Here is a 113,508-nt window from a genome sequence, read left to right on the forward strand (position 1 = left end):
TGACGAAGTAGGGCGAGAGATAGCCGCGGTCGAACTGCATGCCTTCGACGACTTCGAGTTCGGTCTCGGCGGTCTTGGCTTCTTCAACCGTGATGACGCCTTCGTTGCCGACCTTCTGCATCGCTTCCGCGATCATCTTGCCGACCGACTCGTCGCCATTGGCCGAGATCGTGCCGACCTGGGCAACTTCCTCGGAGGTCTTGATCTTCTTGGCAGCCTTGCCGAGCGCCGAGACGACTTCGGTCACGGCCAGATCGATGCCGCGCTTCAGGTCCATCGGGTTCATGCCGGCGGCAACGGCCTTGTGGCCTTCCTGGACGATCGACTGTGCCAGAACGGTTGCGGTCGTGGTGCCGTCGCCGGCGATGTCGTTGGTCTTCGAAGCAACTTCGCGGACCATCTGCGCGCCCATGTTCTCGAACTTGTCTTCAAGCTCGATTTCCTTGGCGACGGTGACGCCGTCCTTGGTGATGCGCGGGGCGCCGAACGACTTGTCGATGACGACGTTGCGGCCCTTGGGGCCGAGCGTGACCTTCACCGCGTCGGCGAGGATGTTGACGCCGCGCAGCATGCGCTCGCGGGCATCACGGGAGAATTTTACGTCTTTGGCAGCCATTTTTAGCTCCTGGCAGGGGCTTTGATCGAGCCCGGGAATTCAGTTGACGGAAAGGCCTGATATCAGCCGATGATGCCCATGATGTCGGATTCCTTCATGATCAGAAGGTCTTCGCCATTGAGCTTGACTTCGGTGCCCGACCACTTGCCGAACAGGATGCGGTCGCCGGCCTTGACGTCCAGCGGGACCAGCTTGCCAGCTTCGTCACGAGCGCCGGAGCCGACGGCGATGATCTCGCCTTCCTGCGGCTTTTCCTTTGCCGTGTCGGGGATGATGATCCCGCCAGCGGTCTTGGATTCGGATTCGACCCGGCGAACGACCACGCGGTCATGAAGCGGGCGGAACTTCGACTTTGCCATTTTTTCTTCCTCGATGAGAACGGTGAGATACAGTTCCTCCGTCCGGCGGCGCCGGACATGTGGTTAGCACTCACCAAAGGCGAGTGCTAACGTGGCGCTGAAATAGGCTGGCGGCGCGCCGGAGTCAAGGCGCTCGGAGCGCCTCTTGGCGCATGATGATGAACTTACCGGTGCCTCGCCGAACCGAGCACCAGAAGCGGGCACCGTTCCGCCAGCGGATAGCTTCCGCTCGGCACGACGCGCACGTCGCCGAACCAGTTGGCTGCCTCGTTGGTCAGCGTGGCCAGCGTCGCGAAGCTGTAGCTTATGTCCGAGCCTGCATAGACGTCGATCGTGTTGATCGAGCTCATACTCCATCCTGTTCGCGCGGCAAGAGCTTCGCGGTCCGGAAACAGTCTGCCGAATGCATCGCGGATCGTTGCCACCTTGATGGTAAAATCGCGGTCGTCGGTCGTACACGCCATCGCAATCCGCCATTTGAGCGCGTGGAAATTCTCGATCCCGCCGGCCAGAACCAGAGCTTCGATGCCGCACAGATCGTCCGCCGTTTCCGGTCGTGCGAAGACGCGGATCGCTGCGCGCCTGCCAGGCTTCAGCACCCTGGCGACCTCGCCAAACAACGAACTGCGCGCCGCCTGGGAAGCGACCGCCGACAGGCATCCGTCGCCGATGACGGCGTCGATGCTTGCGCGGTCCACGGGCAGGTTAAGCCAGTTGCCGGCAATTGCCCGTCGCGAGCCGTCGTCGCCAGCCCATACGCCGGAAATCATGGCCGCCGACTGGTCGACCGCCAACATCGACTTGCCCAGAACTGCCAATTCCGGGGTAACCCCCAAGAGAAGGACATCGGCATTTCCGAGATCAAGTTCGCGATCGAATATAGCGACGGTTTCCGCTGTCGGCCGGAGCGGCGCTTCCAGAAGTTTCCAATGGCGGTGGTAATCGTCCCAATGATTTGTCATGCAATTCCATTGGCCCCCTGCACGCCTGGATTTTGGATATCACCGGGGCTTAATAGAGGTCGTTGGACAAGCCAAGACATTTCAAGGCATCTACAGACAGTCCAGGAGGTGGATAGTGGCGCGTATCGCCGTGATAACGCATGAGCATGACAGGTTCCTGGGCAGGCGCGATATTCTGCTGCGCAGGAGCAGCCCATACATGCTGTTCGACATTCTTGCGGAATTGAAAAGGCGCGGCCATTCGGTTCGGGTTCAGCAAGGCCTGTCGAAGCCGGTCAGCGCCGATATGGCGGTATTGCATGTCGATGCCACGGTGACGCCCACGGACTATGTCGACTATGCCCGGAGTTTTGCATTCTGCCTCAACATCGGCGCCGCCGACATATCCAAACGGCGGATCAGCGGTGCATTGATCGACAAAACCGACAGCTGGCAAGGTCAGGTGATCGTCAAAAGCAATCTCAACAATCGGGGAATCCCGGAGACGCTCCTCAACCGGCGATCCGAGCGCGCGGGCAAACAGCCGCCGTTTCCGCATTTGCCAATCTTGCACACCTATGAGATCCATGGATCTCTCGGCGACGTTCCAGACGGCGTCTTTGATTGCGACGATCTCGTCGTGGAAAAGTTCATTCCGGAGAAAGAACCCGACGGTTTTGCTGTTCGTTTCTGGGTGTTTTGCGGAGAGCGCGAGCGCTGCACCCGCTACGTCTCGCCGAACGGCCTGGTCAAGGCATGGGAGACGATCCGGCGCGAGCCCGTCCCGGTGCCCGACGAATTGCGTGAGCGTCGGCGTGAACTCGGCTTCGACTATGGAAAATTCGATTTCGTCATGCACGAGGGCAGGGCCGTCCTCCTCGATGCGAACAAGACTCCCGGCCGTCCGCAAAATCTCGTCAAGATGTTCGCGGCCGGCGCTTCCGATCTGACACACGGCTTCGAAGGCCTCATCCATCGGGCGAAATAGGCCGCGGCTGAGATCGCCGCGGACGCCCTATAAAAACAGCCGCAGCTGCGTGTGAATGATGGACCGGTAATCCTCGATGGTCTGGCGGCGTTCCGCTTCGCCCTCGGCGAGCGCCAGGCGCACCACGCCGCCGGCGAGCTGGAAGATCAGCAGAACCATGCGTTCGAACTGCTCGCGCCTCTCGGGCTCCAGCAAGGCGATGACATGGTCGCAGAACATTTTGGCTTGGTGCCGCGTTTCGGCGAGGTCGAGGTTCTTGAGCGCCTTGTCGGCCTGGATGGCGTTCTGCAGATCCTGGATGGCCGGATCGCCGGCGACACGGCTGAGATAATCATCGAGCAGCCGGTCAGCGGCCACGATGACATCTTTCGCCTCGTGGATTTCGGCGATGATCGTCGTCAGCCGTGCCCGGCTGACCTCTGAAAACCGCTCATAGAGCATCGCCAGGATCGCCGATTTGTTGGGAAAGTAGTGGTAGACGGTGGCGATTGGCCCGCCCGCCAGCATGCCGACCTCCTTCATAGTGACGGCGTCGATACCCTTTTCCCCGATCAGCCGCATGGTCGTCGACAGGATCGCGTCGATGCGCTCGCGGCTGCGTTCCTGCTTGGGCTTGCGCCTCGGCTCGGTCGCCATTCTCTTCAATTCCGTCATGCACCGATCTTTCGCACGGTTTTTAGATTCCGGTTGACAAGAAATATGATCAAGTATCAGTTTCTGAAATACTGACAGGTTGTCAGCTTTTTTGCCGCGCGGCAAGGACGTTGGGAGGCGCCTTTGGCTTCGACAGATACCGGCCATGCAGGCAGTGGCGACTGGCTGGTCGGCAATCCGACCGGCTGGCAGCTCGCCTCGGCCCTGTGGATCGGTTCGGTCGGCCTGCTCATCCTCGGCCTGCAGCCGGTGCTGCTCGGAGCTCTCTACACCGAAGGCCATGTCAGCGGCGACGAACTGGCGCTGGTCGCCACCGCCGAGATGATCGCCATTGCCATCGGTTCGGCCGTCGTGGCGATGCTGCTTTCGGCCCACAATATGCGCTGGAAAAGTGCCGTCCTTCTGCTGCTGCTGGCGCTGGCCAATGTGTGGACGGCCTATGCCGCGAGCGCCAACATGCTGATTGCGGCCCGCGCCCTTGCCGGGCTCGCCGAGGGCGGTCTGGTCGCCATCGCCACCGAACTGATCGCCCGCTCGCGGCGCGCCGAGCGCATTGGCGGCTATTTCGTCACCATGCAGACGCTGGCGCAATGCGCGCTCGCCCTGTTGCTGGCGCTCTATGTCATCCCGGCCGCAGGGTCGGCGGGTGGCTTCATCGTTCTTGCCGTCGTCTGCGTCGTGTCGCTGGCGGTCGCTTTCACCGTGCCCAGTGACTATGCCGACCTGCCCAAGGAAGAGAATCTGGCCAATGTGCTGACGGTTCCCTCGATGACCGCGCTGCTGTCGGTCTTCTGCTACTTCATGTTCTTCGGCGCGGTCTGGGCCTTCCTGGAGCCGCTAGGCGCGCAATACGGCATCGATGGCCGCACCGTCGGCCTGATCGTCTCGGCCAGCCTCGCGGTGCAGGTCCTGGGGGCGATGACGGCGACCGCGTTCGAGGCGCGCATCGATTATCGCCTTGCCATCGCGGCGATCGGCGTCGTGGCGCTTGTCAGTTCCCTGGTTCTTGCCAGCAGCCCCGGCCTGACGACGTTCTGGGTCGCTGCCCTGGCCATGGGCTTTATCCTGCTGTTCATCGTGCCCTACCAGATCCGTCTGGCGATCACCGCCGACGAGACGCGCACCGCCGTGCTGCTGGTGCCGGCAGCCCAACTGTTCGGCCTGGCGATCGGGCCGATTGCGGCGTCGCTGCTCATCGACGGCAAGGATTTCCGGCCGGTGCCGGAATTCGCCGCCGCCAGCGCGGTGGCAAGCGTGGCGCTGCTCGGTCTCTTCGTTCTTGTGTCACGTCGCCGTCGTGCGGTTGCCTGAGCGGGGAGCGCATGTCGAACACCTGGAGCAACTGGTCGGGCTTCGTAAGTGCCGAGCCCAAGCTGATCGCCAGCCCCGGCGATGTCGGTGAACTCGGTGATCTCGTCCGGACCGCGCCTGGCCCGGTGCGCGTGGCCGGCGCCGGTCATTCCTTCACACCGCTGGTGAAATCGCAGGGCACGATCCTGTCCCTGGAGAGACTGGAAGGGCTGGTCTCGCACGACGCGCAAAAACATCAGGCGCGGGTGCGGGCAGGGACCCGGCTCGGCCCGCTCATGCACATCCTGCAAGGCATTGGCCAGGGCCTGCCCAACATGGGCGATATCGACCGCCAGGCGATCGGCGGCGCGCTGGGCACAGCCACGCACGGCTCGGGACCGACGCTCGGCGCCTATCACACGCAGCTGGAGACGGTGCAGATCGTCGACGGGCTTGGCAAGGTCCGCGACTTCAAGCGGGCAGGGGATCGGGACATGATCCACGCCATCGGTGTTGCGCTCGGCGCTTTCGGCGTGCTCACCGAAGTGACGCTGAACAACATCGCGACCTACCGGTTGCGCCGCCGCAAATATGTGCTGCCGATCACCGAGATGCTGCGTGATTTCGAGGCGATGATGGCCGCGCATCGCTCGGCCGAATTCTACTACATTCCGTTTTCCGGCTATGCGCAGTTCATCGCCAGCGATTTCAGCGATGCCGCACCCACCACGCGGCCGCCGGAAGAGGACGAGGCGGGTTTGAGGACACTGCGCAGGCTGCGCACTTCACTTGCCTGGCTGCCATCGCTGCGTGGCCGCCTGATCCGATCGGCGGCCGCCAAATTTCCCGCCGAGGACTACGTGCAGGACTGGCTCAACGTCTATGCCAGCGACCGGCAGACCAAGTTCAACGAGATGGAATATCATTTGCCGTTCGAGGAAGGGCCGAAGGCGCTGGCCGAGATCATCGAGCTGACCGAGAAGCGCTTTCCCGAGGTCTATTTCCCGATGGAGGTGCGCTCGGTCGCGCCGGACCAGTTCTGGCTTTCGCCATTCTACAACAGGCTGACCTGCTCCATCGCCATCCACCATGACGCCGCGAACGATCCTTTGCCGTTCATGCGGGCGGCAGAGCCGATCTTTCGCAGATATGGCGGCCGGCCGCATTGGGGCAAGATGCATAGCCTCAAGGCGGCGGAGCTGAAAAAGCTCTACCCGCGCTGGGACGATGCCATGGCGGCGCGCCGCGACATCGATCCGGAAAACCGCTTCGTGTCGCCCTACATGGCCGGCCTGTTCGGCATCGAATGATGAGCACCTATTTTTCCACCCTCTCGGATGCGCTGAAGACCGCCGGCATCTTCCGACCCTGCCTGCTGCTCGACCGCGATCGGCTGGACGGAAACATTGCCCTGGTAAAAAGGAGGCTGGATCCCGGCCTGGCCGTGCGGCTGGTCGACAAATCGCTCGCCTGCCTGCCGCTGCTTGCGCATATAGGCAAGGCGCTTCGCCATGAGCGCTTCATGACCTTCCACCCGCCGATCAGCGAGGCGGTGCTGAAGGCGTTTCCGGATGCCGATCTGCTCTACGGCAAGCCGATGCCGATCGGTGCGGCAAGGGCTGCGCTGGTGAAGGGTGATGCCGACTGGTCGCGTGTCTGCTGGCTGATCGACAGCGAGGAGAGACTGGCGGAATACGGTGCTCTCGCTGACGAACTCGGCATCGGCCTGCGCATCGCTTTCGAGATCGATGTCGGGCTGCATCGCGGCGGCTTTGCTGATCCCGCGGCCTTGTCGAAGGCGTTGAGCGCGTTGCCGGCCCGGCTGCATTGCGAAGGCGTCATGGCCTACGAGGCGCATGCACCGCTCATTCCCGGCCTTTTCGGCGGACCGGCAAAGGCATTGGCGGAGGCGTCGGCGCAGGCTGCGGCGTTCGTCGCCTGTCTCGGCGCCGACCAGCGCCGTATCCTCAACATCGGCGGCAGCAAGACCGCGCTGCTTCATCGTGGCGGCGCGGCCAATGAAGTGTCGATGGGCTCGGCCTTCGTGCTGCCCAGCGACTTCGATACGCCAGGCCTCGACGGCTTCCAGCCGGCGGCTTTCATCGCCACGCCGATCCTGAAAGTGGTCGAGCCGATGCTGCCTGGCCCGCCGGCCGTCACCCGCCTGCTGCAGGCGCTCGGCCGGTTTCCGCGCAAGGGCTGCTATCTCTATGGCGGCAAGTGGATGGCCGAGCCGGTCTTCCCCCAAGGCATGAAGACGAACGGCCTGCTCGGCCTGTCCTCCAACCAGCAATTCATGGGCTTGCCCGCCGATGCGACCGCAAGGCCAGGCGACTACGCGTTTCTAAGGCCGACGCAGAGCGAGGCCGTGCTGCAGCAATTCGGGTCGATCGCCGTGTTTTCCGGCGGAAAGGTCATCGATCGCTGGCCGGCGCTGCCGATGGCGTGATCGAGCTACGCCTTCACCGGTACCCAGATCTCCAGGCCGCCATTGCCGCTGTGGGCATCGAACTCCGGTCCATAGCGCTCGAATTCCGGTGCATCCGCGATTTCGTGACCGGAGGCGGGCAGCCAGCTGTTCCAGATCGTGTTGATCGTCCGGCGGATGGATGAGATGTGCTCGCGGTGCGAGAACACCGCATATTTCTGCGCCGGCACCCGCACCCGATAGAAGTCCTTCGGCAGATCCGCAAAGCCGGACACTTCGACGCCGACGACATAGTCGAAATTGCCCGCGTCGTCGCCATTAAGGCACACGCCGTAGAAAACGCCTGAGATCTCGCCGGGGATGTTGCCGATAAAGGGTGCAAAACGCTGCCACTGCATCGGAATCCCGGCGCTGGTTTCACAGCTGTAGCGTTCGCCGAGGCCGGCGATCAGGAACGGCCGGCTGGTCTCGAAGCGCGGTGGTTCGAGATTGGTGAGGAGGGACTGGTCCATCAGGATCGGCTCCACGAGGTCGAGGTTGTTGGTCGAGCCTTGCGCGCGCACCAGTTCCGGCGTGGTGCCGAACTGATCGCGGAAGGCACGGGTGAACGCCTCATGCGAGTTGTAGCCGGCGTCGAGCGCGACGACGAGGATGTCGGGCGCTCCGCCGGCCAGCTTGCGCGCCGCCTCGGTCAGCCGGCGTGAGCGCATGTAACCCATCACCGAGCGGCCGGTTGCGGCGCCGAAGGCGCGCGTCACATGAAAACGCGACACGCCGCTGCTTTGCGCGACATCGTCAAGCGAGATCGCCTCCGGCAGATGGCTCTCGACGAACCACAGCGCTTTCTCGGTCGGGTTCATGGGGCTCCTTTTCGCATTGGCCGGATCATCTTGGCGTTTCCTGGCGCGGCCAGTTTGATCGAAATTGCGCATTCCGTGCAATCTGCGCCGATCCCATGGGCTTTCGCTTGACAGCGGGCCGCGTCATCTCCTAAGAATGTTATGTTATTACATAAAATGAGCGTGCAATGCCTGTTTCCCTTAGCTGGCCCACCACTTCGTCCGAGAAATCCATTGCGAAGCGTTTGGTGGAAATCTACGCTGAAGTGGTGATGGTCCCCGAGCCGAAAGGCGAGGGGTGAAAAGGGAACACGGTGAGGCCTGTTCAGGTCGAGGCCGTGGCTGCCCCCGCAACTGTAAGCGGCGAGCAAAATCCGTGAATGCCACTGGCCGGCAAGGCTGGGAAGGCAGGATGGCGCAACGACCCGCGAGCCAGGAGACCTGCCATCACTGAGTTGACCGGACGGGGTGTGCCGGGAGGAAACGCGAATCCCGGCCTTGTCGGCCGGTTCGCCAGCTTCCTTCCGTCGCCAGTTTTGGAAAGTGACGGAAAGTTGGACGGCTCCATCGATCATCGCATCACCATGCGCACGCTTTGCCGTCCCCGCAATCCGGCGGGCTGCAGCCGATGAGCGCAGCGCTTCTCGAAGCCCATGACCTCTGTGCCATGGCGAATGGGCGGAATCTGGTCCAGGCGGTCAGCTTCTCGGTGGCCGCTGGCGATCGCCTTGCCATCATCGGTCCCAACGGCGCCGGCAAGACGACGCTGCTGCGCATGCTGTCGGGCATGCTGCGGCCAAGTTCCGGCGAGGTGAAGCTTGGCGGACGCGGGCTGGACAGGATTTCGGCCGCCGAGCGGGCGTTGCATATCGCCGTTGTCGGCCAGACCGACCAGCCCGATCCGCGGCTGGCGGTGATCGATTATGTCGAGCTTGGCCGGGTCCCGCACGCCGGACTGAGGCGCAGGAGCGAGGAACGCGACATTGTCGTCAATGCGCTGCGCCGGACCGGCCTGCTGCCGCTGCTTGGCCGCACCGTCGGCTCGCTGTCGGGCGGCGAGCGCCAGCGCGCCCAACTGGCGCGCGCCATCGCCCAGCAGCCCAAAATCCTGTTCCTCGACGAACCGACCAACCATCTGGACCCGCGCGCCCGCGGCGAACTGCTCGACCTCGTGGCAGGCTTCGAGATGACGGTGATCGCGGTGCTGCACGATCTGGCGCTGGTAGCACCCTTCGCCACCAGGGTTGCGGTGATGAATCATGCCCGCCTGCAAGCGCTCGCCGCACCGCGCGAAGCGCTGGCCCAACAGCTGATCCGCGAGATTTTCGGCATCGATGTGCTGCGCCTGCGCCATCCGACCGAGGATCGAGAGTTGACGGTGTTCGAGGTTCCGAACCGTGCCGCGCCGCCGTCGTGATTGAAGCCGTTCCATAGTCGACCCGATCCCACCCACAAGGAGCATACCCGTGAAACGCCTCGCTTTTTCGCTTGCCGTCTCGCTGCTGACCTCGACCGCCTTCGCCTTCCCGGTAACCGTCGACAGCTGCGGCAAGCCGCTGACCTTCGACGCGCCGCCGAAGCGCGCTGTCATCCATGATCTGAACATGGCCGAGATGGCTTTCGCGCTGAAATTGCAGCCGTCAATCGTCGGCCTGACCGGCATCACCGGATGGTACAAGGTCGGTCCCGAATTCAAGGCAGAGCAGGGTTCGATCCCGGAGCTGGCGCCGAAATATCCGACGCTCGAAAACCTCGTGGCCGTGGAGCCGGATTTCTTCTTCGCCGGCTGGTACTACGGCATGAAGCCGGGTGGCGAGGTGACGCCCGACACGCTTGCCCCGCACGGCATCAAGACGCTGGTTCTGGCGGAAAGCTGCGTCCATCTCGACAAGAGGCGCCCCGCCGCCTCGATGGACCTGCTCTACGGCGACGTCGAAAAGCTGGGCAAGATCTTCGGCAAGGAGACAGAGGCGGAAAAGCTTGTCTCTGGCTGGAAGGCGCAGCTCGCCGACATCACCGCCAAGGTCGGCAGCGCCAAGGGCACGCGGGTGTTCCTCTACGATTCCGGCGAGGACAAGCCGTTCACCGCAGGCAAGTTCGCCATCCCCAGCGCCATGATCACTGCCGCCGGCGGCGACAACATCATGGCTGACATGGACACCAGCTGGGGCAACACGGATTGGGAAACGGTGGCGTCGCGCAATCCGCAATTCCTCATCCTGCTCGATTACCAGGACGGTGGCGGCTACAGGAAGCTGCTCGACTTCCTGAAGGCGCATCCGGCCATGAAGGAGACCGACGCGGTCAAGAACGAGCGCTTCGTTGCCCTCCGCTACGCCGAGCTGACGCCTGGACCCGCCAACATCGAAGCGATCGACAAGATCGCCAAGGCCATGCACCCGGAAGCATTTTGAGCTTGCGCCATCCGGCATTTGCGTTGGCCATGCTGGCGGGAGCGGCGGCGATCGCCGCTCTCGCTCTGCTGTCGATCGCCTATGGCTCGACGCTGATCCCGCTGGCCGACGTTGTAGCAGCGCTTGGCCGCGCAATCGGCTTAGGCGGGCACGACGTGTCCGGGCCGGTCGGCAAGATCGTCGTCGATCTGCGGCTGCCGCGCACGATCCTGGCCATCTGCGTCGGCGCGGGCCTCGGCGTCGTCGGCGCGCTGCTGCAGACAGTGACCCGCAACGATCTCGCCGATCCGTTCCTGTTCGGCCTGTCGTCGGGCGCCGCCGCCGGTGCTGTTTCCGTCATCACCGTCTTCGGCGACAGCTTTGGCATCTGGACGTTGCCGGTCGCGGCCTTCACCGGCGGCATATTGGCCGCCGGCGTCGTCCTGCTGCTGGTCGCGCGGGTGAGGGGCCAAGGGCCGGAGCGGCTGATCCTCGCCGGCCTTGCCGTGTCCTTCATGTTCACCGCCTTGACCAACTACCTGGTCTTTGCCGGCGACCAGCGCGCCGCCCACTCCGTGTTGTTCTGGACGATGGGCGGCCTTGGCCTGGCGCGCTGGGACAATATCTGGTTGGGCGCGCTGGGTGCGGGCACCATTCTGGCTTACGCGCTGTGGAACCACCGCCGGCTCGATGCCTTCCTGGCCGGCGAAAACGCCGCCGAAAGCCTTGGCGTGCCAGTGGCGCGCATGCGCCGAATGACGTTTCTCGTCGCCGCCTTCTCGACGGCGATCCTGGTCTCTGTCGCCGGGGTCATCGGCTTCGTCGGGCTGATGATCCCGCATCTGTCGCGGCCGCTGGCAGGCCCCTTGCATCTGCGCCTGGTTGCCAGCTGCGCCGTCTTCGGCGCGGTGCTTTTGCTGGCCAGCGATCTTCTGGCCCGAACGCTGCTGCCGCCGCAGGAACTGCCGATCGGCATCATCACCAGCTCGGTCGGTGCGTTCTTCGTCGTCACCATGCTGATCCGCAACCGGCTTTGAGCGCGTTTGGCAACCGGTCGCCGGATCACACGGTCCAGAAATAGCGCACGATGTGGAAGAACACCGGGGCGGCGAAGACCAGGCTGTCGGTGCGGTCCATCATGCCGCCATGGCCTTCGATGAGATGGCCCCAGTCCTTGACGCCCTGGTCGCGCTTGATGGCCGAGGCGACCAGCCCGCCTAGGAATCCCATCGAGCAGGCGACGAAAGCCACGGCTGCCGCCTGCAGCGGCGAGAAGGGCGTCACGAACGACAACAGCGCGCCGAGCAGGCTCGCCGACACCAATCCGCCGATCAGCCCTTCCCAGGTTTTCGACGGCGAGACGTTCGGCGAAAACCGGTGTTTACCAAACAGCTTGCCGAAGATGTACTGCAGCACGTCGCTGCCTTGCACGACGATGATCAGGAAGGCGATCAGCAGCAAGGTGCGGCCTTCGAAGCCTGGCACGTCGAGTGTCAGCAGGGCGGGGACGTGGCTGACGCAATAGACCGAGATCATCACCGCCCATTGCTGCGCGGCGATCCGCTCGAGGAAGCGTTCGGTGTCGCCATGCAGCGCCGTGATGGCCGGCATCAAGAGGAAGCAGTAGACCGGAATGAAGATGACGAAGAGCCCATACCAGGCGGTCCACACCAGCCAGTACTGAAACGGGATGATGATGCCGAACATGCCGAGCAGCACCCAATGGTCGCTGCGGCGCGTATGCGTCAGCGTCACGAATTCGCGCAGCGCGGCGAAGGAAATCAGCGCAAACAGGATGGTCATCCCGTAACGGCCGAAGAAGAAGGCGACCGTCATCAGCGCCACCATCACCCACCAGGCGTTGATGCGCTGCGTGAGATTGACAAGCGTCGAGCTCAGCGGCTTCGGCGCTCGCGCCGAAAGGATGGTGGCGACGATGCTGGCGGTGGTCAAAACCGCCAGCAGGCCGATGATCAGGATGGAGATCTCGTGGCGCATCAATCGTCTCGCTCGGGACGCGGGTTGAGCGCCAGAAGCGCGGCGTGGGCGCGCTCGAGAAAGGCGCGGCGTTCTTCGCCCGGGCCAACCGCGACAGGCGCGCCGAAAACGACGCGGCACAGCAGCGGCACCGGCAGGAACTGGCCCTTGGGCAGCACGCGCGACATGTTCTCGATCCAGCACGGGATCAGCTCGACCTCAGGCCGCGCCGTCGACAGATTGTAGAGCCCGGAGCGGAACGCCAGCAGCGGCTCGTCTGTCATGTTGCGGGTGCCCTCGGGAAACAGGATAAGCGAGTGCCCTTGGTCGAGAACCGACAGCATGATCTCGATGGGGTTTTCCTCAGGTCTCGTCCATTGCCGGTTGATGAGCACGGACGACAACATGTCCTGCGCGATGAAGCGGCGCAGCCGCGACTTCCCCCAATATTCGCCTGCGGCAACAGCATGGGTGATCGCGCGCTCCCTTTCGCTGAGACAGGCCGACAAAAGGATGAAGTCGCCATGGCTGGTGTGATTGGCGAAATAGATGCGCTGCCGCTCGGAGGGCAGGCTGCCGTTCCAGATCGGCCGCACCCCGGTCACCATCCGGGCCAGAGCCGACAGGCCGACGGAGGTTACCGTCTGCAGCAAGGTGAAGGTCTTGAGCGAAAGCTTGTTCATCGCGGCGCCCAAAACCCTGCCGCCAGAAGCGCTGCGGCGAACAGAGCCAGGGCAGCGCGCTGCTTGAACAGCAAGCGGCTTGTGCCGGCCATGCGGTCATCGAGCAAGCGTGTCGCGAACGGAGCCGGTTTCAGGCGCATGCGCGCCAACATGTCATCTACCGCGGCACCGCCGGAAGCTTCGTCGTCATGGCTCGCCATCAGTCGGAACAGCAGCGCGTCGAATGCCAGCAATGCCGACAGCGCCAGCACCGCAACCGCGCTCGCGGCGGCGATCGACAAAGCGATGGCCGCGGGCAAGGTCTCGAAGGCACCGCGCGCCGACGCGGCTAGAGGCGCAAGGACATTTGCGGCCAGCACGATTGCGGCCGGCCACGCGGCCTGTCGCATCAGCATGCCGGCGAAGCGGTCGGTGCGGTCCTGATAGGTATTGCCTGTCATGACGCCGCCCGCCCAGTGGCCTCTGCAAGGTGGACCGGCCGGCCGGCGGCCGCGAGCATCTCGCGGGCGAGCGTCGGCGTCCCGGCCCTGCCGGTCGCCACCAGCCATTCGGCGACGACGCCGGCGCTGCGCTGGAAGCCGAGCGCGCAGCACACCAGGACGGTGCCGTCGCGGCGTGCATTCTCCAGCGCGCCGGCTGCCTGTTGCCGTATCGCCAGTGGCGGCGGCAACAGGTCGATCATCGGAAAGCTGATCCAGCGGCAATCGGTTGTCGCCGGCTTTTCGAGTTCGGCGGCGAGGTCGATGACCGTGCCGAAGCTGTTGGCCTCGCTTGCCGTGGGAAAGCGCCCGAGAAAGACACCTTCGGCAATCGCCACCTGGGGGGCAAGATTGCGCGTCCAGGCCCATATGTTTGCCCTGGCGCCGAGGCGATAAGGCAAGAGCAGGACACGGCTTGCAAGCGTGATGCTGCCATCGGCGGATTTCTGGAACACCTTTTCGCCTGCGCCAGCATAGGCGAAGGCGACGATGGCCAGCGCCAGCGCCGGCCAAAGCAGGAAGAGCGCGACAGCGCAAAGGAAGGCACCGAGCGCGGCACCGGCCAGCGCGAGGACGGCGCCCAGCGCGTAGAACCGCGCCAGCCGCCGCGCTTTCGCATCGTTGGTCAGCCGGAAGCCCGCAAACGGCAATGCGCCGCTACGCGGAAACAGCCACAGCGCAAAGAACCCGAGCAGCGCGCCGGTCGGGATGTCGATGAAGTGATGCTGCCAGGTCGTCAGCACCGAGGCGCCGATGAGGAAGCTCCAGCCATGCCAGAGCGGCAGGAGCAACCCGCCGAGCCGGTGGCGCCAATGATCCCAGATGATCGCCAAAAGGGCGATGTGCAGCGAGGGTGCCTGGTTGAACGGCTTGTCGAAACCGCCGAGCACGGCAAACAGGAAGCCCGGCAGGCCGGTCGTCGCCGGTCGCACGAATGTAGCGGTCAGCGGGAACAGAATGAAGCTGATAACGGCGACGATTTGCGCGGTGAGATAGCGTCCGGCCAGACGGTCGACCCCTTGCCTGTCGTTGTTGAGCAGCAGCGACAGGCCGTAGAACAGGTTGATCGACCAATAGGGCACGATGGTCCAGGCGACGAACGGGATGCCGTGCTCCCACGAGAACACGATACTGCCGACATCGTCGCGCCGCGACGCCAGCCAGTTGGCGAAGCCGTAGCTGAGATAGAAGAACGGCGCCAGGAAGGCCAGCCACAGGGCTGCCCTGACGACCACCCGGCTATAGGGTTCGGCACGCGCCACGGATGCAGGCGATGACACCATGCTGCTCAGCGGCGCCGCGCGAGCGAGACGGTGAAGATGCCCCATTGGTCGATGCGCTGGTCGAGCTTTTCGAAACCGGCGGCTTCGACGAGCTGGTCCATTTCGCCTTGCGTGCGCCGGCGCATCACCCAGGCCTCGCCGCCGCGATGCGAGGTCAGGCTGCGGGCGATCATCTCGAGCTGCGGGTGCCAAGGCTGGTTGGTGTAGAGCAACAGGCTGCCCGGCTGCATGGCGCTGGCCAATCCACCGAGCGAGCGGGCGATCATCGCATTGTCCGAGAATAGCTCGTAGAGGCCGGAAACGATGGCGAGGTCCGGCGCCGGATCGGCGTTGGCGAGCATGTCGGCATCGAAAGCGTCGGCGCGCTGGAACGTGACGTCAGCCGGCAATTGCCGCTCCGTGATCAGCTTGCGGCCAAGCTGCACGTTGAGGTCGGAATAATCCTGCAGACGCACGCTCGCCGGCTGGTCGGGGCTCTTCACGATGGCATCGAGAACATAGCGGCCGTGGCCGGCGGCGATGTCGAGAATATGCACTGGCCGGCCAGTGGCCTTGAGCGTTGCCAGGCAAGAGCCGATCAGTTCTTCGAGATGCAGCTTGCGCTGGCGGATGCCGCGCCAGCCGATGGCTTCCAGGAAGACACGGTCGACGACGCGGCCAAGGGGCGTAAGGCCGCGTGCGTCGTTTTCGTAGACATAATCCAGCGTCGAGCCGGAATCGAAGCCGGTGGCAATGCCGGTCTTCATGCCTTGGGAAACCCAGGCGCCCATGCGGATGGAGGCGCGGCTGAATGCCCAATAGAGACCCTTTGGCGACATCAAAGCGAGCGGTGAAGCAAGCCGGTCGGCCTCGTCGCGTGTGTAGCCGGCAATGTCCGCTTGCTTCAGGTCGACCGGCGCATCCGGTGCCGCGAACTGCCTGGCCAGGAACGGCCGGATCAGGTCGAGGGCCTTTGCCCGGTCGCGTTCGCCCAGCGTGTCGTGGAAGAAGCCCGGCAGCACATGACGTTCCTTGATGCGGCTGCCGAGATTGACGAAGAACTCGTGCTGCGGGCCGTGGCGCACGACCCAATCGCTGCCCGAAAGCAGAAGCTGCGTCGGCGCGGTGATGGCGCGGGCGTCCGCAACGATGCGGGCTGCATGCTGGTAGAGTTCGACCAGGATGTTGGAAGCGATCGGCCGCGTGATCAGTGGATCGCTCTCGAAAGAGGCGATTCGCACGGGATCATGGGTCAGGAATTTCGCCTTGACGTAGGAATTGACGAAGAAGCGGCCCTTGATCTTCTGCCAGAGCGCTATGCCCTCCTTGGCGAAGGGCACGTAGAGTTTTACCGAGAAGGCCGGTGAGGCCAGCACCATGGCGCGCAGCTTCGGCGCATAGTCATGCACCCAGGCGGCGGCCAGAACGGCGCCGAAGGACTGCGCGATCAGCGCGATATCGCGCGTGGCGAAGCCATCCCTTTCAGCGATCTCGCGCATGAAGCAGTCGATGTCGCGCACCAGCGCCGAGAAGGACGGGGCATAGCCGCGCTCGCCGGACGAACGGCCATTGCCGCGGGCATCCCAGGCATAGAAGGCGTGGCCCGGCATCCGCAATTCATCGACGAGATGGGCCATGCGGCCGCCATGCTCGTGGCCGCGATGGAAGAGCACCACCGCGCCTTTGGCATCGGCCGAAGCCGCCGGCCAGAATCGGTAGAAGATCTCCGTCCCGTCATGGCTGCGGAAGACCCGCTCCTGCGCTTGCCGCGCAAGGCTTTCCGTGGCCGCGGCGGCGACCGGTTCGTGCATCATGGTCTTTCCCTCTGGCGGCCCCACTGGCGGCATGGCGAGCCTCGATGCTCAGCTGGCGCTGCCAATAAGCCCGGCGCGTATCCGGTTTATGGCGGTCAGCAGCGAAAGCGTTGCCATGGCCGGAAACACAAATGGCGCGATCGATACCGGCCACAGCCCTGGGGCGCACAGCACGGCGACGACGCCGAGCGCCAGCGCCCTGTCGCTCTTGCCGAACGGCCCGGCATAGTTGCGGCCGATCTTGGCGGCGATGCCGAGCACGCCGGCAAACTCGGTCAGCACCGCCGATATTGCGAAGGCGACGACGCCCCATGCGCCAAATTCCGGAAAGACGGCAAAAGGCAAGATCAGCGCGAGGTCCGAAACGACGTCGCACAACTCGTTCAGATACATGCCGAGCGTCGAGGCTTGGCCATGCTCGCGCGCCAGCATGCCGTCCACGGCATTCAGCGCCATGCGCACGAACATCACCACGGGGATAAGCAACAGCAGCCAGCGCCATTCATGCCGGATCGCAATGGCCGCGCCGGCGACTATCGACATCGCGGCCGCCAGGATGGTTATGCTGTTTGCGGTGACCCCGATGGCCGCCAGCCGATTGACCAGCGGCCGCAGTCGACCCTGGAAGGCCGGCTTGAGAGCGTAAAGCGTCGGCATTGCGTTGATCCCCCGATCCTGTTCAGCGGCTGTACATCAATATGCCAGACGCGACCAGCGGAGAGGCGGCGCGGCCATCATGCGTTCGCAAATCGATAACCATGATTGGCCCGGCAAAGCTGTCATGCACATTTGTCGGCTTTGTGTGCACTGCGGCACCTTGAATAGTGAGCACGCTTATTATATATCCTGCTCATGGTTTCCGATGGCATCGACAGATTGGGCTTCTTGATCCACGACGTGCAGCGCCTGATGCGCAAGCGCTTCGAGGCGAGGGCCAGTGGCTTGGGGCTTTCTTCGGCGCAATGGCGGCTTCTGGTCCGCGTTGCCAAGGAAGACGGTGTCGCGCAGGCGCGGCTGGCCGAACTTCTCGAAATCGAGCCGATCAGCGTTTCGCGCCTGGTCGATCGCATGGAGGAGGGAGGCTGGATCGAGCGTCGTTCCGACGCTGCCGATCGCCGCGTCCGCATGATCTTCCTGACGCCCAAGGCAAGCGATGCCTACGCCGTGATCAAGAGCATTGCCGGAGAAGTCTATGAGGAATCGCTGGTCGGCGTGAAACCGGAAGCCCGTCGCGTCCTCGTCGAGGGACTTGAGGCGATGGTCCGCAACCTGACCGACGACGAGACGCCGTCCATTGAAAAAGTGAAGAACACAGAGGGCGCAGCAGCATGAACGCGGTAGCCAAGATAGACGAGAAAGTGACCGAACTGGAAATGGAAGCGCCGGCGCAGCCGGCCGCGGCCCCGGCAACCGTTGCTCCCCCGGTGCAGCCGGCTCCGGCGCCGGTGAAGAAAAAGCGCCGGCTGGGCCGCTTCCTGCTCATGGTCGCGCTGCCTGCGGCATTGGCTGTTGGCGGCGGCTATGTCTGGGTTACCGGCGGCCGTTATCAGGAGACCGAGAACGCCAATCTGCAGCAGGCCAAGGTGTCGATCGCTTCCGACACGGCCGGCCGCATCGTCAAGGTCGACATCTTCGATAACCAGCTGGTCAAGCAGGGTGACGAGCTGTTTGCCATCGACCCCGAGCCCTACCGGATCGCGTTGGCGCAGGCCGACGCGGCGGTGGCGGGCGCGCGTCTCAATGTCGAGCAGTTGCGCGCCGCCTATGGCCAGTCGATGGCTCAGCAGAAGTCCGATGCCAGCCAGGTCGCCTTCGCCCAGTCGCAGTTCGACCGCGCCGCCGATCTTGCCCAGAAGGGCATCAACGCCAAATCGTCGCTGGACGAAGCCAAGAACGATCTCGACAAGGCCAAGCAGCAGCTCGCCGTTGCCGAGCAAGGCATCATCAGCGCCAAGGCAGCCCTTGGCGGCAATCCCGACATCGAAACCGACAAGCATCCGACCGTGATGGCCGCGCTCGCCGCGCGCGACAAGGCCGCCTACGACCTGGCGCAGACCACGGTCAAGGCGCCGGCTGACGGCATCGTCAGCCAGGCCTCGTCGTTCAAGGTCGGCCAGTATGTCGGTTCCGGCACGCCGCTGTTTTCGCTGGTCGAGACCGGCGACACCTGGATCGATGCCAATTTCAAGGAAACGCAGCTCACCCACATGAAGCCCGGCGAGAAGGCCGAGATCGTGGTCGACACCTATCCGGGGCGCACCTTCGAGGCGACGGTCAAGGCGATCGGCGCCGGCACGGGAGCCGAGTTCTCGCTGCTGCCGGCCCAGAATGCCACCGGCAACTGGGTCAAGGTCACACAGCGCATCCCGGTTCGTCTCGAACTGACCGATGCGGACGCCAAGATGGCGTTGCGCACCGGCATGAGCGCCACCGTTACCGTCGACACCGGCGTGGCGCGTGGCCTGCCTTCGATCTTCGGTCACGCCACGGCCGGCGAGGCCGCGCAGTAACGTCAACAGAATGCCGCAGGACCAGCGGCGGAGGTGAATAGCAGGATTGGTCTGATGGGAGGAGCTGGAAGGATCAGCGTTTGGGCACGCCGCACAGCGGCCTGGCCGAAGTCTGAAATCTCCGACGCGGACCCGTCGGTCCTCATGTTTCCGGGCGGCAGGCATCCGCTGATCAGAGACTTTCAGTCGATGTAACCCCCACATCGACAATCGCGTCCCACCGCGACGAGGGTCTCTCAACGGAAGGCGTTGCCGCCCGGAAACCCCTTGTACACGTTTTTGTTACCTGCTGGAAGTTCCACGCCATGAGCACGCCCGAACCCTTCAAAGAAGTGCCGCATCGCGGCCTGATCACGGTCGCGCTCATGTTGGCGACGATCATGCAGGCGCTCGACACGACGATCGCCAACGTCGCGCTGCCGACCATGACCGGCGATCTCGGCGCCTCGCCTGACAACATCAACTGGGTGCTGACCTCCTACATCGTTGCCGCCGCCATCATGACGCCGGTCACCGGCTGGCTGGCCGATCGCTTCGGCCGCAAGGAACTGTTCCTGACGGCGGTGGTCGGCTTCACCGTGTTTTCGATGCTGTGCGGCATCGCCTGGAGCCTGGAGACCATGGTGTTCTTCCGGCTGATGCAAGGCGTGTTCGGCGCCGCGATCGTGCCTCTGTCGCAGACCTTCCTGCTCGACATCAATCCCAGGGAACGCCATGGCCAGGCGATGGCCATCTGGGGCGCCGGCATCATGCTGGGTCCGATTCTGGGCCCGACACTCGGTGGCTGGCTGACCGAGAATTTCAACTGGCGTTGGGTGTTCTTCATCAATCTGCCGGTCGGCATCGTCGCCTTTCTCGGTATGGCCGCTTATTTGCCGGCTATCGCGCGGCGCGTGCGCGGCTTCGATTTCTTCGGCTTCGCCATGATATCGCTCGGCGTCGGCGCGCTTCAGCTGCTGCTCGACCGCGGCGGCGAGGTCGACTGGTTTTCCTCGGTCGAGATCTGGATCGAACTTGGTCTTTCGCTCACCGGCTTCTGGGTGTTCATCATTCACACCATGACGGCCGAGCACCCCTTCATCGATCCCAAGATCTTCCTCGACCGCAATTTCGTGACCGGGCTGGCATTCATCTTCGTCATGGGTGTGCTCATCCTGGCGAGCATGTCGCTGCTGCCGCCGATGCTGTCGACCATCTTCGGCTATCCGACCGTCACCATCGGCATCGTCATGGGGCCACGCGGCGTCGGCACCATGATTTCGATGCTCGTCGTCGGGCGGCTCATGAGCAGGATTGACGCCAGGATCCTCGTCGTCATCGGCTTCCTGCTGACCGCGCAGTCGCTCTACACCATGTCCAGCTTCACCCCGCAGATGGACAATTGGCTGATCATCAGCTCCGGCGTCATCCAGGGCCTGGGCATGGGGATGGTGTTCGTGCCGCTGTCGACCGTCGCCTTCGCCACGCTCGACGTGCGCTTCCGCACCGATGCCACGGCTCTGTTCAGCCTGGTGCGCAATCTTGGCTCGTCGATCGGCGTGTCGGTCGTGACGGTGTTGATGGTGCGCAACACGCAGATCAACCATGCCGAGCTTTCGGCCTTCATCAATCCGTTCAACCCCAATCTGTGGGCTGTCTCGCCGGCTGCCGCAGGCGGCGACCCAACGGCGCTCTCGCAGGTCGATCGCATGGTCAATCTCCAGGCCATGATGATCTCCTACGTCAACGACTTCAAAATACTCATGGTGATGACGCTGCTTGCCATCCCGTTTGTTTTCCTGCTGCGCAAGCCGAAGCAGGCGCCAGCCGGCGGCGCGCCGGCGGCGCATATGGACTAGCTTTCCATCAAATCGTCTTGGGGGTGGCGCACCGAACCGGCACGTTTTCCTATTTTCCGAGCACGAGGCTCCAGTAACGGAGCTTGCTGTCGCTGCCGTCGCGCACATAGGCAAGGCCGAAGCGTGTGAAGCGCGGGTCGAGCATGTTGCGGCGATGGCCTGGTGAATGCACCCAGATGTCGAACAGCTTCTCGAGGTCGAAACGACCCTCGGCGATGTTCTCCGCCGCGGCACCGGAAATTCGATTGTCCCTGACGCGCGAGGCGAAATCCTTGCCCCAGCCGGTGGTGTGGCTCACGCGGCGGCGCTGCGCCATATAGCCTGCCTGCTGCAGGGCGGCCTGTTCGAGCTGCCGGTCGGGGACCAGCGGCGCGAGCCCGGCCGAGGCGCGGATGCTGGCCAGCGTGCTGGTGGCGGAGGAGGAGACCCCGGCGCCTTCGCCGGTTGGCAGTGAAACGGTGCTGCAGGCGGCGAGCCCCGCCAGGGCTGCGAGGCCGGTCAGCACCATGCGCCTGTTCAGCTTCGGGATCGGGTGGGTTTCGATTTTCGCTATGGTCATGCCTCTGAGATAATGGCGATCATGGCTTTTGCCGGGCAGGGCGGCGAAAATCGGAGAGGGGGCGACAGACTGACGCTGGCCGGTACAACGCTGATCGGCGTGGCATGCTGGGCGGAATTTCACCAGGCGATCGACGGCGCTGCCTATCCCAGGCTGGCCGGATTGCGCCTCGCATCGAAACCGATCCGGCCGTGCGTTACCGCCATTTTTCTCAACGCTACCGCTGGCGCCGCCGGACGTCAGGTTGTCTCTCATTTCACCAGAGTGATCATCCGATCGGCATACATTGTGCGATTTCCAAGCGCCGCCGCGCAGTCGGACTTGACGGACGAGTTCCCGGTCATCTGTATCGTATTGCCGACAAGCCTGAGACAGTCGCCCTGGGCGCTCATATCAGAATTGCCGGCGTAGGAAATGGGCGCGTCCGGCGCGTAGATGAAACCGCTGAGCACGGAATTTGCGCCACCATTCAATGTCAGGGCAGACGTGTTGCCGTGATCCTGGAAAATGGTGATGCCAGCATAAGGGCCGCTGGTGGGCGGGGAAAGGTTCACCTTCTCATTGGCATTTATGTAGATCTGAGCGCTTTCCATGAGGAAAATGGTCACGCCCTGGCCAGTCAGGCTGCCGTTTCCCCCTGGCTTTATGGTGGTGCCGCGCATGATGTAGACGCCCGGATTAAGCGTGATGTTCCCCGATAATGTCTTGTCGCAATAAGTGCCGGGCGACAGCGTGTAGGTTTTGCCGTTCGGGACAGGCAAACACAATGTGTAAGGGGGAGGAACGACGTCGGCCAATGGATCAAAGGATGCGTACCTATGTTCGTGCGGCGTTCCGCAGGCGAGACTGGCGCTGGGTGGCAACAGCCCGCTGGTGCCACCGACGGTTGAGACACAGCCGGCCGAAACCAGTGCGGAACCACCCCTGTTGACGGAATCCGACGCGTCCGAGTTCGCCGCGATCACGCAATTGTCCATCGAGACGTTGGTCGAGCCCTGCAGGTTCACGGCGGCGGACGCATGCGGATCGAGCGCCAGCACGCAGGCCTGCGCGCCAGGTTTTATCTTGACCGAGGCCGAGCGGTAGGCCTGCCAGGGGGCCGAGGCGCTGATGAAGCTTGGGCGGCTTATGCTGGACGACAGCGAGATAAAGTAGGCGCTTGGACTGCCGCTTGCCGTTGCCGCGAAAGCGGAGACGCTGCCCAAATATTCCTGCTGGTCGGCCGCGCTCATATTGGCGGCGAAGAACTGCAGCCCAAGCTGCTGGACATCGCCAGCCGCCATATCGGGAGAGAACTTCGTGCCGATGGCGAGCCCAGCCGCGTCCAGCGAGTTCTGGAGTTGCGAGGCGTCATGGCTCGTGCCGATCAGATCGACGGCGCCGGCCAAACCAATCATTATTGGCAGCATAGCGACGGCGGTCGTTATGGCAAAGTTGCCGCGCTCCGAAGACCAGAAGGCTTTCAATGCGAACATAATCCCTCACCGAAACTCGTAAAGCTCAGGTGATACGCCAGGGATCCCTACGAGTAATTTAAGTAAATGCTAAAATGCGTAAATGCTAAAATGCAGCACAATGATTGGCCAAAACGAAGGTCTGCCAAGGTACGCCATATGAGAGGCCATACGGAGAGTTGAACACAACGAGGAGTTGCTCCCCAGGCCATTGACCCGGCGACAATCGCCTCCAACTCTGCTATCATGCTTCTCGATCTTGAAATGGCAGCTCTGGCGGCCATCCAGGCGGTGACCGCCCCGACACACGGGAGGAAGGTTATGGCCGGCTTTCATGTCATGGCGGACGCACGTGGAATGCATGTGCAGCCGGCGGTGCGCCGCATCACCACGTCGGACCTTTGGGATGCGTTGCGTCTCGGGTTCGAGGATTTCTGGGCAAAACCATCGCACTACGTGTTCCTGTGCCTGATCTATCCCATCGTCGGCCTGATCCTGACGCAGTGGACGTCCGGCGCCAATGCCATCCAGCTCATCTATCCCCTGATGTCGGGTTTCGCGCTGGTCGGGCCGTTTGCGGCGCTCGGCCTTTACGAGATCAGCCGCCGGCGCGAGCTCGGCATGAACACCTCCTGGCGGCACGCGTTTGATGTCCGGCGCTCGTCCGCGATCCCGTCGATCGCCGTCATTGGCGTCATGCTGGTGGCGCTGTTCCTGTTGTGGCTCTACACCGCGCAATCGATCTACATTGGCCTGTTCGGAGACCAGCCGCCGGCCTCGATCGGCGGCTTCATCCGCGACGTGCTGACCACCAGTAAGGGCTGGACGCTGATCCTTGCCGGTAATGCCGCGGGCTTTGTCTTTGCCGTAATCGTGCTGGCCACCACTGTGGTTGCCTTCCCGCTGCTGCTCGACCGCGACGTCGGCGCCGTCTCAGCCATCGAGACCTCGGCCCGGGCGGTGATGGCCAACCCGCTGCAAATGGCGCTGTGGGGCTTGCTGGTCGCCGTGCTTCTGGTGATCGGTTCGATCCCGCTGTTTGCCGGGCTCGCCGTCGTCATGCCGGTGCTCGGCCATGCCACCTGGCATCTCTACCGCAAGGTGGTCGAGCCGGAGCGGGCACAGCAGATAAGACGGCCGATGTAACGAATCAGGCACCCATGGCCTTCACCCTGCCGAGACTGCCCAACAAGGTCGTCTGTCTGACCTGCCTTTGTATCGGTAGCTATCTGCATGCCGCGCCAGCGCGCGCTGACCAGCCGGTGCAGTTTGAAAGCGCGGCTTCGGAGCCAACGCCATTTCAGAAGCGCATTGCGCAAGCGGGCGGCAACGTCCCGAGGGCCGTTCCCGGCACGCCGCTGCAGGGGTATTTAACGCGTCCGCCGGGTGAGGGGCCGTTCCCGGCTGTCGTGGTTCTGCACGGATGTTCAGGTTTGCCCCGAAGTGTAAGGAAAACCTGGTCCGAGCGACTGTCTTCCTGGGGTTACGTCGTCCTCGTCGTCGACAGCTTCAGCACCCGCGGCATTAAGGAGACCTGTGATGGCCTCCACCCTGTTGATCGCGTATATGACGCCTACGGCGCTCTGAAATACCTATCAAAATACAGTTTTGTCGACCCGCGGCGCATTGCGTTGATGGGGTTCTCCGCTGGCGGGAACGCAACGCTCGAGGCCTTGCAGTCTGGTGGAGACGAGCGGCTTATGGAGCGCAAATTCAAGGCTGCGATCGCCTACTATCCGGATTGTTCGGCAACGAATGGCGACATGGCGGTCCCGACCTTGATCCTGATCGGCGAGCTGGACGATCGGACCCCCGCCAAAAATTGCCAGGAGATGATGACGCAGCGCAGCGGCAAGGGAAGCTCTGTGCAGCTTGACGTCTACCCGGGTGCTCGTCACGGATTTGACTCCGCAGGATTGAAGACCGGCATCGAGGCCTATGGTCAGTACAATGCTGCCGAGCAATCCATCCTTGCCTCTCATGCATTCCTGAAAGAAGTCTTCGGCGGCTGACAGCGGCGACCGCCGGTTTGCACTCTCAGCGCTGCGCGTCTGTCGCCATCTTCAGCGCAAGAGCCGCCAGCACGGTTCCCATCATCCAGCGCTGGATGACCAGCCACAAGGGCCGTCCGGCGAGAAAGGTGGCGATTGAACCGGCCGTCACCGCGATGACGGCATTGACGCTGAGGCTGATCGAGATCTGTGTCGCGCCGAGCACCAGGAGCTGCGACAGGACGTGACCCTTGCCGGGGCTGATGAACTGCGGCAACAGCGACAGATAGAGCACGGCCACCTTCGGATTGAGCAGATTGGTCATCAGGCCCATGGCGAAAAGCTTGCGCGGCCGGTCCCTCGGCAATTCGCGCACTTCGAATGGCGAGCGTCCGCCCGGCTTCACCGCCTGCCAGGCCAGCCACAGGAGATAGAGCACGCCGGCAAAGCGCAGCGCATCATAGGCGTAGGGCACGGCGAGCAGCAGCGCGGTGATGCCGAATGCCGCCGCCAGTACATAGAAGACAAAGCCGAGCGCCACGCCGCCAAGCGAGATGAGCCCCGCCTTCGGCCCCTGCGACAGGGAACGCGAGATCAAATAGATCATGTTGGGGCCAGGCGTCAGCACCATGCCGAGGCAGACCAGCGCGAAGGCGAGATGATTGGCTGTTTCCGGCATCTGTTCTTCCCCAGCGCGCCGCGAATGGACGCGCGATCCGGCAGGCGGCCAAGATGTGCCTGTCCCGGGAGGCGCGCGCAAGTGCATGGCGGCGCCAGCCGTTGTTCCAGCCAGCCCCCGAAGCCTGAGGATCAGCCGACGATGCGCAGGTTCGACAATTCGTTGCCGATTTCCTTGAAATCGTTCGACAAGCTGGCGCCGGTGGCATTCCAGAACAGTTTTGCCGGCTTGCTCGCGTCCGTTGGATCCTTGCGGAAGCGCGAGTTCGACGAGCAGGATTTCAGCGCCTCGATCGCCTGCTGATCGGCGGTTTTGGTCGTCGACAGGTCGAGCGCCACCGTCATCACCATGATATTGGCTGCCTTGGCGTTGTTGCAAAGCGTCGCCATCTGCTCGTTGAGCGCATTGGTGTAGTTGCCGTTCGAATAGTCGAACTGGCCAATGGCGCTCGATGTGCCCATGAACAGGCGGCCCACCGAAGTGCCGTTGTAGCCTGGGTTGAGATAGCCGAAGGACGCATAGGTCGATTTCGAATCGGCGGGGTCGGAATGGCTGAGCGAGGACGGCGTGTAGTAGGTATTGGCGCCGTCGGTCAGCACGATGACGACCTTGTCGTTGCCTCTCTCGGTTTCCGGGCGGCCTTGCGTGAACGGCTCGCCGCTCGAAACCACCCGCCAACCCCAGGCCATGCCTTCGGGAACATTGGTGCCGCCATCGGGCTTCATCAGGTCGATCGCGGCCTTGATCGCGGTAAGCCCGGTGGTAACGCTGACATCGGTCAGCGGCGTGATCGGGTTGGTGGAGCAGCTGTAGTTCGGCCCGTTGCCGGCGGCCAGCGCCGGCGCATTGATCGGCCTCGGTTGGAAATATTTGGACATGTTGCGCAGCCGGGATTGGCCGGTGCTGCTCGTCGGGTCGTCATTCCACCAGCTGTTGATGGCGCCATAGGTCGTCGGCGCGGCCTCGTCGGGATCCTGGGTGAGCCTCCAATGGTTGCCGGGCTCGTCCGGGGCGAACATCGGCACAAACATCGTCGCCGGATCGCCGACCCCTATGCCGGTGTTCGCCGTGCCGCCGGAAGGCGCCGCGTCGTTGACATTGTAGGGATAAGGCCTGGCCTCGACGCAGCCCTGCCAACTGGCGAACGGGCCATAGGTGTCGATGTAGTCGTATTCGTCGTGGTCGCGTTTGCAGGTGTTGTTCGGGTTGTATTCGTCGCACACCACGCGCTTGCTGTTGACGACACGCTCATGGTTGGTGACGACCTTCATGTCGCGATAGAGCGAAAACCGGGTCAGCATCTGGCCTTCGTCGGTTCCCCATCCGGTGCCGCGCTTGTACCAGATGCCGTTGGTCTGCTGGGCGTATTTGTCGGCTGCGTTCAGCGTCGACCAGTCGAAATTCTCGTTCGATACCGGCGACAGGCCTTCGGTATCCATCCAGGGCGCATTGCCGTTGCCGGGCCCGACATTGACCGAGGCGGCAAACGGCACGAGGCCGAACTGCACCGGCCTGTCGACCTGCTTGATCATCGCCGCCTGCTGGGCCAGCGTGTCGACCAGCTGTTTTGCCGCGGTCTTGAGAAGGTCGATGCGCGTTTGCCCCGAGCCCGTTCCGGTCTTGGTCATCGACCCGGAATTGTCGAGTACCAGGGCGACTTCAAGAGTGTTCTTCAGCCGCACTTCCGAGGTGATGTTGAAGCTGATCCTCTGGTTGGCGTCGGTTTCGGATTTGCCGACGAGCTGGCCGAAGACCGGATAGAAATAGGGCTTATAGTCAAGCCGCGCGGTCATCTTGAGCAAGCCGCCGCCGGTGGTGTTGCTTGGCAAGGTGACGGTGAGCGTCGTATTGGCGGGATTGATCTTGTTGAGGTTGGCATTGAAGAAGTCGAGCGCATAGGCCCGCAACTGGTCGTCGGTGGCACCCTCCGTCAGCCGGCGCGCCGTGGCGAAGTTTGCGGCATCGAGCGCGTTCGAAACCGCCTGTTTTTCGCGGCTCATCTCGGTGAAGTCGACGGCCATTGCCAGGGCGCCCATCAGCGGAACCATAGCGACGACCGTCATAAGAGCATAGTTGCCGCGTTGGTCGCGGCAGAACTGACGCCAAAGTCCATGCATGTCTTGGAGCGGCCCCCGCCGGCGGATTCTCGATCGACGCCAGCTTTCCACAAAACGCTGAAGGCCGGGTTTGGCAAATCGCTCTATTGCCGGGTCAGCACTTCACCAACCGCTAACCAATCGTGCCTGGCGAAAGCTGGTGACAGGCCGGAATGGTTCGGCTAATCCGAACCGGCTGCGGCGAACCGTCTGTCGCGGCGGTCGCAACGATCATGACTGAAGGAAACGGCATGGCGGATTCGCCTGAAATCATCGGCTCGCTCGAAGACGTGTCGAAGGCCTATTCGGCAATCCTGTGCGACGTCTGGGGCGTGGTCCATAATGGCGAAACGCATTTCCCTGTGGCAGCCTCCGCATTGGCAAGGGCTCGAGAGGCGAAAATCCCCGTCGTCCTGATCACCAATTCGCCGCGCAGAAGTGCCGATGTCGTAGCGCAGATGAACGCGATCGGTGTTCCACCGTCAGCCTACGACCGGGTGGTTACCTCAGGCGACGTGACCCGGGATCTGATCGCCGAAGGGCCGCGCAAGATTTTCCATATCGGCGCCGACCGCGACTTCACCCTCTATGAAGGTCTCGACGTCGAGCTTGTCGAGGAGTTCGAGGCGTCCGGCGTCGTCTGTACCGGCCTGTTCGACGACGAGGTCGAGAAGCCCGAGGATTACACGGAGCTCCTGCGGCGGCTGCGCGCCAAGAACCTGCCTTTCATCTGCGCAAATCCCGACATCGTGGTCGAACGTGGCGAACGCATCATCTGGTGTGCCGGCGCGCTGGCGCGTGACTATGCCCAGCTCGGCGGCCGCACATTGATCGCCGGAAAACCTTACGCGCCGATCTACAATCTCGCGATGAAGGAGGTTGCCGAGATTCTGGGCCAGCCGGTCGAGCGCGGCCAGGTGCTGGCCATCGGCGACGGCATGATGACCGATGTGAAGGGCGCCGCCGACAATGGCTTCGATGTTCTTTATGTCTCCGGCGGTATCCATGCCCGCGACTATGGCGATGCCCTGCAACCGGATCCGGCAAGATTGGCGGCCTTCCTGGAAAAGCATGGCTATGGTCCGGTGGCCGTCATTCCCAGACTTCGGTAGGTGACGATGGCAGCCTTCCAGCGCATCCTGGCAACCGCGCCGCTTCCCGCCGACCTGCGCGGCGGCGTCGTGGCGATCGGCAATTTCGATGGCGTCCATCGCGGCCATCAGGCGGTGCTCGAGCGAGCCTCGGCCGAGGCAGGACGGCGCGGCGTGCCGGCCCTGGTGCTGACATTCGAACCGCATCCGCGCAAGATCTTCAGGCCTGATATCCCGTTGTTCGTGCTGACGCCGCCGCCGATGAAGGCGCGGCTGCTGTCGCTGCTGGGCTTTGCCGCGCTCGTCGAGCAGCCGTTCACGCGCGACTTCGCCTCGCTGTCGGCGGAAGCGTTCGTGACGGATGTGCTGGAAACGAACCTCGGCATTACTCACGCCGTAACCGGGTTCGACTTCCATTTCGGCAAGGATCGTCAGGGCGGCCCGGCCTACCTGATGGCGGCCGGCGAGCGTCACGGCTTCGGCGTCACGCTCGTCGACGCCTTCCGGGACGAGGGCGCCGAGGTGGTGTCGTCCAGCCGCATCCGCGGATTGCTGGGCGAGGGTGAGGTGGCTGAAGCCGCCGGTCTGCTCGGCTACCGGTTCACCGTCGAAAGCGAGGTGGTCGGCGGACAGCAGCTTGGCCGCACCCTTGGCTTTCCAACCGCGAATATGAGGCTGTCGGCTGAAGCCGCACTCAAGGAGGGCATCTATGTCGCCCGCTTCCGCCGCGCCGACGGCACGCTTCACGACGGCGTCGCCAGCTTTGGCCGACGCCCGACAGTCGACGACAACGGCGCGCCGCTGCTGGAAACCTTTGTCTTCGATTTCTCCGGCGACCTCTATGGCGAGGTTTGTCAGGTTTCCTTCTTCGGTTTCCTGCGTCCGGAGGTGAAGTTCGAGGGGCTCGACGCGCTGGTCGCGCAGATGAAGCGCGATGAAGCCGAGGCACGCGCGCTGCTTGCCGGCGTCAGGCCGCTCTCCGACCTCGACGCTGCGATGGCATTTTAAGCTACTTCTTCAGTGCCAGGCCAACGGCGATGAAGGTCCAGCCCTGGAAGATCAGATCGATCGCCAGGAACAGACCGAGCACCCACAGGCTGTTGACCGGCCAGCCCATGGCGATGATCAGGCCTGCAAGCGCGGTGATGACACCGGCGGCGACGATCCAGCCCCAGCCGCGTTCCGGCCGATGGCTGTAGCCGACCCAGGCCCTGAGCACCCCTGACGCGACGAGCGCAATCGCCAGCAGGAACGTCAGCACCGCCGAGGCAAGCAACGGATTGCCGAAAGCGAAGAAGCCGGCAACGGCGTACAGCAGTCCGCTGAGCAGCCAGTAGAAGAAGCGGCTCCAGGTCTTGACGCCGAACGCGTGCACGATCTCGATGATGCCCGCCATCAGCATCAGCCATCCCACGACGTAGACGGAAGCCACCGTGGCGACGAACAGGTTGGCGAAGGCAATGCCGCCGAAGATGAGCAGCAGCACACCGAGCGCGACAAACCATCCCCATTTTGTTCGTGTCTGTTCGATCGCGATTTTCAGGGCGTCGCCATGCAGGGTCATTGTCGCGGTCTCCATCGAGGGCTGCGGAATACTGCGGATGGAAGGTAATCCGGGCGCGGGCCAACGTCCAGTCGATGACCGGCAGCGGCATCGCGGCAAAGCGCGAGCGTATGTCTCGGGTTTAAATCAAATTTTACCAAACGGCCGTCAAAGCTGTCATCGGTAATCGTGTGTGTCGTGTTAGTGGAGTGGCCATGAGTCCGGTCGGAAGAATCTCTCTGGTGTTGGCCGCTGCGGTGCTGGGCGGGGCGGGCGCCGCCAATGCGGGCGAGGGCAGCTGGCTGTCCGGCGACTGGTATCTGACCGTTGGCGCCACCGGCCTGGTCGCGCCCAATTTCGAGGGCGGCAGGAAATACATGCTGAGCGCCCAACCCATCATCTCATTGGGCAAGGCCGGACCGGCGGCACGCTTTGTCTCGCGCAACGACAACATCTCGTTGGCGCTGGTCGACGATGGCGGTGTCCGCGCCGGCCTGACCGGCAAGTTCCTGTTTTCCCGCGACGACGACAACGCCGATGAACTGAAGGGCCTCGATCCGGTGCGCTGGGGCGGCGAAGTCGGCGGCTTCTTCGAATTCTATCCGACGGACTGGCTGCGCGCCCGCGCCGAGCTGCGCCAAGGCATTCGCGCCCACAACGGCTTTGTCGCCGACATCGCCGCCGATGCCTTCTACGACGTGACGCCGACCGTCAGGATTTCGGGAGGACCGCGTGTTTCCTTCGCCTCGGGCAACTATTTCGACGCCTATTATGGCGTCAACGCGCAGGAAGCGGTGGCCTCCGGCCTGAGCGAATACCATCCCGGTGGCGGGCTGAAATCGACCGGCCTTGGCGGCGCCATAACCTGGAAGGTGACCGAGCCGATGACCGCCAGCCTGTTTGGCGAATATTCGCGCCTGATGGGACCGGCGGCCGATTCCAGCCTGGTCAAGGAGCGTGGCGACCGCAACCAGTTCACGGTCGGCGTGTCGACCACCTACCGCTTCGATTTCACGATGTAGGTGAATCGAACGAGAGACGCTTTATTCCTGCCGTGGCTTCGGCTAAAAGCCCAGCCATGACCAGCTTTTCGCGCCTTTTCGCGATCGCGATACGAATTACAGGCCCGGTGTTCCGGGTGGCCTGAGCGCCGCCGGAGCCGCCGGGAGTTTCTGCGCGCCCCTCGCGCTTTTTTCATAACATGATAGTTCACGCCCGAGCTTGTACGCCCGCCGGGCAATGCACATGGCAGACCAATGACCGACACAACTGAAACGATCGACTATTCCAAGACGCTTTATTTGCCGCAGACGGACTTCCCGATGCGCGCCGGCTTGCCGGAGAAGGAGCCGCTGCTGGTCAAGCGCTGGCAGGACATGGATCTCTACCGCAAGCTGCGCGAGAGCGCTGCCGGCCGCACGAAATACGTGCTGCATGACGGCCCGCCCTACGCCAATGGCAACATCCATATCGGCCATGCGCTGAACAAGATCCTCAAGGACGTCATCACCCGCTCGTTCCAGATGCGCGGTTACGACTCGAACTATGTGCCCGGCTGGGACTGTCACGGCCTGCCGATCGAATGGAAGATCGAGGAGCAGTACCGCGCCAAGGGCAAGAACAAGGACGAGGTGCCGGTCAACGAGTTCCGCAAGGAATGCCGCGAATTCGCCGCGGGTTGGATCACGGTGCAGGGGGCCGAGTTCCAGCGCCTCGGCGTCATCGGCGACTTCAAGAACCCCTATACGACGATGGCTTTCCATGCCGAGTCGCGCATCGCCGGCGAGCTGTTGAAGTTCGCCATGTCGGGCCAGCTCTATCGCGGCTCCAAGCCGGTGATGTGGAGCGTGGTCGAGCGCACGGCGCTGGCCGAGGCCGAGATCGAGTACCACGACTATGAGAGCGACACGATCTGGGTGAAGTTTCCGGTCGCCAGCCTTGTCCGCCCCATCGACGATGGCCAGACCAAGCTGACGGAGGGCGCCCTCGATCTGCTGCAGGCCCACGTCGTCATCTGGACGACGACGCCGTGGACGATCCCAGGCAACCGCGCCGTCAACTATTCGCCGCGTATAAATTATGGCCTCTACGAGGTTACGGCGGCCGAGAACGCATTCGGCCCGCAGCCGGGCGAAAAGCTGATCTTTGCCGACGCACTGGCCGAAGACTCCTCGGCCAAGGCCAAGGTTACCTTGAATCGTCTCCGCAGCGTTTCGGCGCAAGAGCTTGGAAGCCTTACGCTTTCACATCCGCTCAAGGGTTTTTGCGGCGGCTACGAATTTGCCGTTCCGATGCTCGCCGGCGACCATGTCACCGACGATGCCGGCACCGGCTTCGTCCACACCGCGCCCGGACACGGCCGCGAGGACTTTGACGCCTGGATGGACGCGGCGGTGGATCTGCGCGCACGCGGCATCGATCCCGCCATCCCGTTCACCGTTGACGATGGCGGCTTCTTCACCAAGGACGCGCCGGGTTTCGGACCGGACCGCGAGGGTGGGCCGGCGCGCGTCATCGACGACAACGGCAAGAAGGGCAACGCCAACCAGGCCGTCATCGACGAGCTGATCAAACGCAACGCGCTGTTCGCGCGTGGCCGGCTGAAGCACAGCTATCCGCATTCATGGCGGTCCAAAAAACCGATCATCTTCCGCAACACGCCGCAATGGTTCGTCTATATGGACAAGGACCTCGGCGACGGCTCGACGTTGCGCAGCCGGGCGCTCAAGGCCATCGACGAAACCCGTTTCGTGCCCGCCGCCGGCCAGAACCGCATCCGCGCCATGATCGAGGAGCGCCCGGACTGGGTGCTGTCGCGCCAGCGCGCCTGGGGCGTGCCGATCGCCGTCTTCGCCGATGTCGACGGCAATGTGCTGAAGGACGAAGCGGTCAACCAGCGCATCATGGACGCCTTCGAGAAGGAGGGCGCCGACGCCTGGTTCGCCGCTGGCGCCAAGGAGCGTTTCCTTGGCAATCACGATGCCTCCAAATGGAAGCAGGTGATGGACATCCTCGACGTCTGGTTCGATTCGGGCTCGACGCATGTCTTCACGCTGGAGGATCGCCCTGACCTGAAATGGCCGGCCGACGTCTATCTCGAAGGCTCCGACCAGCATCGCGGCTGGTTCCATTCCTCGCTGCTGGAAAGCTGCGGCACCAGTGGCAGGGCGCCTTACGATACTGTCGTCACCCATGGTTTCACCATGGACGAGGATGGCCGCAAGATGTCGAAGTCGCTCGGCAACACCGTGGTGCCGCAGGACGTCATCAAGCAGTCGGGCGCCGATATCCTGCGTCTGTGGGTGGTGACGACCGACTACTGGGAGGACCAGCGGCTCGGCAAGAACGTGCTGCAGACCAACATCGATACCTACCGCAAGCTGCGCAACACCATCCGCTGGATGCTCGGCACGCTCGCCCATGACGATGGCGAAGAGGTGCCGCTGGAGAAGATGCCGGAGCTGGAGCGGCTGATGCTGCACCGGCTGGCCGAGCTCGATGAGGTCGTGCGCTCGGGCTACGACGCCTTCGAATTCAAGCGCATCACCCGCATGCTGCTCGATTTCATGGTGGTCGAGCTGTCCGCGTTCTATTTCGACATCCGCAAGGACGCGCTCTACTGCGACGCGCCGTCGAGCCTGAAGCGCAAGGCTTCCGTGCAGGTGGTGCGCCATCTCTTCGATTGCCTGGTGAAATGGCTGGCGCCGATGCTGCCCTTCACCATGGAGGAGGCCTGGCTCGATCGTCATCCCGACTCGGTCTCGGTGCATCTCGACCAGTTTCCGCAAATCCCGGCGGACTGGAAGAACGAGGCGCTGGCGGAAAAGTGGCGCCAGGTGCGGCAGGTGCGGCGCGTCGTTACCGGCGCGCTGGAGATCGCGCGCGCCCAGAAGGTAATCGGATCGTCGCTGGAAGCGGTGCCGGTCGTCACCATCAACGATGCAGCGCTCGAAGCGGCGATTTCAGATGTCGACATGGCCGAGATGGCGATCACCAGCGATCTGGTCATCGCGCATGGCGAGGCACCGGCTGGTGCCTTCGCGATCGACGACGTCAGGGGTGTCGCCGTGGTGGTCGAGAAGGCCGAGGATCGCGGCCTGTTAAAATGCGCACGCTCATGGCGCTACACCGCCGATATCGGCCAGGATCCGGAATTCCCGGATGTTTCGGCCAGGGATGCGGCGGTGCTGCATGAATTGAAGGCGCTTGGCCGGCTTTGACAGGCCGGCCGGCCAGCTTGATCGGTGCACAAATGCCACGCCGGGCGGGTGAAAACCGCCCGCGCGTTGCCCTTAACGAGTGGTTGAGGTAAACACGCGAAACTCCGGAAGACAAATTGTCGCCGGATTTCCGTCGCAAGTGCTTGGACGATGGGGACCGGCCAGAAGGCTGGTGGCAATCGAGAGGCTGTCTAGAGTGGGACTTTTTGGCATGACCGAGAGATATAATGCGCGCCTGGCGCTGCTGGCGCCGCTTGTCGCGTCGGGCCTCGCTTTGTCCGGCTGCATGGGCTCTCCGACCTACGGCACCGACAAGACCGCCGGCGAACAGCTGGCCGGCGATATTTCAGGCGCCTTTTCATTTGCGCCGAAGCGCAAGGAACAGATCGACTACAAGCCGCGTCCGACGCTTGTAAAGCCGGCGCCCGGCCAGAAGGAAGCGCTGCCGGCCCCGCAGGACAGCATCGAGACGGCGAGCGCCGAATGGCCCGAATCGCCCGAGCAGCGCCGCGCCCGCTTGCGGGCCGATGCCACCGCCCATCAGAACGACCCGGCCTATCAGTCGGAGATCGTCGACGACGTGCAAACTGATCCGGCCTCGGTGAAAAGGGCGATGGCGGAGTCAGGCTCGAGCCACCCGCCGGCATGGACACCGGCCGATTCCGACAAGGGCCGTGCCGCCGAGATCCAGCGTCGCCTCGCCGACAGCAAGCAGGGCGATCCGAACACCCGCAAATATCTGAGCGAGCCTCCAGTGCAGTATCGTGTCGCGGCCGGCACCGCGCCGCAGAACGAGCTTGGCGAGGACGAGTACAAGAAGGAACGCCGTCTCAAGAAAGAGGCGGAAGGCAAGAAGGGCAGCGGCTGGTTCGATTGGCTGTAAAAACACCGAATTGTGTCGCCGGGCGTAGCGCCCGGTTCAGCCGCGCCGCTCCCGAAAAAATTCTTTGAGCAGCAGGGCTGCTTCGGTCTCGCCCATGCCCGGATAGATGTCGGGCGCGTGGTGGCAGGTCGGCGAGGCGAAGAAGCGCACGCCGTTGACCACCGCACCGCCCTTGTCGTCGGCGGCGCCGAAATAGAGCCGGCGCAGCCGGGCGAAGGAAATGGCGCCGGCGCACATGGCGCAAGGCTCCAGCGTCACATAGAGATCGTGCCCGGTCAGTCGCTCGGCCGACAGTTTGCGGCAGGCTTCGCGGATGACCAGCATCTCGGCATGCGCGGTCGGGTCGGCAAGTTCGCGTGTGCGGTTGCCGGCGCTGGCGACAACACCAGCGCCATTGGCGATGACGGCGCCGACCGGCACTTCGCCTCGCAAGGCGGCAGCTTCGGCCTCCTTCAGCGCCAGCGCCATGAAATCGGGCCGCTTCACGCGATTTCCACTCCGATTATCTCCTCGCCACCTGACGGTGATCCTGTTATGGAGCGCATGACCTCGAAAATCGGGACTCGGTTTTCGAAAATGATCATGCGCCACATCAAAAGTGCTACAGCGTTCGTTGCGCGCCCCAAAGGATGCGCCACGCTGTAGCAGCGCAAACGGATAAAGGCCACATGGACGACAACGACAAGAAATTCCGACCCAGGAAGGGTCCGGCCAAGAGTGGGCCGAAAGCCGCGGGACCGCGCAGCCGCGATGGCGCCGCGGGCAAGGGCGGCAAACCGTCCTTTGGCGCCAAGAAACCTTACGCACCGCGTGGCGACCGGCCGATGGCTGCCGATGGCGAGCGGCCGAAGCGCGATTTCAAGGGCGGCGACAAGCCTTTCAGCAAAGGCCCGCGTCCCGAAGGCAAGCCTTTTGAGAAACGCGAGGGGCCGCGCAAGCCCTATGCACCGCGCGGCGATCGCCCGGTGGCCGCCGAAGGCGAGCGCAAGCCCTATGAAAAGCGCGAGGGGCCACGCAAGCCCTACGCACCGCGCGGCGACCGCCCGGTGGCCGCCGAAGGCGAGCGCAAGCCCTACGAGAAGCGCGAAGGGCCGCGCAAACCCTACGCACCGCGGGGCGACCGGCCGGCTGGGGCGGCAGCGGGCGGCGAAAAGCGCTTCGACCGTCCCAAGCGCGATTTCGGTGACCGCGCCCCCCGTGACGCCGGCGATCGCCCAAGGCGTGACTTCGCCGACCGCCCCAAGCGTGACTTCGGCGATCGCCCGAAGCGGGATTTCAACGATCGGCCGCAAGGCGCGTCAGGCGGCAGCTTCAAGCCACGCCCGCGTCCCGCCGAGGCTGCGGAAGAGGCAGGCGAGCGCATCGCCAAGCGGCTGGCCCGCGCCGGCCTCGCCTCGCGCCGCGATGCCGAGGAACTGATCGCCGCCGGCCGCGTCAAGGTCAATGGCCGCGCCCTGACTTCACCGGCCTTCAACGTGATGCCTGATGACATCATCCATCTCGACGGTATGGAAATCCCGCCGATCGAGCGCACAAGGCTGTTCCTGTTCCACAAGCCGGCCGGCGTCGTCACCACCAACCGCGATCCCGAGGGCCGCAAGACCGTCTTCGACGTGCTGCCGGCTGAATTGCCGCGGCTGATGACCATCGGCCGGCTCGACATCAACACCGAAGGCCTGCTGCTGCTCACCAATGATGGCGGCCTGTCGCGCGTGCTCGAACTGCCGGCCACCGGCTGGCTGCGCCGCTACCGCGTGCGCGTCCACGGTAAGGTCGAGGAAAGCGCGCTTGCCGGCCTGCGCGAAGGCATCGCCGTCGACGGCGTCTTTTACGGCGCCATCGAAGCGACGCTCGATCGCGAGCAAGGCACCAATGCCTGGCTGACGATCGGCCTGCGCGAGGGCAAGAACCGCGAAGTCAGGAACATCCTGGGTTCGCTCGGCCTCGACGTGACGCGGCTGATCCGTATCTCCTACGGGCCGTTCCAACTCGATGACCTCGCCGAGGGCCATGTGCTGGAAATCAAGGGCAGGGTGTTGCGCGACCAGCTTGGCGAGCGCCTGGTCGAGGAATCCGGCGCCAATTTCGACGCCGATGTCACCAAGCCGTTTTCCAACAAGCCGGTGCGGCGCACCGAAGTTCGCGAGCCGGAGCCGGAACGGCCGAAATTCACCCGCGATGGCGAGCGCCGCCCGATCGGCGAGGGCGGGTTGATCAAGAATCGCAAGCGCCGCGAAGGCAGCCGCGATGAGGCTCTGGGCAAACTGTCGACAAGCCCCGACAGAAACGCTGAGAAGAGTTTTGGCGAACGCGCCCCGCGTCCCGAACGCAGCTTTGGCGACAAGCCGCGCGGCAATTTCGGCGACAAACCGCGCGGTGGCTTCGGCGACAAGCCGCGTGGTGCTTTTGGTGGCAAGCCGGGCGGTGGCAAAAAGTCCGAGCGCGAGCAGCGGCCGATCGAGCCGCCCGGCCAGCGCAAGGCCAATGTTTGGATGGCGCCAGGCGCGCGACCGATCGGCAAGGGCAGGGCCGAAGCCGACGCCGCCAAGGCGGCTGACGCCAAGGCGCGCAAGGCCTCGTTCAAACCGACCTATGGCAAACCGGCCGGTGCAAAGCCGTTCGGCAAGCCGCGCGGCGAACGTCCGGGCGGGGCTGGCGGCGGTGAGCGTCCGCGCAACGGTCCCCGGGGCCCCAAAGCGAGATGAGAATCGTCGGCGGTGAGTTTCGCGGGCGTCCGTTGGCGACGCCGCGCTCGAGCGCCATCCGTCCGACGACCGATCGTACCCGCGAGGCGGTCTTCAACGTGCTGGCGCATCGCTTTGCCGAGCAATTGGACGGCGCACGCGTGCTCGACCTGTTCGCCGGCACCGGCGCGCTGGGGCTCGAAGCGCTGTCGCGCGGTGCCTCCTACGGTGTCTTCATCGAGGAATCGGCGGAAGGCCGTGGCCTGATCCGCGACAATGTCGAGGCCTTCGGGCTGACCGGCCGCACCAAGATCTTCCGCCGCGATGCCACCGGCCTCGGCGAGGCCGGCACGCTGGCGCCGTTCGGCCTTGTCTTCGCCGACCCGCCCTATGGCAAGGGCCTTGGCGAGCGCGCCTTGCAGTCGGCCAAAGCCGGCGGCTGGCTTCGCCCCGGCGCGCTGTGCGTGGTCGAAGAGGCCGCGGCGGCGTCCTTCGAGCCAGGCCCCGGCTTTTCGGTGCTGGACGAACGCAACTATGGCGAGACCGTCATCCGCTTCATCGAGGCGGCCTGATACGCCTCGTATCCTTGGCCGGGCATCCATGGGCCGGCCTCTTTGCCGCCGCCTTTGCCGGCAACATGATCAACAAATCACTTTGCTTGTCGCCAGCACCTTGCCTATCGTCTGTCGACAGAACCGGAGCCGTTGATGACATCCAGGATTGAATGGCTGCGGGGAACGCTGTTGGCGACCTCCTTGGCTTTTGTCACGACCAGCCCAGTGCTGGCCGAGAGCCCCGTCTTGCCCAACACGGTTCCGGCCGAGTTCAAGGTCACGGATTTCCTGCTCGACAACGGCATGGAGGTGGTCGTCATTCCCGACCACCGTGCGCCGATCGTCACCCACATGGTCTGGTACAAGATCGGCAGCGCCGACGAGCCGCCCGGCAAATCCGGCATCGCGCATTTCTTCGAACATCTGATGTTCAAGGCAACGACCAACCATGCGGCCGGCGAGTTCGACCGCGCCGTCTCCGATATCGGCGGCTCCAACAACGCCTTCACCTCCTACGACTATACCGCTTTCCACGAGACGGTGGCGCCGTCGGCGCTCGAGCTGATGATGAGCTTCGAGGCTGACCGCATGCGCAACCTCATCCTCACCGACGATGTCATCAAGACCGAGCGCGACGTCATCCTCGAGGAGCGCCGCTCGCGTATCGACAACAGCCCCGAGGCTGTGCTGGACGAGGAGGTCGATGCGACGCTGTGGCAGAACCAGCCCTATCGCATTCCGGTCATCGGCTGGATGCAGGAGATGCAGCAGCTGAACCGCGTCGACGCCACCGCCTTCTACGACAAATACTACCGGCCCAACAACGCCGTGCTGATCGTCGCCGGCGATGTCGAACCGGACACGGTGCGGGCGCTGGCCGAAAAGACCTATGGCAAGGTGGCGCGCGGCCCCGATCTGCCGCCCCGCATCCGCCCGGTCGAGCCGGAGCAGAACACCAAGCGCACGGTCACGCTCTCCGACGCGCGCGTCAGCGTGCCGAGCTTTTCCACGCAATGGGTGGTGCCGTCCTATCATTCGGGAAAGCCGGGCGAGGCGGAAGCGCTCGACCTCTTGGCGGAGATCCTCGGCGGGGGCAATCGCAGCCGGCTGTACCAGGCGCTCGTCGTCCAGCAAGGTATCGCATCCAGCGCCGGCGCCTTTTTCCAGGGCACCATGCTCGACGACACCAACTTCACCGTCTACGGCGCGCCGCGCGGCGATGCCAGGATTTCCGACGTCGAAGCGGCAGTCGATGCGGAGGTGGTGCGCATCGTCAAGGATGGCGTGACGCCATCGGAACTGGAAAAGGCCAAGGACCGCTATGTCAGGTCGATGATCTTTGCCCGCGACAAGCAGGATTCCATGGCCAACATCTACGGTTCGACGCTGGCCACCGGCGGCAATGTGCAGGACGTCCAGCAATGGACGGACCGCATCCGCAAGGTCACCGCAGACGAGGTCAAGGCGGTCGCCGCGCGCTATCTGGTGCTCGCCCGGTCGACGACCGGCTATCTCTTGCCGCAGCAACAAGCGGGGAATTGATGATGAATTCGATCCCCATGAGCGAGGCAGCCCCCTCATCCGGCCGCTTCGCGGCCACCTTCTTCCCGCTGGGGAGAAGAGGCTGGCGCCAGCGCTGGCAAGCTCCTCTCCCCGTCGGGGAGAGGTCAGCCGAGCAAAGCGGAGGCTGGGTGAGGGGGAGCGCCGGCTTCCGCGATTGGTCGCTGCCGACGATTGCCGCATGGCGTGCCCTCACCACCCTCTTTCTCTCCATCCTCTTCCTCATCCTGCCGGCGCTCACCGCGCGGGCCATGGAGATCCAGTCCGTCACCTCCCCAAAGGGCATCACCGCCTGGCTGGTCGAGGATTATTCCGTGCCGGTCGTCGCCATCCGCTTCGTCTTTGGCGGCGGCTCGACGCAGGATCCTGTCGGCAAGGAAGGACTGGCCAATCTAATGACCGGCCTGTTCGACGAAGGCGCCGGCCCGCTCGATAGTGAAGACTTCCAGATCAAGCTCGACGATGCCGGCGCCGAGATGAGCTTCGACGAGAGCCGCGACGGCATCTACGGCTCGATGCGCATGCTGGCCGAGCAGCGCGACCAGGCCTTCGACCTGCTGCGGCTGGCGGTCAACGAGCCGCGCTTCGACCAGTTGCCGATCGACCGCATCCGTTCCCAGATCCTGTCCGGCATCATCGCCGGCGAAAACGACCCGGACACGGTGGCGCAGAACAAATGGGCGCGCGCCCTCTATGGCGACCATCCCTATTCCCGCTCCGATCAGGGCACCAAGGAAAGCATCGCCGCCATCACGTCCGATGATCTGAAAGGCCTGCACAAAGCGGTGTTCGCGCGCGGCGGCCTGCATGTCGCCGTGGTCGGCGCCATCGACGCGGAGACGCTGAAGAAGAAGCTCGACATGGTGTTCGGCGACCTGCCGCAGAACCAGGCGCTGAGGCCTGTGGCCGATATCGACCCGAAGCTGGCGCAGCATATCGAGGTCGACTACGACCTGCCGCAGACCTCCCTGCAGCTCGCTTTTCCCGGCGTGAAGCGCAAGGCGGCGGATTTCTTCCCCGCCGTGCTGATGAACGAGATCCTCGGCGGCGGCACCTTCACCTCGCGCCTGTTCCAGGAAGTGCGCGAAAAGCGCGGACTGGCCTACAGCGTCAACTCCTCGCTGATCAACCAGGACCACGCCAGCGCGTTGATCGTCAGCACCGGCACCCGCTCCGACCGCGCGGCCGAGACGCTGGGCATCGTCCGCGATGTGGTCAAGCAATTGGCCGAGCAAGGCCCGACCGAAGCGGAACTGGCGGCGACCAAGAAATACATGATCGGCGCCTACGCCATCAACAATCTGGACTCGTCCAGCGCCATCGCCTCGACATTGGTCGAGTTGCAGCTCGACGATCTCGGCATCGACTACATGCAGCGCCGCGCCGGCTACATCAACGCGGTGACGCTCGAACAGGTCAAGGCGGCGGCGAAAAAGCTGCTGACCACCGAGCCGACCATCATGGTCATCGGCCCGAAACTGGCCGGAGCCGGCAAGGGATGAGCCCCACCTTCGGCATCGCCTTCGGCGGCGGCGGCGCGCGCGGGCTGGCGCATATCCATGTCATCGAGGCGCTGGACGAGCTGGGCATCAGGCCGGTGGCCATAGCCGGCTCGTCGATCGGCGCCATCATGGGTGCCGGCATGGCATCGGGCATGACCGGCAAGGACATCCACGACTACGCCCGCTCGATCCTCGGCCGCCGCGCTGAGGTGGCCAGCCGCATGTGGCGGGCGCGGCCGGGCACGATAGCCGAAGCCATGCAGAACGGCATCCGCGTCAGCCAGTTCAATGTCGAGCGCATCCTGAAAGCCTTTCTGCCCGAGGCCATCCCCGAAACCTTTGCCGAGCTGAAAATCCCGCTGAAGGTGACGGCGACCGACTATTTCGGTCACAAGCTGGCCGTCTTCGAAGACGGCGACCTGCACTCCGCGCTGGCGGCGTCAGCGGCCATCCCTGCCGTGTTCCGTCCGGTGATACGAGACGGCAGGCTGCTGATCGACGGCGGCATCTACAACCCCGTGCCGTTCGACCTGATCGAGAACGACGCCGACATCATCATCGGCGTCGACGTCGTCGGCGCACCGGAAGAGGCCGACCGCAAACAGCCGACCTCCGTCGACCTGATGTTCGGCGCCACGCAATTGATGATGCAGTCGATCATCGCCAACAAGCTGAAGCAATGCCGCCCCGACATCCTGGTCCGCCCGGCAGTGTCGAGATACCGCGTCCTCGATTTCCTGAAGATCGACGCGCTGATGAACGAGACGGTGGATATCAAGGACGAACTGAAGCGGCAGGTGGAGAAGGCGGTGGAGGCGAGGAATAGCGCCGCCATCAAGGGGAGACGGGGCAAGCAGGTCGGGTGAGGATGCATCTTCCCCATTCGATCTGAAAGGCTCCAACCGATTTACGACTTCGCCGCCACCGGCGCATACTCCAGCGCCACAACGCCGTTGCTGAATGGCGTGGCCGAAATCAGTTCGAGCGACACCGGTTCGCCGCCTGGGAACAGCGGCTTGCCTTGGCCGACGGTGCCGGGATAACTGAGCAGCCTGACGCGGTCGACCAGGCCATGGCGCAGCAATTCCTGCGCGACGCTGAGGCTGCCATGCACATAGATGTTGCCGCCGCTGCCTTGCTTCAGCGTCCTGACCGCTTCCGGCAGCGGTCCCTTCAGCAATTCGGCAGGCTTCCAGTCGAGCGCCTTCAGGCTGTTCGACGCGACATATTTCGGCAGCGCGTTGAACCGTTCGGCAAAATCTCCGGTTTCCGTCGGCCAGGAGCCGGCAAAGATCTCATAGGTCGTGCGCCCCAAAAGCATGGCGCCGCTATCGGCAAGCTCGTCCTCCTTGAACCTGTTCATCTCGTCGTTCCAGGTCACGCTTGGCAGCTTCTCGACCTCGGCAATGCCATCGACGCTGATGAATTCGGTGACGATAAGTTTTCGCATGGCGTTCTCCTTCTTCGCTCAAAGGACGGACCGCGCAGGGTCATTGCGACACGCTTCATAAAATATATCGCTGCGCTTCGTTGCAGGGTGGCGCTTTCAGCGCGAGCCTGCGAAAGACCGATACCACGGGGAAGTGCGACCGGCCTGGACTAAACCGCAAAGTTCGGATTTTGATGCCACATCAGAAGTAGTTATTATTCCCAAGAGCGCATTGCAGGAAGATCATGGAATTCGGGGTTTTCATTCATCGCTCGGATTCGCGGTACAATGATCGCCCCGCAGAGCAATACCAGTTTCCTCGTCCGTATCTGCGCCGCGTTGAGGCGTGTGTCGGCAAGTGGATCATCTACTACGAGCCCAGCAAGGTAAACGATACACGGGGCTATTACGCTGTAGCGAAAATCCAGCAGATCATCCCTGATCCTGTGATATCAGACATGTACCTCGCGCTGATTGAGCCCGGAACCTACCTCGATTTCGTCAATCCTGTTCAATTTAATGGATCTGATGGTCTCGTCGAGCGAGGCCTGCTCAACGATGAAGGACGGATTTCGGGCCGTGCCCAATCTGCAGTCCGTGCACTTAGCGCAAATGACTTCAACCGCATCATCGATCTGGGCCTGGATACGAATGAGTTGTTGCTGCCGCGCGTTGATGAGGTCGGCATATCTGCCGGCTTTCAGGATGAGCAGGCGCCATTCGAATTCGAGCAGAGTCGTGATCGCGTAAGCTACATCGGATCGCGAATCGTGCGGGACCGCATTTTCCGTCGCGTCGTCTTACGCGCTTATGACGAGCGCTGCGCAATCACGGGTCTCAAGCTGATAAATGGCGGCGGCCGGGCAGAAGTTTCTGCTGCACATATTCGACCGGTCGAGGCGAACGGGCCTGATGTCGTCAACAATGGGATCGCACTGTCCGGCACTGCGCATTGGATGTTCGACCGTGGATTGATCAGCCTGTCGGACGATTTGGAAATCCTGATCTCCAGACAGGTCAATGACTTAGACAGTGTGCAGGGCTTTATAAACAAGACGCGCCGCGCGCTTCCGCCTCGCCGACAGCTCGAACGCCCGCATCCTCATTTCTTGCAATGGCACCGCGAGCACTGCTTCAAGCAATAAGCGGTCAAAGCTGCCCCGTCCATGGGAAGGCTTTGCTTGGAGGCGTTTGGTCGTTTGGGCGGGAAGAACCCCCTCAGTCCTTCGCCCGCTCCACATAAGCCCCATCCGCCGTCATCACCACCACGCGGGTGCCCGGCGCGATGTGGGGGGGCACCAGGGTGCGTACGCCGTTGGACAGCACGGCCGGCTTGTAGGACGACGAGGCCGTCTGTCCCTTGGTCGTCGGCTCGGTTTCCACCACTTCGAAGGTGGCGCGCTGCGGCAGCACCAGGGAAATGGCAATGCCGTTGAACTGCGACACCTGCACGGCCATGCCTTCCAGCAGGTAAGGCGCCATGTCGCCGACCACGGCTTCCGACACCGCCACCTGGTCGTAGGTTTCCGGGTTCATGAAGTGAAAGCCTTCGCCGTCGCGGTAGAGGAAGGTGTGCTCGCGCTCTTCGACATAGGCGCGCTCGACCTGCTCGGTGGTGCGGTAGCGTTCCGAAACCTTCACCCCGTCGCCGATGCGGCGCATGTCGAGCTGCGTTACCGGCGTGCCCTTGCCTGGGTGGATGTTTTCGGCAAAGAGGATCACATAAAGCTTGCCGTCCTTGTCGACGACATTGCCTTTGCGGAGCGAACTGGCGATGACTTTCACCACGGTTTTAAATCCTGCAAGAAGAGTTGACTGGCGTTTGCCGGCTAGTGCGGCGCTGGATGGGGGCCTACCGCATCTTGGCCGCCGCCGCCAGCCCCCTTCCACCATGTTCCGAGCCGCATGACCGAAGCTTCGCCCTGGTGGACGCCTGACGTTCACGCCGACCGCCGCCCGCGGCTGATGCTGCGCAATGGCATCGCCGCCGGCCTGCGCGACTGGTTCGCCGCCCATGATTTCGTCGAGGTGCAAACGGCGGCGCTGCAGGTCTCGCCCGGCAATGAGGCGCATCTGGCGGCTTTCGCCACGGAAGCGGTCGGGCCGGACGGTGCAAGGGCGCCACTCTATCTCCACACCTCGCCGGAATTCGCCTGCAAGAAGTTGATCGCCGCCGGTGAAACCAGGATTTTCAGCTTCGGTCCGGTCTATCGCAACCGCGAGCGCGGCCCCTTGCATCATCCCGAATTCACCATGCTCGAATGGTACAGGGTGGGCGAGGCCTATGAGAGCCTGATGCTGGATTGTGCGGCCTTTCTGGCGCTGGCCGCGACAAGGACAGGGGCGACTATTTTCTCTTTCCGGGGCCGCGACTGCGATCCGTTTGCCGAGCCGGAACGACTGACGGTGGCGGACGCTTTCGCCCACCATGCCGGCATCGACCTGCTGGCCACGGTCGCCGCCGACGGCAGCACCGACCGCGACGCGCTGCACGCCGCCTTGACCCATGTCGGCCTGCGCACCGCGCCCGACGACAGCTGGGCCGATCTGTTCAGCCGGGTGATGGTGGAAAAGGTCGAGCCATTTCTCGGGCAGGGCCGCGCGACCATCCTGTGCGAATATCCCGTCGCCGAGGCGGCACTGGCGCGGCCGAGCCAGCGCGACCCGCGCGTCGCCGAGCGTTTCGAGCTCTATTGCTGCGGCGTCGAACTCGCCAACGGCTTTGGCGAACTGACCGACGCCGACGAGCAGCGCCGGCGCTTTGTTACCGAGATGGACGAGAAGCAGCGCATCTATGGCGAGCGCTATCCGCTGGACGAGGATTTTCTCTCAGCCCTTGCCATCATGCCGCCGGCCAGCGGCATCGCACTCGGCTTCGACCGGCTGGCGATGCTGGCGACCGGCGCGCAAAAAATCGAGGACGTGATCTGGACGCCTGTGGCCTGAGGGCGGAGAGATCTGGCCTATTCGATTCCAGGGATCAAGACTGGACCGTGACCCCGAACCAAGAGACCACATGATCGGTACTGGATTTCAAGGTCAATCGGGAAGATCTACAGTGGCTGCTTCTGAAACGGTCGAAATCGCCATTGTCGGCGCCGGAGTTGTCGGGCTGGCGACGGCACTTCGCCTTGTCGCGGACGGCCGCGAAGTCCTGCTCATCGATCCGAACGAGCCGGGCTCCGGCGCGTCGTTCGGCAATGCCGGAACGATCGCCGAATATGCCTGCATGCCGGTCGGCACTCCTGCGGTGCTGCGGGCATTGCCAAAGCTGCTGCTTGATCCCGACAGCCCGTTTTCGCTGCGCTGGCCGGCGCTGCTGCAGCTGGCGCCATGGCTCGTTCGGTTCATGCGGCAATCGCTGCCGGCGGCCACCCGGGCCAATGCGCTGGCGCTCGCCGGACTGCTGGCCGACGCCCTTCCGGCCTGGGACGACATGGTCGGGGAGGCCGGGCTGGAGGACCAGCTGCGCCGCAATGGCTGTCTTTACCTCTATCGCCGCTTGAGCGATTTTGCCGCTGGCGCCGGCGGCCGGGCAATGCGCGCTGGGTTTGGCATCCACCAAGAGGTGCTGACTCCCGAAGAGGTGGCGGCGCTTGAGCCGGGCCTGCCGGCGACAGCAGCGCATGGCGTGTATTTTCCCGACTCGATCAATGTCACCGATCCGGCAATGGTGATGCGGCGGTTGCTGGGCGCGGTGAGTGCCCGTGGTGCATCGGTGAAGCAGGCAGAGATCACCGGGCTGCAGGTCGAGGCTGACGGTGTCCAGCTCAGCGGACCCGGCGTTCGCATCAAGGCTGGCACGGTGGTGATCGCCGCCGGTGCACGGTCGCGCGCACTGGCCGCGCAGGCCGGCGACAGGATTCCGCTCGAGACCGAGCGCGGCTATCATCTGGAATTCCAGACCGACGCGCCGCTGCTCAACCGACCTGTCTGTCCCGTCGATCTTGGTTTCTACCTGACGCCGATGGCTGGCCGCTTGCGGGTCGCCGGCACCGTCGAACTCGGCGGCCTGGTCGCGCCGCCAAATCCGCGCCGGCTGGCGCTGCTTGACCGTGGCGCCAGGCAAATTTTTCCCAGGCTCGGCTCGCCTGCCTCGCAATGGCTCGGCTTCCGGCCGTCCCTGCCGGATTCCAGGCCGGTCATCGGCGCTTCGCGCGGCAGCTCCCGCGTAATTCATGCTTTCGGGCACGGTCATCTCGGCCTGACGCTGGCTCCGATCACCGCGCGGCTGGTCGCCGACTTGATCGGCGGACGCGGCGATCCGGCTCGGCTCGCACCTTTCGCGGCGGGCCGTTTCGGCCGTTGATCGATGGATGCCCTCGATCTGAGCTAGTGCGCGAAAACCTGCTCCAGCGAGCGAAAGCCCTTGAATTCCAAGGCATTGCCCGAGGGGTCGCGGATGAACAGCGTTGCCTGTTCGCCGGGCTCGCCCTTGAAGCGGACCATCGGCCGTTCCAGCCAGTCGATGTCGTCGCGCGCCTCCAGCCGTGTCGCCAGGCGCTGCCAGTCGTCCATCAAGAGCACCGCGCCGAAATGCGGGATCGGCACGACAATGCCGTCGACCTTGCCGTCGCTGGAGGCCTGTGCGGCCTGCGGCCGCAGATGCGCCGACATCTGGTGACCGTAGAGGTCGAAGTCGACCCAGGTCGCTGACGAGCGGCCGATCGCGCAGCCCAGCACCTCGCCATAGAAAACGCGGGTTTCATCGAGATCACGGACCGGGAAGGCGAGATGGAAAGGCGTCATCGAAATGCTCCGTGCAGGCTGCGAACCGATTTTGCGTCACAGGGTTCGCGGTTTGAACCGTCCGCCCTGCATTTTGATTGAAGCCTATGCCATTGCACAAGCCGGACCGGAACAATAGATGGGTGGGCAACGGCCGCACACCGGCCGCACCAGCAGGATTTCAGGCATGACCGACATATCAGACGCAGCAAAATTGACCGACCGCGTCGCGGCCCTGGTCGAGGCTGCCAAAAAGGCCGGCGCCGATGCCGCCGACGCGGTGGCCGTGCGCGGCCGCTCGACCGGTGTGTCGGTGCGTCTCGGCAAGGTCGAGGCTACCGAAGCTTCCGAAAGCGAGGATGTGGCGCTGCGCGTTTTCGTCGGCGGCCGCGTGGCGAGTGTCTCGGCGACAGCGGCGTCCGACCCGAAAACGCTGGCCGAGCGCGCCGTGGCGATGGCGAAAGTGTCGCCGCAGGATCCCTATCAAGGGCTGGCCGATCCGGCATTGCTCGCCAAACAGACGCGCGATCTCGACCTGTTCGACGCCACCGAAGTGTCGGCAGACCAGTTGAAGGAAGCCGCATTGGCGGCGGAAGCGGCAGCGCTTGCCGTCAAGGGCGTGACCAATTCGGCCGGCGCCAGCGCCGGTGCCGGGCTGGGCGGCCTGGTGCTGGCCACCTCGCACGGCTTCCTCGGCCACTATGTCGGCTCGCGTTTTTCGCGCTCGGCCAGCGTTATCGCCGGCGAGGGCACCGGCATGGAGCGCGACTATGAATTCTCCTCGCGCCAGCATTTTGCAGATCTCGATGCGCCCGAGGACATCGGCCGCAAGGCCGGCGAGCGCGCCGTGCGCCGCATCGGCGCGCGCAAGGCGGCGACCGGGCCGGTCGACGTGGTGTTCGACCCACGCGTCGCGCGCGGCATCGCCGGCCATCTCGCCGGCGCCATCAACGGCGCCTCGGTCGCGCGCAAGACCTCGTTCCTGCGCGACATGATGGGCAAGCAGGTGGCCGCCTCCGCCATCACCGTCACCGACGAGCCGCTCCGGCGGCGTGGCCAGGCCTCGCGTCCGTTCGACGGCGAAGGCGTCGAGGGCGAAAAGCTGTTGATGGTCGAGAAGGGCGTGCTCAACCACTGGTTCCTGTCGACCTCGGCTGCAAGGGAGCTGGGCCTCGTCACCAACGGCCGCGGCGCACGCAGCGGCTCCTCCGTTACGCCATCCTCCACCAATCTCGCCATCGAACCCGGCGAGCGGTCGCCGGAAGAGCTGATCAAATCGCTCAAGACCGGCTTCTACGTCACCGAGGTGTTCGGCCAGGGCGTCGACATGGTCACCGGCGAATACAGCCGCGGCGCTTCCGGTTTCTGGATCGAGAATGGCGAACTGGCCTATCCCGTCGCCGAGGTCACCATCGCCTCGAACCTGAAGACGATGTTCCTCAACATGGTGCCGGCCGATGACCTCGACCGCAATTTCGGCACCGCGGCGCCGACGCTCCTGATCGAAGGCATGACCCTTGCCGGAGCATGACCTGACCACTGCCGGAGCCACCGAAGACTTGCCGCTGCTGCGCGATGCCGCCCGCGAGGCGGGGGTGATCGCCATGCGCTACTTCGGCAACAGCCCGCAAGTCTGGATGAAGGGCGGCACATCACCGGTCAGCGAGGCCGACCACGCGGCCGACGCCTATCTGCGCGAAACATTGCTGGCGGCGCGGCCGGATTATGGCTGGCTGTCGGAAGAGACAGTTGACGATCCGGTCCGGCTTTCGGCACGCCGCACCTTCGTCGTCGACCCGATCGACGGCACGCGCGGTTTCCTGGAAGGCCAGCGCACCTGGTGCGTCAGCGTCGCCGTCGTCGAGCATGGCCGCACGCAGGCCGGCGTGCTGGAATGCCCGGCGATGGAGGAGACCTACTGGGCGCTGCCCGGCCAGGGTGCTTTCCGCAACGGCAAGCGCATTGCGGTTCGCAAGCTGGCGGAAACGGCCGAGATTTCCGGGCTGAAGCAGTTGACCGACCTGATGCCTGCCGAATGGCAGGCGCGGCTGAAGCGGGCGCCTTACAGCCCTTCGCTCGCCTATCGGCTGGCCATGATCGCCAATGGCGCGCTGGACGCCACTTTCGTCAAGCCGAACGCGCATGACTGGGACATTGCAGCGGCCGACCTCATCCTGCGCGAGGCCGGCGGCCAGCTGCTCGACCAGCATGGCCGCGCTCCACTTTATGCCGGCGAGGTGACTCGTCACGGCGCCCTTGCTGCCGGCAGCGGTGAATTGCTGGCCGTGCTCGCCGGCGTCATCGCCGGTCTGGACACGTGAAAGCGTTTTCCCCGGCGAGATGAATTCATCTCGCCCTAAAGGTTCCAAAGTCGGCGGCTTTGGTCTAGACCTGTGACAAACTCACGATATGTGAAGGACCGACATGGCCGCGGAAGACGGAAAGAAACAGCTTTTGCATCTGGTGTTCGGTGGCGAACTGAAGAAGCTTGGCGGCACCGAATTCCGCGATCTCGACGGGCTCGACATCGTCGGCATCTATCCCGACTATCAATCCGCGCACACGGCGTGGAAAGCCAAGGCGCAAGCCAGCGTGGACAACGCTCACATGCGTTACTTCGTCGTTCATCTGCACCGGCTGCTGGACCCCGACAACAAGGCTGCCGGTTGACTTCGATGGAGCATGACCTGGCGAAAGGGCCAGCAAGCGATGCCGCGCCCACGGGCAGGGGACGCAGCCGCACGACCAAGGCCTTCTGGCGCAAGATTCGCCAACCGCTTGCGCAGTCGCGATTCGTCAAGAACGCCATCGCCAGCCTGTTCGCCCAGTTCGTCCGCTTCGTGCGCCTCACCAATCGCGTCGTCGAGGGATCGGCACGGTTTTCGGGCGGTGCCTATACCGAGTTCGAGCCTGGCATCATCGCCTTGTGGCACGGCCAGCATCTGCTGACGCCTGCCTATTATCCCAAGCGCAAGCCGCTGGTCGCCATGGTTTCGCGCAGCGCCGATGCCGAGCTCAACGCCTTGATGCTGGAAAAATTCGGCATCGAGGCGGTGCGCGGCTCGGGCGGGCGGGAAAATGCCAGGCACCTCGACAAGGGTGGGGCAAAAGCGCTTATCGCCCTGAAAAAGTCGCTCGCCGTCGGCAAGAACGTCGCCATGATCGCAGATATTCCGCACGGCACGCCGCGAGACGCAGGACTTGGCATCGTTCTCCTGGCTCGCCTCTCGGGCCGGCCGCTTGTGCCCGTCGCCATCACCACCAGCCGCCGCAAGGTGCTGGAGAGGAGCTGGGACAAGACCACCATTAACCTGCCGTTCGGCCGTTCGTCGATCGTCATTGGCCAGCCGATCTTCGTGGCGGCCGGCGCCGATGACGCCGAAATGGAGCGCAAGCGCCAGGAAGTGACGACAGCGCTCAATGCCGCGACCGCCGAGGCTTACCGTCTCGTGGATGCTCCGCGATGAGCGGCCGCTGGGCACGGGCCATGCTGTCGGCTTACCGATTCGCGGGTGCGGCAGCCTATCCGCTGGTCGGGCCCTACGTTGCCTGGCGCACCTCGCGCGGCAAGGAAGACCGCTACCGCCGCCGCGAGCGCTATGGCGTCGCCGGCCGCGCGCGCCCCGACGGGCCGGTGATCTGGATCCATGCCGCGAGCGTCGGCGAGACCATAGCCGTCGTGCCGCTGGTCGAAAGCATTCTCGACTATGGCGTCAACATCGTGCTGACGACCGGCACGGTGACCTCTGCGCAGGTCGCCGACGAGCGGCTCGGTGACCGGATCATCCATCAATATGTACCGCTCGATCTCAAGCCGGCGGTCAGCCGGTTCCTCGATCACTGGCAGCCGGATCTGGCAATCATCGCCGAATCCGAGATCTGGCCGATGACCATCCTCGAGCTTGGCGCGCGCCGTGTGCCGCAGGTGCTGGTCAATGGCAGGCTGTCCGACCGCTCGTTCAAATCGTGGAAGAAACGGGCCAACATCGCCGAGGCGCTGTTCGAGAACCTGGCTCACGTCGTGGCGCAGTCGGATGTCGATGGCGAGCGGTTTCTCGCGCTCGGCGCGCGGCCGGTGACGGTGTCGGGCAACCTCAAGGTGGACACGTCGCCGCCGCCGGTCGACGAACGGGCGCTGGCGACACTGCGGCGGCAGATAGGCACGCGCCCGACCTGGGCGGCGATCTCGACCCATGACGGCGAGGAAGTGGTCGCGGCTGAAGTCCACGCGACGCTGCACAAGCGCCACCATGGTCTTCTGACGATCGTCGTTCCGCGTCATCCCGATCGCGCCGAGGCGCTTGCGGCGCAGATTTCCGGCATGGGCCTGAAGGTCGCGCGGCGCAGCAAGGGCGACAGGATCACGGCCGACACCGACATATTGCTTGGCGACACGATCGGCGAGATGGGGCTCTATCTCCGGCTGACGGAAATCGCCTTCGTCGGCCGCTCGCTGACCTCCGAGGGTGGCCAGAACCCGCTGGAGCCGGCCATGCTCGACACGGCGGTTCTCGCCGGGCGCAATGTGCAGAATTTTCGCGAGGCCTACCAGCGTCTCCTCGACAGCGGCGGCGCCAAGCTGGTGCGCGATCGCGACATGCTGGCCGGCGCCGTCAATTTCCTCCTGACCAACGAAGTGGCGCGCCACGAGATGATGGCGGCAGGCATTGCGACCGTCGACGAGATGCGCGGTGCGCTGGCGCGTACGCTGAAATCGCTTGAGCCCTACATCCAGCCGCTGGTCGTCAAGTCGCGCCTGAAGGGCGCGAACGGGCGCTAGCGTGGCCTCGGAAGCACCACCATTCTGGTGGGAGGAGCCGGACTGGCGGGTCCTGGCACTGTCGCCGCTGTCGGCCATCTATGCGGCTGCCGCCGGCCGCGGCATGCGGCGGGCCAAGCGTGAGAAGATCGAAGCACCTGTTCTGTGCATCGGCAATTTCACGGTTGGCGGCACCGGCAAGACACCGGTGGCCATCGCGCTCGCCAAGCAGGCCAAGCGCATGCATCTGAAACCAGGCTTCCTGTCGCGCGGCCATGGCGGCTCCTTCGCCGAGCCGCACGTGGTCGATATCGACCACGACAGCGCCCGGCATGTCGGCGACGAACCGCTGCTGCTCGCCGAACACGCGCCGGTGGCGGTGACGCCGAACCGCGCCGCCGGCGCCCGGCTGCTGCTGGAACGAAATGGCTGCGATTTCCTGATCATGGACGATGGCTTCCAGAGCGCCCGCATCCACATCGACTATGCGCTGGTCGTGGTCGATGCGCGCTACGGGATCGGCAACGGCCGCGTCATTCCGGGGGGGCCGCTCAGGGCCAAAATCGTCGACCAGCTGGTTTTCACCAGCGGGTTGTTGAAAATGGGCGAGGGCACTGCCGCCGACAGCGTGGTCCGCCAGGCGGCACGCGCCGGCCGGGCGATCTTCGAGGCCCATACAGAGCCAAGCGGCAAGGCAGGGCTTGCCGGCAAGCGGTTCCTCGCCTTCGCCGGTATCGGCCATCCCGAGAAATTCTTCGACACGGTGCGCGAGGCCGGCGGCGAACTGGCATTGACGCGGCCGTTTCCGGACCATCATTTCTATGCGGAGGACGAACTTGCCGAGCTGGCGGCGACCGCACGCACTGAGGGGCTGGTGCTCATCACCACCGCCAAGGACGCCGCCCGGCTGCGCCACGGCGCCTCACAGGACTTTCTCGACCGGCTCGAGGTGCTGGAGATCGACACGGTCTTCGAACTCGATCACGTTCCCGAGCGCATCATCGACGAGACGCTCGATGCCTGGCGCCAGCGCAAGCTGAAGGGTTAACTGCGCTTACGCAGCTCCGGATGCATCTCGATTTCACGGCGCAGCGAGGCGGTGGCGCTGATATAGGGCTCTTGCCTTGCGACGCTCCAGTATTTCAACTCGTCGAGCGGAATGCTTTCGCCTGTCACCGCGCAGCGCACGAACGCGCCGGGGCTGGTAACCTGGAAGTCGCCATCCAGATAGCGGATGCGGGCTTCCTTGCCGCCGGGGCCTTCGAAACGGTTCATCATGCGGGGACGCCAGGGTTCATGAGGATTTCATCGCCATAAATTCCCGGCGAGGTCAAGCATGAGACAAGCCTGAGACAATGCTGAACGCTTATTGTGAAGCGGAAAAATGTTGTTGGTGGGCCGCAATGGACGTTTCCTCCACTCGTCTTCCCGCCCTGCTTAGGGAAGTGATGACGCCGCAAGCCGTGCCCTCGGGGCAGGCTGATCCAGTGATGACGGCACTGGTCAAGGCGCTGGTCCAACCGCCGGCGCCGTCTCTGCTCGCGCAGCAGACAGCGCCGGCGCTGTTGATTTTGCCGGCGGCGCCGATGGCCGTCAAATCGCAGCAGATCGCATCCGCTGGCATCGTCGATGCCTATCTTGCCCAGCTTGAGACGGGCGAAGAGGCGGCGTTGGCAACAGTCGTGGCGAGAAAGGCAAAACCCGAAGCCGAAACGCTGCGAGCCTTCTTGCCGCCTTCGACAACCGCCAATGACAATGCCTCCGCCAGGGTTGCGGGGCTGTCATTGCTTTCGCTTATCCCGCCGCAGGCTCCAATCCCGCGCAACGCTGCCGCCCTGAGTACGCCGGCGGGCAGGCACAGGCCGGCCAATCAATCCCATGGTGCGGTGCCGCACCCTGAGCAGTTGCTGGTGAAAATTGGCTTTGTTTCGATAATGGCCGGTTTGCTGGGAGCGGTGATCCTTGGGTTCGTTTTGTTGTTGCTTCGTTGAGCTTCGAATCGGCCGGTTTTCCATATAGGTCCGGAAGGCCTATCGCTCGGCTTCGATAAACGCCTCGATCTTTTCCTGGGCCAGCCCGGCCTCTGCTGCGATGCGGCGGGCGAGGTCGGCGGCGGCGGCACGCGGCCGCCCCATCGGCCGGTCGAGCCAGTAGGATACCGGGTTGAGGGCTGTGCGCTCATCGACGGGAGTGATGCGGCCCGATTGTAATTGATGTCCGGTCAGCGGCGGGCGGGCCAGCGCGATGCCCAGCCCATAGGCGGCGGCGTCGAGCACCAGATTGTAGTCCTCGAAGCGGCGGTCCTGCGGGCGCGGGCGGTAATCCATGCCTTGCGCGGCAAACCAGGCGCGCCAGGCCGACGCGTCGGAATCATTGATCAGCGGATATTTGAGCAGCCGGGCAGGGTCGCCGCGGCCGATCTCGCGGGCAAGCTCAGGTGACGCGACGGGAAAGACATGTTCCTCGAAAAGTTGCACCGAGATGCGGCCCGGAATGCCGCCGCGTCCACAACGGATCGAGAGGTCGATGCCTTCATCGGCAAGGTCGGCCTGGCGGATGTCGACATCGAGCACGATGCGCAGCTTGGAGGGATTGTTCTCCAGAGCCGCCATGCGCGGCATTAGCCACAGCCCGCTGACGGAGGGGATCGAGGTCAGCCGCACCACCGCCGTGCCACGCGGCTCGACCCAGCGGTCGGAATGGGTCGATATCAGCGCAAAGGCTTCCGCCGTGCGCAGATGCAGCCTGTTGCCTTCGATCGTCAGCGAGACGCCGCGCGCACCACGGTCGAAGACTTTCAATCCCAGCCAGTCCTCGAGCTTGGCGATCTGCCGGCTGACGGCGCCATGGGTGATATTGAGCTTTTCGGCGGCCGCTGAAAAGCTGCCTGTCCGCGCCGCCGCATCGAAGGCGCGCAGCGTTTCGAGCGGCACCATTGTGTCCGAGCTGTGATCCATAGTCACAAGTGATCCTCGATTTCGTCGTTTGTCAACCGGGGTGAAAAGGCGTTTTCTGCCTTTCAGGACCGAAGAAATACGAGGGCGGTGAGATGAGCGAGATAACGGGCACGTTGAATTCGACACAGCGAATGGACACCACGGCAGCCATCGCGGTGGCGCTGACGGTGGTTGGTTGGGCCTCCGCCTTTCCCGCTATCCGAGCCGGTCTCGCCGCCTTCGGCCCACTGGAACTGGGTGCGTTGCGCTTTGCCATCGCCGCTGTGCCGGCGGCGATCTTCCTGGCCGTCAAGCGCCCGGCGCTGCCAAGGCTCGACGAAGTGTGGCGCCTGGTCTTTGGCGGCGCCATCTTCGTCGCGCTCTACACCGTCATGCTCAATTTCGGCGAACTGACCGTCTCGGCCGGTGCCGCCGGCTTCATCATCAATGTCAGCCCGATCTTCACCGCCATCATGGCGATGGCATTGCTGGGCGAGCGCTTCTCAGGCGTGGCCTGGATCGGTACGGTGATTTCCTTCGCCGGCATAGGCATCATCGCCATGGCCGACGGGCATGGCCTGTCATTCAACACCGGTGCTCTGTTGGTGCTTGGTTCGGCCTTGTGCTCGGCCGTCAACACCATCGTCCAGAAGCCGCTGTTTGCCCGCCATCATCCATTGACCATTTCGGCTTCGAACATGGTGCTCGGCGCACTATGCCTGGCCCCCTTCCTGCCGTCGGCCTTTTCGCAGGCGGCGGTCGCCGACACAGCAGGCCTCGGCGCCGTCATCTTTCTCGGCATCGTGCCCAGCCTCATCGCCTATGCCGCCTGGGCGACCGCGCTGTCGCGTCTGCCGGCGGCACGTGCCTCCAACTTCCTCTATCTGGTCTCGCCGATGTCCGCGCTGATCGGCTTCTTCTGGCTGGGCGAAGTTCCCACTCTGCTCGGCATAATCGGCGGCGCGCTGGCGCTGGGCGGTATCATCGTGGTGAATTTGATGAGATGAATATTGCCGACCGTCCGCTTCCCCCATTCGGAACGATCCCTCGATCAAACGCGTTTAGCCGAGGTTTGTTCGACGGAGGTCCGAATGCCGGGTGCAACGACGCACCGACGCATGCAACTGGATGATCTATCCATTTTTTATCGCGAGGGAGGGCCGTTAGAAGCACCTGTCTTGCTCTTGCCGCACGGCTATCCCTGCTCTTCGTTCCAATTCCGCCGACTGATGCCGGCGCTCGCCGACCGCTGGCGGACGATTGCATTCGACTGGCCTGGCTTCGGATACAGCGGCACACCCGATCCGGCCACCTTCGGCTATGATTTCGACGCCTATTGCGACGTGCTTTCCAAGCTTGCCGATAAATTCGGTCTCCAACGCTACGCCTTGTGGCTGCACGATTATGGCTCGCAGATAGGGCTCCGGCATGCGATCTCGCACCCGGAGCGGATCAGCGCCCTGATCATCCAGAACGGCGACATCTACGAGGACGTGCTTGGACCCAAATACGCCACGATCAAGGCCTGGTGGACCGACAAGGCGCCCGGCAAGCACCGTCCGCTCGAGGCCGCGATAAGTGAGGACGGGTTCCGGGCCGAGTTCATCGGGGAAGTGGCTGACGACGTCGCCATGCGCGTGCCGCCCGATCTCTGGAGCCTTCACTGGCCACTGATGAACACGCCGGTTCGTCGGCAGATCGCCGTCGGTCTGATGGAGAAGCTGGAAGCCAATCTCACCTGGTTTCCGCGCTACCAGGCTTATTTGCGTGAACACCATCCGCCACGTTGATCGTTTGGGGGCCAGAGGATGGCTATATGCCCGCGGCGTCGGCAAGGGCCTATCATCGCGATCTGCCCGATGCGGAACTGCATCTGATCGAAGGGGCGGGTCATTGGCTGCTCGAGACACATTTCGACGATGCGCTGCCGCTGGTCCGCGATTTCCTGGCTCGTGTTCACGGCTGATCACAACCGGCGTCCGCTATGCCCAGTTTGCCGTCCGCCTGACTGAAGGAGAACCTCATGCCGACCACACCGACCATCGCGCGCATCTGGCGCGGTCGCACCCGCCGCGACATCGCCGACGCCTATGAGCCATACCTGCGTGCCGAGGGTATTCCGCCCCTCGAGAAGACGGCGCTTGGCGTCCAATTGCTGCGCGAGGACCGTGATGCCGAGACGTGGTTCACAACCATCTCGTATTGGGCCGACATGCAAGCGATGACCGCCTTTACCAAAGGCGAACCGACCAAAGTCCATCATCTGGACCGCGATGCCGAGTTCCTGATCGAGCTGCCGGAGCGGATCGAAATCCATCGGATACTTGTCGATCGTCGGGGACTGCGCTGAGCGCCGATCGGTGGTTCGCAACCTCTTCTTCTTCGCGGTGATATCGCTGATCTGGGGGCTGACCTGGGCCGCGATCAAGCTCGGTCTCAATGACGCGCCTCCGCTCCTGCTGGCGGCTGCACGCTATTTGCTGACCGCTTTGGCGGCAGGAGCCTGGCTCTTCGGCGAGGCGGTCGGCTGGGCTGAAATCACCGGTGCGATCCTCCTGCTGACGGCGGCTGCGATCGCGCTACTCGGACCGCTGGGCGAAAATCGCGGGTGACCACATTGTCGGCCGGCCTCCTTGACCTGCCGACCTCGAGCGGCGAAGCGATAGGCCCGCAATCCGTCCGCAGCTATCGCCGTCCGAAAAGCCGTTCGATATCCGCCAGCTTGAGTTCGATATAAGTGGGGCGGCCGTGGTTGCAGGTGCCGGAGCCGGGCGTCGCCTCCATCTGCCGCAGCAGCGCGTTCATCTCCTCGGCCTTGAGCAGGCGGCCGGAGCGCACAGAGCCGTGGCACGCCATGGTCGCGGCTATCTTGTCCAGCCGCTCCTTCAGCGTGTCGACCGTGTCGTTGTCGGCGATCTCGTCGGCGAGGTCGCGCACCAATTGCTGGACATTGGCCTCGCCCAGCATCGACGGCGTCTCGCGCACCGCGACAGCGCCGGGGCCAAAGCGCTCGATGCCGAGACCGAAGCGGGCCAGCGTTTCCGAATGCAGCGCAAGCCGCTCCGCATCCTCCTCCGGCAGGTCGATGATCTCGGGCAGAAGCAGCATCTGCGAGGGCACCGGGCGCGAGTGCAGCGCATTCTTCAGCGCCTCGTAGACCAGCCGTTCATGCGCCGCATGCTGGTCGACGATGATGAGCGAATCCCTGGTTTGGGCGACGATGTAGTTCTCATGCACCTGCGCACGCGCCGCGCCCAGCACCGCGCCAAGCAGCGTCTCCGTCGCCTCATCCTGTCCGGCGCGCGCATCGGCGCTGGCAAGCGGGCCGGCATCGAACGCCGCCTGATCGTTTTCACGCAAACCGCGATGTTCGAAGCCCGAGCCTTCGAAGCCCATGTCGAGCGGCCGCTGCGGCGATCGGGCCGCGTCGAAGCCGGACGGGCCCGACGCGCGGTAGGCCGCGTCGTAGCTGCGGTGGCCGTTTGCCGGTCCGCCGTGGCCGTAGGATGCGGCCCCTGGCCGGAACGCCGCCATCATGCCGGCGGCACCCGTGGTGGCGGCGCGGACGCCGGCATCGGCCAGTGCTTGCCTGATTGCGCCGACGATCAGCCCGCGCACAAGGCCGGGATCGCGGAAGCGCACATCGGCCTTGGCTGGATGGACATTGACGTCGACGATGGCCGGATCGAGCGTCAGGAACAGTACCGTCACCGCGTGGCGGTCGCGCGGCAGGACGTCGGCATAGGCGCCGCGTATGGCGCCGGCGATCAGCTTGTCGCGCACTGGGCGGCCGTTCACATAGGCATATTGCTGCAGCGCGTTGGCGCGGGTGAAGGACGGGATCGACACGTGGCCGGTCAGATGCACGCCATCGCGCATCGCGTCGAGGGCAATGGAATTGTCGGGAAAGTCGGCGCCCATCACCTGGGCGACACGACGCAGGCTGCCTTCCGCGCTGTCGTCCGCCGCCGGCAATTCCAGCGTCGAGCGGTCCGAGCCGGCCAGCGTGAAGCGCACGGCGGGGAAGGCGATGGCGATGCGCTTGACCACATCGCTGGTGGCCGAGCTTTCGGCGCGTTCGCCCTTCATGAACTTCAATCGGGCCGGCGTTGCGAAGAACAGGTCGCGCACCTCGACCGTGGTGCCGCGATTGGCCGCCGCCGGCCTGACAGGCAGGACGCGGCCACCCTCGATGCCAATCTCGGCGGCGCTGTCGCTTGCTGCCGTGCGCGAGCGGATCGAAAGTCGCGACACCGAGCCGATCGACGGCAGCGCTTCGCCGCGGAAGCCCAGCGAGCGAATGTCGTTGATATCCTCGGTGAGCTTGGAGGTGCAGTGACGTGCGATCGCCAGCGCCAGCTCCCGTTCGGGAATGCCGGAGCCGTCATCGGTGACGCGGATCAGGTTCAGCCCGCCGCCCGATGTGACGATCTCGACGCGCGAAGCACCGGCATCGAGCGCATTCTCGACCAGTTCCTTGACCACGCTCGCCGGACGCTCGATGACTTCGCCGGCGGCGATCTGGTTGATCATCGTTTCGGAAAGCTGGCGGATGGGCATGGCGGCACTATAGGCGGATTCGCGTCGAGCGGGAGGGGCAGAATTGCGCCAGCGGTGGATCAGTGGAAAACGACTTATGCCTGCGCCGCCAGCCAGTCGCGCACCTTGCGGGCGTTGTCGCTGAGCTCCCGGTTCTTCGGCCAGACGACATAGAAGGCCTTGCCGGTCTTCAGCACATGATCCGTCACCGGCACCAGCAGGCCCGACGCCAGCAGCCGCTCGGCGAGATGCCGCCAGCCGAGCGCGATGCCTTGGCCTTCCATGACACCCTGGATCACCAGGCCGTAGTCGTTGATGCGCAGGCCGCGCGCGGTATCGCTGAGATTGGCGCCCGCAGACTGGAACCATTCGTCCCAACTGGCCGCCTCGCGATACGGCTCCTCCAGATGGATGAGGCGGTGCGTGGCCAGTTCGGCAGCGGATCTGGGCAGGCCGAACTTTGCCGCATAGCTGGTGCCGGCGACGGGAAATATCTCCTCGTCAGCCAGCGGCAACGAATGATAGTCCGGCCAGTCACGCGGCGCGCCACCGCGCACGCCGAGCGGGATGCCTTCCGCGATAATGTCGAGGTCGCGGTCGGCGGTCTGGATACGCAGGTCGATGCCCGGCAGCTCGTCACGGAACTGCTGCAGGCGCGGCATCATCCAGAACGAACCGAACGCGGTCGAGGCGGCCAGCGTGACATGACCGCCGGTCGCCTGCAGGCGCAGATCCTCCGCCGATTTGCGGATGTGCGAAAGGCCGAGCGAGACGTCGGCATGGAAGCGCTCGCCGGCCTCGGTCAGGAGCACCTGGCGGTGGCGGCGCTGGAACAGCTTGGCGCCGAGCTGTTCTTCCAGTCCGCGCACGGCATAGGAGACGGCGGCCTGCGTCATGCCCAGCTCGCGCCCGGCGGCGGTGAAGCTCGACAGCCGCCCGGCCGCCTCGAAGACGATCAGGCTGCCGGCCGAAGGCAGAAGGTGGCGCAAGCTTCGCATAAGCTGAGCTTATACAAGAGATCAGGATTTTCCAGCGTCACATCACCATTTTGTCGCGCTAGGCTCCTTCATGAGTGGAATGGAGTTGCCATGAACGCACCGGCCCCCGAAGTGACCGAACATGCCAACCGCCGCAGTGGCGGCCGCCTGGGGCGCAAGGCCCTGCGCGGAGCTCCCGTAACGTCGTTCCCGACGCTGGTCCGCCAGATCCCCGTCTACCAGATGGTCCCGGATGAGGCGGTCGAACTGATCCACGAGGAGTCGCTCTTGATCCTCGAAGAGGTGGGATGCGAGTTCCGCGACGACGAGGCGATCGCACTGTGGAAGGCGGCGGGCGCGGATGTCTCGGAAACCCGTGTGCGGATCGACCGGGCCCTGCTGATGGAACTGGTGTCGAAGGTCCCGTCGGAGTTCACGCTCAATGCGAGGAATCCGCAGCGCACGGTGCGGGTGGGCGGCAACAACACCATCTTCGTGCCGATGTATGGCGCGCCCTATGTTCGCGATCTCGACAACAACAGGCGTTACGGCACGCTCGCCGACCTCAACAATTTCCACAAACTCGCCTACATGGCGCCGGCGCTGCATTCATCGAGTTCGGTCATTTGCGAGCCGATGGAAATCGCGGTACCGAAGCGTCACCTCCACATCATCCATTCCGCGCTTAAGCATTCCGACAAGCCGTTCATGGGCATCGTCACGTCCAAGGAGCGGGCGGAAGACACGATGGCGATGGCAGGCATCGTGTTCGGAGAGGATTACGTCCGCGACAATCCGGTCCTGGTGTCGATCACCAACTGCAATTCGCCGCTGGTGTGGGACGCCACCATGCTGGACGCGATGAAGGTCTATGCGCGAAGCAACCAGCCGCTGATCCTCGCACCCTTTGCACTGTGCGGCGCCTCGACTTCGGCGTCCGCCGTGGGCGCTGTGGCACAGGTCAATGCGGAAGCGCTGGCGGGCGTCGCCTTCACGCAACTGCTGCGCCCAGGCTCGCCGCAGATCTACGGACAGTTCATGGTCACGGTGGACATGAAGACCGGTGCTCCGATGGGCGGCACGCCCGAGGCGGCGCAGATGATGTATCTGATGGGAGCGCTGGCGCGGAAATACCGGCTGCCGTGGCGCACCTCCGGCTTCCATGTCGGGTCGAAGCTCAACGACGCCCAGGCTGGTTACGAGGCGAACATGCTGATGCATGCCGCCATCCTCGCCGGCGCCAACTACATCTGGCACTCCGCCGGATGGCTCGAGGCCGGCCTGACCTGCGGCTATTCGAAATTCGCCACCGACTGCGAACAGCTCATCGGCTGGTACAAATATGCCGGCGGCCTGCCGTTCGACGATTTCAAGGAAGCCATGGCGGCAATCCGCGAGGTGGGACCGCAGGGCCATTTCCTCGGTACCCAGCACACGCTGGAACATTTCGAATCCGCCTTCTTCATGCCCTCGATCATGGACTTCAATTCGTTCGAACAGTGGAAGGCAGAAGGGGCGAAGGACCACGACACGCGCGGCCGCGAGAAGGCGCGCAACATGCTGGCGGATTACGAGGAGCCGAAGCTCGACGAAGGCATCGCCGATGGCCTGATGGATTTCATCGCGCGGCGCGAGGAGAGGCTGCCGGACAGCGTCAGTTGAGGCGAAGAACCAAGATCAAAGGGAACCAGACGGGAGGAAAAAATGGCATTCTTCAGAAGCAGTGGGGATCGCGTGCCGAGCGCTATCGAGGCAATGGCGGTCGAAGCACGCGCGGGTCGTGTCGACCGGCGCGAGTTCCTGGCGCTGGCAAGCGCCTTCGGCGCATCGACGGCTCTTGCCTATGGCATGATCGGCCTTGCCGTGCCGGATCGGGCCTTGGCCGAAGAGCCGAAGAAAGGCGGAACGCTGCGCGTCTCGATGTCGGTGAAGGGACAGAAGGATCCGCGCACTTACGACTGGGTGGAACTGGCGAACATTTCGCGCTGCTGGCTGGAGCCGCTTGTCCGCTATACCAGGCAATTCACCTTCGAGCCGGTCCTGCTCGAAAGCTGGGATATCAACGACGACGCCACCGAATACGTGCTGCATGTGCGCAAGGGCATCACGTGGAACAATGGCGATGCCTTCAACGCCGATGACGTCGCTCACAATCTGACCCGCTGGTGCGAGAAGAATGTCGCCGGCAATTCCATGGCCGCCCGGGTCGGCGCGCTGATCGACGCAAAGACCGGCAAGGCCAGGGATGGCGCGATCACCAAGGTCGACGACAATACGGTCAAGCTGAAGCTAAGCGAACCAGACATTTCACTGATCCCGAATTTCACCGACTATCCGGCGCTCGTCGTCCATCGCAGCTTCGATGCCGACGGTGCCGATCCGATCAAGAAGCCGATCGGCACGGGACCGTTCGAACTGGTCTCCTACGATGTCGGCCAGAAGGCGGTCGTCAAGCGTCGTGAGAATGGCAAATGGTGGGGTGGTGAGGCGCCGCTCGACACGGTCGAGTTCGTCGACTACGGCACCGATTTCAACGCCACCGTGAACGCGTTCGAATCCGGTGAGATCGACCTCAATTTCGAGTCGCCCGCCGACTTCATCGACATTCTCGACAAGATGGATCTGGTGAAATCGGAGGTGGCGACGGCGACGACGCTGGTTGCCCGCACCAACATCACCCACAAGCCCTATGACGACAAGCGGGTGCGCAACGCCCTGCAAATGGCCGTCGACAACAATGCGGTCCTCGAACTCGGTTATGCCGGGCGAGGCACCCCTGGTGAAAACCACCACGTCGCCCCGATCCATCCGGAATACTATGCGCTGCCCAAGAAGACACGCGACGCCGCCGGCGCCAAGAAGCTGATGGCGGAAGCCGGACAGGCTGACTTCGAGCATGAGCTGATCACCATCGAGGACGATTGGCAGAAGAATACCGGCGACGCCATTGCCGGCCAGCTACGCGATGCCGGGATCAAGGTGAAGCGCACGGTGCTGCCGGGTTCGACCTTCTGGAACGACTGGACGAAATATCCCTATTCGATGACGATCTGGTACATGCGGCCGCTTGGCGTGCAGGTGCTGGCGCTCGGCTATCGCACCGGCGAGGCCTGGAATGAATCGGCATATTCCAACCCCGATTTCGATGCCAAGCTCAAGCAGGCGCTTTCGCTCATCGACGTGGAGAAACGACGCGAGGTCATGAAGGATGTCGAGCAGATCCTGCAGGATTCGGGCGTCATTATTCAGCCCTTCTGGCAGAAGCTCTACAGCCACATGAGCAAGAAGGTGAAGAACTATGGTGTCCACCAGACATTCGAGATGGACCTTCAGAACGTCTGGCTGGACGGCTGAAACAAGGTGCTGCAGGACTTCATGAGCCGCAAAAAAGCCGATATGCAGGATACGTGGTGTTGATAGGCTCAAGCCGTCAAAAGCCGGAGATTCTGCATGCGACTGACAGTAATCGTTGCCGCCCTTTCGATAGCCCTGCCGGCCGGAGCCGTCGCCGGACCGGCGTCCGACGCGGTGAAGTTCTTCTATGCCCCGGCGGTCAAGTTCGAGGCCGACGAACAATATCGGGACCGGTTCACCGAACCGGTGACGAAACTGTTCGACCTGAACGACCAGGCAACGAAAAAGAACCCGGACCAGGTCGCCTGCATCGATTTCGATCCTGGTCTCGACGCTCAGGATTTCGATCAGAAAACCGTCTCGAAAACGCTGAAACTGTCTGAGAAGCAGGATGGCGACAACGCACAGGTCACGGCATCCTTCAGCCTGTTTCCGGAAGGCGACGATTCCAAACGTGAAATGCTCTGGTCGCTCAAGAAGATCGACGGCAAGTGGAAGATATCGGACATCGCTTCCAAAACCAGCGACTGGACGCTCAGCGCGCTGGAATGCATGGCCGGCCAGACCCCGGAGTGAAGCGATGGCCCACCGCCGGTTCGTGGCACTGTCGGGTGTGTGCCTGCTGGCGGCTCTGAGCGGCGCCGCCGCGCAAGGCTTGTTAGGTGCGCCGCCGGCAAACGCCCCGGCCGACACCCAGCCGAGCGACAGCGCTGCACCGCCCGCAAATGCGCCGGGCGGAGCGGCAGAACCGGCCACGCCGCCGGTTGGATGGTCGCCGGCCGAAGCCGCGCCCGCCGCACCGATCCAGCCGGGCTCGCCGACCGCCGTGGTGCGGCCGTTTTACGATCAGGTCGGGCTGGAGATCGATCCGGCCGAGCGAAGCCATTTCATCGATCCGGCCAAGACCGTGCTCGACAAGAGCGACGCCTTGCGCAAATCCGGGCAGGGCGAGTGCCTCGACCCCAACATGGCGCTCGACAATGCCGATTACGACAAGGCCGAGATCGACAAGAGCCTGAAGACGCTCGAGGCGATCAACGGTGACCAGGCCAAGGTCATCGTCGCCTTCGTCATATCGGGCAACCCGCACCGGCTGGAATGGAAATTCAAGAAGGTCGATGGCGACTGGAAGATCACGGACCTGTTGTCGGTGACCGGCGAATGGGCACTCAGCCAATATCAGTGCGAATGATGGGCGAGCTCAACCCCGCCCGCGATAGGGCGCCACCCCGGTGTCGGGGAGCCAGGCGCCTTCCGGCGGAGCGCCGGTTTGCCAGAACACATCGATCGGAATGCCGCCGCGTGGATACCAATAGCCGCCTATGCGCAACCACAGCGGCTTGGTTGCCGCCACGATGCGGCGGCCGATCATGACGGTGCAGTCTTCATGGAAGGCGCCATGGTTGCGAAACGAGGTCATGAACAGCTTGAGCGACTTCGATTCCACCAGAGCCGCATCGGGTGCGTAGTCGATGACGATATGGGCGAAGTCCGGTTGGCCGGTGACCGGGCACAGCGAGGTGAATTCCGGGCAGGTGAAGCGCACGATCGCCGGCGGCCCGTCGCCGCGCGAAAACGGTACGGTCTCCAGGACCGCTGCTTCGGGGCTTTGTGGCGTCTCGACGTGCGCACCGAGCTGGGTGAGAGTTTTGGTATCGATCATGGGCCCAATCCTTGTCGCATGCGCCCGGAGTGCGTGCGGGACGACATGCTTGAAAACGAATTTTGCCGCTCATTAGCACAATTTGAAACCGCAGGAAGACGATGACCTCCAACGATCCGCTTCTCCAGCCCTACCAGCTCAAACATCTGACGCTGAAGAACCGGATCATGTCGACCAGCCATGAGCCGGCCTATTCCGAGGACGGCATGCCGAAACAGCGATACCGGCTCTACCATGCCGAGAAGGCCAAGGGCGGTATGGCGCTGACCATGACCGCCGGCTCGGCGATCGTCTCGCGCGACAGCCCGGCCGCTTTCGGCAATCTGCATGTCTATGACGACAGGATCGTGCCGTGGCTGGCCGAGCTCGCCGATGCCTGCCACGAGCACGACTGCAAGGTGATGATCCAGATCACCCATCTCGGCCGCCGTACCGGCTGGAACAAGGCCGACTGGCTGCCGGTGCTCTCGGCCTCGCCGGTGCGTGAGCCGGCGCATCGCGCATTCCCGAAAACCATCGAGGACTGGGACATCGAGCGCATCGTCGCCGACTATGCTTCGGCCGCCCAGCGCTGTCAGGCCGCCGGCCTGGACGGCATCGAGTTCGAATCCTACGGCCATCTGATGGACGGCTTCTGGTCGCCGGCCACCAACCATCGCGACGACGAATTCGGCGGCTCGCTCGACAACCGCCTGCGCTTCACCAACATGGTGCTTGATGCCGTGCGTGCGTCGGTCGGCGAGAAATTCGTCGTCGGCATCCGCATGGTCGCTGACGAAGATTTCGAAAAAGGCCTGTCCAAACAGGAGGGCATCGAGATCGCCAGGCGGCTGGCCAATTCCGGCAAGGTCGATTTCCTCAACATCATCCGCGGCTCGATCGAAAGCGATGCGGCGCTGACCAAGGTCATACCGGTGGCCGGCATGCGCTCGTCGCCGCATCTCGATTTCGCCGGAGAGGTGAGGGCGGCGACGAAATTCCCGACCTTTCACGCGGCGCGCATATCCGACGTGGCCACCGCACGCCACGCCATTGCCACCGGCAAGCTCGACATGGTCGGCATGACCCGCGCCCATATCGCCGATCCGCACATCATCAAAAAGGTGATGGAGGGGCGCGAGCATGAGATCCGCCCGTGCGTGGGCGCCACCTATTGTCTCGACCGCATTTATGAGGGCGGCGAAGCGCTTTGCGTCCACAATGCCGCGACTGGCCGCGAGGCCGAAATCCCGCATATCATCGTCAAGACCGAAGGACCGAAGCAGAAAATCGTGGTCATCGGAGCCGGCGCCGGCGGGCTGGAGGTTGCGCGGGTCGCAGCCGAGCGCGGCCACAAGGTGACGGTGCTTGAAGCATCGAGCCAGGCCGGCGGCCAAATTCGACTGGCGACGCAGAATCCGCGCCGCAAGGAGCTGATCGGTATCATCGACTGGCGGCTGGCTGAACTCGCCCGGCTCGGCGTCGAGATCCGCTACGACACCTGGGCGGAGAAGGACGATGTTCTGGCGCTGTCACCCGACGTGGTGGTGGTCGCCACCGGCGGCCTGCCGCAGAACCCGCCGCTGACGGCCGGCGACAATCTTGTCACCTCAAGCTGGGACATCATGGCCGGCAGCGTCAAGCCGGCCGAAAATGTACTGCTCTATGACGACAATGGCGGCCATCAGGGCATGGGCGCCGCCGAACTGATCGCCAATGCCGGCTCGAAACTCGAACTTGTCTCGCCCGAACGTTTCTTTGCCCCGGAAATGGGCGGCATGAACCATGTGCCGTATATGCGCGCCTTTCAGGAAAAGGGCGTCACCATCACCATCAACACGCGGCTGCGTTCGGTGCGCCGCGAGGGCAACCAACTGGTCGCCGAACTGGCATCGGATTTCGCCGATGGCTGGCGCGGCGAGCGCAGGGTCGACCAGGTGGTGGTCGAGCACGGTACGTTGCCGCTCGATGATCTCTATCTCTCGCTGAAGCCGCTGTCGAAGAATGTCGGTGCGGTCGACTACGAACGGCTGGTGAGCGGTGGCGACATCTTCCCCAAGCGCAATCCAGAAGGCGGCTTTGTACTGTTCCGCATCGGCGACGCGGTCGCCTCGCGCAACATCCATGCCGCCATCTACGACGGCATCAGGTTCGGCTTGCGGATCTGAAATTGGGCGTTGCGAGGATCGGTGGCGCGCGGCCGGACCTGCGTACGAGAGCCCATGTACTTCGGTCTGGCCGCGCGCCCGCACGTCATTGGCTCGTCGCCAGACAACGTACGATTCTGTGAGGGTGTGCCGCGTGGCGGCGTTCAAAACATTCTGGCGGTGGCCATGCACAGCACTGTCAGCACCAACAGCCCCCCGGCAATGCGCTCGCCTCTTGTCATCTTCGCGCGCAACTGCCTTTCCGTTGCCGCATCGGCACCGGCAAGCTGCCTGCTGGCTGAGCCCACCAGCGCGCCTTGCACGCCGGCGGCGATCAGGGCCGTCACGATGCCCAGCGCCAGCACCTTCTCCATCGAGCCGAAAACACCCTCGTGAAAGAAATACCAGAGCAGTATGCCGGTCAGGAAAACCAGGCCGGCAGCGCCCATTTGCGGCCGGAAGAACCGTTCCGCCCGGATGTCCGGGTCACGGCCGACCGCGATGGTCGTGCCCGCCCAGAATACGCCTGCCATGACATGAAGACCGATAACGACGATGTAGACATATTGCATGACCGGATTTCCTCTTTAGCCCGCCATCTCTAGATGATTAGATATCGAATGGTTAGATGTCAATATATAAGTCGTGCCAGTTCCATCCGTGCATGACACCGTCTAGGGTCCTGCAATGACACCCTTTGACCGCCCGCCAGTCGGCATGAATCTCGGACGAACCGCCAAGCTGGTTGCCCAGGCCTTCGATGCTGCCCTGGTCGAGGCTGGAGGTACATTGCCGATCTGGCTCACGCTGCTATCGGTCAAGTCGAGCAACCTTGCCAACCAGCGCGAGCTTGCCGGCATGATCGGTATCCAGGGCGCGACGCTGACCCATCATCTCAACGCCATGGAGGCGCAGGGCCTGCTGATGCGCCGCCGCGACCCCGTCAACCGCCGGGTTCATCTGGTCGAATTGACCGAGGCCGGAGAAGCGATGTTCGAGACACTGCGCAAGGCCGCGCTCGTCTTCGACAAGCGGCTGCGAGTGGGATTGACCGACGAGCGTCTGGCGGAGTTCGCGCAGGTGCTGGCTGTGTTGCGGGGCAATGTCGGGGGATAGAACCCTGCGGACCAAGAATTTCCTTGGACTGGACTTCCCTCATCACATTTGTAACGTTCCATTGTCCGGCTGATCCTGGTGGGAAGAGGTCAGGCTCAACTCTTCCGCAAAATCTGTGCAAGAATACCGAAGCCGCTGGCTTCGGCAGCGAGAAGTCGCCGGAAAACCTAACAACGTCGGGGGGACAAGTTGACCAAAGAAGATCTGTTCGTTCCGCGCCAGACCAACACGGCGCTTTACATCCAGCTATACGAGGCTGGATATCCGCTTGCCGATATCGCCCGGGTGCAGAAGGCGTATCGTGTGTGTTGCGCGATGTTCAACGGCCGTTATCGCAAGACGGGACGGCCTTTCATCTGCCATGCGGTGGGAGCTGCGTCGTCGGTCGCGCATTTCGACAAAAGCGTCGATCTTGTCCTCGCTGCTATGTTTCACGCCGCCTATGACGGAGGCCAGTATCCGGACGGCAAATCCAGCAGGCGAACCGATGCTCATCGCAAGTGGCTGGAGCAAAAAATTGGTCCTCGCGTCGAGGGTCTTGTCGCTCGCGTGGTCGGACTGAAATTCGACACGGGAGATCCCGAGCGCATTGTGGACAAAGGTGTGCCTGCCGGCGACGAGGACATTCTGTTCCTGGCGCTTGCCCATGAGGTCGATGACCTGGCGGACGGCGGACTGGCGTTTGCGCCCAAATACGGCCAGTCGATTCGTTCGAGGGTTGCTGCCTGCGCCACTCTGGCCAGGAATCTGGGCCACGAAAATCTTGCCGCCACCATCGAAGGTTACGGCGCCCGCTACGAGACGATGGCGTGGGCTGCTCCCCTCCAGGAGACGAAGCTGGTGGGCTTTCAGATGACGCCTAATTTGCGCACATACATCAAATTGCGTCGGCACAAGCTGCGCGGGGAGTCGATCGAGGTGCTTTGACGCCTTGCCGGCCATGCGACAGCATCGGGTACCGATGCACATCCGCTGAAGAACTTGCCGTCCTCAGTCGTCGTAGCCCTGGATTGCCCCAAAGGCGTAACGGCGCAGCTTCAGCGCGGCGATCAAATTGGTCAGCTTCGTCTTGCCGTCGAAGCCGTCCTGAAACATCTCGTCATGCATCAGCAGGATCAGCTTGCCGGGCTTGACGAAGCGGCCATAGCCGAACAGATGGTCGATCTCGCTGACCAGATGGTCGACGCTCTGCACCGGCTCGCCGTTGTCCTTGTGCACCCATTCATGGTCCCAGCCGTAGAGATAGAAGCCTGAGGCCGCGACAAATTCGTAGTCGGGCTCTTCATGCCCCTCCTGGGCGAGGCCAAGCGAAGTGTCGTTCTTCGACATGGAGGGCAGCCTGAACACGTCGCGCCCCGGCAGCCTTGCATGCACCACGGGCTTCAAGCCGAGCACCGCGTTTGCCCGTACCATGTCGGCGACGACACCCTCGGTGTCGCCGTAGAAATGCCGGTAGTGATTGTAGGCATGGCTGTAGCTGTGGTTGCCGAGCGTCACCAGAGGAAGCTGCTTGGCGCGCTGGACGAGCGCTCTGTTGGCAGCGCTCGCCTGTGCGTGCATGCCGACCATGAATAGGGTTGCAGGAACCTGCTCGGCCTCCAGCACGTCGAGGATGTTGCTTGTGCCGTTCAGCGGCCCATCGTCGAAGGTAAGATAGATGGTGCGATCGGCGCCCTGGGCGGGGGCCGCAAAGATCAGCAGTGCCGCAAGGGCAAACCGAAACGGTGTCATCAGCCCCGATATCCCTGTTGCGATCACGACAAGGCGGCCATCTTCACACGCGGTTGTCAAGGCAGCCCGGCCGTACCTATGCCAGGCTTCCTTGCAGCACCGTCAGCTTCGCCTTCTTCGGCATGCGGGCGGTCAGCCACTCCAGCGCCTTGTCGTGCGGCATCGGGAAGGCGATGGAGTAGCCCTGCACCTGGTCGCAGCCGATCGCCATCAGCGAATCGAGCTCGGCCTCGGTTTCGGCACCCTCCGCGACGATCGAGATGCCGAGGCCACGCGCCAGCTCGGTGATGGCGCGCACGATCTTCGAGTTGTCGCCATTCTCATGGATGTTCTGAACGAAGCGGCGATCGATCTTCAGCCGATCGATCTCGTTCGGGTTGACATGGCTGAGCGAAGCATAGCCGGTGCCGAAATCATCGAGTTCGAGATGGACGCCGGCTGCCCTGATGTGGCGCAGCTTGGCGGCGATGCCTGTCTTTTCGTCGTCGAGGATGACGGATTCGACGATTTCCAGCGACAGTTTTTGCGGCGGCAGCCCAGCTTTTTCCAGCGTCTCGAATAAGAACGCATCGAAATCGTGCTCGCGCAGCTCGGTGCCGGAAACATTGACGGCAAGCCGTCCGAAGGCAATGCCGGCGCGATTCCATTCGGCCGCCTCGTTGATCGCCTTGGTGATGACGATGCGGCCGATCTCGGGCATGAAGCCGCATTTCTCGGCGACCGGGATGAATTCGCCGGGCGGGATCATGCCGCGCTCCGCATGGTTCCAGCGCACCAGCGCCTCGATGCCGCTGATCGTGCCGTTGGTCAGCGAGACCTGCGGCTGGAAATAGACCTGGAACGCCCGCTCCGCGATGGCGACCTTGATGTCGTGCTCGAGCTGCTTGCGATAATCGAGTTCGCGGCGCAGTTCCTCGGAGAAGAAGGAGAAGTTGCCACCGCCAAGCTTCTTGGCGGAATAAAGCGCCAGGTCGGCATGGACCAGCAAATCCTGAGCGTTGTCGGCGTCGATCGGATAGACCGCGATGCCGGCGCTGGCGCCTGGGAGAATGGTCGTGCCCTGGAAGACGATCGGCTCGTTGATGTGCGCCAGGATGCGCCGCGCCAGCATGTTGATGTCTTCGGTGCCGCCGGCGCCGCCGAGGATCATGACGAACTCGTCGCCGCCCAGGCGCACGCACAGATCCGACGCCCGGCAGGAATCGCGCATGCGCTGTGCCGTGACGACCAGCACATAGTCGCCGGCGGCGTGGCCGAGCGTATCGTTGATCTGCTTGAACCGGTCGAGATCGAGCTGGACGACGGCAAGGCGTTCGCGACGCCGGTGCGTGCCCTTGATCAGCGTGTCGAAATGATCGGTCAGGAACGTGCGGTTGTGCAGGCCGGTGAGGCCGTCATGAACCGCGATGAAGGCCATGGAATTGCGCGCGTCGATCAGTTCATGCGTCTTGCGCAGGATGGCGTTCGACATCGGCCTGAAGATGAAGAGCGCCACCAGTATGATGACGCCGATTGTGGCGTAGAACAGCGTGCGATGGAGAGCGAGCAGCTTCTCGGAGCGGTCGTCGGCGTCGGCAGTGATGCGCTGGCCGAGCGCGGCATAACCCGACAAGGTCGCATTGGCGACTGAGGCGTCGAGATTGACGCGTTCGCCGCCGCCCTTGTAGCCGCCATTGCCGCTGAATTGCGATTCATAGGCCGAGATCAGGCGGTCGCCATTGGCGATCAGCCCGACGGAGAAATAGTCGAGGTGGAAGGGCTTGGCGAAGAGGACGCTTTCGATCGACTTCGGGTCGAGCTTGGCCGGCGATTGCGGATCGGCTCCTGTCTGATCGAGCAGCAGGTCGTAGTTGGTCTCGAACTCCGCCGTTGCCTGCTTGAGCGCGCTGACCAGCGCCGGTTGCTTGTCGCGTGAACCGGCACCCGTTGCACTGGCAAGGAAGACGATGCGCTGCGACAGCGTCTTTTGTGTGCTGACGATGTCGAGCAAGGTGTGATTGTGCTGTTGGGTGGCCATCATCTGCTGCAGCAGGATGAAGGAGGCGATCACCATGGCCGCAATGATCAGCAGGGCTAGCCAATAGCCAGCCTTGATCAGCAGTATGAGCTTGCCTGAAACGGTTTGCACCGGCTGCTGCGACATTTTCGGGGGCGGCCCTCTCGCCTAAGGATTCTTGCCTAGGGATTCTTGTATGAGCACCATTGAACTGCAAACGTTAACAGGACCGGAAATCGACGGCTGTCCGGCAAGGGGCGGCCGTGGAAAGATCGCGGAATGGTTATCGGCTCGTTTAGCACCGTACCGGCATTTGAGCGGTCATCGGCCAGAACCTTTATCGTGGCGTCGTTCCTCGGCCGCGTGATGATCGACATCGGGGCCGCATCGTGCTGCTTGCCACCGATCCGGTCGTTTTTGCGATGGATTTTTCGCGCGGACGAGACGACAGTCGGCCCACATCAAACGAGGCTAGGTCATGACCGCAGCATTCCTCTCCCACATCGACAGCGAGCTCGCGGGGCTCAAATCGGCAGGCCTCTACAAGTCGGAGCGGGTGATCACTTCGACGCAGTCGGCCGAGATCGAGGTCGGCGGCGACAAGGTGTTGAATTTCTGTGCCAACAACTATCTCGGCCTCGCCGATAGCGCCGATTTGCGCAATGCTGCCAAGCAGGCGCTCGACCGCTATGGCTACGGCATGGCATCGGTGCGCTTCATCTGCGGCACGCAGGAAGAGCACAAGCAGCTCGAATCGACGATTTCCTCCTTCCTCGGCATGGAAGACACCATCCTTTACGGCTCCTGCTTCGATGCCAATGGCGGCCTGTTCGAGACGCTGCTGGGCGAGGAAGACGCCATTATTTCGGATGCCTTGAATCATGCCTCGATCATCGATGGTGTGCGGCTGTCGAAGGCCAAACGTTTCCGCTACGCCAACAACGACATGGCCGATCTCGAGGCGCGCCTGAAGGAAGCCCGGGACTGCCGCTTCCGGTTGATCGCCACCGACGGCGTGTTTTCGATGGATGGCATCATCGCCAATCTCAGGGGTGTCTGCGACCTCGCCGAGAAGTATGACGCCATGGTGATGGTCGACGACAGCCATGCCGTCGGCTTCGTCGGTCAGAACGGCCGCGGCTCGGCCGAGCATTGCGGCGTCGAGGGCAGGGTCGACATCATCACCGGGACGCTCGGCAAGGCACTTGGTGGGGCCTCCGGTGGTTACACCTCGGGCAAAAGCCAGGTGGTCGACTGGTTGCGCCAGCGCTCACGGCCGTATCTCTTTTCCAACACGCTGATGCCGGCGATCGCCGGCGCTTCGATCAAGGTGTTCGAGCTGATCAAGGACGGCGATGGGCTGCGCGACAAACTCTACGACAACGCTGCGCGGTTCCGGTCGCAAATGGGCAAGCTCGGCTTCACGCTGGCCGGAGCGGATCATCCGATCATCCCGGTGATGCTGGGCGATGCCAGCCTGGCGCAGGAGATGGCCGCGCGCATGCTGAAGCGCGGCATCTATGTCATCGGCTTCTCCTTCCCGGTGGTGCCAAAGGGGCAGGCGCGCATCCGCACGCAGATGTCGGCGGCGCATTCCAGCGCCGATATCGACCGCGCGGTGGAAGCGTTCGCCGCCGTCGGGCGCGAACTCGGCGTCATTTCCTGACAAGCCGGAATCGAAAAGCGATTCCGGAACAAGAGCTTCAAGGGACAAAAGCATGTCGAACATGATGAAAGCGCTGGTGAAGGCCAAGGCCGAACCAGGCATCTGGATGGAAGAGGTGCCGGTGCCGGAAATCGGCCCTAACGACGTGCTGATCAAGATCAAGAAGACGGCGATCTGCGGCACCGACGTGCACATCTACAATTGGGACCAGTGGGCGCAGAAGACGGTGCCGGTGCCGATGGTGACGGGCCATGAATTCGTCGGCACCGTTGCCGATTTCGGCGCAGCGGTCACCGAATACAAGGTCGGCCAGCGCGTGTCGGGCGAGGGCCACATCGTCTGCGGTCATTGCCGCAACTGTCGCGCCGGGCGAGGGCATCTGTGCCGCAACACGCTCGGCGTCGGCGTCAATCGTCCGGGCGCCTTCGGTGAGTATCTGGCTATCCCGCAGCACAACGTCGTGCCGATCCCCGATGATGTGCCGGACGAGATCGCCGCCATCTTCGATCCGTTGGGCAATGCCGTGCACACGGCACTCTCCTTCGATCTGGTCGGCGAGGACGTGCTGGTCACCGGCGCCGGGCCGATCGGCATCATGGGCGCGCTCGTCGCCCAATGCGTCGGCGCGCGAAAAGTCGTCATCACCGACATCAATCCGGTGCGGCTGGCGCTGGCGAAAAAGCTCGGCGTCCAGCATGTCGTCGACGCGTCCAAGGAAAAGCTGCGCGATGTCATGCCGGCACTCGGCATGACCGAGGGTTTTGATGTCGGCCTCGAAATGTCGGGCGCAGCCCCCGCCTTCCGCGACATGATCGACACCATGAACAACGGCGGCAAGATCGCCATTCTGGGCATCGCGCCGACCGGATTCGAGATCGACTGGAACAAGGTCATCTTCAAGATGCTGCATCTCAAGGGCATCTATGGCCGCGAGATGTTCGAGACCTGGTACAAGATGATCGCGCTGGTGCAGGGGCCGCTGGATGTTTCCGGGCTTATCACGCACCGCATCGGCATCGACGATTTCCAAGCCGGCTTCGATGCAATGCGCAGCGGCAGTTCCGGCAAGGTGGTGATGGATTGGTAGATGCCGCCCTAACGCAGAATTCTGTTTTTCATCAGCCATTTCACGGAGCGGGGCCACGCGTAGTTCGCACCCATGCGAAGATCGGTAAACCCCTCCGAAACATGTTTCCCGGTTTCGGCGTCAAGGATGCGAATGAACATAGTATGTTCTGTTCGGTTGACGCGCGTTACGACGCCAAGCAAGGCAAGCGACGCGCCGTGCTCCTTGGCAATCGGGCCTTCACAACCAGCGCAGTTGCGCAATCCGTGCGGCGCCGCAGCCTGTGTATCCCTCGCCGGCACATCAACTACTGTAAAACGCCCAGACTGGGAGAGCATGTCCTTAGCAACTTGTGCTGATTCCGACAGATAGCGCCTGTCATATTCATCCGGGGGAATTATTCCCGCCCCGGCGCTCTTGTCCTCCAATTCGAAAGGGAACACTTCGATCGACATCGGCTTTGTCTGCTGCGCCTGCGCAAATGTGCAGGTGCCTACAAGCAGCGTCACCAGGACACTTAATGTGCGAATGCTCATCGTAGTCCTCCTGTCGGTATGATGGGCATTATACGCGGCCTGACAACGCAAATCACGATTAAATCGAAAGCAATGCTATGCTTCGGGAGTTTCCACGCAGTCTCGCTCGAACTCCGTCGTTCAGAGTGATTGGCTTGATCTTGGACTAACTCTTGCTCGGGACCAGACTGGTCTCCAATGCAGCCAGTCCGCTGGTGATCGCCGTGCGCTCTTCAGCGCTGAGCCTTGCCAGCAAATCCCGTTCGAACGCCTTCGCCAGCGGCACCATCTCGCGATAGGCGGCAAGCCCCGTTCCGGTCAGCGACAGATGCTCGACCCGGCGATCATTCTCATCTGGCGTACGCACAAGCCAACGCCGCCGTTCGAGTTCAGCCACGGCGCGTGAAACCTTGGTCTTGTGCATAGCCGATTGCTCGCCGAGTTCGGTCGCAGTCATCGTTCCATGCTGCCCCAGCCCCGAAAGGGTGCGCCATTCCGGACGCGTCAGGCCATGGCTGTCCTTGTATATCCTCGAAAATTCGCGGCTGACGGCGTCGGCAAGCCGGTAGAGCCGGTAGGGCAGGAAGTTTTCCAGATTGAGAATTTCAGCCGCGTCGGACGCTTCGCTCCTGATCGCCATTTTTCAAAGCCGCCATTGATGGTTACATTTTCGATGGTTACAAATGAAACCAGTTTGGTCAATTGATATCCATTTCGGGAGGAAGCAATGGCCTTTTCCTATATGCCGGGCTTCGGCAACGATTTTGAGACCGAGACGCTGCCCGGCTCGTTGCCGCAGGGACGGAATTCGCCGCAGCGGCCGGCCTACGGCCTCTATGCCGAGCAGCTTTCAGGCTCGCCCTTCACCGCGCCGCGCGGCACCAATGAGCGGTCCTGGCTCTACCGCATCCGGCCGAGCGTTAAGCACACCGGCCGCTTCAAGGCGGCGAGCTATCCCTTGTGGAAGAGTGCGCCCAATGTCGGCGATCATGAACTGGCGCTCGGCCAGTATCGCTGGAACCCGGTGCCGATGCCGAAGGAGCCGACCGATTTCATCGCCGGTATGCGCAGCATCACAACCGCTGGCGACGTGCTCGGGCAGACCGGCATGGCGGCGCATGTCTATGTCGCCAACACCTCGATGGCGGACGATCATTTCTTCAATGCCGACGGCGAGTTGCTGGTCGTGCCGCAAGTCGGCGCATTGCGCTTCGTCACCGAGATGGGCGTCATTGAGCTGCGGCCCGGCGAGATCGCGGTGTTGCCACGCGGTCTGGTCTTCAAGATCGAGCTGGTCGACGCCGAAGTGCGCGGCTACGTCTGTGAGAACTACGGCGCCAAGCTGACGTTGCCCGATCGCGGCCCGATCGGCGCCAATTGCCTGGCCAACCCACGCGATTTCAAGACGCCTTGCGCATGGTTCGAGGAGAAGGAAACGCCGTGCCGGCTGATCGTGAAATGGTGCGGCAATTTCCATGTCACCGAGATCGGCCATTCGCCGCTGGATGTCGTTGCCTGGCACGGCAACTATGCGCCCTACAAATATGATCTGGCGACCTTTTCACCGGTCGGAGCGCTTTTGTTCGACCATCCCGATCCGTCGATCTTCACCGTGTTAACGGCACCAAGCGGCGAGGAGGGCACGGCCAACATCGACTTCGTCATCTTCCCGCCGCGCTGGCTGGTGGCCGAAGATACCTTCCGGCCGCCCTGGTACCACCGCAACATCATGAGCGAGTTCATGGGCCTGGTCCACGGCCAGTACGACGCCAAGGAAGAAGGCTTTGTGCCCGGCGGCATCAGCCTGCACAATCTGATGCTGGCCCATGGGCCGGATGCGCCTGGCTTTGAAAGGGCCTCGCGCGCGGAGCTGAAACCGGTCAAGCTCGACAACACCATGGCCTTCATGTTCGAGACCCGATTTCCGCAGATGCTGACCCGCTACGGCGCCGAGCTCGAAACCCGGCAGGACAATTACATCGACTGCTGGGCCGACCTGAAGAAGCGTTTCAACGGCACGCCCGAGGGCGACTGGTCTTGAGCACCGAGCCAATGCCGGACCGGCTGGTGCTTTTGGGCTCGAAGGGTGGCCCGGCATTGCGGCCGGGTGGTCCATGGCCGAGTTCGTCGCTGCTGCAGATCGGCGGCCGCAGCATCGTCGTCGACTGCGGCCTTGGCGTGACGCGTGGTCTGGTCGATGCCGGCATCAGCCTGAAGTCGCTCGACCTGATCTTCATCACGCATCTGCACTCCGACCATGTGCTGGAACTGGGGCCGCTGATCCACACCGCCTGGACGGCGGGCCTCGCGACGCCCGTCGGCGTGTTCGGCCCGCCCGGCACCGGTCATTACTGGCGGCGCTTTTGCCAGGCGATGGAGTTCGACATCGAGATCCGCATCGTTGACGAAGGCCGGCCGGATATTCGCGATCTGGTGTCGATCGGCGAATTCGGCGAAGGCCAGGTGGTCGCGCAGGGCGGCTTGACGGTTTCGGCGCTGCGCGTCGAGCATCCGCCGGTGACCGACTGTTTTGCTCTTCGCTTCGAGCATGGCGCCAAAAGCGTCGTGTTCTCCGCCGATACGGCCTTTTATCCGCCGCTCGCCGATTTTGCCCGAGGCGCCGACATCCTCGTCCACGAGGCAATGCTGGAAGAAGGCATCGAGCGACTGGTGGCCAGGACCGGCAATGGTGCGCGGCTCAGAGAGCATCTGCTCGCCAGCCACAGCTTTGCCGAAGAGACCGGCAGCATCGCAAGCGATGCCGGCGTGAAGAGATTGGTGCTCAACCACCTCATTCCGGCCGACGATTCTTTGATAGGCGAGGCCGACTGGACTGCCGCTGTCAGGAAAACTTGGAACGGCGACTTGACGATCGCCCGCGACGGTCTTGTTGTGGGCTTAAGCAGCGCCAAAGCTGCAGCAGGAGAGGAAACCGCATGAAGCTTGCCACATTGAAGGACGGGACGCGCGACGGGAAACTCGTCGTCGTCTCGCGCGACCTGACACGCTTCACCGACGCCTCGTTCCTGGTTCGCACGCTGCAGGCGGCGCTCGACGACTGGCGGCGCATCGCCCCGCATCTCGCGACAATAGCGGAATCGCTTGAGAACAATGCGATGCCGGCGGAGCGCTTCCACGAACATGACGCCCATTCGCCGCTGCCGCGTGCCTATCAATGGGCCGATGGCTCGGCTTACGTGAACCATGTCGAGCTGGTGCGCAAAGCGCGCGGCGCCGAGATGCCGGCGAGCTTCTGGACCGACCCGCTGATCTACCAGGGCGGCTCGGATTCTTTCATTCCGCCACGTGATCCGATCCGCACGGCTGACGAAGCCTTCGGCATCGACATGGAGGGCGAGGTCGCTGTCATCGTCGACGATGTGCCGATGGGTGCAAGCCTCGAAGAAGCAAAGGCAGCGATCCGACTGGTCATGCTGGTCAACGACGTTACGTTGCGCGCGCTCACCGGACCGGAACTGGAGAAAGGTTTCGGTTTTTTCCAATCAAAGCCGTCCTCGGCGTTTTCGCCGGTCGCTGTGACGCCGGACGAACTGGGTGATGCCTGGGACGGCGGCAAGGTCAGCCTGCCGCTGCTTGCCGATCTCAACGGCAAGCCGTTCGGCCGCGCCAATGCCGGTATCGACATGACCTTCGACTTTCCTGCGCTGATCGTTCATGCAGCAAGGACACGGCCATTGGCCGCCGGCACGATCATCGGTTCCGGCACCGTCTCCAACAAGCTAGACGGCGGGCCGGGCAAGCCTGTCTCGGCCGGTGGCGCCGGCTATTCCTGCATCGCCGAACTGCGCATGATCGAGACCATTGTGTCAGGCGAACCCAAAACGCCATTCCTGCGCTTCGGCGACACGGTGCGCATCGAGATGAAGGACAAGGCTGGGCATTCGATCTTCGGTGCCATCGAACAGAAGGTCGAGAAATACGAGAGGTAAGGGCATGACGGGGGTCTATCTGCTGGCCGGTGTCTGGGCACTCGCCATACTGGCGGTCTTCATCCAGGCGATCCGGCTGAGCTATCGCATAGAGGCGCGCTCGCCTGACCTGACCAACCGCAGCGGCTTTCCGCGCAAGGCGATGATGTTCCACACCATCACCAACATGGACGTCGCGCGGGACGCGGAAACGCAGAGCATGCGTCGGCGTATGAACTGGTTGCTGCTGATCGTTCTTGCTGGATTTGTCGTTATGTGGGCGGGCTTGTATCTGTCGCGGTCAACCGGATGACGTGATGAGCCTGCCCGACTACCCGCGCAGCATGGCCGGCAACAATCTCTGGTCGAACGACCGACTCTACCGCGCGGTATTGTCTCTTCAGCCCGGCGAAAGAGGTCAAGCGGCTGGGGCTTGGGCGATCAGGCCAATACGACGTCATAGGCTGAAAATTGCCGATCCGCGGAGATCAACGTCAGGCCTTCAATTTGGGTCTGCGCAATAAGCAGGCGGTCGAAGGGATCGCGGTGGTGAAGCGGCAGATGTTCAAGTCTCGCCGCGTGTAGTTCGTTTACGCCGAGAATCGGAATCCCGTTCGATCGCAGGAGGTCCACGATGTCGCCTGTGAGCGTCACTTTGCCGAGCGATTTCTTGATGGCGATCTCGGCCACCGAGACGGCGCTGACGATCACATCCTTGCCTGTGAGAAAGATATCGCGATGATGATCCGAAAGACGTGAATCGGCGTTGAGTACCCAAAGCAGAATATGGGTATCGACCAGATATCTGCGGCTCATTTAATATACTCGTCCCATTCGGGACCGAGTTCATCAAAATCATCCGATATCCAAATCTGGCCTTTCAGGGCGCCAAGCAAGCCTTTGCTCCCACCAGCCCGAACGGGAGCGCTCAAGGTTGCGACAACCTCTCCATGTCTGGTCAGATGGATCTCTTCGCCAGCCTGGGCACGTTTCACCAATTCGGAAAGCTGAGCCTTCGCTTTTGCCATGGGGATATTCATAGACGACCTCTTATGACCAGAATTTAGGTCATAATTGGCCGGGCCGCAAGTGAGTTCGATGGCTATTCCGCCGCCTGAACCTTGATCACGCCACGCTTGATCTGGTCCTGCTCGATCGATTCGAACAGCGCGCGGAAATTGCCTTCGCCAAAACCTTCGTCGCCCTTCCTCTGGATGAACTCGAAGAAGATCGGCCCGATCACGGTTTTCGAGAATATCTGCAGCAGGATCTTGGTCGTGCCGCCGTCGACGACGCCTTCGCCATCGATCAGGATGCCGTGCTTCTTCATCCGCTCGATCGGCTCGTCATGGCCGTTCACGCGGTCATAGGACATATCGTAGTAGGTTTCAGGCGGGCCGGGCATGAACTTCAGCTCGTTGGCGGCGAGCTTGTCGGTGGCCTCGTAGATTTCGTCGGTGCCGACGGCGATGTGCTGGATGCCTTCGCCGTTGTACTTCTTCAGGTACTCGGCGATCTGGCTGGTCTCGTCCTTGGACTCGTTGAGCGGAATGCGGATCTTGCCGCAGGGCGAGGTGATGGCGCGGCTGACCAGGCCGGTGATCTTGCCGTCGATGTCGAAGAAATGGATCTGCTTGAAGCCGAACAGGTTGCGGTAGAAATCCCACCATTTGTCCATCTGGCCGCGATAGACATTGTGGGTCAGGTGATCGAGATAGTAGAAGCCGACGCCTTCCGGCCGCGGGTCGCGCGCACCCAGCCACTCGAATTCGGCGTCATAGGCCGAGCCCTTCTTGCCGTAGGTCTCGATGAAATAGAGCAGCGAGCCGCCAATGCCCACGATCGCCGGCACGTCCAGCGCCTTGTCGGCACCTTCGTAAGGTGTGGCACCCTTGGCAACGGCATGATCGAAGGCGTGTTTGGCGTCGACCACCCGCCAGGCCATCGAGGCGGCGCAAGGGCCGTGCTTGTCGACGAACTTCATCGCATGCGAGCCGGGTTCGGCATTGACGACATAGTTGATGTCGCCCTGGCGCCAGACGGTGATGTCCTTCGTGCGGTGCTTGGCCACCGCGACATAGCCCATGCGGGTGAACAGCTCAGCCAGCTTTTGCGGCTCCGGATGCGCGAATTCGACGAACTCGAACCCATCGGTGCCGGCCGGGTTGTCCTTGCTGATCCTGGCGGGCGGGGCGTCGTGCGGGAAGGGACCCATAATATTCCTCCTAAAGCTGGCCTGGCCTGAAAAGGCGATTTGACACGATGATAACGCGGAGGAGGCGCACGGTGCTTGCATTCAAACGCTTGAAATGATGATGTCATGCGTGAAGCGTGCATGATGTAAGGGAAAGCCATGGATGAGGCGCGCATTGACCAGTTCGACCGCAAGATAATGGCACTGTTGCAGGGTGATGCGCGGCTGACCAACAACGATCTTTCGGAGCGGGTGAACCTGTCGGCGTCGCAATGCTCGCGCCGCCGTCAGCGGCTGGAGGAGGACGGCTTCATCAGGGGCTATCGCGCCGTTCTCGACCGCGACAAGCTCGGTTTTTCCCTGGTCAACGTCATTTCGGTCACGCTCGCCACCCACAATCGCGACAATGCAAGGCGCTTCGGCGAACTGGTGGCGCGGCTGCCCGAAGTGCAGGAAGCGCACGCGCTGACCGGCGAGATGGACTACATCCTGAAAGTGGTGACGCCGGATCTCAAATCATTGTCGGAATTCGTCAGCGGCGTGCTACTGCCGCACGAATCCGTGCAGCACGTGAAGACGGCGATCGTGCTGGAGACGCTGAAGGAAACCGGCGCGCTGCCGATTTAATCTGAGCGGATATCATTGATACGTCGGCAGGCCAGAGGGGGTGTGAAGGACGCCAGCCTAATGACGGAAGGGCCGTTCAACCCTTCGACTGCTGGATCAGCCCATAGAGATTGGTGCAGCGGGCGCCGGAACGGCAATAGGCGAAGACCGGGCCGTCGAGTTCCTCGAGCGCTTCGGCCTGATCCTCGACATTCTCGGCCGTGATCTGGCCGCTGATCACCGGAATGTAGCGGAAGCCGAGGCCTGCGGCTTCGACCGCTGCCCCGACGGTGTCGGCAGAAGGCTGGCCCGGCTGTTCGTCATCGGGCCGGTTGCAGATCACACTCTTGAAGCCAGCTTCCCTGATGGCGGCGACGTCTTCGGGCTGGATCTGGCCCGAGACCGAATAGTCCTCGCTGATTTCGCGGTATTCCATGGCAGCATCCTCGCAAACTGGTCAGGTGGCAGTCTTGCCACTCCCCGACATGGGCGGCAATCCGTGCCGAAGGATTTCTCTGCCAAATAGCCGTTGCGTGCCAGAAAATCCAACCGGGCTGATGCGGCCCGGCTGGGCAATCCTTCAAACTCAGCTGCCGAGAATAGCGCCTTTGATCTGACGGATGTTGTTGTGCATCATGTCGATATAGGTCGCGGCCGGGCCGTCGGGCTGCGACAGCGCGTCCGAATAGAGCGTGCCGCCGACTTTGATGCCGGTTTCGCTGGCGATCTGCTCGATCAGGCGCGGGTTGGTGATGTTCTCGACGAAGATCGCAGCCGCCTTGTCCTGCTTCACCTGATTGACCAGCTTGGCAACGTCTGCGGCGGATGGTTCGGAGTCGGTCGACACCCCTTGCGGGGCGAGGAAGGTCAGGCCGTATGCATGTTCGAAATAGCCGAAGGCGTCATGCGAGGTGATGACGACGCGCTTGCTCTCCGGGATCGAGGCAATTGCCGCTTTCACTTCACCTTCGACCGCATCAAGCTTCTTCGTGTAGGCGGCGGCATTGGTCTGATAGCTGACGCAGCCTTCCGAATCGGCCGCGCAGAAAGCCTCGGCGATGTTCTTCACATAGATCCTGGCGTTGGCAATCGACTGGAATGCGTGGGGATCGGTGACCGTCTTGCCGCCGCCAGTGCCGGCACCTTCGGCCGCGTCGGCATCGGCGAATTCAGGCTTGAAATCGATCGGCGTCACGCCCTTGGTCAAGGTGATGATCGAGGCTTTGGTGGCACTGGCATCGACCAGCCGCTGCAGAAAACCTTCGAAATGCAGGCCGTTGACCAGCACGATGTCGGCCTTGGCCATGGCCACCGCATCGGCCGGGCTCGGCTCGTAGACATGGGCATCGCCATCCGGCCCGACGATGGTGGTGACATCGATGCGGTCGCCGCCGACATTTTTGGCGAAATCGGCAATGACGGTGAAGCTGGCGACCACTTTCAGCGGTGCCGCGAAGGCCGACGATGCGCCAAAGGCGGTTAATGTTATAACGCTCATCGCCAGGGCGGCATGGATGGATTTCAGCATAGAGGGGTCTCCTTCTAGGGGCGGGGATCAGGCCGTTCTGTGACGGTGATGGATGATGCGTGCGCGCAGAATGCCGCGCGTGCCAAACAGGATCGAGGCGAAATAGACGACGCCGGCCGACAGGATGATGGCCGGGCCGGATGGCAGCGAGGCGTGATAGGACAAAAGCAGCCCGGCGACGCAGGATGCGAAGCCGATCAGTACGGCCAGCACGCACATCGGCTCGACGCGAACCGTCCAGAAGCGGGCGGCCGCGGCCGGCAGCATCATCAGCCCAACCGATAGAAGCGTGCCGAGCGCCTGGAAGCCGCCGACGAGGTTGAGTACGACAAGGCCGAGGAAGATGAAATGCACCGGGCTGCCGAGCCGGCTGACCGAGCGCAGGAACAGCGGGTCGAGGCATTCGGCGACCAGCGCCCGCCAGAAGATGGCGAGGCTGACCAGCGTCACCGCGACGATGCCGCCGATCAGCGTCAGGGCCTCGTCATTGAGCGCCAGCACGGTGCCGAACAGCACATGCATGAGATCGACGCTGGAACCGCGGATCGACACCATCAGCACGCCGATGGCGAGCGAAATCAGGTAGAAAGCCGCCATCGAGGCGTCTTCGCGCTGGATGGTGAAGCGCGAGACGGCGCCGGCGCCGAGCGCGACGATGACGCCGGCGATCAGGCCGCCGATGGTCATCGGCAGGATTTCCAGCCCATAGAACAGGAAGCCGGCGGCTGCACCGGGCAGGATTGCGTGCGCCATGGCGTCGCCCGACAGGCTCATGCGCCGCAGCATAAGGAAGACGCCGATCGGGCAGGCGCCGAGCGACAGCATCAGCGAGCCGATCAACGCCCGCTGCATGAAGGCGAAATCGGCGAAGGGCGCGATGACTAGGCCGTAAAGCATGTCCATCAAGCAGCCCTCGGTCCGACGCCATGTTGGTGATCGTGATCGTGGCCATGGTGATCGTGACCATGAGCGTCCTCGCCCGGCTCGCACCAGGGTGCATTTTCTTCCCAGGCCTCGTGAAAACGGCGGGCGCGCAACAGATTTTCAGGCTTCAGCGTTTCCCGGGTTTCGCCCCAGGCGATCGGCTGGCGGGCCAGAAGCAGCGTTTCGGGGAAATTCTGCCGCACCAGATCCAGATCGTGGACGACGACCATGATGGTGCGTTCCTCGCCATGCCAGTGCTTGATCAGCGCAATGAGGTCGCCGACCGTCTTGGCGTCGACGGCGTTGAAGGGTTCGTCGAGCAGGATGAGGTCGGCGTCCTGCAGCAGGACACGGGCAAACAGCGTGCGCTGCAGTTGGCCGCCCGACAGCGTGTCGATCGGCCGCTTTTCAAAACCGCCGAGGCCCACCGCCATCAGCGCCTTGCTGACGTCATCGCGATCTTCCCTAGTGTAGCGGCCAAGCAGGCCGCGCCGTGGCCACAGGCCGAGCGAAACCAGATCCACCACCCGCGCCGGAAAGGAGCGATCGAGCTCCGATTGCTGCGGCAGATAGGCGGCACGTACACCGGGCGCGCGGATAACCTCGCCGGCCATGGGCTTCAGGACGCCGACAATGCCTTTCATCAGCGTCGATTTGCCGGAGCCGTTGGCGCCGACCACAGCGGTCAACGAGCCCTTCCGGATGGTGCCGTCGAGATGATGGATCGCCGGATGGCTGCCGTAGCCAAGCGTCAGGTCGCGGAATGTCAGGCAGGTATTTGTCATTCTGCGATCCGTAGGCGGCGAAATCCGGCTGCTGGCAGCGGCCGATTGGATATGTGATGTTATTACATTAGTCAACAAGCCAATCCGGCGGAATTGCGGCCGCAGGGTCAACTTGCCGTGTGTGCGTATCATATGCCGTTGGCCCAAGGGGATTCGACCTGGCGACCTTGCCCCAAGCCGGTCGCGACTCTAAAGAAGCGCAACCGCCACAAGAAGGAACCATCCAATGAGCATTCGTCGCATCGATGTCGGCCCGCGCATGAGCCAGATCGTCATCCATGGCAATACCGTCTATCTGGCTGGTCAGGTCGGCCAGCCAACCGGCAATGTCGCTTCGCAGACCAGGGACATCCTGGCGGCTGTCGACGAATTGCTGGCCAAGGCTGGCTCCGACAAGACCAAGATCCTGCAGGCGATCATCTGGCTGGCCGACATGAGCACCTTTGCCGAGATGAACGCGGAATGGGACAAGTGGGTGCCGCAGGGCAACACGCCAGCCCGCGCCACCGGCGAAGCAAAGCTCGCCGCCCCGGAATATCTGGTCGAGATTATTATTACCGCTGCGATTTGAGGCGTTGAAGCTGCCAATCTCCCCCCACGTGGGGGGAGATCAGCCTCACCCCTGCGGCCTGAACCTCGCCACCAGCGTGTGGCTCTCGGCCGCGTAGGTGAAGCGCACATGGGTGACCGGGTGCTCGGCGCTCCACGTCCGTCGCTCGACCACCAGGCAGGGCGCACCGGTTTCTATATCGAGTGCAGCCGCGATATGCCTGTCGGCGGCGACAGCGCGAATCCGGTGCTCGGCTTCGCTCCACGGCACGCGGCCAATCAGCCATGGTCCTGGTGCGGTGGCCACGAATTCCTCGTCCGCTGCCTCGGGCACGGCGGTGAGATTGATCAGCCGCTGTTCATGCGCGAACGGCCGCTCGCCGGCGAAATGACCGCACTCCAGCGCCAGCACCGGTCCGGCCACGCCGAGTTCCAGCAGCGCGCGATCCCCGGCGCTGCTGCGCCTTTTGTGTCGGGCGACGCGCTCGTAGCGATAGGGCAGGCCGAGCGCTTCGACCTCGATGCGGATATCGTGGATTTCCAGCACCGCGGCCTGCGACTGCGGCCGGCGCACAAAGCTGCCTGAGCGGCGGCGGCGCTCGATCAGTCCGGCCTTGGCAAGCTGCGACAGCGCCTTGTTCACCGTCATGCGCGAGCAATTGTATTGCACGCTCAACTCATGCTCGAACGGGATGCGATGACCGGGCGCCCAGGCGCCGGACAGGATTTTCTCGCTGATGTCGGAGAGGATGCGCTGGTGCAGCGAGCCGCCGCCTTCCGCCTCCACAGTGCCGGCCATGCTCATGCCGAAAGCGCCGTCATCACGTTGCGAAAACGCTCAGCGATGGCCTCTCGCTTCACATGCCTGCCGCCGCTGACCTGTTTGCGGCCATGCACCCAGACGCAGTCGACCTTGCTGCCATTGGCGAAGATCCAGGCGTCGAGGATCGCGTCGCCACTCTTGCCGGCCAGCGAGGGATTTTTGGGATCGAGCGAGACAAGATCGGCGGATGCGCCGGCGGCGATCGCGGAAGCACCGGCGCCAAGCGCGACGCTGCCACCGTCGAGCGCGGCGTCGAACAGTGCGCGGCCGGTCGAGCCGCCGGCGACCGCCAGCACATTGCGGGCGCGGTGGGCGAGGCGCTGCGAATATTCGAGCTGGCGCAACTCGTCGGGCAGGCCGATGAGCACATTGGAATCGGAGCCGACGCCATAGCGGCCGCCATGTTCCCTGAACAGCGGCGCGGCAAAAGTGCCGTCACCGAGATTGGCCTCGGTGATCGGGCATAGGCCGGCGATGGCACCGCTTTTGGCCATGGCAACGGTTTCAGCATCGGTCATGTGGGTGGCGTGGATCAGGCACCAGCGCTTGTCGACTTTGGCATTGGCCAGCAGAAATTCGACCGGCCACGCGCCCGACCAGGCAAGGCAATCCTCGACTTCTTTCACCTGCTCGGCAATGTGGATGTGGATAGGCCCGTCCGGCGCCAGGGCAGTCACGTCAATCAGTTCTTCCGGTGTCGCGGCGCGAAGGCTGTGCGGAGCGACGCCGACAACAGCCTGATCCAACGCGCGAATCGATTCGCGGCATTTCTCAACAAGCCGCGAGAATCGATTCACATCGTTGATGAATCGCCGCTGGCCTTCGTTTGGTGCGGCACCGCCGAAAGACGAGTGCGCATAAAACACCGGCAAAAGCGTCAGGCCGATGCCTGCCTCGCCGGCCGCGGCCGCAATGCGCTCGGCCATCTCGGCGAGGTTGGCGTAGGGTTTTCCATCGCGGTCGTGATGCAGATAGTGAAATTCGCCGACGCGGGAAAAACCGGCCTCCAGCATCTCGACATAGAGTTGTGCGGCAACCGCCTCGACCTGATCGGGCGTCATCGACAGGGCGAAACGGTACATCACCTCGCGCCAGCTCCAGAAACTGTCGGCGGAGGGGCCGCGAAGCTCGGCAAGGCCGGCCATGCCGCGCTGGAAGGCGTGGCTGTGCAAATTGGGCATGCCGGGTAACAGGATCGCGTGACGTTCGTCGCCGGCTGCCGCAGCAGCGCCAGGCTGAACGGCTGTGATGCGTCCCTCGGCCAGGGTAAGCCGCACATTTTCGCGCCAGCCATCGGGAAGGAGCGCCTGTTCCGCAAAGATCGCTGCCACTTTTCTCTCCGGTTCTCTGTGTCTCATGCGATGAAGGCACTTGCAGTGCGTTTCAATATGTATATACATAATCGTCATCGATTGAAACGGAAAAGATGATGGCTTCAAAGAGCAAAAGCCGGGCAGGGGATCTTCGTCTGTGGCGCAATGCGCGGCTGACGACAATGGCCGACGGGTCTGCCGGACTTGGCGTCGTCGAACATGGCGCGGTCGCTGCGCGTGACGGCCGCATTGTTTATGCCGGCCCCGAGTCGGAGCTGCCCCCGACACTTGCCCAGGGCGCCGAGACGGTTGATTGCGAGGGCCGCTGGATCACACCCGGCCTGATCGACTGCCACACCCATCTGGTCCATGCCGGCAACCGCGCCAACGAATTCGAGATGCGGCTGGCCGGCGCCACTTATGAAGAGGTCGCCCGGGCTGGTGGCGGCATAGTCTCCTCGGTCAAGTCGCTGCGCGCCGCCAGCGAGAGCGAACTGGTCACCCAATCACTGCCACGCCTCGATGCGCTGATCGCCGAGGGCGTAACCACCGTGGAGGTAAAATCAGGCTACGGCCTGGACCTCGAAAACGAGAAGAAGTCGCTGCGTGCCGCACGGCGGCTGGGCAACCAGCGGCCGGTGACGATCCGCACGACCTTCCTCGGCGCCCACGCGCTGCCGCCGGAAGCCAAGGGTGACAAGGACGCCTTTATCGATCTGGTCGCCAAGGAAATTCTCCCGGCGGTTGCCGCCGAGGGGCTGGCCGATGCCGTCGACGGTTTCTGCGAGGGCATCGCCTTTTCGCCGGAACAGATGGTGCGCGTCTTCGATGCTGCAAAGGCGGCCGGCCTGCCGGTCAAGCTTCATGCCGACCAACTGTCCAATTTGCATGGCGCCGAACTCGCCGCCCGTTACGGTGCGCTGTCGGCCGACCATCTCGAATACACCGATGAGGCAGGTGCAGCGGCGATGGCCAAGGCCGGAACCGTGGCGATGATCCTGCCCGGCGCCTACTATTTCATTCGCGAAACCAAGAAGCCGCCGATCGGCCTGTTTCGCCAGCACGGCGTCAGGATGGCTGTCGCCACCGACAACAATCCCGGCACTTCGCCGCTGACCTCGCTGCTTCTGACCATGAACATGGTGGCGACCCTGTTCGGCCTGACCGTCGATGAATGCATTGCCGGCGTCACCCGGGAGGCGGCCCGCGCGCTTGGTTTGCTGGGAGAAACCGGCACGCTGGAAGCCGGAAAATCCGCCGACCTGGCGATCTGGAACATCGAGCGCCCCGCCGAACTCGTCTATCGCATGGGCTTCAACCCGCTGCATGCCCGCATCTGGAGAGGACAATGACCGAACTGACCCTGAAGCCCGGCAATGCGACGCTGGCCGACTGGCGCGCCATCTATCGTGGCGCCGTGCCCAAGCTGGACGATGCCTGCCGGCCGAAAATCAAGGCGAGCGCCGAGGCCGTCGCCAGGATAGTCGCCAAGGGCGAGCCGGTCTATGGCATCAACACCGGCTTCGGCAAACTGGCCAGCGTCCGCATCCCGGCCGAGGATCTCGAGACCTTGCAGCGCAACATCGTCCTGTCGCACGCCGCCGGCGTCGGCGAGCCGATGCCGGTTGCCGTTTGCCGGCTGATGATGGCGCTGAAGCTCGCCAGCCTGGCGCAGGGCGCGTCGGGTGTGCGGCCGCAAACCATCGAGTTGCTGGAAGCGATGCTGGCCAACGACGTCATCCCGGTGGTGCCGGCGCAGGGTTCGGTCGGCGCCTCCGGCGACCTCGCCCCGTTGTCGCACATGACGGCGGTGATGATCGGTGTCGGCGAATGTTTTACCCCACATGGCCGTTTCCCGGCCAAGGTCGCCTTCGTCTCGCATGGCCTGGAACCGGTGACACTGGGCGCCAAGGAGGGCCTGGCGCTGCTCAACGGCACCCAGTTTTCGACCGCCTATGCGCTGGCCGCCTTGTTCGAGGCCGAAGTGCTCTACCAATCGGCGCTGGTCGCCGGTGCCCTGTCGACCGACGCGGCAAAAGGCTCCGACGCACCCTTCGATCCGCGCATCCATGTGCTGAGAAAGCATCCCGGCCAGGTCGAGACGGCCGACGCCCTGCGCAATCTGATGGCCGGCAGCGCCATCCGTGAATCGCACCGGGTTGGCGACGAACGCGTGCAGGATCCCTATTGCCTGCGCTGCCAGCCGCAGGTGATGGGCGCGGCACTCACCGTGCTGCGCCAGGCGGCCGACACGCTGGGCACCGAAGCCAACGGCGTCACCGACAATCCGCTGATCTTCGCCGAGGATGACACCGCGCTTTCCGGCGGCAATTTCCACGCCGAGCCGGTGGCCTTCGCCGCCGACATGATCGCGCTCGCCGTCTGCGAGATCGGCTCGCTGTCGGAGCGCCGCATCGCCATGCTTGTCGATCCGGCACTTTCCGGCATGCCGGCCTTCCTGACGCCCAAGCCCGGCCTGAACTCCGGCTTCATGATCCCGCAGGTGACGGCGGCGGCGCTCGTTTCCGAAAACAAGCAGAAAGCCTATCCGGCATCAGTCGATTCGATCCCCACCTCGGCCAATCAGGAGGACCATGTTTCGATGGCCGCGCACGGCGCGCGCCGGCTGATCGGCATGGTCGAGAACGCCACCGCGGTGATCGGCATCGAACTGCTGGCCGCGGCCCAAGGCTGCGATTTCCACGCGCCGCTGGCCTCGAGCGACGCCCTGGAGGCGGTGCGCAGGCTGGTGCGGGCCGAAGTGCCGCATCTCGACAATGACCGCCATTTCCACCCCGATATGGAAAAAGCCATCGCCATGGTGCGCAGCGGTGCGGCCATCGAGGCCGCCGGCGGTGTGGCTCTGCCGTCGATTTCCGGAGCGGTGTGATGGCAAGCGCGCCCTGGCTGACGGTCACGCCCGGCACAGCCCCGTTGCTGGTGTCGATACCACATACCGGCGTCGACCTCGCCGGCCTTGAGAATCGGCTGGTCTCGCCCTGGCTCGGCCGCCGCGACTGCGATTGGTGGATCGATAATCTCTATGACTTTGCCGCCGGCCTCGGGGCGACGGTGGTGCACACCGCGATCTCCCGCACCGTCATCGACGTCAACCGCGATCCCTCCGGCGCCTCGCTTTACCCCGGCCAGGCGACGACGGGCCTTTGCCCGACCGAGACCTTTGATGGCGATCCGCTCTATCGCGAGGGCGAAGAACCGGGGCCGTCGGAGATCGACGAGCGTCGCGAGGAATTCTTCGTGCCGTACCATGCCGCCTTGCAGGCCGAGATCGGCCGGTTGCGCGGGCTACACGAAAAGATCGTGCTCTATGACTGCCACTCGATCCGTTCAGTGCTGCCGCGCCTGTTTGAAGGCACGCTGCCGGTTTTCAATCTCGGCACCAATGACGGCAGGAGCGCCGATCCGACGCTGCAGGCGATGGTCGGCCAGATCATGGCCGAAACCGGTGAAACCTTTGTCATCAACGGCCGCTTCAAGGGCGGCTGGATCACACGCCATTTCGGCCAGCCGCAACAAGGCGTGCACGCACTGCAGATGGAACTCTCCAACCGCATCTATATGCGCGAGCCCGATGGCAAGGGCACGCCGGACAATTGGCCGGTGCCCTATGACGCCGAGTTCGCAGCACCGATCCGCGCCACCCTGCGGAAAATCCTCGAGACCGCGACGTCCTGGGCGCGTGTCTGACATCAGATCCTCTTATGGAGTGACGCCATGAACAATCCTCGCCACAACATCCGCGAAGTCCGCAGCCCGCGCGGCACCGAAATCAGCGCGCGCTCCTGGCTGACGGAAGCGCCGCTGCGCATGCTGATGAACAATCTCGACCCGGATGTTGCTGAAAATCCCAACGAACTGGTCGTCTATGGCGGCATCGGCCGGGCGGCGCGCACCTGGAACGATTTCGACCGCATCGTCGCCTCCTTGAGGACGCTGGCCGATGACGAGACTTTGCTGGTCCAGTCGGGCAAGCCGGTCGGCGTCTTCCGCACCCATCCGGACGCCCCGCGTGTGCTGATCGCCAACTCCAATTTGGTGCCGCACTGGGCGAATTGGGAAAAGTTCAACGAGCTCGATAAGAAGGGCCTCATGATGTACGGCCAGATGACGGCCGGCTCGTGGATCTACATCGGCACGCAAGGCATCGTGCAAGGCACCTACGAGACCTTCGTCGAGGCCGGTCGCCAGCACTATGGCGGCAATCTCAAGGGAAAATGGATCCTGACCGGCGGCCTCGGCGGCATGGGTGGCGCCCAGCCGCTCGCCGCCGTCATGGCCGGCGCCTGCTGTCTCGCCATCGAATGTAACCCGGACTCGATCGATTTTCGCCTGCGCACCCGCTACGTCGACGAGCGCGCCGAGACGCTCGACGAGGCGCTGGAAAAGATCGAACGCTGGACCAAGGCCGGCGAGGCGAAGTCGGTCGGCCTGCTTGGCAATACGGCTGAGATCGTCCCGGAGATGTTCAGGCGTGGCATTCGCCCCGATATGGTCACCGACCAGACCTCGGCGCATGATCCCATCAATGGCTATCTGCCGAAGGGCTGGACGATGGCCGAGTGGCGCGAGAAGCGCGTCAGCGACCCCAAGGCGGTCGAGAAGGCGGCCCGCGCTTCCATGCGCGAACATGTCGAGGCGATGGTGGCGTTCTGGAACGCCGGCGTGCCGACGCTCGACTATGGCAACAACATCCGCCAGGTGGCCAAGGAGGAGGGGTTCGAGAACGCCTTTGCCTTCCCCGGCTTCGTGCCGGCCTATATCCGTCCGCTGTTCTGCCGCGGCATAGGTCCCTTCCGCTGGGCAGCTCTGTCGGGCGATCCGGAAGATATCTACAAGACCGACGCCAAGGTGCGCGAACTGACGCCCGGCAACACCCACCTGCACAACTGGTTGGACATGGCGCGCGAGCGCATCGCCTTCCAGGGTCTGCCGGCGCGCATCTGCTGGGTCGGCCTTGGCGACCGCCACAGGCTCGGCCTCGCCTTCAACGAGATGGTGGCCAAGGGTGAGCTGAAGGCGCCTGTCGTCATCGGTCGCGATCACCTCGATTCCGGCTCGGTCGCCTCGCCGAACCGCGAAACGGAATCGATGAAGGACGGATCGGACGCGGTATCCGACTGGCCGCTGCTCAACGCGCTGCTCAACACGGCGTCGGGCGCCACCTGGGTGTCGCTGCACCATGGCGGCGGCGTCGGCATGGGTTTCTCGCAGCACGCCGGCATGGTCATCGTCGCCGACGGCACGCGCGAAGCCGCCAGGCGCCTGGAGCGGGTGTTGTGGAACGACCCGGCGACCGGTGTCATGCGCCACGCCGATGCCGGCTACGAAATCGCCGTCGAATGCGCCAAGGAGCACCAGCTCAACCTGCCCGGCATTCTCGGGTGAGAAACGTCCGGCCGCAGGCAGGCGAAAAGCCGCGGAATCGGCTTTTCGAGTTTCGAACGCCCGTGACCATAGCGGAGGGCTAGGTATGCGCATCCTGCGGGCAGCCGAATACCGGTCGATGCCGTGGAAGAACGGCGGCGGCGTGACGACGGAAATCGCCGTCTCGCCGCCCGGTGCCGGGCTAAACGATTTCGACTGGCGCGTGTCGATGGCGCGTGTCGAATCGAGCGGTCCGTTCTCGCAATTTGCCGGCATCGATCGCACCCTTGCCGTGCTCGAAGGCGAGGGCATCGTCCTCGAGATTGCGGGCTACCCGCCGAGATCTATAAACAGGACGACCGCCCTGTTTTCTTTCCCGGCCGACGCGCAGACCTCGGCCGCGCTGATCGGCGGACCGATCACCGATCTCAATGTCATGACCCGCCGAAGCCGGATGACGCATTCGGTCGAACGCCTGGTGATTTCGGCCCCCGTGGAAATCCGGACTGAAGCCGGCACAACGCTCATCCTGTGCTTGGACGGCGACATCAGTGTGCCCGCCGCTGAACCGGTTCGCCTCGGGCCGCTTGACACTCTGCTGTCCGGGCCGGTCAGCACCGGCCTGCTTGTCCAACCCGCCCATGAGGCAACGCTGTACGTGATCCGGATCCGCGCCATCGCCGGCAACGATTAACGCTTGTTTCCAAACATGATCGCGGTACCGGCGAAATATAGCGTAAGCTGCTGGCGGCATCACGAAAAAGCCTGAATCCTCTCCGCCGATCTGGCTGGCGGGAAGTGGGGTGCTTGTCTTTGAGTTTTGCTGAGAGACGACGCCCTGTCGTGGTGCGGAAACAAACTTTCGGCAAGTGGGGTTTATGCAACCAATTGCATTTGAACCGGTTTTAGGGCCATTGCCGTGGCGGTGACGCCGCTCAGTGCCCGCTTACGGAATTTTCAATGAATATTCAGACGAATCCTGCCCAAATCGAGAAGACAAGCGCGAGCTTCCCGGCCATCACCGAAGAGCCGATCCGCTCCAATTACCTGCCCGAAGAGCGCCTTCGGCTGCTCGGTGAAAGCCTGGCGAAAGGCGACCTCACCGACCTGTTCGGCCTGACGCCCTTCGATTTTCAGGCCCGTATCCGCGACAGCGCCAAGAAGATTTTGGAAGTCTACCGGTCGACCAATGCGGCGCAGGCGAGGGGCGAGACGATCACGCCGGCGGCACAATGGCTGCTCGACAACAATTACCTGGTCGAAGAGACCATTTTCCAGGTCAAGCGCGACCTGCCGCGCCGCTTCTATCGCCAGCTGCCGACCTTGAAACTGCCTGACGGCGGCAGCGTGCCGCGCGCGCTGGCGCTGGCCTGGACCTATGTCGCACATTCGGACAGTTCCGTTTCGGCGACGATGTTCAAGTCCATCGTCCAGGGTTTTCAGTCGGTCGAGCCGCTGAAGATCGGCGAACTCTGGGCGCTGCCTTCGCTGTTGCGCTTCGTGCTGATCGAAAATCTGCGCCGGCTGGCGGTCAGGGTCAATCGAACCCGTCAGATGCGTCAGATCGCCAACGATGTGGCCGACAATGTCCTGGCCACCGACGACAGCGCCGACCGGCAGTCGATCCTGTCCAATTTCAGCGCACACGCACAGGACACCACCTTCGCCACCCAGCTGCTCTATCGCCTGCGCGATGGCTCGCAGAATGCCGGCAAGGCTCTGGAGTGGCTGGAAGGCGAGCTCGAAAAGACCGGCTCCGATGCCGAGGAAATCATCATTTCCGAACATCACACGTTGTCCAGCGGCAATGTGACGACGGGCAACATCATTCGTGGCCTGCGCCTCATCAACGACGTCGATTGGACCGTGTGGTTCGAAGGCGTCAGCCGCATCGACACCGTGCTGCGCGAGCGCACCGATTTCGCCGCGCTCGACTTCTTCTCGCGCGACCAGTACCGGACCGCGATCGAGGAATTGGCGCGCCGCTCGAACCTTTCGGAATATCGCGTCGCCGAGAAGGCCATCGAGCTGGCCGGCCACGCCGCCAGCGATGGCGACGGCGACGTCGTTTTAACCGGGTCCGCCCACACCGATGTCGGCTTCTTTCTCGTCGGCCCACGCCGGCTCGAGCTGGAGAAGGCGATCGGCTATCGACCCACCATCAGCCAGACAGTCAAGCGTGCCTTCCGCAAGACCGGCTGGCTCGGCATCGTCGTACCCGTGTTTGCGCTGACGGCGCTGCTTCTCGTCCTCTCCGGCAACGCGCTTGCCAATCTCGGCCTGTCGGTGCCCTCGATCGTCCTCATGCTGGCGCTTTTTGCCGTGCCGGCCAGCGAGGGCGCGCTCGCCTTCTTCAACACGGTCGTTTCGCTGTTCCTGAAACCGACGCGCCTCGTCGGCTACGATTACCGGCACGGCGTGCCGCCCGAGGCGCGCACGCTGGTGGTGGTGCCGTCGCTGATCGGCTCGCGCGACGATGTCGAGGAAAACATCCGCAATATCGAGGTGCATCATCTCGCCAACACGGCCGATGAAATCCATTTCGCGCTGCTGTCGGACTGGCCGGACTCGAAGACCGAGATCGATGCTGCCGACACCGAAATCCTCGAATTCGCGCGTGCCGAGATCGCTCGCCTCAACGCACGCTATCCCTCCGAAGGCGCGCCGCGCTTCTATATCCTGCACCGGCGCCGGCTCTTCAATGCGGCGCAAGGGTCGTGGATGGGCTGGGAGCGCAAGCGCGGCAAGCTGCATGAACTCGACCTTCTGCTGCGCGGCGACAGCGACACCACGTTCCTGCCGCTCGACGTGCCGCTGCCGGAGAACGTCGTCCACGTGATGACGCTCGATGCCGACACGCGCACCACCCGTGACGCGGTCGCCACCCTCGTAGGCAAGCTCTGCCACCCGCTCAACCGGCCGCATTTCGATGCCAGCAAGCGCGTCGTCACCGCCGGCTACGCGATCCTGCAGCCGCGCATCACCGCGTCGCTGACATCAGGCGACGATGCGTCGTTCTTCCAGCGGGTGTTCTCGGCCAATCGCGGCCTCGACCCTTATGTCTTTGCCGTGTCCGATCTCTATCAGGACGTTTTCGGCGACGGGTCCTTCACCGGCAAGGGCCTCTATCACGTCGACGCCTTCGAGGCCGCCCTGCAGGGCCGCATCGAGGAAAACACCATCCTCAGCCACGATCTGCTGGAAGGCGCGCTGGCGCGCTCGGCGCTGGTCACCGACGTCGAACTGGTCGAGGACTATCCGACCCGCTACTCGGTCGACGCCTCGCGCCACCATCGCTGGGCACGCGGCGACTGGCAGTTGCTCGGCTTCATGCTCGATCCGCGCTCCGGCGTGCCGGCGCTGTCGCGCTGGAAGATGATCGACAATCTGCGCCGCTCGCTGACGCCGATCTTCTGGGTGATGGCGGCGATTGCCGGCTGGACGCTGCTGCCCTTCACACAGGCCGCGCAATGGCAGGCCCTGCTGATCCTCAGCCTGTTCATGGCGCCGACATTCGACATCGTCAACGCCATCCTGCCCAAGAGCGGCGACCAGACGCCACGCGGCCATTTCTCGGCCCTGGCACGCGACGTCGCCTTCGGCACCGCCATGGTGGCGCTGAAGATCGTCCTGATGGCGCACAACGCCTGGATGATGGGCGATGCCATCGTGCGCACGCTCTATCGGTTGTTCGTCAGCCGCCAGAACCTTTTGGAATGGCGCACCGCCTCGCAGGCGCACAAGGCGGGCGACAACGATGTCGGTTCGTATTACGGCATGATGTATGGCGCCGTGATCATCGGCTTCGTCGGCCTTGCCATTCCGGTACTGGCCGATTCGACCGGCGCCTTCGTTGCCTTCTTCTTCGCGCTGTTCTGGATTGGCTCGCCCGCCATCGCCAGCTGGATCAGCCGTTCGGCTGAAACCGAGGATCGCTTGCGCATATCGCAGGCCGATATCCATACGTTGCGCACGGTGGCGCGGCGCACATGGCATTATTTCGAAAGCTTCGTGACGGCAGAGCATCACCATCTGCCGCCCGACAATTTCCAGGAAAGCCCGGCACCGGTGGTGGCGCCTCGTACTTCGCCCACCAATATCGGCGTCTACCTGCTGTCCGTCGTTTCCGCCCGCGACTTCGGCTGGATCAGCCTGTCCGACGCCATCACCCGCATCGACGCCACCATGGCCACGATCGAGGGCATGCCGCGTGAGCGCGGTCACCTCTTCAACTGGTACGACACCACGACGCTGAAGCCGCTCTATCCGCTTTACATCTCGGCAGTCGACAGCGGCAATCTGGCCGGCCATCTGGTGGCGGTGGCGGCCGCCTGCGCCGAATGGGCGGAGGCGCCCTCCGTCCACCTCCAGGGCGATTTCGAAGGCATTCTGGACACGGTCACCATCCTCAGCGAAAGCCTCGATGATCTGCCCGACGACCGCCGTCAGCTGCGCCCGCTGCGCCAGCGCCTCGCCGACCGTCTCGACGGCATGCGGCGCGCTGTCGACACCATCAAGGCGCAGCCCGAAATGGCGTCGATCCGCACCATCAACCTGGCTGTGCTGGCAGGCGAGATCCGCAAATTGGCCACCGCCATCCATACCGAGGCGGTGTCGCCCCAGAGCGACGTCATCGTCGACTGGGCGGCAAGGCTGGAAGCCACCTGCGAAGCGCACGTCCATGACGCGCACAGCGACGACAATGCCGTCGAGGCGCTGCGTGCCAAGCTGCTCACCTTACGCGAGCGCACCCGCCGCTATGCCTTCGAGATGGATTTCTCCTTCCTGATGCGGCCGGAGCGCAAGCTGCTGTCGATCGGCTACCGGGTCGAGGAACACCAGCTCGACGAAAGCTGCTACGACCTTCTGGCTTCCGAAGCACGGCTGACCAGCCTGTTCGCCATCGCCAAGGGCGATCTGCCGACCGAGCACTGGTTCAGGCTTGGCCGGCCGATCGTCGAAATCGGTTTCCAGGGCGCGCTGATGTCCTGGTCCGGCTCGATGTTCGAATATCTGATGCCGCCGCTGGTCATGAAGGAGCCGCAGGGCTCAATCCTCAACCAGACCAGCAAGCTGATCATCAAGCGCCAGATCCAGTATGGCCGCCAGAAGAACGTGCCGTGGGGCATTTCGGAGGCCGCCTACAATGCCCGCGACCGCGAACTGACCTACCAATATACCAATTTCGGCGTTCCAGGCCTCGGGCTGAAGCGCGGTCTTGGCCAGAACACGGTGATCGCGCCTTACGCCACCATACTGGCGGCCCAGTTCAATCCGCGTGAAGCCGTGCTGAATCTCGCCCGATTGCGGGAGATCGGGGCGCTCGGCCGCCACGGCTACTACGATGCCGTCGACTTCACGCCACAGCGCGTGCCGGAAGGCACGGACCATGTCGTCGTCCAGAATTATATGGCCCACCATTCGGGCATGTCGATCGCGGCGGTTGCCGACGCCATCTTCGAAGGTCGCATGCGCGACCGCTTCCACAGCGATCCGGTCATCGAATCGGCCGAACTCTTGCTGCAGGAGAGGGCGCCGCGCGACATCCCGACCGCGACCGTCAGGACCGAGGCCGACGAACGCTCCAAGGACGAGACCGAAGTCGACAGCCCCGACACCCGCATCGTGCTCAATCCGCTGCAGTCGCTGCGGTCGACCAACGTCATGTCGAACGGCCGCTATTCGGTGATGGTCAGCGCGACCGGCTCGGGCTACAGCCGCTGGGGCGATCTCTCCGTCACCCGCTGGCAGCCGGATCCGACCGAGGACCGGCTCGGCTCCTACATCTTCCTGCGTGACGCCGGCACCGGCGACTGGTGGTCGGCTACAGCCGAACCGAAGCGAGCCGCCGAGGAAAAGGCGCAGACCTTGTTCTCCGACGACAAGGCGAGCTTCGTCAAATCGGTGGGCACGTTGCGCTCCGAGGTCGAATGTATCGTCATCTCGGAAGGCAATGGCGAGGGCCGTCGGGTCACGCTCTACAATGACGGTCCGTCCGACCGTCACATCGAAGTGACCTCCTTTGCCGAGCTGGTGCTCGGCCTGGAGGCGTCCGACAACGCGCATCCGGCCTTCTCGAAGATGTTCGTGGAAACCGAAATCTCTGCGAACAACGCGGCGATCTTCGCCACGCGGCGCAAGCGCGAGACCAGCGAGCCCGATATCGCCATGGTGCATTTCGTCACCGATCCGTCCGGATCGGCGCGCGACGCCGAGGCCGAGACCGACAGGCGCGCCTTCATCGGCCGTGGCCGCACCATCGTCGACGCAGCCGCTTTCGACCCGGGCGCCAGGCTGGGCGGCCACTCAGGCTTTACGCTCGATCCCGTCGCCTCGCTGCGCCGCCAGGTGCGCGTGCCGGCCAACAAGAAGATATCGCTGACCTTCTGGACGGTTGTCGGCGCCGGCCGTGCCGAACTGGACGAAGCCATCGCCCGCCTCGACCATCCGGAGAGCTTTGCCCGCCAGGCCATGCTTGCCTGGACGCGGAGCCAGGTGCAGACCCGCCACATGGGCCTCAGCCTGACCGATGCCGCCAATGTGCAGAAGCTGGCGCGCTATCTGATCTATCCGGATCCGTTCCTGCGTCTTCCCGCCGAATCCATCGCCTCGGGGCTGGGCAAGCAGTCGAGCCTGTGGCCGACAAGCATTTCCGGCGATTTCCCGATCTTCCTGGTCAGGATCGGCGATGTCGCCGATCTCGAAATCGTCGCTCAGGCGCTGCGGTTCCAGGAATATATGCGCACCCGCGGCATGATGATCGACTTCGTCGTCGTCAACGAGCAGGCGTCCTCCTATGTCCAGGACCTGCAGCGGGCGGTCGAGACGCTGTGCGAAAACAGCCGTCTGCGCGGCAAGGAGCTCGGGCCGCGCCAGCACATTTTCGCGGTGCGCCGCGATCTTATGGACGAGACCACCTACAAGACGCTGCTCGCCGTCGCCCGCGTCGTCCTGCACACGCGCAACGGCACCATCTTCGACCAGATCGAGCGCGCCGAGGCGGCGGCCCTGCAGGCGCGGGATGCTCTGGCAACGTTGCCGATTCCGCGTGAATTGCCGTCGCCGACACCCACGACGCATACTCCTGCCTCGCAGGCGGTGGCCAATGTCAGCGCCGATGGCAGCGGACTCAGCCAATGGAACGGCTTTGGCGGTTTCGACGGCGACGGACGGCACTATGTCGTGCGCCTGGCCGGGCGGCGCACGACGCCGCAGCCGTGGATCAACGTCGTCTCCAACGCCTCGTTCGGGTTCCACACCTCCGCCGAGGGCGCAGCCTTCACCTGGAGCCGAAACAGCCGCGACTACCAATTGACGCCGTGGTCGAATGATCCGGTCTCGAACCGCCCGGGCGAGGGCCTCTATATCTACGATCAGGCCAGCGGCAAGGCATTCTCGCCGCTCGCCGCCATGGTGCGCGATCCCTCGATGACCTACGAGGCCTGGCACGGCCAGGGTTTCTCGACCTTCCGCTCGAAGCGCGGACCGTTGTCGATGGACCTTACCCATGTCGTCGATCCGGTCGATTCCCTGAAAATCTCGCGGCTGCGCATCCAGAATTCCGGCTCGGTGCCGGCGCGGCTGCGTGTCTATGCCTATGCCGAATGGGTGCTCGGCGGGCATCGGTCGCGCACTGCGGCAACCATCGTCCCGTCGCGGGATGCCGCCAGTGGGGCGCTGCTCGCACAAAACCCCTACGGGCTGGATTTCGGCGAGCGGGTTGCGTTCCTGGCGGCCGACGGCGGCGTCCATTCGGTGACGACAGACCGATCGGAGTTCCTGGGCCGGCATGGCTCCAGCGAGCTACCGCAGGCGGTGCTGAGCGGTGCGGCGCTGTCTGGCCGTGTCGAGGCCGGCGACGATCCGTGCGCGGCGATTGCCCGCGACGTCGAGATCCCGGCAGGCGGCGACGTGACGCTGCTCTGGCTGCTCGGCGACGCCGAGTCGGTCGAGGAGGCGAGCGCGCTGGTGCAGGAGCATCGGGCCAAGGACTTCGACCAGCGATTGGCCGACAATGAGCGCGAATGGCGCGGCTTCCTCGACACCATCCAGGTCGAGACGCCCGACAAGGCGCTCGACGCCATGGTCAACCACTGGCTTCCCTATCAAAGCCTGGCCTGCCGCATCCGCGCCCGCTCGGCCTTCTATCAGGCCAGCGGCGCCTTCGGCTTCCGCGACCAGTTGCAGGATACGCTGGCGCTGCTGGCACATGACCCGCAGCTGGCGCGCGACCAGATCCTCAACGCGGCGCGGCGGCAGTTCCCCGAAGGCGACGTGCAGCACTGGTGGCTGCCGCGCACGGGTGCTGGCGTACGCACGTTGATCTCCGACGACGTGGTCTGGCTTGCCCACGCTACGGCGCGCTATTTGCTGGTCACTGGCGATGCCTCCATCCTCAAGGAGCAATTGGCCTTCATCGATGGACAGCCGCTGGGCGAGGGCGAGCACGATGCCTTCTTCACCCCGGAAATCTCGAAGAAGACAGCGACGCTCTACGACCATTGCGCGCGTGCGCTCGATCTCGCCATCAAGCGCAGCAGCCCCGCGGGCCTGCCGCTGATCCTCGGCGGCGACTGGAACGACGGCATGAACCGCGTCGGCGAGCACGGCAAGGGCGAGAGCGTCTGGCTCGGCTGGTTCCTGCTGAAGACGCTGGGCGATTTCGCGCCCGTCGCCAAGACCGAGGGTGATGCCAAGCGAGCACAGGCCTGGGCAAAGCATGCCGATGTTCTGAAGCGGGCGCTTGAGAGCACCGCATGGGACGGCGAATGGTACCGGCGCGGCAGTTTCGACGACGGCACGCCTTTGGGGTCTCGCAACTCGCAGGAGTGCAAGATCGACTCGATCGCCCAGTCCTGGAGCGTGCTTTCGGGAGAGGGCGACCCGGCACGGTCGACCACCGCCATGGAGCAAGCAACGAAGCTGCTCGTCGACGACAAGCTGAAGATCGTCAAGCTGTTCACGCCGCCATTCTCGAAGACGGAAAAGGACCCCGGTTACATCAAGAGCTATCCGCCTGGCGTGCGCGAGAATGGCGGCCAGTACACCCACGCCGCCACATGGTTCGTCATCGCGCTTGCCGAGATGGGGCAGGTCGACGAGGCCTATCGTTGTTTCTCGATGCTGAATCCCGTCAACCACGCGACCGACGAGGCCACGGCCGAGCACTATCGAGTGGAGCCCTATGTCGTGGCGGCCGACATCTATGCCGGGGACGACAATGCCGGCAACGGCAAGGGCGGCCGTGGCGGCTGGACCTGGTACACCGGCTCTGCCGGCTGGCTCTACAGGGCTGCAGTCGAAGGCATTCTGGGCATCGAACGGCGCGGCAAGCGTGTCCAGTTCAAGCCGAAGCTGCCAAGCCACTGGGATGGGTACTCGGCAAATCTCAAAATGCTGGGGGCGGAACTCAAGGTTCGCGTCATCCGCGACAATAAGGCCAAGGCCGTGTCGCTGGAGGTGAATGGGGCAAAGACCAAGGCTTCGGCAGTCGAGCTGAAGGACGGCGAAGTTGCCGAGGTTGTCGTCAGGATCCCGGCCTGAGGCCTGTTGCCCAAAAAGCATGCGCTCGGGGCGGGGTTCCGGGCCGCGACTTTTGTCACCACGGCGGATGAGAGGCCCCATCCCGCCTGGCGTTGCCGTCTGCCGTTGACGGGCATCTCGCCGAGAGGTCTATGAAATCAAAGGCTTGAGGCGTCCCATAGGAGTAGCCGCGAGCGGTGAGGGTTTGGCCACCCTTCGCCTGGAAGGGCATCCTGCAGCTTTGTTTTGCTTTATACTTCGCGAAAGGCGATTTCGGCCTCAGTCATCCGCCCGACATTGTTGCTGATTAAAATTATGGCAGCACGTGCCAACTGCCATGATTTCGCCGCATGCCTGACATTTTACCTGTCTTCTCAAACCGTTAGGTGATCACGGCAGATTTCGGAACGTCGCCATCTTTTGTTCGCTCTAAGGGAACTGAAGGGGTACACGGCCATTGTTTTGCGACGTATCAACCGGTACGAATAAAATGATGCAGTGCACAATAAACAGCGTGGCGGAGTAACTGGGGTGACCCTTCTGCAAATCTACTGGCGAGCTCTCGGTTATCTGGCCGCGGACAGGAAACGCGTTGCGTTGATCTGTTCGGCCAACGTGGCTCTCGCCATCGTAGCGCTTCTCGAGCCGATTATGTTCGGTCGCGTCATCGGCGCCATCTCCGAGCGTGGCTCTGTCTTCACCACGCTGGTCATGTGGGCCGGTCTCGGCGCCTTCAACATCGTTGCCTTCGTCATGGTGGCGCGCGGCGCTGACCGTTTCGCCCATGCTCGGCGCAGCGAAGTGCTTTGCGAGTCGTTCGAGCGCGTGATCACCATGCCGCTCGCCTGGCACCATCAGCACGGCACCTCCAATGCGCTGCACACGATGCTGCGCGCCGTCGAAACCCTGTTCAGCCTTTGGCTCGAATTCATGCGCCAGCATCTGTCCACGGCTGTCGCCCTCGTGCTGCTGGTCCCGACCGCGATCAGCATGGACCTGCGCATGTCGCTGGTGCTGCTTGGCCTCGGGCTGCTCTATGTCGGCATCGGCCGGATGGTCATGCGCCGCACCAAGGCGGGCCAGGCCGCGGTCGAGCGCCACTACCACAAGGTGTTCGCGCATGTGACCGACTCGGTCAGCAACGTTGCGGTGCTGCAGAGCTACAATCGGCTCGGCCACGAGGCCGATACGCTGCGCCGCTACGTCAAGAACCTGCTCGACGCGCAGAACCCTGTGCTCGACTGGTGGGCGCTGGCCAATGCCTTGCACCGTCTGTCATCGGCAATCTCGATGCTGATCGTGTTGTCGATCGGCTCCTATCTCGTGACTCATGGTCAGTTGGGTGTCGGCGACGTCATTGCCTTCACCGGTTTTGCCACGATGCTGATCGCTCGCCTCGACCAGATGTCGGCTTTCGCCAACCAGATTTCCGAGGCCCGTGCCAAGCTCGAGGATTTCTACCATCTCGAGGACTCCGCGGCTGATTCCGCCGAGCCGGACGGCTTGCGCGATCTTTCCAACGTCACCGGCCATGTGCGCTTCGAGAATGTCGGCTTTGAATTCGCCAATTCCGGCCAAGGCATCGACGACGTGTCCTTCGAGGTGCAGGCGGGCCAGACCGTCGCCATCGTGGGCCCGACGGGTGCCGGCAAGACCACGCTCATCAACCTGCTGCAGCGTGTCTTCTCGCCGTCCCATGGCCGTATCCTGATCGACGGCATCGACACCCGCACCGTGACCCGCAAGTCGGTGCGCCATTCGATCGCCACGGTGTTCCAGGATGCCGGCCTGCTCAACCGCTCGATCGAGGACAACATTCGTGTCGGCCGCGCCGATGCAAGCAATGACGAGATCCATGCCGCTGCCAATGCGGCTGCCGCACAGGACTTCATCCTGTCCAAGAGCAATGGCTACGACACGGTGGTTGGCGAACGTGGCGGCCAGCTGTCGGGCGGCGAACGTCAGCGCATCGCCATTGCCCGTGCCGTGCTGAAGGACGCACCGATCCTGGTGCTCGACGAGGCGACCAGCGCGCTCGACGTCGAGACCGAGGACCGCGTCAAGGAAGCGATCGACGAACTGCGCCGCGACCGCACCACCTTCATCATCGCCCACCGCCTGACCACCGTTCGCGACGCCGATCTGGTCGTGTTCATGGACAAGGGCAGGGTGGTCGAGATGGGCGGCTTCACCGAGCTGTCGCTGCGCAATGGCCGCTTTGCCAGCCTGCTGCGCGCTGGCGGCCTGCTCAACGACGAGGAGGTCCGCCGCCTCAGCCGCACCGTGCTGCAACAGCAGGAAGCGGCCGCCTGATCAGGCACGTCTCTGCCTTCTCCCACAGGGGAGAAGGCAAAGCGCTGCAGCCCTGCGACACCACCGCTCGATTGCCCCGAACGCCGCGGCGGTTTATGTAGAACCGCATGAGCGACACGACTTCACGCCTAACAAGCTGGATGGATCTCGCCAACCCGACGCGCTTCGTCGGGCTGGCGGACAAGGTCGTGCCATGGCTGGCCACGATCGCCGCACTGACCCTCGCAGTCGGGCTCTATATGAGCTTTGCCGCGCCTGAGGATTTCCAGCAAGGCATCACCGTTCGCATCATGTACATCCACGTGCCTTTCGCCTGGCTGGCCATGATGTGCTACACGCTGATGGCGGTTTCCGCACTCGGCACGCTCGTCTGGCGGCATCCGCTGGCCGATGTCGCGCTGAAATCAGCCGCCCCCATCGGTGCGGTCTTCACCGCGCTGGCGCTGATCACCGGTTCGATCTGGGGTAAGCCGATGTGGGGCACCTGGTGGGTCTGGGATGCGCGGCTGACCTCGGTCTTCGTGCTGTTCCTGATGTATCTCGGCATCATCGCGCTGACCCGTGCGCTCGACGATGCCAGCCGCGCCGCCTGGGCCGCCGCCATCATCACGCTGGTCGGCTTCATCAACATCCCGATCATCAAGTTCTCGGTCGACTGGTGGAACACGCTGCATCAGCCGGCCTCGGTGTTCCGCATGGGCGGCTCCACCATCGACCCCAGCCTGCTGTGGCCGCTGCTGGTCATGGCGCTCGGCTTCACCGTGCTGTTCTTCGCGCTGCACCTGATGGCGATGCGCACCGAAATCCGCCGTCGCAGGATTATCGCCATGCGCAGGGTCGCGGCTCGGCAGGCGGAGCGCTCTCCCCCTTCTCCCCTTGTGTGAGAAGGCAAGACGCTTCTTAGTTCACCCCATCCTTCCGCGCGCCGCCACCGGCAGCGTTTCCAGCACTTTGTCGCCGTCGGCCAGGTTGACCTCGTTGAACAAGTTTGTGACGACGCAGCAATGGTCGGGCACGACACGCACGCGCTCGCCGATGCGCAGCCTGCCGTCACCCGAAAGCGTGACGGTGCCGTGCTCCTCGCTCAGCCCCGTCACCCGCGCTCCCGGCACGCCGGGCAACTCGCCGAAATCGGCGAGACCCAGCGTGTCGCTGGACAGCGCCTTGCTGCCGGCATCGAGGATAGCGCGCGTCGCGGTGGGATGACTGACCACCGTCGACAGCACCGTCAGCGCGCAATCGTCGAGCGTGCCGACGCCTTTGGCGACCTGATAGCGGTCGAGATAGATGTAGGTGCCTGGACGATACTCCGTGACAACAGATGTATCGCTGGAGCGCCACATATCCGGCGTGCCGCCGCTGGAGATGCGTTCGCAGGCGAGGCCCGATGCGGCCAGCGCCTGCTTGGCGTCGGCGAGCCAGGCTTCGGCCTCCGCTGCCTTCCCGGCGGCCGGGTAGGTCATCAGTCCTCCGAAGGCGAGGCCACCGGCTCTGTCGATCTGTCTTGCCAGCGCAACCGCTTCATCGGCCGACTGCACGCCGCAGCGTCCCATGCCGGTGTCGCATTCGACCAGCACCGGTAGACGATGACCGGCATCGGTGAAGGTGGTTGCCAGCCCTTCGAGCGTCTCCATGCTGTCCGCTGTCACCGACAGGGTGACGCGCCCGTGCAGCGCCAGAAGCCGCTCCAGCTTGGCGCGCCCAAGGATGTTGTAGGGAAGAAAAATATCGGCCAGCCCGGCATCGGCCATCACCTCGGCCTCGCCGATCTTCTGGCAGGTGATGCCAACGGCGCCGGCCGCCACCTGCTTCTTCGCCCAATAGGGCAATTTGTGCGTCTTGATATGCGGCCTGAGCTTCAGCCCGTTCTTGTCGGCATGCGCCTGGGCGCGGGCAATGTTGGCTTCGGCGCGCGCGGCGTCGATGAGAATCGACGGCGTATCGAGGTCGTGGACGGTCGGCATCATCTTTCACCCCATGAGGAATCCGCGGGTTTTATGGCCCTGAAAATCCGCGATGTCACGCGGCCAGCGAAGCGGATCTGTGGTCCATGCGCCTAAGCGCAAGACCGGGCAGGCGGCGAGATGGATCGACACCGCATCGACGTTCGGCTATGCGATTTGCCAGACAAATCGATACGAAGGGATCATGATCATGAAGCGCTCCGCCATCAACGACATCATCCGCGAAGCCGACGCTTTCATCCGCTCGTTCGGCTACATCATGCCGCCCTTCGCCTATTGGTCGCCGCAGGAGGCGAAGGCGCGCCAGGTCGACTCGTCGGCGGTGTTCACCTCGCGGCTCGGCTGGGACATCACCGATTACGGGCAAGAGAAATTCAGGGAACTCGGCCTGTTCCTGTTCACCGTTCGCAATGGCCGCTACGAGGACATGAAGAAGGGCATGGGCATGCTCTATGCCGAGAAGATCATGATCTCGCGCAAGGACCAGCTGTCGCCGATGCATCGCCACAACATCAAGGCCGAGGACATCATCAACCGTGGCGGCGGCAAGCTGGTGCTGGAACTGTTTATGCATGACCGCGACGGCGGCATCGATCCCAAGGCCGAGGTTTCGGTGCCTGTCGACGGAACCATCCACAGGCTGCCTGCGGGCGGGCTCCTGAAGCTCGACCCGGGCCAGAGCGTCACGCTGCTGCCCGGCGTCTGGCATGCCTTTTGGGCCGAGGGCAAGGATGTGCTGATCGGCGAGGTCTCGACCGTCAACGACGATCTCACCGACAATGTGTTTCGCGAACCGATCGGCCGTTTTTCCAACATCGACGAAGACGTTGCCCCGATCCATCTGCTGGTGTCCGACTACGAGAAGTGGCTGGGGTAAGGGGCCGCTCCACGCCCTCGGCGACGCCAGTCACACGACCGTGTGACTAGTCACACGGTCGAAAGTGGGTAGGCCGTAGCGCCTACCTACTGCGATCCTTGTTCGACCGATCCTGCCGCTTCGTCCTTGAAGACGACCTTTGTGCCTTTTTGCACTTCAGAGGCGAGGTCTTCGGCATCCCAGTTGGTCAGCCTGATGCAACCATGCGAGAAGGTCTTTCCGATCTTGCCTGGGTCCGGAGTCCCGTGAATGCCGTAGCTATCGATGGACAAGTCGATCCAGACCGATCCCACCGGATTGTTTGGCCCGGCAGCGATCGTGAAGGGGCGCTTGCTCCTCACTCCCTTGAAGGCAAACTCGGGATCGTAATGATAGGTTGGGTGGTGCACCACGCGTTTGACCTCCGCCTGGCCACTCGGCGCGGGCTTCTCCTGACTTCCGATCGAGGCGGGGTACGTCGCAAGCACTTTGCCGGAAGGGTCAAGCACCCGAACCTGGCGAGCGCTCTTGTCGACCTCGACGCTCGCGATGTCTTGCGGCGGATCACCTCGGGTGACAGCTGGCACGAGCAGCTTTTGCCCCGCCTTCCTGAAGCCGATGCCGGGATTGAGCCGTTCAAGCAGTTGCTCGCTGATGTGGAAGCGCTCCGCCATCTTTTCCAGGGCATTGTGGTAGGCCAGCCTGGGCAGGCGGGCCATCCTCTCCATGCGCGCAGGAATTCGCCTGGTGAACGGCCCATGCACATCCTTGCGTGTCAAATCGTAGGTCTCAATCGCGGGGCGCGAGGAGGTCGCGACCAGCTTGTCCCATGTCTCGCGGGTGAGCTTGCCGTCGGCAGGCAATCCGTTGGCCGCTTGGAACGCACTGACTGCCCGGGTGAAGTTCTCTGCCTGGCGGCCATCGATCAGGCCTGGCGAGAAGCGTGCACGATCCAGGAGGATTTGCGCCTTCAGCACGGTCGCACTGACGCCTTTCGCTTCGCTGCCGTCAAATTGGGCGTTGTTGACGGCGGCAGCGTCCAGTTTTGCCGCCGCCGTTGCATCGCATGCGATGACGAGCATGGCGACCGCGACAAGAACGAGCCTGATCATGGAGGTCACACTCCCGTATGGACACCTGCTTCTATGACGTCGCACGGCCGATCTGGTTCCATTTCCTGCAGTTGCGTCCGACTGCCGAGTGCCGTGCGCGCAGTGAACCCGGACCAGGAGCACCCGGCGGTGGCGCGGGTGCATTGTTGATAAGGGTCCGCCATCATCAAGATGAATGGCGACTCCCGTCAGCGCATGTGTTGGCTTCAGAACTGCAGAGACCGGAGCGACAACGGGCCAACGCCCGATTGAGTCCGTCTCCACAGGCTCGGTGACCGAGGAGAGCCAGGATGCAATTTCCTGCCCAGAAGAACAAAGGACCGGCTCAACCAGCCGAGGATGAGCGCCAGGCACGGCTTGAGAAAACAGCCAGGCTCAAGCAGCTTCGCTCCTATGCTTCCTGGCTTTCGTCTGACCCAAACGCCCAACTTCACGATGAGATAGACTGTTCCGTGCTGATCGAAGGCGTGGGGCGACGCAGCATGGAGCCTTGGCTGATCGGCAGGTGACATACCCGGGCGGCGAGGTTTCCACCGCCAACGACGATCTGGTCGACAATTTGTTTGGCTAAAGCAGTTCACCGTTTCACGGAAACGGCGACCCGCTCTAACTCCTTGTTTTGACGCAATTCCGGACGGAAAACCGTTTCACACTTTTCCTGGAATTGCTCTAGCCGATCGGCCGCAACAGTGGCGACAGGCAGACTTCGCGTCAGTGACAGCAGCCTTGCTGCGCGCTCGTCCTGCACAGGCAGGACGAGGTGATCGGTACGTCCGCCTTGGCCAGCGCCGCTGCAAGGCTTGTCTGCAATGTCGGCAATTCATCGGTCTCGCCGCGCCGTTTCAGGCATTCCACAAGCCCGTGCAATGCCCAGACATTGTTCGGATGCTGGGCACAGCGCTGCACCGTGCCGCTCAGGCCCAGATCGTCGCGATAGACCTGTTCTGCTTCCTGCGCGTGACCCTGGTCGAGAAGCAGCGCCGCCAGCGCATGGCGCGGCGGGTGCATCCAGGCCCACGGCTCGGTGTAGGACAGATTGTCGTCAAGCTCGACCGCCTGCCGCAAATGGCCATACGCCTCCTCATGCCGGCCCTGGTGGTACGCCAGCTCGCCGTCGAGCAGGGCGGCACCGACAGCCAGCGAAGCTTGCGCCGGGTTGCTGAGGAAGCGCCGCTCGGGCGCAATGCCTTTCAGATGCCGATGGAACTCTTCGCGCTCACGTTCAGCCTCAGCGAAATGCTTGAGCGTCGCATGCGCCACACCCTTGGCGTAGCGCTGCATGGCCGCCGTCAGCACATAGAGGCCCGGCTCCTCGGTGACCGGTTCGTCGATGATCTCCTGCCAGCGGCCGAAGCGCACCTGCACATGCGATTTCATCGCATGGTAGCCTTCCACCGTCTGCGTGAGCTTGGGCCGGCCCTGGATGGCGACCACGTCGCGCGCGACCAGGCTGCGCACCCTGTCGGCCGCCCACAATGCAGGCTGGTGCTGGCCCGACAACATGCAGGTGAACATCATCAGATGCAGATCGTGGCAGCAGCCGAGCAAATAGTAGGTCGGCTCGTCGGCATAGGCGAGATAGAGGTCGTTGGCGCGCACCGCCTTTTCGCTGGCGCGCTTTGCCTTTTCATACTCGCCGCACAGCACATAGATGTGCCCCGGCATGTGGTTCATGTGCCCGGCATCGGGGCACATTTCGCCGAGCAGATCCGCTGACCGCATGCCGCGCTCCGGCATCGTGGACATTTCCAGGAGATGGATGTGCAGGTGGACGATCGCCGGATGTTGTGCTGCGCCGGCCTCATCGGCAAGCCGGATCGACCGCTCGCAGACGTCGAGCGCCTCGACGACATCGGAATTCGGCGCCGGCGCGCCGGTCTTGAGGTTCCACAGCCGCCGCACCGTGCGCATCATCAGTGCTTCGACCAGCAGTGCCATCACATCATGGTCATCGGGAAAGTCCCGATACACAAGCCGCATCGCGGCGGCATAGGCGTCATCCCAACGTTCGAATTCCTCCAGGCTCACCCGGTGTGGCTTCTGGAAGCGGGCGGCCAGCGCCTCGATCAGCCGCTTCTCGATCTCACTGGCGGCAGCCGCATTGGCCCGCGCCAGCTGGACATGCTCGAAGCAGCGCTTGGTCGCGCTGTCGGCCTCGGCCTCGCCATGTTCCTTCCAGGTCAGATTGTAGAAAGGTCCAGCGGCATAGGCGATGCCCCAATGGACCATCGGACAGTCCGGATCTGTTTCCAGCGCCTTCTCAAAACACTTGATGCCTTCCTCATGGTTGAAGCCGTAGCACCAGTTAAGGCCAATATCGAACCAACGCTGGGTTTCTGTCGAGCGAGTGGAGATGGGGCGGCGGTAGGTGCCGAGGTCGAAGCGGTCCATGTCGTCTCATTTCAATTCTGATTGCCAGCGAGCCAGCTCTGGTCAGACTCCTTCGCCATCAATGTGTGCCGAAACTGGCAGGCATGGCAAACGCAACGAGTGCCATCGCTGCTTGCATTTGGATACTACCGCCCTTAGCCGGTCTCTTCGGGCACCGTTTCATTTTGCCAGCCGGCTAGCTCAGGCAGGTCGTCAAGCCAGCTTTTCTCGGTCATCAAGGCATCGCCGGCCTGCGGAGCAGCCTCGGTGGCGTTTTGAATGAGCCAGTCCATCCACTTCCGATAGGCAGCCGGGGTCAACTCGGGCGGCAGCACCTTGGCCTTGGCCAGCATGCGTTTGCGGAAACTCACCTGCCTGCGGAGTTTCGTCGTCGTGAATTTGATGGTCTTGCCCTGATATTCGACCGTCCAGCGCCCGTCGCCGTGGCTGGCGAGCCTGTCGATGGCGAAGCCGCTATCCACCGGCCTATCCCGCCAAGGAAGCTCGACGGCATTCTTCCTCAGATCGAGTGCCCATCGCCTGTAGTTGGTCCCGGCACGCTGGGGCGGCAGCACCCCTGTCTGTTCGAGCATCTTCCTGCGGAAGGTCGGCTGCTTCTTAAGCTGGCCTGTCGTCAGCTCGATGCGATGCCCGCGGAATTCGACGTGCCAGCGGATCCTGCCATTGCCGAAATACTTGACCAGCCTGTCGATGACGAATTCGTCGTCGGAGAGCGTCACGCAGCCTTGGCTGATGCGTTCGAGAATGAATCGGCTGTCACTGACCATTACGCGTTTGCTCCATGCTCCTCGATGTAGCAGAGGCCGGGTGCCGGGAGTGGAGCGCG

103 protein-coding genes, 2 pseudogenes and 1 riboswitch are annotated in these 113,508 nt (G+C 63.5%); of the genes and pseudogenes, 62 read left to right on the forward strand and 43 right to left on the reverse strand.

Annotated elements, in window-relative coordinates; translation table 11 throughout:
- The 3 genes from P3C39_RS26230 to P3C39_RS26240 form a co-directional block, all read right to left on the reverse strand.
- A partial coding sequence (locus P3C39_RS26230) for a TCP-1/cpn60 chaperonin family protein (RefSeq protein ID WP_275954757.1) occupies positions 1-616 on the reverse strand: 616 nt, incomplete at its 3' end.
- A 62-nt stretch (positions 617-678) separates the two neighbouring features.
- Positions 679-975: a co-chaperone GroES gene (groES, locus tag P3C39_RS26235; protein ID WP_006203049.1), complete on the reverse strand. Its 297-nt coding sequence runs from the start codon at positions 973-975 to the stop codon at positions 679-681.
- A 164-nt stretch (positions 976-1,139) separates the two neighbouring features.
- Positions 1,140-1,937 (reverse strand): class I SAM-dependent methyltransferase, encoded by a 798-nt coding sequence (locus P3C39_RS26240; protein ID WP_013532388.1) that lies wholly within the window; start codon positions 1,935-1,937, stop codon positions 1,140-1,142.
- Here P3C39_RS26240 and P3C39_RS26245 point away from each other — a divergent pair.
- Positions 1,936-2,904, forward strand: a complete 969-nt coding sequence (locus P3C39_RS26245; protein ID WP_275954756.1) for a hypothetical protein — start codon at positions 1,936-1,938, stop codon at positions 2,902-2,904. The two genes, P3C39_RS26240 and P3C39_RS26245, sit on opposite strands and share 2 nt — an antisense overlap.
- Positions 2,905-2,931: 27 nt before the next feature.
- Here the strand turns inward: P3C39_RS26245 and P3C39_RS26250 are convergent, their stop codons facing one another.
- The gene (locus tag P3C39_RS26250; protein WP_275954755.1) at positions 2,932-3,558 is read right to left on the reverse strand and encodes a TetR/AcrR family transcriptional regulator; all 627 of its coding nucleotides are present in this window, start codon (positions 3,556-3,558) and stop codon (positions 2,932-2,934) included.
- Positions 3,559-3,681: 123 nt separating this feature from the next.
- Here P3C39_RS26250 and P3C39_RS26255 point away from each other — a divergent pair, with 123 nt between their 5' ends.
- From P3C39_RS26255 to P3C39_RS26265, 3 genes are read left to right on the forward strand one after another with little or no spacing between them, the layout of a single operon-like run.
- On the forward strand, positions 3,682-4,869 hold the full coding sequence (locus P3C39_RS26255) for an MFS transporter (RefSeq protein ID WP_275954754.1): 1,188 nt from the start codon (positions 3,682-3,684) through the stop codon (positions 4,867-4,869).
- Between the two features lie 11 nt (positions 4,870-4,880).
- Positions 4,881-6,158 (forward strand): D-arabinono-1,4-lactone oxidase, encoded by a 1,278-nt coding sequence (locus P3C39_RS26260; RefSeq protein ID WP_027163207.1) that lies wholly within the window; start codon positions 4,881-4,883, stop codon positions 6,156-6,158.
- Positions 6,158-7,297, forward strand: a complete 1,140-nt coding sequence (locus tag P3C39_RS26265; protein WP_027163208.1) for an alanine racemase — start codon at positions 6,158-6,160, stop codon at positions 7,295-7,297. Before P3C39_RS26260 ends, P3C39_RS26265 begins: the two co-directional genes overlap by 1 nt.
- A 5-nt stretch (positions 7,298-7,302) precedes the next feature.
- Here the strand turns inward: P3C39_RS26265 and P3C39_RS26270 are convergent, their stop codons facing one another.
- Positions 7,303-8,136: an AraC family transcriptional regulator gene (locus P3C39_RS26270; protein WP_027163209.1), complete on the reverse strand. Its 834-nt coding sequence runs from the start codon at positions 8,134-8,136 to the stop codon at positions 7,303-7,305.
- A 235-nt stretch (positions 8,137-8,371) separates the two neighbouring features.
- Positions 8,372-8,579, forward strand: a riboswitch (cobalamin riboswitch).
- A 164-nt stretch (positions 8,580-8,743) separates the two neighbouring features.
- On the opposite strand from P3C39_RS26270, the gene P3C39_RS26275 reads away from it, so the two are divergent.
- Genes P3C39_RS26275 through P3C39_RS26285 form a run of 3 tightly spaced genes read left to right on the forward strand, consistent with a single transcriptional unit; the run spans position 8,744 to position 11,545 of the window.
- Positions 8,744-9,532 (forward strand): ABC transporter ATP-binding protein, encoded by a 789-nt coding sequence (locus P3C39_RS26275; RefSeq protein WP_024504856.1) that lies wholly within the window; start codon positions 8,744-8,746, stop codon positions 9,530-9,532.
- 49 nt (positions 9,533-9,581) lie between these two features.
- Positions 9,582-10,529, forward strand: a complete 948-nt coding sequence (locus P3C39_RS26280; RefSeq protein ID WP_027163210.1) for an ABC transporter substrate-binding protein — start codon at positions 9,582-9,584, stop codon at positions 10,527-10,529.
- Positions 10,530-10,558: 29 nt separating this feature from the next.
- The gene (locus P3C39_RS26285; protein ID WP_081714386.1) at positions 10,559-11,545 is read left to right on the forward strand and encodes an iron ABC transporter permease; all 987 of its coding nucleotides are present in this window, start codon (positions 10,559-10,561) and stop codon (positions 11,543-11,545) included.
- A 25-nt stretch (positions 11,546-11,570) separates the two neighbouring features.
- Here P3C39_RS26285 and P3C39_RS26290 read toward each other — a convergent pair whose 3' ends face one another.
- The 6 genes from P3C39_RS26290 to P3C39_RS26315 are packed head-to-tail and all read right to left on the reverse strand — an operon-like array spanning position 11,571 to position 17,380.
- The gene (locus tag P3C39_RS26290) at positions 11,571-12,506 is read right to left on the reverse strand and encodes a phosphatidate cytidylyltransferase (RefSeq protein ID WP_027163212.1); all 936 of its coding nucleotides are present in this window, start codon (positions 12,504-12,506) and stop codon (positions 11,571-11,573) included.
- Complete coding sequence (locus P3C39_RS26295) at positions 12,506-13,168, reverse strand: lysophospholipid acyltransferase family protein (RefSeq protein ID WP_013532377.1); 663 nt, start codon at positions 13,166-13,168, stop codon at positions 12,506-12,508. Before P3C39_RS26295 ends, P3C39_RS26290 begins: the two co-directional genes overlap by 1 nt.
- Complete coding sequence (locus P3C39_RS26300; RefSeq protein WP_013532376.1) at positions 13,165-13,608, reverse strand: hypothetical protein; 444 nt, start codon at positions 13,606-13,608, stop codon at positions 13,165-13,167. Before P3C39_RS26300 ends, P3C39_RS26295 begins: the two co-directional genes overlap by 4 nt.
- A complete protein-coding gene (locus P3C39_RS26305; RefSeq protein ID WP_275954753.1) occupies positions 13,605-14,930 on the reverse strand; it encodes a phosphatase PAP2/dual specificity phosphatase family protein in 1,326 nt (441 codons plus the stop codon). Before P3C39_RS26305 ends, P3C39_RS26300 begins: the two co-directional genes overlap by 4 nt.
- Before the next feature lie 5 nt (positions 14,931-14,935).
- Positions 14,936-16,723, reverse strand: coding sequence for a bifunctional alpha/beta hydrolase/class I SAM-dependent methyltransferase (locus P3C39_RS26310; protein WP_275954752.1), 1,788 nt, complete (start codon positions 16,721-16,723; stop codon positions 14,936-14,938).
- 48 nt (positions 16,724-16,771) lie between these two features.
- The gene (locus P3C39_RS26315; protein WP_275954751.1) at positions 16,772-17,380 is read right to left on the reverse strand and encodes a CDP-alcohol phosphatidyltransferase family protein; all 609 of its coding nucleotides are present in this window, start codon (positions 17,378-17,380) and stop codon (positions 16,772-16,774) included.
- 195 nt (positions 17,381-17,575) lie between these two features.
- Here P3C39_RS26315 and P3C39_RS26320 point away from each other — a divergent pair, with 195 nt between their 5' ends.
- The 3 genes from P3C39_RS26320 to P3C39_RS26330 all read left to right on the forward strand — a co-directional run bounded on the left by P3C39_RS26320 (position 17,576) and on the right by P3C39_RS26330 (position 21,071).
- Positions 17,576-18,055, forward strand: a complete 480-nt coding sequence (locus P3C39_RS26320; protein ID WP_013532372.1) for a MarR family transcriptional regulator — start codon at positions 17,576-17,578, stop codon at positions 18,053-18,055.
- Positions 18,052-19,233, forward strand: a complete 1,182-nt coding sequence (locus tag P3C39_RS26325; RefSeq protein ID WP_275954750.1) for an HlyD family secretion protein — start codon at positions 18,052-18,054, stop codon at positions 19,231-19,233. Before P3C39_RS26320 ends, P3C39_RS26325 begins: the two co-directional genes overlap by 4 nt.
- 305 nt (positions 19,234-19,538) lie before the next feature.
- Entirely contained in the window at positions 19,539-21,071 is a 1,533-nt protein-coding gene (locus tag P3C39_RS26330; protein WP_013532370.1) for a DHA2 family efflux MFS transporter permease subunit, read from the forward strand.
- Positions 21,072-21,120: 49 nt separating this feature from the next.
- On the opposite strand, the gene P3C39_RS26335 is transcribed toward P3C39_RS26330, so the two are convergent.
- The gene (locus P3C39_RS26335; RefSeq protein WP_275954749.1) at positions 21,121-21,630 is read right to left on the reverse strand and encodes a CAP domain-containing protein; all 510 of its coding nucleotides are present in this window, start codon (positions 21,628-21,630) and stop codon (positions 21,121-21,123) included.
- Between the two features lie 251 nt (positions 21,631-21,881).
- Positions 21,882-23,105 (reverse strand): TadE/TadG family type IV pilus assembly protein, encoded by a 1,224-nt coding sequence (locus P3C39_RS26340; protein WP_024504846.1) that lies wholly within the window; start codon positions 23,103-23,105, stop codon positions 21,882-21,884.
- A 300-nt stretch (positions 23,106-23,405) separates the two neighbouring features.
- On the opposite strand from P3C39_RS26340, the gene P3C39_RS26345 reads away from it, so the two are divergent.
- A complete protein-coding gene (locus tag P3C39_RS26345; RefSeq protein WP_275954748.1) occupies positions 23,406-24,230 on the forward strand; it encodes a DUF2189 domain-containing protein in 825 nt (274 codons plus the stop codon).
- Between the two features lie 14 nt (positions 24,231-24,244).
- On the forward strand, positions 24,245-25,096 hold the full coding sequence (locus P3C39_RS26350) for a dienelactone hydrolase family protein (RefSeq protein WP_275954747.1): 852 nt from the start codon (positions 24,245-24,247) through the stop codon (positions 25,094-25,096).
- A gap of 25 nt (positions 25,097-25,121) precedes the next feature.
- On the opposite strand, the gene P3C39_RS26355 is transcribed toward P3C39_RS26350, so the two are convergent.
- Together P3C39_RS26355 and P3C39_RS26360 are read right to left on the reverse strand one after the other, a co-directional pair.
- Positions 25,122-25,754, reverse strand: coding sequence for a LysE family translocator (locus tag P3C39_RS26355; RefSeq protein ID WP_024504845.1), 633 nt, complete (start codon positions 25,752-25,754; stop codon positions 25,122-25,124).
- A 131-nt stretch (positions 25,755-25,885) separates the two neighbouring features.
- Positions 25,886-27,871: a TadE/TadG family type IV pilus assembly protein gene (locus tag P3C39_RS26360; RefSeq protein WP_275954746.1), complete on the reverse strand. Its 1,986-nt coding sequence runs from the start codon at positions 27,869-27,871 to the stop codon at positions 25,886-25,888.
- Between the two features lie 230 nt (positions 27,872-28,101).
- On the opposite strand from P3C39_RS26360, the gene P3C39_RS26365 reads away from it, so the two are divergent.
- Positions 28,102-28,962 carry a TIGR01459 family HAD-type hydrolase gene (locus P3C39_RS26365; RefSeq protein ID WP_275954745.1) on the forward strand — a complete coding sequence of 287 codons (861 nt, stop codon included), beginning with the start codon at positions 28,102-28,104 and terminating at the stop codon, positions 28,960-28,962.
- 6 nt (positions 28,963-28,968) lie between these two features.
- Entirely contained in the window at positions 28,969-29,949 is a 981-nt protein-coding gene (locus P3C39_RS26370; protein WP_275954744.1) for a bifunctional riboflavin kinase/FAD synthetase, read from the forward strand.
- 1 nt (position 29,950) lies between these two features.
- On the opposite strand, the gene P3C39_RS26375 is transcribed toward P3C39_RS26370, so the two are convergent.
- Positions 29,951-30,505, reverse strand: a complete 555-nt coding sequence (locus P3C39_RS26375; RefSeq protein ID WP_013532362.1) for an HdeD family acid-resistance protein — start codon at positions 30,503-30,505, stop codon at positions 29,951-29,953.
- 194 nt (positions 30,506-30,699) lie between these two features.
- Between P3C39_RS26375 and P3C39_RS26380 the strand changes: the two genes are divergently transcribed.
- From P3C39_RS26380 to P3C39_RS26390, 3 genes are all read left to right on the forward strand, one after another.
- On the forward strand, positions 30,700-31,506 hold the full coding sequence (locus P3C39_RS26380) for a MipA/OmpV family protein (protein ID WP_275954743.1): 807 nt from the start codon (positions 30,700-30,702) through the stop codon (positions 31,504-31,506).
- Between the two features lie 234 nt (positions 31,507-31,740).
- Positions 31,741-34,704 (forward strand): isoleucine--tRNA ligase, encoded by a 2,964-nt coding sequence (ileS, locus tag P3C39_RS26385; protein WP_275954742.1) that lies wholly within the window; start codon positions 31,741-31,743, stop codon positions 34,702-34,704.
- Between the two features lie 211 nt (positions 34,705-34,915).
- The gene (locus tag P3C39_RS26390; protein WP_013532359.1) at positions 34,916-35,587 is read left to right on the forward strand and encodes a hypothetical protein; all 672 of its coding nucleotides are present in this window, start codon (positions 34,916-34,918) and stop codon (positions 35,585-35,587) included.
- Positions 35,588-35,623: 36 nt separating this feature from the next.
- Here P3C39_RS26390 and P3C39_RS26395 read toward each other — a convergent pair whose 3' ends face one another.
- Entirely contained in the window at positions 35,624-36,073 is a 450-nt protein-coding gene (locus P3C39_RS26395) for a nucleoside deaminase (protein ID WP_064994139.1), read from the reverse strand.
- 182 nt (positions 36,074-36,255) lie between these two features.
- On the opposite strand from P3C39_RS26395, the gene P3C39_RS26400 reads away from it, so the two are divergent.
- The 5 genes from P3C39_RS26400 to P3C39_RS26420 all read left to right on the forward strand — a co-directional run bounded on the left by P3C39_RS26400 (position 36,256) and on the right by P3C39_RS26420 (position 42,753).
- Positions 36,256-38,292 (forward strand): pseudouridine synthase, encoded by a 2,037-nt coding sequence (locus P3C39_RS26400; RefSeq protein ID WP_064994141.1) that lies wholly within the window; start codon positions 36,256-36,258, stop codon positions 38,290-38,292.
- Positions 38,289-38,843, forward strand: coding sequence for a 16S rRNA (guanine(966)-N(2))-methyltransferase RsmD (gene rsmD / locus P3C39_RS26405; RefSeq protein WP_064994142.1), 555 nt, complete (start codon positions 38,289-38,291; stop codon positions 38,841-38,843). The genes P3C39_RS26400 and rsmD overlap by 4 nt, the downstream gene beginning before the upstream one ends.
- A gap of 135 nt (positions 38,844-38,978) precedes the next feature.
- Positions 38,979-40,367 carry a pitrilysin family protein gene (locus P3C39_RS26410; RefSeq protein ID WP_275954741.1) on the forward strand — a complete coding sequence of 463 codons (1,389 nt, stop codon included), beginning with the start codon at positions 38,979-38,981 and terminating at the stop codon, positions 40,365-40,367.
- Complete coding sequence (locus P3C39_RS26415) at positions 40,367-41,887, forward strand: pitrilysin family protein (protein ID WP_245321899.1); 1,521 nt, start codon at positions 40,367-40,369, stop codon at positions 41,885-41,887. Before P3C39_RS26410 ends, P3C39_RS26415 begins: the two co-directional genes overlap by 1 nt.
- Positions 41,884-42,753 carry a patatin-like phospholipase family protein gene (locus tag P3C39_RS26420; protein ID WP_275954740.1) on the forward strand — a complete coding sequence of 290 codons (870 nt, stop codon included), beginning with the start codon at positions 41,884-41,886 and terminating at the stop codon, positions 42,751-42,753. The genes P3C39_RS26415 and P3C39_RS26420 overlap by 4 nt, the downstream gene beginning before the upstream one ends.
- 41 nt (positions 42,754-42,794) lie before the next feature.
- Here the strand turns inward: P3C39_RS26420 and P3C39_RS26425 are convergent, their stop codons facing one another.
- Entirely contained in the window at positions 42,795-43,337 is a 543-nt protein-coding gene (locus P3C39_RS26425) for a dihydrofolate reductase family protein (RefSeq protein ID WP_275954739.1), read from the reverse strand.
- Positions 43,338-43,561: 224 nt separating this feature from the next.
- On the opposite strand from P3C39_RS26425, the gene P3C39_RS26430 reads away from it, so the two are divergent.
- On the forward strand, positions 43,562-44,461 hold the full coding sequence (locus P3C39_RS26430) for an HNH endonuclease (protein WP_275954738.1): 900 nt from the start codon (positions 43,562-43,564) through the stop codon (positions 44,459-44,461).
- Between the two features lie 73 nt (positions 44,462-44,534).
- On the opposite strand, the gene efp is transcribed toward P3C39_RS26430, so the two are convergent.
- Complete coding sequence (efp, locus tag P3C39_RS26435; RefSeq protein WP_013532351.1) at positions 44,535-45,104, reverse strand: elongation factor P; 570 nt, start codon at positions 45,102-45,104, stop codon at positions 44,535-44,537.
- A 117-nt stretch (positions 45,105-45,221) separates the two neighbouring features.
- Here efp and epmA point away from each other — a divergent pair, with 117 nt between their 5' ends.
- Both epmA and P3C39_RS26445 read left to right on the forward strand, forming a co-directional pair.
- On the forward strand, positions 45,222-46,262 hold the full coding sequence (epmA, locus tag P3C39_RS26440) for an EF-P lysine aminoacylase EpmA (RefSeq protein ID WP_275954737.1): 1,041 nt from the start codon (positions 45,222-45,224) through the stop codon (positions 46,260-46,262).
- Between the two features lie 112 nt (positions 46,263-46,374).
- Entirely contained in the window at positions 46,375-47,625 is a 1,251-nt protein-coding gene (locus P3C39_RS26445; RefSeq protein ID WP_275954736.1) for an FAD-dependent oxidoreductase, read from the forward strand.
- Positions 47,626-47,648: 23 nt separating this feature from the next.
- Here P3C39_RS26445 and P3C39_RS26450 read toward each other — a convergent pair whose 3' ends face one another.
- Positions 47,649-48,065 carry a VOC family protein gene (locus P3C39_RS26450; protein ID WP_224620278.1) on the reverse strand — a complete coding sequence of 139 codons (417 nt, stop codon included), beginning with the start codon at positions 48,063-48,065 and terminating at the stop codon, positions 47,649-47,651.
- A gap of 166 nt (positions 48,066-48,231) precedes the next feature.
- Between P3C39_RS26450 and P3C39_RS26455 the strand changes: the two genes are divergently transcribed.
- The 6 genes from P3C39_RS26455 to lpxK all read left to right on the forward strand — a co-directional run bounded on the left by P3C39_RS26455 (position 48,232) and on the right by lpxK (position 53,851).
- Positions 48,232-49,575 (forward strand): TldD/PmbA family protein, encoded by a 1,344-nt coding sequence (locus P3C39_RS26455; RefSeq protein WP_013532347.1) that lies wholly within the window; start codon positions 48,232-48,234, stop codon positions 49,573-49,575.
- Entirely contained in the window at positions 49,562-50,365 is an 804-nt protein-coding gene (locus P3C39_RS26460) for a 3'(2'),5'-bisphosphate nucleotidase CysQ (protein WP_224620277.1), read from the forward strand. The genes P3C39_RS26455 and P3C39_RS26460 overlap by 14 nt, the downstream gene beginning before the upstream one ends.
- Positions 50,366-50,468: 103 nt before the next feature.
- On the forward strand, positions 50,469-50,714 hold the full coding sequence (locus P3C39_RS26465) for a DUF4170 domain-containing protein (RefSeq protein ID WP_013532345.1): 246 nt from the start codon (positions 50,469-50,471) through the stop codon (positions 50,712-50,714).
- A gap of 5 nt (positions 50,715-50,719) precedes the next feature.
- Positions 50,720-51,511: a lysophospholipid acyltransferase family protein gene (locus P3C39_RS26470; protein WP_275954735.1), complete on the forward strand. Its 792-nt coding sequence runs from the start codon at positions 50,720-50,722 to the stop codon at positions 51,509-51,511.
- Positions 51,508-52,824, forward strand: a complete 1,317-nt coding sequence (gene waaA / locus P3C39_RS26475; RefSeq protein ID WP_013532343.1) for a lipid IV(A) 3-deoxy-D-manno-octulosonic acid transferase — start codon at positions 51,508-51,510, stop codon at positions 52,822-52,824. Before P3C39_RS26470 ends, waaA begins: the two co-directional genes overlap by 4 nt.
- A 1-nt stretch (position 52,825) precedes the next feature.
- Positions 52,826-53,851, forward strand: a complete 1,026-nt coding sequence (gene lpxK / locus P3C39_RS26480) for a tetraacyldisaccharide 4'-kinase (RefSeq protein ID WP_013532342.1) — start codon at positions 52,826-52,828, stop codon at positions 53,849-53,851.
- Here lpxK and P3C39_RS26485 read toward each other — a convergent pair.
- A complete protein-coding gene (locus P3C39_RS26485) occupies positions 53,848-54,081 on the reverse strand; it encodes a DUF2093 domain-containing protein (protein ID WP_013532341.1) in 234 nt (77 codons plus the stop codon). The two genes, lpxK and P3C39_RS26485, sit on opposite strands and share 4 nt — an antisense overlap.
- A 125-nt stretch (positions 54,082-54,206) precedes the next feature.
- On the opposite strand from P3C39_RS26485, the gene P3C39_RS26490 reads away from it, so the two are divergent.
- Positions 54,207-54,794, forward strand: a complete 588-nt coding sequence (locus P3C39_RS26490) for a hypothetical protein (protein ID WP_275954734.1) — start codon at positions 54,207-54,209, stop codon at positions 54,792-54,794.
- A 39-nt stretch (positions 54,795-54,833) separates the two neighbouring features.
- Here the strand turns inward: P3C39_RS26490 and P3C39_RS26495 are convergent, their stop codons facing one another.
- The gene (locus P3C39_RS26495; protein ID WP_027163234.1) at positions 54,834-55,760 is read right to left on the reverse strand and encodes a LysR family transcriptional regulator; all 927 of its coding nucleotides are present in this window, start codon (positions 55,758-55,760) and stop codon (positions 54,834-54,836) included.
- Positions 55,761-55,852: 92 nt separating this feature from the next.
- On the opposite strand from P3C39_RS26495, the gene P3C39_RS26500 reads away from it, so the two are divergent.
- The 4 genes and pseudogenes from P3C39_RS26500 to P3C39_RS26515 all read left to right on the forward strand — a co-directional run bounded on the left by P3C39_RS26500 (position 55,853) and on the right by P3C39_RS26515 (position 58,351).
- Positions 55,853-56,746, forward strand: a complete 894-nt coding sequence (locus tag P3C39_RS26500; RefSeq protein WP_275954733.1) for a DMT family transporter — start codon at positions 55,853-55,855, stop codon at positions 56,744-56,746.
- Positions 56,747-56,830: 84 nt separating this feature from the next.
- Positions 56,831-57,705: pseudogene (locus tag P3C39_RS26505) on the forward strand (alpha/beta hydrolase).
- 57 nt (positions 57,706-57,762) lie between these two features.
- Positions 57,763-58,089: a hypothetical protein gene (locus tag P3C39_RS26510; protein ID WP_024504825.1), complete on the forward strand. Its 327-nt coding sequence runs from the start codon at positions 57,763-57,765 to the stop codon at positions 58,087-58,089.
- Positions 58,090-58,099: 10 nt separating this feature from the next.
- A complete protein-coding gene (locus P3C39_RS26515; protein ID WP_082827555.1) occupies positions 58,100-58,351 on the forward strand; it encodes a hypothetical protein in 252 nt (83 codons plus the stop codon).
- Positions 58,352-58,424: 73 nt separating this feature from the next.
- On the opposite strand, the gene mutL is transcribed toward P3C39_RS26515, so the two are convergent.
- Entirely contained in the window at positions 58,425-60,299 is a 1,875-nt protein-coding gene (mutL, locus tag P3C39_RS26520) for a DNA mismatch repair endonuclease MutL (RefSeq protein ID WP_275954732.1), read from the reverse strand.
- Between the two features lie 74 nt (positions 60,300-60,373).
- Complete coding sequence (locus tag P3C39_RS26525; RefSeq protein ID WP_013532333.1) at positions 60,374-61,276, reverse strand: LysR substrate-binding domain-containing protein; 903 nt, start codon at positions 61,274-61,276, stop codon at positions 60,374-60,376.
- A gap of 90 nt (positions 61,277-61,366) precedes the next feature.
- Here P3C39_RS26525 and P3C39_RS26530 point away from each other — a divergent pair, with 90 nt between their 5' ends.
- From P3C39_RS26530 to P3C39_RS26545, 4 genes are all read left to right on the forward strand, one after another.
- Positions 61,367-62,917, forward strand: a complete 1,551-nt coding sequence (locus P3C39_RS26530; protein ID WP_013532332.1) for a trimethylamine methyltransferase family protein — start codon at positions 61,367-61,369, stop codon at positions 62,915-62,917.
- 42 nt (positions 62,918-62,959) lie between these two features.
- Positions 62,960-64,609, forward strand: a complete 1,650-nt coding sequence (locus P3C39_RS26535) for an ABC transporter substrate-binding protein (protein ID WP_275954731.1) — start codon at positions 62,960-62,962, stop codon at positions 64,607-64,609.
- A 96-nt stretch (positions 64,610-64,705) separates the two neighbouring features.
- Positions 64,706-65,185, forward strand: coding sequence for a DUF3828 domain-containing protein (locus P3C39_RS26540; RefSeq protein WP_027163240.1), 480 nt, complete (start codon positions 64,706-64,708; stop codon positions 65,183-65,185).
- 4 nt (positions 65,186-65,189) lie between these two features.
- Complete coding sequence (locus P3C39_RS26545; RefSeq protein ID WP_013532329.1) at positions 65,190-65,801, forward strand: hypothetical protein; 612 nt, start codon at positions 65,190-65,192, stop codon at positions 65,799-65,801.
- Between the two features lie 9 nt (positions 65,802-65,810).
- On the opposite strand, the gene queF is transcribed toward P3C39_RS26545, so the two are convergent.
- On the reverse strand, positions 65,811-66,272 hold the full coding sequence (gene queF / locus P3C39_RS26550; RefSeq protein WP_010915503.1) for a preQ(1) synthase: 462 nt from the start codon (positions 66,270-66,272) through the stop codon (positions 65,811-65,813).
- A gap of 101 nt (positions 66,273-66,373) precedes the next feature.
- On the opposite strand from queF, the gene P3C39_RS26555 reads away from it, so the two are divergent.
- On the forward strand, positions 66,374-68,419 hold the full coding sequence (locus P3C39_RS26555) for an NADH:flavin oxidoreductase (protein WP_275954730.1): 2,046 nt from the start codon (positions 66,374-66,376) through the stop codon (positions 68,417-68,419).
- Positions 68,420-68,562: 143 nt separating this feature from the next.
- Here P3C39_RS26555 and P3C39_RS26560 read toward each other — a convergent pair whose 3' ends face one another.
- On the reverse strand, positions 68,563-68,970 hold the full coding sequence (locus P3C39_RS26560; protein WP_013532327.1) for a hypothetical protein: 408 nt from the start codon (positions 68,968-68,970) through the stop codon (positions 68,563-68,565).
- A gap of 115 nt (positions 68,971-69,085) precedes the next feature.
- On the opposite strand from P3C39_RS26560, the gene P3C39_RS26565 reads away from it, so the two are divergent.
- Together P3C39_RS26565 and P3C39_RS26570 are read left to right on the forward strand one after the other, a co-directional pair.
- Positions 69,086-69,514, forward strand: coding sequence for a MarR family winged helix-turn-helix transcriptional regulator (locus P3C39_RS26565; RefSeq protein ID WP_013532326.1), 429 nt, complete (start codon positions 69,086-69,088; stop codon positions 69,512-69,514).
- A 189-nt stretch (positions 69,515-69,703) separates the two neighbouring features.
- The gene (locus P3C39_RS26570) at positions 69,704-70,441 is read left to right on the forward strand and encodes an HD domain-containing protein (RefSeq protein ID WP_027163242.1); all 738 of its coding nucleotides are present in this window, start codon (positions 69,704-69,706) and stop codon (positions 70,439-70,441) included.
- A gap of 63 nt (positions 70,442-70,504) precedes the next feature.
- Here the strand turns inward: P3C39_RS26570 and P3C39_RS26575 are convergent, their stop codons facing one another.
- Entirely contained in the window at positions 70,505-71,245 is a 741-nt protein-coding gene (locus P3C39_RS26575; RefSeq protein WP_081714379.1) for a polysaccharide deacetylase family protein, read from the reverse strand.
- 76 nt (positions 71,246-71,321) lie between these two features.
- Positions 71,322-73,388, reverse strand: a complete 2,067-nt coding sequence (locus tag P3C39_RS26580) for an EAL domain-containing protein (protein WP_275954729.1) — start codon at positions 73,386-73,388, stop codon at positions 71,322-71,324.
- A 331-nt stretch (positions 73,389-73,719) separates the two neighbouring features.
- Between P3C39_RS26580 and P3C39_RS26585 the strand changes: the two genes are divergently transcribed.
- Positions 73,720-74,907 (forward strand): glycine C-acetyltransferase, encoded by a 1,188-nt coding sequence (locus P3C39_RS26585; RefSeq protein ID WP_024504815.1) that lies wholly within the window; start codon positions 73,720-73,722, stop codon positions 74,905-74,907.
- Positions 74,908-74,959: 52 nt separating this feature from the next.
- Positions 74,960-75,994, forward strand: a complete 1,035-nt coding sequence (gene tdh / locus P3C39_RS26590) for an L-threonine 3-dehydrogenase (RefSeq protein WP_013532321.1) — start codon at positions 74,960-74,962, stop codon at positions 75,992-75,994.
- 8 nt (positions 75,995-76,002) lie between these two features.
- Here tdh and P3C39_RS26595 read toward each other — a convergent pair whose 3' ends face one another.
- Together P3C39_RS26595 and P3C39_RS26600 are read right to left on the reverse strand one after the other, a co-directional pair.
- A complete protein-coding gene (locus tag P3C39_RS26595; protein WP_275954728.1) occupies positions 76,003-76,509 on the reverse strand; it encodes a DUF2380 domain-containing protein in 507 nt (168 codons plus the stop codon).
- A 145-nt stretch (positions 76,510-76,654) separates the two neighbouring features.
- Complete coding sequence (locus tag P3C39_RS26600; RefSeq protein WP_127365976.1) at positions 76,655-77,128, reverse strand: MarR family transcriptional regulator; 474 nt, start codon at positions 77,126-77,128, stop codon at positions 76,655-76,657.
- A gap of 87 nt (positions 77,129-77,215) precedes the next feature.
- Here P3C39_RS26600 and hmgA point away from each other — a divergent pair, with 87 nt between their 5' ends.
- The 5 genes and pseudogenes from hmgA to P3C39_RS26625 form a co-directional block, all read left to right on the forward strand.
- Entirely contained in the window at positions 77,216-78,529 is a 1,314-nt protein-coding gene (gene hmgA / locus P3C39_RS26605) for a homogentisate 1,2-dioxygenase (RefSeq protein ID WP_275954727.1), read from the forward strand.
- 11 nt (positions 78,530-78,540) lie between these two features.
- Complete coding sequence (locus P3C39_RS26610) at positions 78,541-79,428, forward strand: MBL fold metallo-hydrolase (RefSeq protein ID WP_275954762.1); 888 nt, start codon at positions 78,541-78,543, stop codon at positions 79,426-79,428.
- Positions 79,425-80,438 carry a fumarylacetoacetate hydrolase family protein gene (locus tag P3C39_RS26615; RefSeq protein ID WP_275954726.1) on the forward strand — a complete coding sequence of 338 codons (1,014 nt, stop codon included), beginning with the start codon at positions 79,425-79,427 and terminating at the stop codon, positions 80,436-80,438. Before P3C39_RS26610 ends, P3C39_RS26615 begins: the two co-directional genes overlap by 4 nt.
- Before the next feature lie 4 nt (positions 80,439-80,442).
- Positions 80,443-80,730 (forward strand): hypothetical protein, encoded by a 288-nt coding sequence (locus tag P3C39_RS26620; protein ID WP_063167738.1) that lies wholly within the window; start codon positions 80,443-80,445, stop codon positions 80,728-80,730.
- Positions 80,731-80,734: 4 nt separating this feature from the next.
- Positions 80,735-80,830 (forward strand): annotated as a pseudogene (locus tag P3C39_RS26625) (damage-inducible protein DinB); the annotation flags it as partial.
- A 28-nt stretch (positions 80,831-80,858) separates the two neighbouring features.
- Here the strand turns inward: P3C39_RS26625 and P3C39_RS26630 are convergent.
- The 3 genes from P3C39_RS26630 to hppD form a co-directional block, all read right to left on the reverse strand.
- The gene (locus P3C39_RS26630) at positions 80,859-81,233 is read right to left on the reverse strand and encodes a type II toxin-antitoxin system VapC family toxin (RefSeq protein WP_024505599.1); all 375 of its coding nucleotides are present in this window, start codon (positions 81,231-81,233) and stop codon (positions 80,859-80,861) included.
- A complete protein-coding gene (locus tag P3C39_RS26635) occupies positions 81,230-81,457 on the reverse strand; it encodes a type II toxin-antitoxin system prevent-host-death family antitoxin (protein WP_013532313.1) in 228 nt (75 codons plus the stop codon). The genes P3C39_RS26630 and P3C39_RS26635 overlap by 4 nt, the downstream gene beginning before the upstream one ends.
- A gap of 62 nt (positions 81,458-81,519) precedes the next feature.
- On the reverse strand, positions 81,520-82,632 hold the full coding sequence (hppD, locus tag P3C39_RS26640) for a 4-hydroxyphenylpyruvate dioxygenase (RefSeq protein WP_275954725.1): 1,113 nt from the start codon (positions 82,630-82,632) through the stop codon (positions 81,520-81,522).
- 138 nt (positions 82,633-82,770) lie between these two features.
- Between hppD and P3C39_RS26645 the strand changes: the two genes are divergently transcribed.
- Positions 82,771-83,238 (forward strand): Lrp/AsnC family transcriptional regulator, encoded by a 468-nt coding sequence (locus P3C39_RS26645; protein ID WP_275954724.1) that lies wholly within the window; start codon positions 82,771-82,773, stop codon positions 83,236-83,238.
- Positions 83,239-83,314: 76 nt separating this feature from the next.
- On the opposite strand, the gene P3C39_RS26650 is transcribed toward P3C39_RS26645, so the two are convergent.
- From P3C39_RS26650 to aztA, 4 genes are all read right to left on the reverse strand, one after another.
- Positions 83,315-83,653, reverse strand: a complete 339-nt coding sequence (locus P3C39_RS26650; protein WP_275954723.1) for a TIGR01244 family sulfur transferase — start codon at positions 83,651-83,653, stop codon at positions 83,315-83,317.
- A gap of 150 nt (positions 83,654-83,803) precedes the next feature.
- Positions 83,804-84,745 (reverse strand): zinc ABC transporter substrate-binding protein AztC, encoded by a 942-nt coding sequence (gene aztC / locus P3C39_RS26655; RefSeq protein ID WP_013532309.1) that lies wholly within the window; start codon positions 84,743-84,745, stop codon positions 83,804-83,806.
- A 27-nt stretch (positions 84,746-84,772) separates the two neighbouring features.
- Positions 84,773-85,648 carry a zinc ABC transporter permease AztB gene (aztB, locus tag P3C39_RS26660; RefSeq protein ID WP_013532308.1) on the reverse strand — a complete coding sequence of 292 codons (876 nt, stop codon included), beginning with the start codon at positions 85,646-85,648 and terminating at the stop codon, positions 84,773-84,775.
- Positions 85,648-86,454: a zinc ABC transporter ATP-binding protein AztA gene (aztA, locus tag P3C39_RS26665; RefSeq protein WP_127369791.1), complete on the reverse strand. Its 807-nt coding sequence runs from the start codon at positions 86,452-86,454 to the stop codon at positions 85,648-85,650. Before aztA ends, aztB begins: the two co-directional genes overlap by 1 nt.
- A 226-nt stretch (positions 86,455-86,680) precedes the next feature.
- On the opposite strand from aztA, the gene P3C39_RS26670 reads away from it, so the two are divergent.
- On the forward strand, positions 86,681-87,025 hold the full coding sequence (locus P3C39_RS26670; RefSeq protein ID WP_013532306.1) for a RidA family protein: 345 nt from the start codon (positions 86,681-86,683) through the stop codon (positions 87,023-87,025).
- 45 nt (positions 87,026-87,070) lie between these two features.
- On the opposite strand, the gene hutC is transcribed toward P3C39_RS26670, so the two are convergent.
- Both hutC and P3C39_RS26680 read right to left on the reverse strand, forming a co-directional pair.
- Positions 87,071-87,808 carry a histidine utilization repressor gene (gene hutC / locus P3C39_RS26675; RefSeq protein ID WP_082826433.1) on the reverse strand — a complete coding sequence of 246 codons (738 nt, stop codon included), beginning with the start codon at positions 87,806-87,808 and terminating at the stop codon, positions 87,071-87,073.
- Positions 87,805-89,157 (reverse strand): formimidoylglutamate deiminase, encoded by a 1,353-nt coding sequence (locus tag P3C39_RS26680; RefSeq protein WP_275954722.1) that lies wholly within the window; start codon positions 89,155-89,157, stop codon positions 87,805-87,807. Before P3C39_RS26680 ends, hutC begins: the two co-directional genes overlap by 4 nt.
- Before the next feature lie 98 nt (positions 89,158-89,255).
- Between P3C39_RS26680 and hutI the strand changes: the two genes are divergently transcribed.
- From hutI to P3C39_RS26720, 8 genes are all read left to right on the forward strand, one after another.
- Positions 89,256-90,491, forward strand: a complete 1,236-nt coding sequence (gene hutI / locus P3C39_RS26685) for an imidazolonepropionase (RefSeq protein ID WP_275954721.1) — start codon at positions 89,256-89,258, stop codon at positions 90,489-90,491.
- On the forward strand, positions 90,488-92,029 hold the full coding sequence (gene hutH / locus P3C39_RS26690; protein WP_027162456.1) for a histidine ammonia-lyase: 1,542 nt from the start codon (positions 90,488-90,490) through the stop codon (positions 92,027-92,029). Before hutI ends, hutH begins: the two co-directional genes overlap by 4 nt.
- On the forward strand, positions 92,029-92,847 hold the full coding sequence (gene hutG, locus P3C39_RS26695; RefSeq protein ID WP_275954720.1) for an N-formylglutamate deformylase: 819 nt from the start codon (positions 92,029-92,031) through the stop codon (positions 92,845-92,847). Before hutH ends, hutG begins: the two co-directional genes overlap by 1 nt.
- A gap of 27 nt (positions 92,848-92,874) precedes the next feature.
- Positions 92,875-94,545 carry a urocanate hydratase gene (gene hutU, locus P3C39_RS26700; protein WP_013532300.1) on the forward strand — a complete coding sequence of 557 codons (1,671 nt, stop codon included), beginning with the start codon at positions 92,875-92,877 and terminating at the stop codon, positions 94,543-94,545.
- 85 nt (positions 94,546-94,630) lie between these two features.
- On the forward strand, positions 94,631-95,218 hold the full coding sequence (locus tag P3C39_RS26705) for a HutD family protein (protein ID WP_224620261.1): 588 nt from the start codon (positions 94,631-94,633) through the stop codon (positions 95,216-95,218).
- A gap of 266 nt (positions 95,219-95,484) precedes the next feature.
- The gene (locus tag P3C39_RS26710; RefSeq protein ID WP_064995466.1) at positions 95,485-104,067 is read left to right on the forward strand and encodes a glucoamylase family protein; all 8,583 of its coding nucleotides are present in this window, start codon (positions 95,485-95,487) and stop codon (positions 104,065-104,067) included.
- Between the two features lie 510 nt (positions 104,068-104,577).
- The gene (locus P3C39_RS26715; protein ID WP_013532297.1) at positions 104,578-106,359 is read left to right on the forward strand and encodes a glucan ABC transporter ATP-binding protein/ permease; all 1,782 of its coding nucleotides are present in this window, start codon (positions 104,578-104,580) and stop codon (positions 106,357-106,359) included.
- A gap of 107 nt (positions 106,360-106,466) precedes the next feature.
- The gene (locus tag P3C39_RS26720) at positions 106,467-107,243 is read left to right on the forward strand and encodes a heme ABC transporter permease (RefSeq protein ID WP_275954719.1); all 777 of its coding nucleotides are present in this window, start codon (positions 106,467-106,469) and stop codon (positions 107,241-107,243) included.
- 21 nt (positions 107,244-107,264) lie between these two features.
- Here the strand turns inward: P3C39_RS26720 and P3C39_RS26725 are convergent, their stop codons facing one another.
- The gene (locus tag P3C39_RS26725; RefSeq protein ID WP_275954761.1) at positions 107,265-108,323 is read right to left on the reverse strand and encodes a D-TA family PLP-dependent enzyme; all 1,059 of its coding nucleotides are present in this window, start codon (positions 108,321-108,323) and stop codon (positions 107,265-107,267) included.
- 190 nt (positions 108,324-108,513) lie between these two features.
- Here P3C39_RS26725 and P3C39_RS26730 point away from each other — a divergent pair, with 190 nt between their 5' ends.
- Positions 108,514-109,200 (forward strand): D-lyxose/D-mannose family sugar isomerase, encoded by a 687-nt coding sequence (locus tag P3C39_RS26730; RefSeq protein WP_013532294.1) that lies wholly within the window; start codon positions 108,514-108,516, stop codon positions 109,198-109,200.
- Between the two features lie 86 nt (positions 109,201-109,286).
- Here P3C39_RS26730 and P3C39_RS26735 read toward each other — a convergent pair whose 3' ends face one another.
- Positions 109,287-110,291: a L,D-transpeptidase gene (locus tag P3C39_RS26735; protein ID WP_013532293.1), complete on the reverse strand. Its 1,005-nt coding sequence runs from the start codon at positions 110,289-110,291 to the stop codon at positions 109,287-109,289.
- A gap of 290 nt (positions 110,292-110,581) precedes the next feature.
- On the opposite strand from P3C39_RS26735, the gene P3C39_RS26740 reads away from it, so the two are divergent.
- Complete coding sequence (locus P3C39_RS26740) at positions 110,582-110,800, forward strand: hypothetical protein (RefSeq protein ID WP_013532292.1); 219 nt, start codon at positions 110,582-110,584, stop codon at positions 110,798-110,800.
- Between the two features lie 202 nt (positions 110,801-111,002).
- Here the strand turns inward: P3C39_RS26740 and P3C39_RS26745 are convergent, their stop codons facing one another.
- Together P3C39_RS26745 and P3C39_RS26750 are read right to left on the reverse strand one after the other, a co-directional pair.
- Entirely contained in the window at positions 111,003-112,682 is a 1,680-nt protein-coding gene (locus P3C39_RS26745) for a hypothetical protein (RefSeq protein ID WP_275954718.1), read from the reverse strand.
- A 134-nt stretch (positions 112,683-112,816) separates the two neighbouring features.
- Complete coding sequence (locus tag P3C39_RS26750) at positions 112,817-113,449, reverse strand: hypothetical protein (RefSeq protein ID WP_024505763.1); 633 nt, start codon at positions 113,447-113,449, stop codon at positions 112,817-112,819.
- Between the last annotated feature and the right edge of the window lie 59 nt (positions 113,450-113,508).

Origin of the sequence: Mesorhizobium sp. XAP4, assembly GCF_029269325.1 — a bacterium.
Classification (GTDB): Bacteria; Pseudomonadota; Alphaproteobacteria; order Rhizobiales; family Rhizobiaceae; genus Mesorhizobium; species Mesorhizobium ciceri.

Excerpts from the sequence above, each read along its gene's own strand:
- groES (WP_006203049.1), bottom strand. The coding sequence starts at position 975 with ATGGCAAAGTCGAAGTTCCGCCCGCTTCATGACCGCGTGGTCGTTCGC.
- P3C39_RS26245 (WP_275954756.1), top strand. The coding sequence starts at position 1,936 with ATGCAATTCCATTGGCCCCCTGCACGCCTGGATTTTGGATATCACCGG.
- P3C39_RS26240 (WP_013532388.1), bottom strand. The coding sequence starts at position 1,937 with ATGACAAATCATTGGGACGATTACCACCGCCATTGGAAACTTCTGGAA.
- P3C39_RS26250 (WP_275954755.1), bottom strand. The coding sequence starts at position 3,558 with ATGACGGAATTGAAGAGAATGGCGACCGAGCCGAGGCGCAAGCCCAAG.
- P3C39_RS26260 (WP_027163207.1), top strand. The coding sequence starts at position 4,881 with ATGTCGAACACCTGGAGCAACTGGTCGGGCTTCGTAAGTGCCGAGCCC.
- P3C39_RS26265 (WP_027163208.1), top strand. The coding sequence starts at position 6,158 with ATGAGCACCTATTTTTCCACCCTCTCGGATGCGCTGAAGACCGCCGGC.
- P3C39_RS26270 (WP_027163209.1), bottom strand. The coding sequence starts at position 8,136 with ATGAACCCGACCGAGAAAGCGCTGTGGTTCGTCGAGAGCCATCTGCCG.
- P3C39_RS26275 (WP_024504856.1), top strand. The coding sequence starts at position 8,744 with ATGAGCGCAGCGCTTCTCGAAGCCCATGACCTCTGTGCCATGGCGAAT.
- P3C39_RS26285 (WP_081714386.1), top strand. The coding sequence starts at position 10,559 with ATGCTGGCGGGAGCGGCGGCGATCGCCGCTCTCGCTCTGCTGTCGATC.
- P3C39_RS26290 (WP_027163212.1), bottom strand. The coding sequence starts at position 12,506 with ATGCGCCACGAGATCTCCATCCTGATCATCGGCCTGCTGGCGGTTTTG.
- P3C39_RS26295 (WP_013532377.1), bottom strand. The coding sequence starts at position 13,168 with ATGAACAAGCTTTCGCTCAAGACCTTCACCTTGCTGCAGACGGTAACC.
- P3C39_RS26300 (WP_013532376.1), bottom strand. The coding sequence starts at position 13,608 with ATGACAGGCAATACCTATCAGGACCGCACCGACCGCTTCGCCGGCATG.
- P3C39_RS26305 (WP_275954753.1), bottom strand. The coding sequence starts at position 14,930 with ATGGTGTCATCGCCTGCATCCGTGGCGCGTGCCGAACCCTATAGCCGG.
- P3C39_RS26310 (WP_275954752.1), bottom strand. The coding sequence starts at position 16,723 with ATGATGCACGAACCGGTCGCCGCCGCGGCCACGGAAAGCCTTGCGCGG.
- P3C39_RS26315 (WP_275954751.1), bottom strand. The coding sequence starts at position 17,380 with ATGCCGACGCTTTACGCTCTCAAGCCGGCCTTCCAGGGTCGACTGCGG.
- P3C39_RS26320 (WP_013532372.1), top strand. The coding sequence starts at position 17,576 with ATGGTTTCCGATGGCATCGACAGATTGGGCTTCTTGATCCACGACGTG.
- P3C39_RS26325 (WP_275954750.1), top strand. The coding sequence starts at position 18,052 with ATGAACGCGGTAGCCAAGATAGACGAGAAAGTGACCGAACTGGAAATG.
- P3C39_RS26330 (WP_013532370.1), top strand. The coding sequence starts at position 19,539 with ATGAGCACGCCCGAACCCTTCAAAGAAGTGCCGCATCGCGGCCTGATC.
- P3C39_RS26335 (WP_275954749.1), bottom strand. The coding sequence starts at position 21,630 with ATGACCATAGCGAAAATCGAAACCCACCCGATCCCGAAGCTGAACAGG.
- P3C39_RS26340 (WP_024504846.1), bottom strand. The coding sequence starts at position 23,105 with ATGTTCGCATTGAAAGCCTTCTGGTCTTCGGAGCGCGGCAACTTTGCC.
- P3C39_RS26345 (WP_275954748.1), top strand. The coding sequence starts at position 23,406 with ATGGCCGGCTTTCATGTCATGGCGGACGCACGTGGAATGCATGTGCAG.
- P3C39_RS26350 (WP_275954747.1), top strand. The coding sequence starts at position 24,245 with ATGGCCTTCACCCTGCCGAGACTGCCCAACAAGGTCGTCTGTCTGACC.
- P3C39_RS26355 (WP_024504845.1), bottom strand. The coding sequence starts at position 25,754 with ATGCCGGAAACAGCCAATCATCTCGCCTTCGCGCTGGTCTGCCTCGGC.
- P3C39_RS26360 (WP_275954746.1), bottom strand. The coding sequence starts at position 27,871 with ATGCATGGACTTTGGCGTCAGTTCTGCCGCGACCAACGCGGCAACTAT.
- P3C39_RS26365 (WP_275954745.1), top strand. The coding sequence starts at position 28,102 with ATGGCGGATTCGCCTGAAATCATCGGCTCGCTCGAAGACGTGTCGAAG.
- P3C39_RS26370 (WP_275954744.1), top strand. The coding sequence starts at position 28,969 with ATGGCAGCCTTCCAGCGCATCCTGGCAACCGCGCCGCTTCCCGCCGAC.
- P3C39_RS26375 (WP_013532362.1), bottom strand. The coding sequence starts at position 30,505 with ATGACCCTGCATGGCGACGCCCTGAAAATCGCGATCGAACAGACACGA.
- P3C39_RS26380 (WP_275954743.1), top strand. The coding sequence starts at position 30,700 with ATGAGTCCGGTCGGAAGAATCTCTCTGGTGTTGGCCGCTGCGGTGCTG.
- ileS (WP_275954742.1), top strand. The coding sequence starts at position 31,741 with ATGACCGACACAACTGAAACGATCGACTATTCCAAGACGCTTTATTTG.
- P3C39_RS26390 (WP_013532359.1), top strand. The coding sequence starts at position 34,916 with ATGACCGAGAGATATAATGCGCGCCTGGCGCTGCTGGCGCCGCTTGTC.
- P3C39_RS26400 (WP_064994141.1), top strand. The coding sequence starts at position 36,256 with ATGGACGACAACGACAAGAAATTCCGACCCAGGAAGGGTCCGGCCAAG.
- rsmD (WP_064994142.1), top strand. The coding sequence starts at position 38,289 with ATGAGAATCGTCGGCGGTGAGTTTCGCGGGCGTCCGTTGGCGACGCCG.
- P3C39_RS26410 (WP_275954741.1), top strand. The coding sequence starts at position 38,979 with ATGACATCCAGGATTGAATGGCTGCGGGGAACGCTGTTGGCGACCTCC.
- P3C39_RS26415 (WP_245321899.1), top strand. The coding sequence starts at position 40,367 with ATGATGAATTCGATCCCCATGAGCGAGGCAGCCCCCTCATCCGGCCGC.
- P3C39_RS26420 (WP_275954740.1), top strand. The coding sequence starts at position 41,884 with ATGAGCCCCACCTTCGGCATCGCCTTCGGCGGCGGCGGCGCGCGCGGG.
- P3C39_RS26425 (WP_275954739.1), bottom strand. The coding sequence starts at position 43,337 with ATGCGAAAACTTATCGTCACCGAATTCATCAGCGTCGATGGCATTGCC.
- P3C39_RS26430 (WP_275954738.1), top strand. The coding sequence starts at position 43,562 with ATGGAATTCGGGGTTTTCATTCATCGCTCGGATTCGCGGTACAATGAT.
- epmA (WP_275954737.1), top strand. The coding sequence starts at position 45,222 with ATGACCGAAGCTTCGCCCTGGTGGACGCCTGACGTTCACGCCGACCGC.
- P3C39_RS26450 (WP_224620278.1), bottom strand. The coding sequence starts at position 48,065 with ATGACGCCTTTCCATCTCGCCTTCCCGGTCCGTGATCTCGATGAAACC.
- P3C39_RS26455 (WP_013532347.1), top strand. The coding sequence starts at position 48,232 with ATGACCGACATATCAGACGCAGCAAAATTGACCGACCGCGTCGCGGCC.
- P3C39_RS26465 (WP_013532345.1), top strand. The coding sequence starts at position 50,469 with ATGGCCGCGGAAGACGGAAAGAAACAGCTTTTGCATCTGGTGTTCGGT.
- P3C39_RS26470 (WP_275954735.1), top strand. The coding sequence starts at position 50,720 with ATGGAGCATGACCTGGCGAAAGGGCCAGCAAGCGATGCCGCGCCCACG.
- waaA (WP_013532343.1), top strand. The coding sequence starts at position 51,508 with ATGAGCGGCCGCTGGGCACGGGCCATGCTGTCGGCTTACCGATTCGCG.
- P3C39_RS26485 (WP_013532341.1), bottom strand. The coding sequence starts at position 54,081 with ATGATGAACCGTTTCGAAGGCCCCGGCGGCAAGGAAGCCCGCATCCGC.
- P3C39_RS26490 (WP_275954734.1), top strand. The coding sequence starts at position 54,207 with ATGGACGTTTCCTCCACTCGTCTTCCCGCCCTGCTTAGGGAAGTGATG.
- P3C39_RS26495 (WP_027163234.1), bottom strand. The coding sequence starts at position 55,760 with ATGGATCACAGCTCGGACACAATGGTGCCGCTCGAAACGCTGCGCGCC.
- P3C39_RS26500 (WP_275954733.1), top strand. The coding sequence starts at position 55,853 with ATGAGCGAGATAACGGGCACGTTGAATTCGACACAGCGAATGGACACC.
- P3C39_RS26510 (WP_024504825.1), top strand. The coding sequence starts at position 57,763 with ATGCCGACCACACCGACCATCGCGCGCATCTGGCGCGGTCGCACCCGC.
- mutL (WP_275954732.1), bottom strand. The coding sequence starts at position 60,299 with ATGCCCATCCGCCAGCTTTCCGAAACGATGATCAACCAGATCGCCGCC.
- P3C39_RS26525 (WP_013532333.1), bottom strand. The coding sequence starts at position 61,276 with ATGCGAAGCTTGCGCCACCTTCTGCCTTCGGCCGGCAGCCTGATCGTC.
- P3C39_RS26530 (WP_013532332.1), top strand. The coding sequence starts at position 61,367 with ATGAACGCACCGGCCCCCGAAGTGACCGAACATGCCAACCGCCGCAGT.
- P3C39_RS26535 (WP_275954731.1), top strand. The coding sequence starts at position 62,960 with ATGGCATTCTTCAGAAGCAGTGGGGATCGCGTGCCGAGCGCTATCGAG.
- P3C39_RS26540 (WP_027163240.1), top strand. The coding sequence starts at position 64,706 with ATGCGACTGACAGTAATCGTTGCCGCCCTTTCGATAGCCCTGCCGGCC.
- P3C39_RS26545 (WP_013532329.1), top strand. The coding sequence starts at position 65,190 with ATGGCCCACCGCCGGTTCGTGGCACTGTCGGGTGTGTGCCTGCTGGCG.
- queF (WP_010915503.1), bottom strand. The coding sequence starts at position 66,272 with ATGATCGATACCAAAACTCTCACCCAGCTCGGTGCGCACGTCGAGACG.
- P3C39_RS26555 (WP_275954730.1), top strand. The coding sequence starts at position 66,374 with ATGACCTCCAACGATCCGCTTCTCCAGCCCTACCAGCTCAAACATCTG.
- P3C39_RS26560 (WP_013532327.1), bottom strand. The coding sequence starts at position 68,970 with ATGCAATATGTCTACATCGTCGTTATCGGTCTTCATGTCATGGCAGGC.
- P3C39_RS26565 (WP_013532326.1), top strand. The coding sequence starts at position 69,086 with ATGACACCCTTTGACCGCCCGCCAGTCGGCATGAATCTCGGACGAACC.
- P3C39_RS26575 (WP_081714379.1), bottom strand. The coding sequence starts at position 71,245 with ATGACACCGTTTCGGTTTGCCCTTGCGGCACTGCTGATCTTTGCGGCC.
- P3C39_RS26580 (WP_275954729.1), bottom strand. The coding sequence starts at position 73,388 with ATGTCGCAGCAGCCGGTGCAAACCGTTTCAGGCAAGCTCATACTGCTG.
- P3C39_RS26585 (WP_024504815.1), top strand. The coding sequence starts at position 73,720 with ATGACCGCAGCATTCCTCTCCCACATCGACAGCGAGCTCGCGGGGCTC.
- tdh (WP_013532321.1), top strand. The coding sequence starts at position 74,960 with ATGTCGAACATGATGAAAGCGCTGGTGAAGGCCAAGGCCGAACCAGGC.
- P3C39_RS26595 (WP_275954728.1), bottom strand. The coding sequence starts at position 76,509 with ATGAGCATTCGCACATTAAGTGTCCTGGTGACGCTGCTTGTAGGCACC.
- P3C39_RS26600 (WP_127365976.1), bottom strand. The coding sequence starts at position 77,128 with ATGGCGATCAGGAGCGAAGCGTCCGACGCGGCTGAAATTCTCAATCTG.
- hmgA (WP_275954727.1), top strand. The coding sequence starts at position 77,216 with ATGGCCTTTTCCTATATGCCGGGCTTCGGCAACGATTTTGAGACCGAG.
- P3C39_RS26610 (WP_275954762.1), top strand. The coding sequence starts at position 78,541 with ATGCCGGACCGGCTGGTGCTTTTGGGCTCGAAGGGTGGCCCGGCATTG.
- P3C39_RS26615 (WP_275954726.1), top strand. The coding sequence starts at position 79,425 with ATGAAGCTTGCCACATTGAAGGACGGGACGCGCGACGGGAAACTCGTC.
- P3C39_RS26620 (WP_063167738.1), top strand. The coding sequence starts at position 80,443 with ATGACGGGGGTCTATCTGCTGGCCGGTGTCTGGGCACTCGCCATACTG.
- P3C39_RS26630 (WP_024505599.1), bottom strand. The coding sequence starts at position 81,233 with ATGAGCCGCAGATATCTGGTCGATACCCATATTCTGCTTTGGGTACTC.
- P3C39_RS26635 (WP_013532313.1), bottom strand. The coding sequence starts at position 81,457 with ATGAATATCCCCATGGCAAAAGCGAAGGCTCAGCTTTCCGAATTGGTG.
- hppD (WP_275954725.1), bottom strand. The coding sequence starts at position 82,632 with ATGGGTCCCTTCCCGCACGACGCCCCGCCCGCCAGGATCAGCAAGGAC.
- P3C39_RS26645 (WP_275954724.1), top strand. The coding sequence starts at position 82,771 with ATGGATGAGGCGCGCATTGACCAGTTCGACCGCAAGATAATGGCACTG.
- P3C39_RS26650 (WP_275954723.1), bottom strand. The coding sequence starts at position 83,653 with ATGGAATACCGCGAAATCAGCGAGGACTATTCGGTCTCGGGCCAGATC.
- aztC (WP_013532309.1), bottom strand. The coding sequence starts at position 84,745 with ATGCTGAAATCCATCCATGCCGCCCTGGCGATGAGCGTTATAACATTA.
- aztB (WP_013532308.1), bottom strand. The coding sequence starts at position 85,648 with ATGGACATGCTTTACGGCCTAGTCATCGCGCCCTTCGCCGATTTCGCC.
- aztA (WP_127369791.1), bottom strand. The coding sequence starts at position 86,454 with ATGACAAATACCTGCCTGACATTCCGCGACCTGACGCTTGGCTACGGC.
- P3C39_RS26670 (WP_013532306.1), top strand. The coding sequence starts at position 86,681 with ATGAGCATTCGTCGCATCGATGTCGGCCCGCGCATGAGCCAGATCGTC.
- hutC (WP_082826433.1), bottom strand. The coding sequence starts at position 87,808 with ATGAGCATGGCCGGCACTGTGGAGGCGGAAGGCGGCGGCTCGCTGCAC.
- hutI (WP_275954721.1), top strand. The coding sequence starts at position 89,256 with ATGGCTTCAAAGAGCAAAAGCCGGGCAGGGGATCTTCGTCTGTGGCGC.
- hutH (WP_027162456.1), top strand. The coding sequence starts at position 90,488 with ATGACCGAACTGACCCTGAAGCCCGGCAATGCGACGCTGGCCGACTGG.
- hutG (WP_275954720.1), top strand. The coding sequence starts at position 92,029 with ATGGCAAGCGCGCCCTGGCTGACGGTCACGCCCGGCACAGCCCCGTTG.
- hutU (WP_013532300.1), top strand. The coding sequence starts at position 92,875 with ATGAACAATCCTCGCCACAACATCCGCGAAGTCCGCAGCCCGCGCGGC.
- P3C39_RS26705 (WP_224620261.1), top strand. The coding sequence starts at position 94,631 with ATGCGCATCCTGCGGGCAGCCGAATACCGGTCGATGCCGTGGAAGAAC.
- P3C39_RS26710 (WP_064995466.1), top strand. The coding sequence starts at position 95,485 with ATGAATATTCAGACGAATCCTGCCCAAATCGAGAAGACAAGCGCGAGC.
- P3C39_RS26720 (WP_275954719.1), top strand. The coding sequence starts at position 106,467 with ATGAGCGACACGACTTCACGCCTAACAAGCTGGATGGATCTCGCCAAC.
- P3C39_RS26725 (WP_275954761.1), bottom strand. The coding sequence starts at position 108,323 with ATGCCGACCGTCCACGACCTCGATACGCCGTCGATTCTCATCGACGCC.
- P3C39_RS26730 (WP_013532294.1), top strand. The coding sequence starts at position 108,514 with ATGAAGCGCTCCGCCATCAACGACATCATCCGCGAAGCCGACGCTTTC.
- P3C39_RS26735 (WP_013532293.1), bottom strand. The coding sequence starts at position 110,291 with ATGATCAGGCTCGTTCTTGTCGCGGTCGCCATGCTCGTCATCGCATGC.
- P3C39_RS26740 (WP_013532292.1), top strand. The coding sequence starts at position 110,582 with ATGCAATTTCCTGCCCAGAAGAACAAAGGACCGGCTCAACCAGCCGAG.
- P3C39_RS26745 (WP_275954718.1), bottom strand. The coding sequence starts at position 112,682 with ATGGACCGCTTCGACCTCGGCACCTACCGCCGCCCCATCTCCACTCGC.
- P3C39_RS26750 (WP_024505763.1), bottom strand. The coding sequence starts at position 113,449 with ATGGTCAGTGACAGCCGATTCATTCTCGAACGCATCAGCCAAGGCTGC.